Below are 114,150 nucleotides of genomic sequence, written 5' to 3'. Positions count from 1 at the left end.
CGTGTCCAGTTCACCGACAGATAGACTGTTCTTCTTGATCAGTTTTTGGTATCGCTGGTAAGTGGCTTCACGCAGAGCGAGGTCAGCTTTAGCAAGGGCAAGGTTTGCTTTGGCTTTGTTGACGATAAATTGAAAATCATCCGCCTTGATGTGAGCCAGTTGCTGATTTTGAGCCACAATGTCACCGACTTCTAGGTCAGACATTTCAACTACGCCGGGTACTTCTGCAACCACGCTTTGCTTGTTTAAACCCTGAACATGGCCGATAAGTTCTGTTGCTTGGGTTGTTGATGCACTCAACAGTGCTAATAGAGTCAATAATTCAGTTTTCATGCTTCTACTCCACATTTTGATAACATCATTGTGAGGAGCGAACTGTCGAATTTAAGTCGAAGTCATAATCAAAAAAGAGGGAAAGTTTGGTTGATATCTCGAGGCTGATTATCGAATGTTTTGTTATTTAATTCGGGCAATTAGACATAAATTCGACTTATTTTGGATTAAGCTTTAGCTTTGAATAGGAGTTAACCGATGCTAGAGCGAAGCCGTATTCTTGTTGTAGAAGACAATATTGAACTGCAAGGCATTATTGCTGATTTTCTTGAAGTAAAAGAAGCGGTTGCTGATTTTGCTTCCGATGGCGAGCAGGGCTTTGAATTGGCTCTGCATCACGACTTCGATGCCATTATTCTGGATGTGATGCTGCCTAAACTCGACGGTATGCAGGTTGCTTCTAAGCTTCGTCAAAGCGGTGTTAGTACGCCTATCCTGATGTTGACGGCCCTCAATGGACAACAAGACCTATTGAGCAGCTTTGACTCTGGTGCTGATGACTTCGTGACTAAGCCTTTTCAGTTCCCCGAGTTAGAGGCAAGGCTCAGTGCTTTGATTAAACGTAATAGAGGGTTAGTCGCGCAAAAGACCTTAAGCTTTGGTGATGTGACGATTGATGAGAAAGCACATACCGCTTCACGACAAGGACAACTACTTTCATTAACGCCAATCATGTTTCAGATTCTGAGAGAATTAGTGAAAGCTCAAGGCGATGTGGTGACACGAGAAGCGTTAATTCATCTGCTTTGGGGAGACGATATTCCTGATAAAGATGTGCTGCGTAGCCACATTTACCTTCTGCGTAATGCGTTAGATAAGCCGTTTGAAACTCGAATACTCAAGACAATCCCAAAGCATGGCTTTCAACTTGTTCTAACCAAATTTTAAGATATTGAGCGAACGGTGTAATGAAGATTAGAACCAAACTTGGAAACTCAATTGAAGATGTAAGAATCCGCGCGATGCGGACCTTTGCGCTGATCGCTTTTGTCTCTTCTTTTGCTGTGTTTTTAGTGTTCTCGCTCCGATTAGTGTGGCAAGAAGAGGCGCAAATTGAGCGTCATTTGAGGTCATTTAAAGGTGTGGCAGAGCAGTTTTATGCAGCATCACCCACCTCTACTTTAAAGCTGTCGGAGTATGTGACTGTCTATTACGGCGAAGAGGGGCTTACAGACCAGTTGAAGCAACTCACTCCCATGAAGTTAGATACTGTCGATAGACACCGTTTTGAGATCCACCTTTCCGAAGATCGAGTGATAGTGCCGGGTGTGATTGTCTACCACTTCGCTTTTGAACATCAGGGGAGCACTATCCCGACCTATATTACGATCAGTTCATTCGAGATGGATCTTTGGGATGATAGCTGGGGCGTTCTGATGGTGATAGCGACACTACTGATGCTGTTTCTGATTATCGTGTTGCGAATCACTCTAAAGCGCGTGTTTGATCAGCTAGCGATGCCGATCACTAATCTTAGTCAACAGCTATTGAGCCATGACCAAGGGTTCTCCGTATCAAAGAATTCGGTCGATGAATTACAGCAGCTCACCGATCACCTTAATAGCTACTCTGAAATGAAAGACCGCTTAGCTAAGCAGGAGCTGATGTTTGCCAAGTATGCCAGTCATGAGCTTAAAACGCCCATCGCGATCGTACTAGGTGCAGCAGAACTGCAGGCGATGAAGCCGAATGACATCGAATTTCAAGTCAAACAGCGTGAACGCATATTAAGTGCTGCCAATGGTATGAGTGCAACTGTTGAGGTGCTGTTGAATATTGTGAAGCAGGAAAATGCCTCAATGGATTCAACACTGACTCCAGTCACTCAAGCGAATATCGACTTGTCAAAGTATCAAACAATGTTGCCAGAAACAGTAACATTGAACTTTGATGTTGCACCGAATACTCAGCTCAACATGCCGCTGCCAATTATCAATATGGTGCTCAAGAACTACATTGAAAATGCGATTCGATTTACTCAGCAGGGCAGTATTGATGTGACGATCAGTTCGAATGAAATTTCTGTGTCGGATACAGGCATAGGTTTGCAGGACAACGCCAAAGTAGAGCACGGATTGGGGTTGGTGATCGTCAATCGAATTGGTGAAAGTTACGGTTGGACGTCAAGCCTTGTTAACCACTGCGATTCATCTGAATCGGCTCAATCAACTGGTTGCAAAGCCACTTTTACAAAGAAAATCAAACAGCCTGAATAAAAAATGCCAGTCGGGATATGACTGGCATTTAGATAGTTTACAGCGCTGGTTTGGAAGCTTGCGTGCAAGAGTTCTTAGAACAAGAAGCTGATGTTTAAGCCGAAACCGCCACTGTCTACAGTGTAGTCAACGCCTTTCACTTCGTAATCAATGTGCGTGTAACGGGCGCCCAATGCCAGACGGTTGTCTTTACCCACGTGAAATTGATATTCATATTGAGCGATAAAGCCAAGGCTGTCTTCAAATTCAATAGTGTAATTACACGAATTGGTAATATCACATTTGTATTCCACACCTGTGTGGTAAGTAAGACCTAGACCTAGGTTGTGATTATCGATGTTGTACAGTCCAAGAAGCTCGAACGGGACACGCTCAAATGTCACTTCACCGTTTGAGCCATCGACAGATGTACCTTTGTAGCCAACCGTTGCGCGAGCACGCCAAGCATCAGTCACAGGTACGTCGATGCCACCGTAAAATAGTAGGCCTTCGTTAGACTCAACTTTGTCTGAATCGCCATTTGTGTACTGTACGGTACTCATTGTCTCGCCGCCAAAGTCGTAGCCTGCGCCAAGTACGAAGTCGAAAGGTGCTGCGTGAGCCTGAGATGCCAAAGCCATTAAGATTAAGCCAGAAGAAATTTGACGTGTGTGTTTATATAGATTCGTCATTTCGTTACCACTTGATTTATAAGTATATAATTATGATTTCAATTGTTATGAAACTATTCTTAATTCGAATAGGTGGCGGAAGATATCACTTCGCTTTGAATTTATAAAACTTGCATTTATAGATAGATTTAATAATGCAACATGGCGCACAAAACAAACATTATTCAGCCAATGATTTGTTTCAAAATCATTCGTATTGATAAATAACCTATTAATAAATAAGGAGTTTGCGATTGGGAGTCACAAATGAAAGCAGATGGTTCTAGCAGAAAGAAAATGGTACAAAAAAGCCCACACCTCGTGTTTATAAGGTGTGGGCTTATTTGATTCTTGATTACTGTTTTAGGTAAGCAGCGTGAAACTCGATGTGCTCATCAATGAAGCTCGAGATAAAGTAATAGCTGTGGTCGTAACCTGGCTGCATGCGCAGAACTAAATCCGAGTTTGTTGCTTTCGCTGCTTCAATGAGCTGCTCTGGTTTTAGCTGCTCAACCAAGAAGTTATCGGCTTCGCCTTGATCAACCAACATAGGTAAAACTGTGCCCTTGGTTTTGAGAAGCTCAGATGCATCGTATTGTCGCCACTCTTCAATATCTAACCCTAAGTACTGGCTAAATGCCTTTTGTCCCCAAGGGCATTGCATTGGGTTGCTAATCGGGCTAAATGCAGAGATAGAGCGGTAGTTCTCTTGGTTTTTAATGCCAATGGTTAAGGCTCCATGACCACCCATGCTGTGACCCGAGATAGACTTAGCGGTCGTCACAGGGAAGAAAGACTCGATAAGCGCTGGAAGCTCAGTCACCACATAATCGTACATGTGGTAGTGTGCGTCCCACGGTGCATTAGTTGCATTCAGGTAAAAACCCGCACCTTGACCCATGTCGTACGCTTCGTCATCAGCAACGCCTTCGCCACGAGGGCTAGTATCAGGAGCTACTATCGCAATTCCTTGTTCTGCTGCAGCTTTAAATGCGCCCGCTTTCTGCATGAAATTTTCGTCAGTACAAGTTAGGCCTGATAGCCAGTATAGAACAGGCACTGGGTTCTCTTTGCTTGCGTTTGGCGGTAGGAAAATAGCGAAACGCATATTGCAGTTTAGCGTCGCCGAGAAATGTGTGTATTGCTTGTGCCAACCACCAGCAACCTTGGCTTGGCTAATATTTTCGATAGTCATTAAATTGTGCTCCGTTCGGTTGTTGGTCTGGAGAATCATTAAGATAAAGTAAAATTTTGCTCTTTGTTAAAGGACGTCTTGATTCGCGAATTAAGCTCATAAATCGACTCTTAACAAAGGTAATTCACCACTTCCCGGGCGAAAAGTGGTGAAGGCAATGTGTTGGCTCTCAAGCGAGAGCCAAGCTAGGTATTATCTATCCATGTGTAGAACAGTACGGATAGACTCACCTTTGTGCATTAGGTCGAATGCGTCGTTTACTTCGTCAAGGCTCATTGTGTGAGTGATGAACTCTTGAAGACCAAACTCACCCGCCATGTAACGGTTTACGATTTCTGGAAGCTCAGAGCGGCCTTTAACGCCACCGAAAGCAGAACCACGCCATACACGACCTGTTACTAGTTGGAATGGACGAGTAGAGATCTCTTGGCCTGCACCAGCAACACCGATGATTACAGATTCGCCCCAACCTTTGTGACAACACTCAAGTGCTTGACGCATTACGTTTACGTTACCGATACACTCGAATGAGTACTCAACACCACCGTCTGTCATCTCAACGATAACGTCTTGAATTGGCTTGTCAAAGTTCATTGGGTTGATGCAGTCAGTCGCGCCAAGCTGTTTTGCTAGCTCGAATTTGCTCTCGTTGATATCAACACCGATGATGCGGTCAGCACCAGCCATGCGAGCACCAATGATTGCAGAAAGACCGATACCGCCTAGGCCGAATACAGCAACGTTGTCGCCTTTTTCAACTTTCGCAGTGTTCAGTACCGCACCCATACCTGTTGTTACACCACAACCTAGAAGACAAACTTCTTCAAGTGGCGCTTCTTTGTTTACTTTCGCTAGTGAGATTTCAGGAAGAACCGTGTACTCAGAGAAAGTAGAACAACCCATGTAGTGGTAGATAGTCTCACCGTTGATAGAGAAACGGCTTGTACCATCTGGCATTAGACCTTTACCTTGAGTTTCACGAACAGCTTGGCAAAGGTTGGTTTTACCAGACTTACAGAACTTACACTCGCCACATTCTGCTGTGTAAAGTGGGATAACGTGGTCACCAACTTCAACGCTTGTTACGCCTTCGCCAACCATTTCAACGATACCGCCACCTTCGTGACCAAGGATAGAAGGGAAGATACCTTCTGGATCGTCACCTGATAGTGTGAATGCGTCAGTGTGACAAACACCAGTAGCAACGATACGAACAAGAACTTCGCCTGCCTTTGGCAGTTCAACATCAACAGTTTCGCGCTTTAGAGGCTCACCTGCTTTCCAAGCGACCATAGCTTTAGATTGAATATGAGTTTGACCAGGTTTGATTTCGATAGTCATTGGATGCTTCCTATTTATGTCATTACAACGGACTTTTTGATTCTCAATATGCTCAACGTATTAAGCGTAGTTGAGCATGTTTGTTTCCGCTCTCTCGTTTTGTTGAGCCTAGTATAGGTGTGGCCCCTTGTTTTGATAATCCCTCTAAATTGAAAATGATTATTACAAATAAGTAATAATAAAGAGTGGGTGACTCTACTGATTCGCATGTTTGTATTTATTGTAACTGCAAAAATTTACTTATGTTACAGCACCTTACCAACATTGGCTTCGAAGGTTGGTACTCTACTTCTTGAAATTAATACCTATGCTGGTGGCTTTGTTTCCGCAGCAGTTTTTAGAATATTTGAGGTAACTATGAAGAAGAGTCTATTGGGTTTGATGTTGTTGGCTGCATCGGGAGCAGCAGTGGCTAATGATGGCTTCTATATTGGCGCGGCATACTCTCAGTTGAGCTACGGCACAGTGGTTTTTTCTGAGCAAACAGATAGCGATAATGGTTTCGCAGCGAACTTAGGCTATGACTTCGCCTTTGGTCGAGTTTTTACCTTGGGTGCGGAAGTTGAATACAAAGATTTAGGCGGTGTGGTTGAAAAAGGCAGTATGGGCAACTCAACGGTTGAGGCAGACCTATCGGCTTCATCAATTGGCGTCAACGTATTACCTAAATTCTACATCGGTGATCGTTTTTATCTTCTTGGTAAGTTGGGTATGCACAGTGTGGATTACTCAATGAAAGTAACAACAATGGGCAAAACCACGCCAGTCGACAAATCTGCAACCGAAGTGAGCTTTGGTGGTGGCCTTGGTTATCACTTTGGTAACTTCACCGCACAAACAACTTACGAAGCGATGACTGTGGATACGACAAGCCTAGGTGCAATCAACATCGGCATGCAGTATCACTTCTAAGTGGTTATTAGAATAACGCGAGACATTTTGTGTCTCGCGATTTTCAGCGCAACTCAACTCGCATCAAGACTGGGATAATATCGCTATCTAGGGCGCGTTACTAAGAGAGTAAGCTTGTTTGGTTCTTGAAAATACTCGAAGGCCCACGACTGCGTGCCATCATAAGATTTCCTTCGGCTTCGTACCAAACGTGTTCGATGGTGTTGAATTTGCTGAGCTCCGCGATACCAGCACTCAGTGTCAATTTTACTTTTTGGTCGTTAACGGAAAACAAGGTGGAAGAAATAGTCTGCTGAATATCGTTAACCAGTTGATACTCATTGACCGAACTTTCACGAAAGCTATCGCCTTTGACGAGCACAACAAAACGCCCTTCGCCTAAATAGTAAAGGTAGTCCTGGTTGATAATGGTGTAGGCTCGTTGCACTACCTCCTTGATGAGCCTATCTGAATAGGCGTACCCATACTTGCTGCTCACCTTCTTTAGATTATCGATATCAAACATGATGAACGCGTTGTAGTTAGCGAAATCATTGTTCAATGTTTGCAATAGTGAGTTGCGACTGAGTGCTCCAGTAAGCAGATCGTGGCTACCCAAGTAGCGAGCATATAAATTAGAGCCCTCACGTTCTTTCTCGTACTTACGACTTACCGCTGTCACAACCAAGTAAACACACAGGAAGTTCACAACAGATAAAATGTATTCGTGCTTATTGTAAAGCGCGATTTCATGCAAAAGTATCGACAGTTGAACGAATAGCAGCGCGATGGAATAGGTCAGTGAGTTTCTGCTGCCCAAAAGCAAATAAAAAAGAAGTGGCACACTACACGACCAGATATAGATTCCCTCTTCGATAGGCTTATCGTATTCAGCAAAGCAGATAGCAGCAGCGATGAAAAACACATGGATATGCGCATGTAGGGGGAGCTTTTTGTGGTCTTTTATTTGATAGAGTGTGTAAGCGCCTAAGAAGATGTAACACACCTCAATGATCGAGAGCGTATAAGACTTGTTGGGAAACACAAAACTATTACCTATCGACATCGGAACAGCCATGAGCATTAGGGTTACGCATAGTGCGCTCAACACCTGTTTACGCATGGTTTCGTTGGAATCAATCATTAGATCTCTCTGGAGAAGATGGCAAGATTTGAGATGATTGAATTGTATCTTAGTCAGTATTTTTGGTCGTAGCATGTTTTGTAATGGTGTGTATGCAAGGCTGATTATCACAGCCTTTGCTTAACTATTTACATTGTAAACTGAATGCCGAAGTTAAACGTGGTTTCAGAATGCGTTCGTTTCGCTGTCTCGACTCCGGCGACTAGACCGAACACGCTACCGAATTGGAAGACATTGTTCATTTTGAATGCGTCTTTACTTACATCTAGGAAATCATGCTGGTAAGAAAGATCAATTAACCAGTGTTTAGCCGCTTGAAAGCGAGCCCCTGAACGACAGTAAGCCGCTTGTTCACTGAAAGAGTCACTGTAATTACTGTCTGCGCGGTAGTTCACGACACCACATGAAGTTGGAATCGAAAGTCGCTCATTCAGCACGGCATTGTAACCCGCGCCTAGCTTCCATGAGTCGACTTCTGAGCTAACCCGGGTAACAAAGTCTGCTTCACCTTCAAGATAAATTGACTCCGTTAATGACAGTCCTGCATTTAGGTAGAGGCCGCCAAGTGACTTGTCTTCGTCGTTAGAGTATTTGTCATCTAAATAGTCAGCAAGGGCGCCGCTCTCGAACGTAGAGTGTTTATAGCCGAATCCAATGTACGTTAATTCTTGGACAATATTGCTACTGGCGAAGCTAGGTGTTATTAACCCAGCGGAGAGAAAACAAATAATTAGATTACGCATTATATTAGCCTTGAAATATAGAATATCAGCTAAATACTAAATGGATTTTATATTCCAATCGACAAATGTGATGTAAGTTTTGTAATGGTTTTCCTTCCTGATTTGTCTTAATTAATTAATTCATTCAATTACTCGACTTACCTTTGCTTACGTTATTGACAGCTCGTTACTGTAGGATTACTCAATAGTAAACAAAATCAATCAGTTGGTGTTTTGTCACGAACTGCCTTTTATCGTAGTTATTCTTTCGGAGTCTATCAGTGAATAAACACAAGATGATCGCTCCAATAGCGATGCTGTTAGAACTGGGCTTTACGATGTTAGCTGTCTTTTTATTCTTCGACGGATCTATGGCGTTGCCTGTTTTGTCATGTATCAGCGCATGTGGGTGTTTGTGGTATCTAAAAGCGTACAAAAAGCAGCATGGTTATCGCTATAAAACAGATATCGATATTGGTGATGATGCGGAAGTATAGAGGGATAAGTCGTGATAACTAACCATCCAACGGAGAGCTTTATATCCGTTCATCAGAGAGTGCTGCAACTGATTAAGAGAGACTGCAATGGTATCTACTATGCGGAACTAGGAGAGCTGAGGTTTGATAGTGTATTTCAGCCTATTGTCGACTCTGAACGTGAAATATACGCTTTCGAAGCGCTTGTCAGGATAAAAAATACCGCAGAAGAGGTGATGATCAACCCTGGTGAATACTTTAACTTACTGATAAATAATACAGAGGAGCTGCTTTTTACTACAACACTCTGTTCTATGATTCACATCAGGAACTTTTCGCAGTCCGGTTTTCGTACTAAGAAAATTTTCTTGAACACGCCTCCTATTGTTTTTGAGAGTTTGTCTAATTGCAGAGATGCGATCGATCTCCTTTTACGCGCTCTACAGTCTATTGGTATTCAAACTGAACAAGTTGTCTATGAAATTATGGAGTTCGAAGGCGTCGATTTGACGGCGACACTGTCTGGAAAAGAGAACTTGAGGCGAAATGGAATATTGATAGCCATTGATGACTACGGGTGCGAATTTGCTACGGCTGAACGGGTGATATCTGTTGAACCTGATTATTTGAAAGTCGACAGAAGCATTGTTCAACAAGTCGAGTCAGATGATGTTGAGGCTCTGCTAACCGCATTAAAGCTTGGGAAAGGCGCAAATGCTAAGGTGATTGCTGAAGGAGTCGAAACGGAAAAAACATTTGAATGTTGTAAGTCTCTTGGGATTGAATTATTCCAAGGCTACTATTTTGAACCTCCCCGAATGCTTAAGCCCAATAATATATAAGGCATATTACTTATTGTGTAAATTTATTTTAACTTGTTAATAGCCTTTAAATTAATAGGTTATAACAGTTTTGTAAGTTATGTATTTACACCGTACTTTCTATGTCACTTTCCATTACAATCGCTGCGTATATTTTTATCAGTAAGCTTTATTTGTTTAGGTGAGATTTTGAGTAAAGGTAAGATTCTGATCGTTGAGGATGATTTGGAGATTTGTCGCTTGGTCCAGATGTATCTCGAAGCTGACGATTACCAAGTAAGTACAATCAACGACGGCGCCGAAGCGTTACAAGCTATTCAAGACATTGATCCCGACCTGATTTTATTAGACTTGATGCTTCCAGGGTTAAGTGGAGCTGATATTTGCGTCAAAGCTAAACAGTTCTTCAAAGGAATGATCATGGTGCTTACCGCTTCTGAAGAAGAGATGAGCGAAGTGAGCTTACTGAGGTTTGGCGCCGATGATTACATGACCAAGCCAGTAAGAGGTCATGTATTGCTAGCTAGAATTGAAGCATTACTAAGAAGAAAAGAGGGGCGAGTTCTAAGAGCTTTAAAACCAGAGTATGTCTCTCATAACACCCCTTCAAATACCTTTCATATTGATGAGATTAACAAAACTGTAAATTGCCAAGGGCATAACCTTCAATTGACTGCTGCCCAGTTTGAAATTTTTCAAATCCTGATGGAAAACAAAGGAAAAATCGTCAGTCGAGAACAGTGTTGTCAGCTATTTAGAGGCGTCGAGTATGGATTTAATGACCGCTCAATCGATATGCGCATATCCGGTCTACGTAAGAAGTTAGCGCATGCACAGTGTGCAGGCACCATGATTCGAACCATTCGCAACAAAGGGTATATGCTTGTTGATTCGTGAACGATTTTCTAGCATGTTTTTCCGACTGTATATAGGTATTGCGATATCCATCGTCTTGATTGTTGGTTTTACATTCAGTGTCGGAGAAAACTATCTCTACAAAACTAACGCCGAAGCTTTCCTGCGTGATGCGCACTTGTATCTTGAGAAGTACAGCTTTACCTCTCAGAGTGCCACTGGCCTTTATAATGATCTTCAACAACAGAGAAAAATCCACTCTTATACCGTTGAGTTAGAGCTATTGTCTCAATGGGATGGTTCGCCGCCTTGTAAAGATTGTACAGAGGTTTCGAGGATTGATGGCTCCCCGATATACGAGAGCGAACAGTATTATACATCTGTGATGACTATTCCCGGCAGTGGTGAGCACTTGGTCTTCTCAAAAGACAAAAGCTATTTCGCCTATACCACGCCGTGGTTTCAAACTACCTCCGTCCTATTTTTGTTGTCGTTGGTGTGCGGGATCATTCCTATCTTTATCTTTGCAATCTACCTCCCAACCCGTCAGCTTCAGCATCAATCTCAAGAGTTTTTGGCGACTCAAACCCTGTTCGGTGATGGAAACTTTTCAAAGCGCGCTGATTCTGATGTACCCAATCCTGTAGGGAGTGTGGCCAAGAACTTTAATAGAATGGCAGATGAAATTGAGAGCCGATTGGTACAAAGCCAAGTGTTTGCTCAAGCCATTCCCCATGAGGTGAGAACCCCTTTAAGCCGGATCCAGTTGGTGAGCGACCTCATCCGGATGAAGAATCCTTCGATTGATCCCAAGCTGCTCGATGATATTGATATGTATATTGAAGATATTAATACTCTGACTGAAGACATCATCAAATTGTCGCGACTTACTTCTAAAGAGTCCTCTTTCTATGAAGCGCGAAAAACAGAGCTCGAACTGGTGAGTTTCGTCGGTACGAGGTTAAACGCATTGCCTCACGGGATTGTCGCCGTCGAATGTGATTTTGTCGATGAAGCTGTCATCATATGTGATCACACCATGGCTCGTTTGGTGGTTGATAATCTCATCAAAAATGCCCTGAAGTACGCCCATAGTAAGGTACTGGTAAGCATTCAAAAGCAAGGCTGTGAGATTCGAATGTCGGTAGAAGATGATGGCCCAGGGATACCGCCAGAGAGGCGGGATGAGATTTTCGTTCCTTTTTCTCGATTAGATAAAAGCCGCACGTCTCAAACAGGAGGTTTTGGGCTAGGTCTCGCAATTACAGATGCTGCTGCTAAGCGTTCTGGCTGGCATATTGAGGTAGGTGAGAGCCGCTTTTCGGGCGCCCAGTTTACGTTCTTGATTCCGTGTCGTAACGAGCGAAGTGACGTTCCACAAGTACCGGCGCCTACCGGTTGTTAGCCTAAGTTACGACTAGTGACAAAATCTAACTAGATTGGTTAATTTAGCTAAGTAAAGACAACATCAAAACGACATATAATGTGGGTAGCCTTGCCCGCATTTACTTTCCATTGTTGTATGTATGGAGCCTTATATGTTGTTGCCACTTCCCCCTGCGATTATGTTGTCGCTTGCGATTATCCTTGAAGTCATCGCTACCTCGCTTCTTCCGAAAACCAATCAATTCACCTCAATACCTACGTCAATCGCTGTGCTAGTTGGTTACGGCTGCGCTTTCTATCTTCTATCACTCACGGTACAAACCATGTCACTTGGCGTCGCATACGCAATTTGGTGTGGCGCAGGCATCGTGCTCGTCGCAGCCCTGTCTTGGCTGGTTTACGGACAAAAGCTCGATATCTACGCAGTCATCGGTATCGCCTTAATCCTGGCTGGCGTAGTGATCATCAACCTGTTTTCTAGCTCGGTGAGTCATTAGTCCATTTTGATGCTGTGATTGACGATTGCATATCTTTGGTACCGCAGTATTAAATCTATCTAGTCAAAAACCGACACAAATGAGTTCACACTCTGCTGAATGTTTTCTGCGAACAATTTAGCTAACTCAGACATCGGTTTGTGTGCTGGCGTGAGAATAGCATGATCGAATGTCACGACAGGGGAGAAAGGGCGAAAGACAACTTTCCCTTGATCACCTTTATAGAGCTTATAACTAGCGGCACTTATTGGATCACAGATACAAGCACATAACTGTTGTTCAACAAACTCAAAGCCAGAAATGTAGTTTTGCAGCTCGAACCTAGGGCGATAGGCGGCATTATGCTCTTCAAACAATGCGCGTAAGTGCTCACTTGCAGCGTGACGGGTAAAAAGAGTCGCAAGTGGGAAGTCGTCTAGGTCGTTCGGGGTAATTGTCTCTTTCTTGGCAAGAGGGTGGTCAACATGTAAAGCACACACTCCTTGTAAGTGAATCGGTTCTACATGGAATGAGTCTCTGTCTTTGGGAAGCTCTGAGTAGCCGATATCGTATTGTTGGGAAGCAATCCAATCTTGAACCATGGTTGAACTACGCATCATCATGGATACCTCCACCTCAGGCCTGTCTTTCACAAACTCCGCAATAACGTGAGGCATAAAGAATAATGCGGCGGCTGGCATGCAGGCGATCCTCAATTTACCTCGCGTTAGGTTTTTCACTTCTGCCATTAACTGAGTCGCACGTGAAAGTCGCTCTAGAATCGCATCGCTCTCTTCAAGTAAAAAATACGCCTCTGGATTCGGCACTAGTCGACCTTTATGTCGTTCGAATAATGCAAAGCCAAGCTCTTTCTCTAATCCGACCAGCATTGCGCTGATCGCCGGCTGTGTTCGGCACAACGTTTTAGCCGCTAAGGTCACGGATCCAGAGCGCATCACGGTGCGAAAGGTTTCTAGCTGTTTTATAGAAAGGTTATTCATACGAGCCTATAAGAAAAAGTTATCAGATTAGAGAAATTTTAAATTTGTTTTTATTGCTTGTCATCATTAAATTAACGAGGTGTTTACAAATAAAACAATAAGGAAATAACAACGTGGAGCAAAAGTTTAGATATCTACTCACTTTCCTGATTGCATCTGTGGCATTGATGCAGTTTGTTCAGGTAGTGACACGATATGTCTTTGAAGTCCCAATTATGGGGCTTGAAGAGTCGATGGTTATTCCGACCTTATGGCTCTACATGCTTGGTGCGGTGAATGCGTCTAGGGAAGATACGCAAATCCGTGCAAATGTACTGGAAATATTTATCAAGACAGAGCGAGGTCATCAAATATTAGCCCTTATCAGTGAAACGATCAGCTTGGTGATTTCGAGTTGGTTGACCTACTGGGCTTGGGACTACGTCAAGTATGCGTGGCGGGTTTGGAAAGAGAGCCCAACGCTTTATATCCCAACTTTTTATCACGAGTGCTCGGTCTTTATCGGCTTACTCCTGATTACCCTCTTTATTGCAATGCATGTGGTCAAGTTGATTCGTCAACTGATGTCTCCTTCCTATCAAGTAAATAAGGTCTAATTATGGTTGAAGTAGCTCTGTTGGCAGTAGCCGTTTTGGTCATACTGCTGACCTTTGGTGTGCCGTTACCGTTCTGTTTTGGTGGTGCGTTAATGGTGATGGTTTTTATCGGCGATATGTCGATGAAAGGCAATATGATGTGGGGAGCGGGCCAGCTGATGAACCCTGTTCTGCTAGCTATTCCGCTATTTGTTCTAGCAGGAACCATCATGAGCAGGAGCGGCATTGCCGCCAGTTTACTCGGATTTGTGAACGTGTTCGTAGGTCATATTCGTGGCGGTCTAGGGATTGTTGCATCCTTCAGTTGTGCAATCATTGGTGCCATTTCTGGTAGTGGGTTAACCGGTGTCGCGGCTATTGGTCCTTTGTTAATCCCTGAGATGGAAAAGCGCGGGTATCCAAGAGCGTATGCGACCGCACTGATTGCAAACTCGTCCATTTTGGGACTGTTGATTCCGCCAAGCGTAACCATGATTGTCTACGGTTGGGTAACGGATACCTCTATTCTCGCCTGTTTCCTAGCAACGCTTGGCCCTGGCTTATTAGTGACCTTTAACTTCGCATTGATCAATATGTATAAAGCGCGCAAGTTTCCATTGATTTTGGATGATAAGCCGTCGATGTCAGAGTTGATTAAGCAAACCTCCAGCAAGACGTTTAATGCCGTACCTGCTTTATTAATGCCGGTAATCATCTTGGGTGGAATCTATGGTGGTGTGATGACGCCAACTGAGGCCGCAGCTGTAGCCGTTATCTATGCTGTTCCAGTGGGTTTTCTTATCTACAAAGGCTTGAGCTGGAAAACACTGCTTATCTCGGGGAAAGAATCAGCGACAGCGGTCGGGTCAATCATGTTCATGATTCTGTTCAGCTTGATCCTTAGCCAGATGTTCGTGGTTGAGGATATTCCTCAGCAACTGGTCGAAGCGATTTTCGGTATCACTGAAAACAAAGTCCTGTTGCTTATTTTTATCAACATTTTGTTGTTCTTAGTGGGAATGGTGGTCAATGACCTGACTGCAATCATTCTTATCGCTCCGCTATTACTACCTCTGATGACCGCTATTGGCATCAGCCCGATTCAGTTTGCAGCAATCATGGGTGTGAATACAGCAATGGGTGGTGTTACTCCACCATACGCGTCGATTCTATACCTAGGTGCACGTATCGGTAACGTTAAATTCTCCGAAGTAGTTGGCCCCGCAATGTCGCTGATACTACTTGGTTATCTACCTGTAGTGATTCTTACCTCTTTCTGGTCAGAACTATCACTCTTCCTCCCTACTGTGTTTGGTTACTAAAAGGAAATTACCAATGACAAAAACAAGTAAGTTTGCTCCTACTAAAGCACTGAAAAAATACACGTTGCTTGCTTCTCTTATCGCAGCTGCAGCGACGGTTATCCCTGCACAAGCGACGACGCTGAAAATCAGCCATGTTCGCCCACAAGGTACTGTCGTTGATAACGATATCAAACAACTCAGCGATGAACTGAAAGCGGCAACGGATGGCGATCTTAAGCTTCGAGTTTATGCAGCAAACGCTTTAGGTGACTACACCTTAGTTCAGGAACGTATCTCTGTTGGTGCGATTGACATGGCACTACAGCCTGCATCGACTTCAACGGATCGTAAAATGCAGATTGGCTTGCTACCTTTCCTTGCCAATAACTGGGAAGAAGCACAAAACATCTACGGTAGCGGAGCACCAGTCAGAACCGCAATGGAAGAGTTATTTGCTAAACAAGACATCACACTACTTGCTGCTTACCCAGTTTATTTTGGTGGTATTTCACTGAATCGTAATGCGGTTGAAGCGGGTAACCCTGATGTGAGTAAAGGCATTAAGCTTCGCGTTCCACCAATCAAGAGCTTCCAGCTACTTGCTGACAATGTAGGTTATATCGGCTCGCCACTACCGTTTTCCGAAGCCTTTACTGCAGTACAAACTGGAGTGGTAGATGGAGTAATTGGTTCTGGAGCTGAAGGTTATTATGCCTCGTTCCGTGACGTAACTAAAACGTACATTCCACTCAATACTCACTTTGAGATCTGGTATCTGATGATTAACTCAGAGCGTTTGGATGACCTTGATGAAAACGAGAAAAACGTCTTGGTATCGGCGGCGGCTGAGTTTGAATCTCGACGCTGGGGAGCGGCGCAAATAGACCAGAAAGCTAACGAGCAAAAGCTAGTTGAAGCCGGCGCGACAATCGTCGAAATGACTCCGGTACAACTTAAACTGACGGCGGATAAGGTTCGTACCACCGTATGGCCTCAAATCATTAATGATATTGGTTCTGACTGGAGCCAACCAATTCTAGACAAAGCGCTTAATTAAACTAAGCGCACCTCCAAGTAGGGGCGTTGTTGCGCCCCTTATTACAAAAGTCTGAAGAGAACGATATGAAACCGGATTACATAATTGTCGGTGGAGGCGTCGTGGGCTGCGCAGTGGCTTACGGACTGCTCAAAGCTGGACACAAGGTAACAGTACTCGATGGTGGAGATGAGGCGCATCGTGCATCACGAGGGAATTTTGGCTTGGTGTGGCTATCGAGTAAAGGTTTAGGTGCCCCTCATTATGCCGCGTGGACACGTCGCTCAGTGAGGCTATGGCGCAAGCTGGCTGATGAGCTTGAAGAGACGACGGGTGAAGAACTCAATCTTGTTCAAAACGGGGGGTACGACTTTCATTTTTGCCAGCAAGAGATGGCTGAGAAAGCCAAGCAGTATGAGGTGCTTCGACAACAACTGGGTACGGATCATCCCTACGAAGTCTGGGATAGAGATCGTCTTATTGCTGAAGAACCAGACATTGGTGAAGAAGTTGTTGGTGCTATTTATGGCCCGGAAGATGGGCATGTGAATCCGTTAAATCTGCTTCGTGCTTACACTAAAGCAATCAATGAGTTAGGGGCAAATGTTGTCACTGGCGTTACTGTGTCAGAGATAAGTAAAAACGACTCACAGCGATTCGACGTCGTACTGCAAGATGGAACGCGTTACAACAGCGCTAAAGTGGTTTTGTCGGCAGGTTTAGGATCGGCGGAACTGGGTCCTAAGCTTGGCTTTGTTGCACCAATTAGCGCACAAAAAGGTCAAGTTCTTATTACCGAAAAGCTGCCACCAAGACTGAAGCGTGCTTCAGGGATCATCAGACAGGTTAATGAAGGCGGTATTCAGATTGGAGACTCTAAGGAGAACGCTGGTTTTGATAATAGCGATACCTTAGACGTGACGGCGGCGATAGCTGAGCGCGCGATTGCGGTTTATCCGTTTTTAGCCCAGACAAAGTTGGTTCGTAGCTGGGGAGCAATTCGCATTATATCTCCCGATGGCTTACCGATATATCAACAGTCGAAAACCAATTCAGGCGCTTATCTCATTAGTTGTCATAGTGGTATTACATTAGCCGCAGCGCACAGTTTTTTGCTCCCAGCTTGGCTAGAAGAAGCAGCGGATGCACCAACTTTGGAGTTATTCAGTGAAGACAGGTTCTAAGTTTCAACGAATGGTTGCGACAGAAAGGTCGCAACAGACGGTGGAGTTTTTTTGGGAAGGCAAGCCATACACAGCCCATGTTGGTGACACCATTGCGGCTGCATTGTTGGCTGCAGGTGTTGACCATACTCGAGAGTCTCCACAGTCGGGAGCCCCCCGCGCCCCGTTTTGCATGATGGGTAGTTGCTTTGAGTGTCGTGTTCAAGTCAATGGTGAGCACAATGTTCAAGCATGTATGAATGTAATAGAAGATGGCATGACTATTTGCCGTCAGACAAGTTAGTGGTGAGTTCATGCAAGACGAAATAAAAAAACAAGTCGATGTATGTGTCATTGGTGCTGGCCCAGCTGGAATGAGCGCGGCAGTGAGGTGCGCAGAAGCAGGTGCCAGTGTGGTTGTGATTGATGAACAGCCGATCCCGGGAGGTCAGATATATCGATCGCAGAAAGAACAAGGGCATCCTAACGGCTCTATCTTTGGGCCCGACTATCAACATGGTGCAAGCATAATCAAGGCGTTTAATCGAGCGCCGCTGACCCATATTACCAGAGCGACACTGTGGCGAGTTGACAGTGAAAACTGCGTCTACTGGAGCCAAAATGGTGTAGCCAATAAAACCGTAGCGAAACAAATCATCATTGCGACTGGGGCAACGGAAAGGCCATTTCCATTTGTCGGTTGGACTTTACCGGGAGCGATGACCGCGGGTGCGTGTCAGATTATGATGAAAACCTCGGGCTTAGTTCCAACCAATGCTGTGCTTGTCGGTACTGGGCCACTCATCTACTTGCTCGCGGCGCAGATGATCGATGCTGGCTCGCCTCCTAAAGCGATTGTTGATACCCAACAATCTAGTAGTTACGTCGAAGCGACTCGCTATGCGGGCGGAGCTTTAAAAGGTCGCAAGGTACTTTTCAAAGGTCTTAAGCTGTTGGCTAAAATTCGCCGTGCTGGAGTTAAACGCTATACCGGTGCCACCGACATAGCCGCTTATGGAGAGCAAGCTGTCGAGCGACTCACTTTCACCGCTCAAGGACAGCCGCACGCCTTAAATACCGATACTTTGCTCTCTCATATTGGCGTTGTTCCTAATGTTCAGCTCACGAGAGCAATGGGGTTAGAGCACGAATGGGATCCGCTACAGATCTGTTGGCGACCAAGTGTTGATCAATACCACCAAAGCTCTCGCCAAGGTGTTTTTGTTGCTGGCGACGGTAGCGGTATTGGTGGAGCAATGGCTGCGCAATACCAAGGTCAGCTTGCTGCAGTTAGTGCTTTAATGTCGCTTGAAAGTGATGGAGAAATGTCACTGACTGAAGAACGAGACAAACTTAGAGCATTGATTCATAAAGAGATTGGAGTGCGACCGTTTTTGGACGCACTGTACACGCCACCTAAGCAGGCACTGACACCAAGCGATCAGACTATCGTTTGTCGTTGTGAGGAAGTCACAGCAGGACAAATTCGTCGTCAGGTAGAGAGAGGCGCGCACGGGATCAATCAAATCAAAACCTATACGCGTTGCGGTATGGGGCCTTGTCAGGGGCGCTATTGCGGTACCACGGTGGCTCATATTATCCAAGAGGAAGCAGGGATTCCTATGGAGAAGGTGGGCTATTACCGCCTGAGAAACCCGATTAAACCACTCAAACTGGGTGAGTTGGCTAGCTTGACCCCAATCGGCGAATCATTCATGTACAAATATAGAAATAAAGGAACACAAAATGACTCACATCCAGCGTAATCACACCAATCAAAGAATGAGCAAAATCGTTGTCCATAATGATACTGTCTATCTTTGTGGTCAGGTCGGTGTGAAAGGCACCAGCGTTGCTGAACAAACCGCAGAGGCGTTATCCCGAGTTGAAAGCCTGCTAATTGAAGCGGGCAGTGATAAAGATCATGTGTTACAAACCACGGTTTGGTTGGCAGACATGCAGGACTTTGCGGAAATGAACCATGTCTGGGACGAGTGGTTTAAACCTGGTTTTGCTCCTGCGAGAGCGTGTGGTGAAGCCAAGTTGGCAAGCCCTGAACTAAAAGTAGAGCTATTAGTTACAGCTGCTGTAAAACAGACTAACTAAAGATACCTATGTGATAGTACATCGCTCTAAAGGATTGTCTCTTAGGGCGATGTTTTGTCCTTTAACATTCACATAGATTCCATCTCTAACACCGTCACAAACGCATCCAAATACTCTTCAATCGCGAAGTCTGCTGAAACGGGCGGCAGTTCCACCGTTATGCACGGCAGGTTTTTCTCTTCAAACCATGTCACTTGGTGTCGCATACGCAATCTGGTGTGGCGCAGGCATCGTGCTCGTCGCAGCCCTGTCTTGGCTGGTTTACGGACAAAAGCTCGATATCTACACAGCTTACCAAGTTTGAATGTAGTTTGCGCATGGAAAGTGGCGTGTTTTTATGTGAGGGTAGAGTACGTATTTTGATATATTTTCTATAATTTTTAGCGTCTTATGATAAGTTAATCAAAAGTCAGTCAGTCAGACAGAAAAACAAGCCTGCCTGTGATTAAGAATTCTAAATGGCAGAATTTATGTCAAATATATCGATAGTTATGGCTCTGTATGTAGAGAAATTAATAAGCGAAGAAAAAGTGATAGCTTGGGCTGACAAACAAATTCTTGCGAATGCCGAACCATTTGAGCCATTGTGTCAGCTATCAGTTGAAGGCCCTAAATCATGCTTACGCTTACCTGAAAGTGAATTTCCGCGATACAACGAATTTACATTTATGGAAAAATTTGCACTTCGTACCCACGATTTAGATATTGAAAATGGTGACGAACTAACAGATTTTTTAATATGGCTAGCTTCTGCAAGTTTAGGTTACGACATTCAAGATCCTGAAGTTCACCTTGGCTACCTGATTGATCATTACTGGTTTGAATGTGGTGACAAAGAATATGCATTGAGTTTTGCTCGCCAAGAACTACCTCCATTGATTGTAAAACACAAGAGTGTTGCGAAGGGGATCTGGAAGCAAGCGGTTTAACATAGTTTCAAGATGACGCGTTACACTTGGCGGTTTTGGCATGGAATTCGATGTGCTTGGTTGGTTCGCCGTGGTGCACCTTGTGCAAAGGCGTTAGCTGTTTAGGTATTTAAGGATATTATGAGTTTTAAAAAGCGATTTTTAGAAGCTTTACCAGAGGTTCCTGCTGGGATAGATATAGGCTTAAGTGAGTTTGTTACTTATGATAAATTGACCCTTGCAGTATTAGAGCGAGAGAGTTCAGACTTTCTTCATGAAGTTGGCATGCCCGTTTGTGCTTCCCCATTCTTAAATTTCAACTCTTACTCGTCCTACGAAATATCTGAACTATATGAATCAGGGGTATTAACCGAATCATATTACCCAATTGGTTCAAATGGTTCTGGTGATATTCTAGCTATAGATATAAAAAGTAACGAAGTAGTCTATTTTAATCATGATTGTAATAATGAGAGAGTATTCATTAATTCTTCGCTAGATAAGTTAGCAGAAAGCTTATGTATATTTCAGCTGTGCCTTACAAACTCAAGTATGAACCAATGTAGCGAGCTCATTCGGAAAGTGGATCCTAGTGCGATTCAAGTTAATACAATGTGGTTTGATGAAATTCAGTCTGAAATGGAAAGCAGCTAACAAATTGTTTATTAGTGATTCGGCATGCGCTGCACTTTTACTATGCGTCAGGAGGAAGGGTTGGGTAATCAGTTTATGGATTTAGCGAATGAGTATCCGGAAGCAGGTAGCAAACTAGGAATTGCACTTTCGACCTTAGGTCAGATACCTATTAATGGTATGAGAGTCGCTCCTGAAAATGGTACTAATGGTTGGTATATATGGTGCGATGAAAAGCTGTCGTTAAACGCAAACTTCTTTGACCCGATACATGTTGAGCATATAGTTAAATACTTACCGCAACTGCAAGCTTATCTTGGTTTACCTCCTGGCTACCGTTTCCGAATAGATAACAATGGTTACGAAGATATCTGGTATGACAGCAGCTTGTTGGAAGAAAACGTATAACAACTATTTAAGATTTCGATATACTAATTCTAACTATACCGAGGGCGTTAGACCTTAAATTCTAACGCGCTTCTGTTTAATTATGAGCGCACTAACTTCCCTCAAACCTCAACACCGCCACAAACGCATCCAAATACTCTTCTATAGCGAAGTCCGCCGAAATGGGTGGCAGTTCCACAGTTATGCACGGCAGGTTTCTTTCTTCGCACCATGTGCCGAATGAGCCGGGGGTTTCGTAATCGACATCTTCGACGACTGGAAGGTTGAACTGTTTGCCTAACCAAGAGGCGAGTTCTGAATGGGCAGGGTCGTCAATGAGGGCGAGTGGTTCGTGGAAAGAGATCACGAACTTGGGGTTACGCTCTTCGATGAGTTTTATCAGCGATTGTACTTCTGGTTCAAGTTGATCTGCCTGTCCAGTACTCACTTTTACATCTCTAACTGGAGTGTTTGAGCTCCAGCGATATACAGTACCATCTTCTTTCCAGTTTTTAGTTGGGAAGGCGCGGTTTAAGTCTACTTGATTGGCGTTAGCGCGAGTGCCCAATTGATTGCCGTCTGGGTTCATCGACAAGATCACGTCGTGCCTTAGGTTAGCGGCTGGCAAGCTTCTTAATGCGCAAGATAGCCCTGCGATAGACGCGGTTTCATCGCCGTGGGTGCCCGCTAAAATTAGCCCGCGAGCGTCGCTTTTGATTTGGGCAGGGAAATAGAGCAAAGGAGCCCCTAATACAGAACTTCCATACGTCAGCGGCTTTATTGAAAACGCAGCTCTTTCCGTTCTTGGAATTAAACTCACCTTAATCTCCCGATTGATCAAGTACTATCAAGTATTAACTATTAGATAAATACAACTGTCAAAACTCGTCAACTGTCGCATGGTTAATTTTATTACTCTGCTTCAAAGATAGGCTAGGAGAGCAAAAACATATGGATTTTAAAAAACATTCAACGGCTTTACTCATCTCATCTTTATTGACCCCTTTTATCTCAGTAACAGCCGCCGCAGATACTCTGCCTGCAGGAACCACTCTGGCTAAGGAACAACATTTAGTCCGTGCTAATGATGCCGAAGCAGCGACGCTCGACCCTGCCAAAGCAGAAGGCTTACCGGAAATGCACATCTTACGAGACTTGTTTGAAGGTTTAGTGATTCAAGACCGCGATGGCAATATTACTCCGGGCGTTGCTGAGTCTTGGGAAACCGAGGACAACAAAACCTTTGTGTTCCATCTGCGTAAAGATGCCAAGTGGTCGAATGGCGACCCGGTAACAGCCGATGACTTCGTGTATGCGTTAAGACGTGCTGTCGACCCTAAAACCGCATCACCGAATGTGTGGTACCTAAAGCTCACCAAAATCAACAATATTGCTGATGTAGCCGAAGGTAAAAAGCCGTTAGATACATTGGGTGTGACCGCTATTGATAAGCACACGCTTCGCTTCGAACTTGATAGTAAAGTCCCTTATTTTGTGGCGATGACAGGCCACACTTCGATGATGCCTGTTCACAAGGCCAATCTAGAAAGCAGTGATAAACCTTGGAGCGATCCGAAGCAGTTTGTGGGTAATGGTGCTTTCCTTTTGGATGAATGGGTGGTAAATGAGCGTGTGGAGTTGAAAAAGAACCCAAATTATTGGGATAGTGATGATACGTACCTAAATCAGGTGACATACATTCCGTTTGAAAACCAGAATGCATCAATTAATCGCTATGCGGTAGGTGAGGTCGACATTACCTCTGATGTGCCAACACATATGGCGCAAAAATTACAGAAAGAGTATCAGCAAGCTTATACCGCAGTTCCTCTGCTGTGTACTTATTACTATGCGTTTAACACCACGCGTGCACCGTTTGATGACGTGCGAGTGCGTCAGGCTGTCTCCTATTCGATCATGCGTGATGTTGTCACAAATGGTGTCACACAAGTGGGCAACTTGCCAGCCTATACCTTTGCTCATGAGTACACCGCAGGCTTCGATGCCACTCAGCCGGAGTACAGCCAGTGGACGCAAAAACAACGTGATGAGAAAGCGCAAAAACTGCTGAGAGAGGCGGGATACGATGCGTCTAACCCATTGGATTTCAAGCTACTTTACAACACCAGTGAGTCTAACAAGTCGATTGCGGTGGCGATTGCATCAATGTTGAAAAACAACTTGGGCGCCAAAGTTGAGTTAGAAAATCAAGAGTGGAAGTCTTACTTGGTGTCTCGCAGGCAGGGGGACTTTGATGTGATGCGCGCCTCTTGGTGTGGTGACTATAACGAAGCCTCTACGTTTCTTAGCCTGCTGCGTTCTGGTTCATCGGGTAACTTTGCGCGTTACAGCAGTGAAGCTTATGACCAAGCGATGGAGAGTGCGCTGTCGGCAACCACCGAGCAAGAGCGTCAAACCTTCTATGACCAGGCAGAACAGGCGCTAGCGGTCGATATGCCTATCGCGCCAATTTACTACTACATGCAAGCGCGATTGGTTCGACCAACCGTGGGTGGCTTTGCCAAGAATAATGTAGAAGGGCGCATTTACTCGAAAGATCTCTACATTAAGCAGTAAGTTCATGCTCGTTTAAACACTGACACGAACGCATAGCTTTTAGAAAAGGGACGGTGATCATAAATCTTTGATCAACGTCCCTTCGTCATTATTCTGTAACGCTAACCGCAAAAAACTGAAACCTGATTGAAGTAATTTTCACTTTTATTTCAATTAGGTGAAGCCATGTTACCTCCTCTGCGCGCCCTTGTGGCATTCGAAGCGGTTGCCCGCCTTGGCTCAATAGGTGCGGCGGCGCGCGAGCTGTGTGTTACCCAAGCGGCGGTAAGCCAACAGCTCAAAAGCCTAGAGACCTTTTTCGATACGACACTGTTTGAACGCAGCTCAAAGGGCGTGCGTTTAACCTCTGCTGCGCAGCAGTATCAACCGATTGTCTCGGGCTCACTCGCTCACCTAAAGCTACAAACACAAATCCTATTTGGTGAGAAAGAGACCGACGTGTTGAGCTTGCGCGTCAATCACACCTTTTGTCACAACTGGCTACTGCCACGGCTCGCTTCTTTTTATCAAAAATATCCTTTTATTCGCTTGGACATTCAACTGGTGGATTGGCCGTCGACCACGCCTTGTCAGAACGTTGATATCGAACTGACCAACGGCAAAGTCGAGAGCGAAGACACCCATTTCGAACGCCTTTTTCAAGAGCATTGGCAACTGGTTTGCAGCCCAGAGTTTAAAGAGCGCTACCAAGAACAGCTCGATGCTCGTGACTTTGCTTCATTACCAACGGTGCAAGTGAAAGGCTACCGCGAGAACTGGTTGCAATGGCTCAGCCACAACCAGTTTGAGATGTCGCTGCCGCAAGTTCAGCTCGAAATTAGTAACTCACTGCATGCGTTAGAGGCGGTTAAGCAAGGCGTTGGTGTATTGCTAGTAAGGTCACTGGCGGTTACTGAACTGCTTAAGAAAGGGGAGGTGGTGCTCGCCAGTGACGCCTTTATGCCTGCTGAATCTGCCCACTACTTGATTACCAAACATAGTCGAAGTGCCAAGGTGAATTTCTTCTGTGATTGGCTCTATCACCAAATTGAAAGTGCAGAGCCTGAGTAAAGGTTTTCTTATGAGTGGCCATAAAAAAAATGAGGGGCGCTCTTACTAACCTGTCACATAAAACGCTTAGTTTAAGCACATACAAACAAGGATGAGGTCACCATGAGTGCTTTCTCACAACACATGACAAATCGACTAAAAGTGCTGCTGTTTACTGCGCCACTGTTAGTTCCACTGTTTACTTTTTGGTTAGTGCCGTTTGGCTACTCCATTTATATCAGCTTCACCGATTGGGATTACATTTCGCCAGATTACGACTTTGTCGGGCTCGAAAATTACCAATACATGGTGGAAGACTTTGAGTTTCTGCAAGCGGCGATGAACACCTTCTGGTTCTCACTTGGTGTCGTGGTTCCGACCATTCTGCTTGGCCTTCTGTTCGCGATGTTGTTGCACAAAAACTTCAAAGGCAGCCAGTTTTACCGCGCGGTGATCTTCTCCCCTTGGATCACGCCAACGGTCGCGGTGTCGATTGTTTGGTCTTGGGTATTTGAGACCAAATCAGGCCTAGCGAACCACCTGTTACAGTCGATGGGCTTTAACGCGATCCCTTGGTTAGAGAGCGGGAATACTGCGCTAGTTGCGGTGATTATTGTAACGGTGTGGCAGGCGATTGGCTGGACGATGCTGTTTTACATTAGCGCGCTCAACAAGATCCCTGAATCGCTTTATGAGGCGTCTTTGATTGATGGTTGTAGCAGCCTGACGCGCTTTTTAAAAATTACCTTACCGCTTATCTCGCCAACCACGTTCTTCTTAGTGGTGGTCAATATTATCACGGCGATGCAGGCGTTCGACCAGTTCCAAATCCTAACCCAAGGCGGTCCGGGCGGCGAGACACGCACCTTGCTTTACCTCTTCTATCAGCAAGCGTTTGAGCGCTATGAGATGGGACCAGCTGCGGCGACTTCCTTGGTGATCTTCCTCATCACGGGCCTGCTCGCACTGCTTAATACCTATATGGGCAAACGCTGGGTGTATTACTAAACCGGATTTGAAAAGGACAACATCATGACCACGCAAACATTAGATGCGAATCCGGTGATTCGCACAACCAGACCACTAAAAGGCAGCAGTGTTAGAGTGCAGTGTTCTTCAGTGGCGGTGAAAACAGAAAAACAACAATCGAGCACAGCGTCTGCAACTCGAGTTAACGCGCAATTTTTGGCTGCATTGAGTAAGCATCTGTTCTTGATGGTGTGCGGCACCATCATGGTATTCCCGTTCTTGTGGATGCTATCAGGCTCGCTGAAAAGCAATGATGAGATCTTCGCGAACCCATTAGATCTTATCCCTTCGCAGTTCCGTTGGGAGACATTCATTGAGACGTTCCAGAGCGCGCCCTTTGGTTTGTACATCTTCAATAGCTTCAGTGTGGCTCTGTTCACCACGTTATTGGTGATTATCAATTCGGCGATGTTTGCTTACGCACTGACTCAGTTGAAGTTTCGCTCTAAAACCTTGCTCTATTTTGTGGTGATGGGGTGTTACATGTTACCGGGAGCTGTGACCTACATTCCTTCTTACATCACGTTGGCCAAGCTAGGGCTTTTGGATTCTCACATGGGTTTGATTGCGTCTAACGCAGCCTCGGTATTTGGTGTGTTCTACCTGCGCCAAGTGTTTATCAAGGTACATCCATCCTTGGTTGAAGCGGCGCGTATTGATGGCGCAGGCGAGCTAAAAATTCTTTGGGCGATAGTGCTACCGCAGTGCCGAGCGGCAGTGGCAACACTATTTCTTATCACCTTTATCACTAACTACAACAGTTACATGTGGCCGAGTCTGGTTATCACCACTCAGGAATTGAACCTGATTGCGACTGGTATTCGTCACTACTTTATCGCTGAAGGCAACTACGGTTTGAACTGGTCGCAGATCATGGCGGCGAGCACCATTGCTGTAATGCCTTTGTTGATTCTATTCGTCATCTGTCAAAAGACGATTCTTTCAGGTATCGCCGATAACGGCGTAAAAGAGTAAACGGAAATGAAACTAAAAACTCTCGCACTAGTGTGTGCTGGCGCAGCAAGCGCTTCTATGTTCTCTAGCAGTGTTCTTGCAGCAACAGAGGTTAACTTCTGGTATTCCGGTGGTACTAAGCCTCAACAAATGATGACTAAGCTTATTGAAGAGTTCAATGCGAGCCAAGATGAGTACGTTGTTAAGCCAGCTCTACAGGGTAACTACACGGAAACCTACCAAAAGCTGCAAGCAGGTTTGGCGTCTAGAACGGCTCCTGAACTGGTTCTTCTTGATTCTGGTCGTGCAGAAGCGATGCACGGTCGTGGATTGAGTCGTGACTTAACGCCATTCATGGATGAAGAGTTTAACTTCTCTGACTTCATCGGTGCGTTCAAAGATCAAGTGACAGCAGACGATGGCACTGTGATTGGTTTGCCAGCTTACGGTACCACTCAGGTGTTCTACTACAACAAGCAAGTTCTGGCTGAGCATGGCTTTACTGAGCAAGATCTAGCAACTTGGCAAGGTGTAGCAAAAGTGGCTGAAAAAGTGACGCAGCGTGACGACAAAGGCAACACCACCTTCTATGGTTGGGAGCCGATGTGGGGCCAAGACAACATGATCGATGCGGCATTCTCTAATGGTGCCAAGATCATTAGTGATGACGGTAAGAAAGTGCTGATCGATTCGCCAGAGTGGGTTGAGGTATGGGACAGCTTCCGTCAATGGATTCACGATGATCAGATCATGCGTATTCACTACGGCGGTCAGGGCTGGGAATACTGGTACAAGACTATCGATGACGTGATGAAAGACAACGCGCTTGGCTACACTGGCTCTTCTGGTGACCAAGGTGATTTGGACTTCACTAAGCTTGCAGCGACCACTCAGCCGGGTTGGGGCAACCACCCATCAGCGCCACAAGCGGGTGCGCTGGTTTACGTGATGCCAAAGGGCACAGACGATAAAGCAGCGAAGGGTGCGTTTGAGTTTGTTGAGTTCTACACCAATGCCAAGAACACAGCAGCTTGGTCAATGTTCACCGGTTACATCCCGGTACGTAACAGCGTATCTGAAGTGCCAGAGTACCAAGCCTTCACTCAAGATAATCCACAAGCTTTGATTCCTTTGAAGCAGGCGAACACGGCGACTAAAGACTTCCTTGACCCAACCAACGGCAAGATCATGGATGCTCTGAAAGTAGCGGCGGATCAAATCCAAATTCAGAACGTGCCAGCAGAAAAAGCGCTAAAACAAGCGGCGAAAAAGGCGCAACGTGCTTTGGATAGAGCGAATCGTTCATAACGTCGGGTTTAAGATATCCCGTATCTAAAACATTAGCCCATCAATGTGGTGGGCTATCATCTCATCGCTCTTTGTGATGTTTAATGTAGAGCAACTTGGTGAAAGCAATGAACCAATTTCAGGGTGAACTCTCTTTTGGCAGAGTGCGAATTCCCTTTCATGTCCCTGTGGACGTTGATGCCGTCAAGATTACCGGAACGACGGTAACCAAAGGCTTCTTGTACGCTGCCGCTTACGATGCCAATCAAAACTTTCGTGGCAAGGTACTGTTTGAAAAAGACCATAAGTCTCTGGTGATTCAACGACAGGCATCAGGTTTAGGTGCGATTGACGGCCCACTAGAGTCCGGTGAGTGGTTTGTCGAGCTGTACAATCTTGAAGGTGAGTTTCGTCGTGAGCGAGCGATGCAATATCAGGTCGATATCGCCTTTCCTGAATCATCGAACGGCGAAGAACTGGATCTTCAATCGGTGGTGACTGCATCGCACCAGATCGAATTTGATTACAGCCAGATGCTGAGTGCAGAGTCGCGTTGGTATCGTGGTGATCTTCATGCCCACACTCAGCTTTCCGATGGACACAACACGCTAAGTGCCGCGAAAGAGATTGTTGAGTCGCAAGGCTTGGACTTTTTCTTTATTACCGAACACAACATATGTCAGCCGAAACTGCCACTTTCAAAGCAGTGCCTGTTTCTCCCTGCATTAGAAGTTACAACCGATCTTGGGCATTTCAATGTTCATGGTCCAAGTCATTCTTTGGATCTAACAGAGGTTGAACATACGAGTCGAGCCACTATAGAGGCCGGGTTAAAGCTTGCTAAAAGTGGACACAGTTCCCTTGGCATTAATCACCCGATGATGAAGCCGTGGCATTGGCACTACGATGAAGTACTGTTGAGCCAAGTCTCAACCTTTGAAGTGTGTTGTGACCCAACTTGGTCAACGTCACCGAAAGCGACTGAAGATGCCTTAATGGTGCTCAATGAAATGTGGAACTGCGGCCAGCGTATTACCGCGATCGGTGGCAGCGATTCACACTTAGAACCTCACGAGCGCAACCCAAAAGCGACTGAGCCTTCCATTTACGGCGACCCTTCAACCTTCGTTTACAGCCACGGTTTAAGTGGTGAAGGTATTCTAGCAGGTCTGCGTAATGGACAAGTGTACCTAGAGCGTCGTTGCGGCCTGAAATTCGATATCAACCTTGGCGATCTGATGCCTGGTGAAGACAGCAAAGGCCAAGCGTTGACCTACCGATTATCTGTTCGCGACACTGAACATGACTATTACGCAGAGTGCGTGGTCGATGGAAAAGTGATCGAAAGAATCGATCTCACGGATGAAAAGCAAAGCCTTTCCGTTGAAGCAGGCTATCACTGGTGTCGTATCGATATTCGACGCGGTTTATCCTCTCAATACGGCTCAGCATCTCAGTATGGCTCAGCATCGCAACAAAACGGTGAGTTTGAAGGCTGCATTAATGCTGTCTTTGATGGTACCCAACCACAATTTAACCAACCTCTTGTCGACACTTGGGGTGAACTTATGGAGCGAGTAAATAGTGATGAAGTTTAAAGCACTATTGTTTGATAAAGACGGCACCCTATTGGAATTCCACAAGATGTGGCTCAACGTTTCTCGTGGTGCAAGTGAGCAAGTAAAAGCCTTCAGTGATAACCATCAAGGTAATCAAACTGTCACGGTTACTGAGTTACTCTTGGCTATCGGAGTTGAGGGCGATGTGGTTGATAACTATGGACTATTGGCTTCTAACCCAGTTGAAGATACCGCGATTGCATGGTTCAAAATGCTAGAACCTTCGGTATCTCTGACTGAGTTTACTCAAATCACCAAGGCGGCTTTCAATAACCAAGTGGAAGAGAATCCAGAGTGGGTTGAAGCACTACCGGGGGTAACGGAAAAGCTGACCTCGCTTAAGCAGCAAGGCATGTATTTGGGCGTGGCAACGGCTGACACTAAAGACTCGACGGTTTATACGTTAGAGCAATCGGGCTTGAGCGAACTGTTTGATTATGTTGGTTATTCTGATGGTGATATTGAGCCTAAGCCAGCGCCTGCATTGTTGAATGCGTTCTGCGAGCAGTGTGGTATCGAGCCGCATGAAGTGATCATGTTTGGTGACACGGTATCGGACATGGAATTTGGTCGAAATGCTGGTGCTAAGAACGTTGGTGTACTCACTGGCACGGCAAATCACGCCGAACTAGAGCCAATGGCTGACTTAGTGATTCATTCGGTTGCCAACTTCGATCCTCAAGAATTTAACGAATTGATTTAAGGACTGGTTATGGCTGAAGTAACCTTGAGAGGCGTTGAGAAGACTTACCCAAACGGCTTTAAAGCGGTACATGGTGTCGACCTCAATATTCAAGAAGGCGAGTTTATGGTGTTTGTTGGGCCGTCTGGCTGCGCCAAGTCCACCACATTGCGCATGATCGCTGGGCTAGAAGATATCTCAGAGGGTGATGTTTACATTGGGGATAAGCGCGTGAATGATCTTCCCCCTAAAGATCGTGGTATCTCGATGGTATTCCAGAACTACGCGCTGTATCCGCACATGTCTGTCTACGACAACATGGCCTTTGGATTAAAGCAGCAAAAGTTGCCAAAGCACGAGATCGACGAGCGTATTTCAGAGGCGGCGAAAACGCTGGATATCGAGCACCTATTGAATAACAAACCGGGTGAGATGTCCGGCGGTCAGCGTCAACGTGTAGCGCTAGGTCGTGCTATGGTGCGCAAACCAGACGTGTTCTTGTTCGACGAGCCTCTCTCTAACTTGGATGCCAAGCTGCGAGTTTCAACTCGTGTGAGTATTGCTCAGCTGCATGACAATCTAAAGCAGGAAGGGCAAAACGCAACCATGATCTACGTGACGCACGATCAGGTTGAAGCGATGACCTTGGGCGACCGCATCTGCGTTCTGAATCAAGGTGAGATCATGCAGGTCGATACGCCAATGAATCTTTATCATCACCCTGCAAACAAATTTGTAGCGGGTTTCATTGGCTCGCCAGCGATGAACATCATCAAAGCTCGTATTGATGAGATTGATGGCGTGATGAATGTATTGTCGGAGAGCGGGGTTCGTTGGGAGCTGCCTCAAGATAAACAAGCCATTGCTCGTGCTAAGCAAGGTGAATGGGTTTGGTTTGGCGTTCGTCCTGAACACATCAGCCTTGCGAATCACGACGCGCCGCTATCTGAGGTGAATACTCAAAACCATCGCTTGGGTGTGGTGGAGTCTATGGGTAATGAGTTGTATCTCTACTTCCAACTCGGTCATGACAAAATGGTGGCAAGGGTGCCTTTTGATGCTGACCGCACAGCGGAAAGCGGACAAGAGACATTGCTTCATTTCAATACCTCACAGTGTCACCTGTTTGACCTGGAGACAGAAGAAGCACTGACTGAATAACTTGAAGTGCCGAAGAGTCAAAATAAAGAAATCCCCGCTCAGATGAGTGGGGATTTTTTAGGGGGAGTATCAACAGGAGTTTGGGTTTGTGCTCGAGGCTTTTTTGTTGGAGATAGCTAAACACTCTTGAGGGTTAGACCCCTTTAATGGCTCGGAATCGCAATCCTTTTTTCTAGCCAACGAACCGCTTGCGATACGACCAAAATAAGAACAAGGTACTCCAAAACCAGAAACGTATAGATCTCTAAAGGTAAATATTCGTTCACCACCAGCTCATTTGCTCGCCTTGTTAAATCACTCAAACCAATCACACTCACTAGCGAACTCATCTTGAGGATATAAACAAACTGATTGCCCAAGGGCGGCAGTATCTGACGGAATGCCTGCGGTAGGATAACCAATCGCATTTTTTGCCAATAGGTTAATCCTAAGGATTCGGCCGCTTCATGTTGGCCACGATTAATCGCTTGAATCCCCCCACGGAACACTTCCGCCATAAAGGCGCTCTCGGCAACGGTCAATGCGATTACCCCTGCCCAGAAGTGGTTCAAAGAGACATCGAGTAATGTCGGCATTCCGTAATATACCCACAATAGCAATACCAATACAGGGATAGAACGCATCACCTCTACGTAAAGTCGATTAATCCCCCTGAGTATTGGAGAACTGGAAAGCGCTGGAAAGGCGACCAATAGACCCAAAGCCATCGCAAAAAACATACTCAACAACGAAACCTGAATAGTCTCGCTAAAACCAGCTACCAAAAACTGAATGTTAGTTCGCCCCTGCTCCGTTGACGGGTCGAGTACATACCATCCCCATTGGTAGTCTGAACATCCTGTCAGAAACAGCAGAGAAACTAGCGATAAGTGACGATAGTTCACATTTACTCCCAAAAACTCCATTTGTTATTGCCATGTTAACAACCAAATCTGTTTAATGGTTAATAATTAAGAAGAATATCTCATCACTTAGAAATCAGCATTCTTTGAAGGAATAAAAAATGAAGAAAAGCTTAATTGCATTAGGAGTGTGCTTACTTGCTTTTACACAAATTGCACATGCACAAAGTCGTTTGCAGGAGATACTGGATGCCGGAGTTCTTCGCGTTGGTACAACGGGGGATTGGAACCCAATGACAATGAAGGATCCAGCGACCAATAGCTACCGCGGCTTTGATATCGATGTCACGACCGAGTTGGCTAAAGACCTAGGCGTTAAAGTGGAATACGTCGCGACAGACTGGAAAACCCTGGTGAATGGCATCACAGCCAACAAATACGACGTGACCGGCAGCGCATCGCTTAACATGTCTCGTGCAAAAGTCGCTGGGTACAGCCAACCCTATTTCTATTTGGCTTTTGTCCCTGTTGTGCAAAAGAAAGATCTAGGCAAGTTCTCCGATTGGAGTGACTTTGACAAAGCAGAAATTAAAGTTGCCGCCACGCTCGGCACAGTACAAGAAAAAATGGTGAAGGACTTCTTCCCATCGGCACAACACATCGTGATTGAAGCGCCGGCACGTGATTTCCAAGAGCTTTTGGCTCGCCGCGCAGATGTCTCCGTGACTTCAAACGTAGAGGCTGCAACCTTAGTAGAGAAGTTTAAACAACTCGCGATTGTTCCGGTGAAAGAGCCGCGTAAACCAACACCAATTGCAATGCTTTTACCACAAGATGATCAAGTTTGGATTAACTACATTAATCACTGGGTTGAACTGAAAAAGACGCAAGGTTTCTTTAAGCAAACCGCTGAGAAGTGGGGACTGAAGAGCATGTAACGAGCTCATAGAGAAGAGAAAAATAGAGCCCTTAGGGGGGAGGGCTCTAGAGTTAGGAGCTAACTTGACGTTGGGTTATGCGACGACCAGTGTTGCGGCTTTCTTCATCGCTTCCTTAGTAGAACACTCAATCACGTTCGCGTTTGCAAAGCGGTGAGCGTCTTTCACTTGAATATCGTGAGCCAAGATAACCAGTTTTGCGTTGGCGACATCTAGGTCGGTGATGCGATTCTGAATACCGTTTTGACCTTGTGTTTCTACCTTGATTTTTAGACCTGCTGCCGCACCTGCTTTTTCTAGTGCTTTCGCAGCCATGAAGGTGTGTGCAACACCTGAAGGGCAACAAGTTACAGCTACGATGTCGTATTCGCCTTCGCCTGCTACTGGAGCGGCTTGAGCTTGTACTGGTGCTGCTTCAACTGTCTCTTCTTCGGTTTCAACTGCGACTGGTTTCCAGAAGCCAACGATAACCGCTGTGGTTAGTGAGCCAAGTGCAATGCCAACTACGTACATTGGGATGTTGCTTGAAACTGGCGCTGTGATTAGGCCGCCCCAAGGTGCGTGAAGTAGGATGTCTGTCATGAAGCCGAACACACAGCCAACGATACCACCTGCAACGATTGAAGGAAGAACGCGCATTGGGTCGTTTGCAGCGAATGGGATTGCACCTTCAGAGATACCGATAGAGCCCATGATTGCCGCCGCTTTACCTGCTTCTTGTTCTTGTTTAGAGAACTTGTTTTTGAATAGGAAAGTTGCCAGTGCCATACCTAGAGGTGGTGTACAAATCGCGATGCCTACGCCGCCCATCAACCATGGTTGTGTATCTACTTGAGTTTGAGCAAATAGGGTTGCCACTTTGTTGATAGGGCCGCCCATGTCGAACGCTGTCATACCACCAAGGATTGTGCCCAAAACCATCTTAGATGCACCCGCCATTGACGCTAGGAACTCGTTCATTGAAGCCATGAACAGTTTGATTGGCTCACCGATGCCCCACATTACAATACCTGCAGAGATTAGCGTACCAACAAGCGGGTAGATGAAGTATGCACCTAATGCTGTCATGTTGGTAGAAAGTGGGATCTTCTTAAGTTGAAGCACTACGCCACCGGCAATAAAGCCAGCCACGATACAACCAAGGAAGCCGCCGCCCATGTCCGCCATGATGCCAGAAGAGATCATCGCTGGTGCCAGTGCTGGTTTGTCTGCAATTGAGTAACCAATAAAGCCGCCAAGAATGATTGGGAAAAGAACAAGGCCTTTGATACCGATGTTAGAGATGTCTGCCAGCAAACCGTCTGCTGGAACCGCACCTTTACCTGATGCCATGACGGCTAAAGCCAACAAAACACCACCGGCTACAATGAAAGGTAGCATGTGAGATGTACCAAAAAGCAGGTGGCCTTTCATGGTACTAAGGAGTTTTTTATAGTCGCTATTTTTATTATTAGAATTACTACTGGTATTCGTAGTGTGGTTTGCTAGGGTACTCATAATTTTCTACGCCTTATGAATTAATTAAAATATTAAGGATTTGATGTTCATCTTTTGCGTTATGGATATCTTGAATAAATTCATCGCTGAATTTTCCAAATAGTTCTTGTAGTACATAAATATGATGGTCAGCACCGTTGTCTGGTGAAGCAATCATAAAAAATACGGTTGGGTTAATACCGTCTTCATCGCCATACTCAATGCCTTCGCGCTTAACACCGACCGCAATTGCTGGCTCAGTTACTGCCTTGCTTTTTGAGTGTGGGTAAGCGATGCCGTCCATTGAGGTGATGCTTTGAGATTCACGAATTTCAATGTCTGCCAAAAAGGCTTCTTTACTGCTGATTCGGTTATTCTCAAATAACATGCCTGCTAATTCTTCAAACAGTTCTCTTTTATTATTCGCTTGAAGGTTGTTATTAATTAAGTTGACGTTAGTTAGTTGTGTGATCATTTATTAACTCATTCACTATTGAAGTTCTTGAATTAAAATTAATGGATTAACCCGATTCGCGAAATAGCAAATAAAAGCCCTTCACTGCACATTTGTACCAAGCAAAATTAAGTGTGATTTTCATCATTCATCCAGTGTGAGATGGGTCATGTTTGATGGCGTTTTGGATTAGGTTTTTGACATGCTAATAGCCTTCGTCAAAAACAAAAATGCCCCGCAAAAGCAGGGCATGAAGACAGTGTTGTGAGTTGTTGGAAAGCTAGCTGTAAGCGCGCGCTACTCGGCCAATACAGTCCAGTTTGTAGCTCTCTGCGTAAGCAGGAATGAACACCGACTGGCCTTTCTCTATAACGCAGGTTTCGCCGCATTGGTGAGTGAGCACCATGGACTCGTCGAGTGGTAATAGGATCTCGGCACCTTCGGTCGTGATCTGTCGTTGCTGTGAGTTTTGCACGATAGAGAACTTAAAATCTTCGACTGGAATTTCGTATTCCATCACATCACCTTGCTCAATCGGGTTGAGCAGCAATCTATCTGCTGGCTTTTCATTGAATCGAGTACAAGAAACCAGTTCGTTCACGTCCATGTACTTAGGCGTTAATCCGGCACGCAGCACATTATCGGAGTTCGCCATGATCTCTAGACCTGTGCCTTTGATGTAAGCGTGAGGCGTTTCGGCATCAAGATACATGGCTTGCCCCGGCTTTAGGGTAATCACATTCAATAACAGCGGAGCGAATAAGCCGACATCACAAGGGTATTGAGCTTCAAGCTCTGAAATCAATTGGAATACACGTTTATCAGAAAGCTTAGCCTTCATCAGTAGCATGGTTAAAGCCATGCCTTTTTGTTCACCTTCCAGAGACAACAAGCTTGCAAAGAAACAGGCTAATCCATTGGGAGTTTGGTCGCCCGCGAGATCGTTGACCATAGAATGCAGTTCTGGAATATCAAGGTAATGAAAATTCTCTAGGATCTCGCTGATCGATCTAAAGCCATTCATCGCGGTGTAGTCGGTTAGGGCATATACCAATTCTGGCTTGTGGTTAGGATCTTTGTAGTTACGATTGCCTGCGGTCATCGGAATGCCTTGTTGTTCTTCTAGTGCATAGCCAGATTCCGCCTGTTGCTTGTTTGGGTGAACTTGAACAGAGAGTGCTTTCTCTGCTGCCAACACCTTGAAAAGATATGGGAGCTCACCAAATCGACTCGCCACTTTCTCGCTCAAAAACAGGTTTAGGTTCTTAGAGATCAAGCTCGACAGTGTGGTCTGTTGCCCGTTGTCGTTAACCATTGAGCAACCATTCGGGTGAGCTCCCATCCAGATCTCCGCTTGTGGCTCGCCAGACTGGTTATCAATTCCAAACAGTTGGTTGAACGAAGAAGGGCTACCCCATGCGTAGTTTTGAATCACGTTGGTCATAGGGTAGAAAAAGCGTTGTGCGAACGAATCGTTCGCTAAAGAAAAATCAGACATCGAAATCACCATGAAGGGAAACATGGCTTGAGCTTTACTCGACCTTATGAAATATGAGAGCAGAGGGGCTCAAGCCATTGGGTTTGAAATGGCTTAAGCCGCTGCTGTTGTTAGCTTGGCTTTGCGTAGATTTTTAAGGGCGATACAGGTAACCGCAGTTACGCCCGCACCTGATGCCATGCACAGAAGTGCTAGCAGTGGGTAGTTCATTGCGCCAAGTAGAGCAACCACAGGACCACCGTGAGCAACGCTGTTGGTGATACCAAACGAGAACGCCATAACCGCTGCAGTCATCGAGCCAAGCACGTTGGCAGGGATAACCGACATTGGGTCTTGAGCGGCGAAAGGAATCGCACCTTCAGAGATACCCACCAAGCCCATCGCACCTGCAGCTTTGCCTGCTTCGATTTCAGAAGACTCGAACAGGTCGAATTTACGGCCAAGTCTGGTTGCGATAGCCATACCCAGCGGAGCAACTGGGATTGCACACGCCATTGCACCCATGAATTGAGTTTGACCGCTGGCAATCATGCCAACCGAGAACAGGAACGCTACTTTGTTGAACGGGCCACCCATATCGAAGCCAGCCATGCCACCGAGTACGATGCCAAGTAGAACTACGTTACCTGTGCTCATGCTAGTTAACAGTGCTGTAAGCGCATCCATTAGTCCCGCGATAGGTGCACCAATGACGAAGATGAATAGACCTGCGATGAATAGAGAGCCAGTGATCGGAGCGATCATGATAGGCACAAGCGGTTGAACGAACTTGTGGTAGTTAAACGAAGTAATCCATTTAACGAAGTAACCGACTAATAGACCTGCGATGATTGCGCCAATGAAGCCTGTGCCTGCGTCAGCGCCATAGAAAGAACCGTTGTTGGCAATCCAGCCACCAATCAAACCAGGGGTTAAAGCAGGGCGGTCAGCAATCGCGTAAGCAATGTAGCCAGCCAGGATCGGGATCATTAGGGTGAAGGCAACCACACCGACTTCTAAGATTTGGTTCCACATGCTGCCAGCAGGAATCGCCATACCAGATTCGCTTGGCTCGCCACCAATCGCTAAGGCTAGGGCAATCAAAAGGCCGCCCGTCACTACGAATGGGATCATGTGTGATACGCCATTCATCAAGTAACGGTAAAGGTCTGAGCGCGCTTGTGATGCTTTTTCGGCAACGGATTGGTTGGTTGGCGCTTGTTCTGCTTGGTAGCTTGGCGCATTGAGTGCTTGTTTAATCAAGCCTTGCGCGTCTTTGATTGGCGCTTTTACGTTGGTGCAGATAACGCGTTTGCCGGCAAAACGAGCCATGTCGACCTGCTTGTCACAAGCCACGACAATCGCGTCTGCACGTTCAATCTCTTCTTGAGTTGGGCTGTTTTTAACGCCGATAGAGCCGTTAGTTTCGACCTTAACATCGTAGCCAAGTGCTGCTGCGCCTTTCTCTAACGCCTCTGCTGCCAAATAGGTGTGCGCCACGCCAGCCGGGCAACCTGTGACACCAATGATGAAGCCTTGGGTTTCTGTCGTTTCTTCGGTTTGAACTGGCTCTGGTTTCGTCAGTAGTAGTTCCAATGCCGTTTGCTCGGAGTCGGCATTCATGAAGTTCTCAATGAAACCTTCTTCAATCAATTTTGAAGAAAGCTCTGCCAGTACTTCAATGTGGTGATTGTCGCCACCATCGGGAGAGGCAATCATAAAGAACAGTTTCGAAGGTTGACCATCATCGGCGCCGTAGTCGATACCTTGTTTGTGCACGCCGATAACAACCGCGGGTTTGATTACCGCGCTACTTTTCGCGTGTGGTAGGGCGATGCCTTCTTCAAAGCCGGTATTACCTTGTTCTTCTCGCGCTTTAATGTCGGTAAGAAACTGAGCTTTGTCTGAAATTCGGCCTTGTGCGTATAGCACGTCTATCAGCTCTTTAAATACGTCTTCTTTGGAATTGGCGCTAAGCGAAAGCTTAATCAAATCTTGATTGATCAGTGTTGTGATCATAATGAACCCCTACTCTGTTTTTATTTTGTTAGGGATATTCTGAAATTGATTACTTGCCTTCTGTAGTGAATAAAAAACGCATTTACTGGATGATTGTTGCCTTCTAAATGGAGTGTGATTTTGATCGTTTAGGAGCACTATTTTGGGGGCGTATTGACAGCCTTTATGAGTCGTTAAGGCTTTTATTGATAAGGGGTTAGGGTGACTTTTTTATCGTGATAACGGTGCTCAAAATCTGGATGCAGACTGGATATTTATTTCCAATACTGGATTTTTGTAACCTAGATCTCAGATTGTGATTTTGCTCAATAGCGCTATGTTTCACTAAGGAGTATATCTATTGTTGCAGCCGTATTGCTGCCTATAAGAGTTCGAAACAATGATATTTCATGACCTAATCTCATCGGTATTAAACGAACGAGAACCAATTCATAACATCTGGTTTGCTGGAGATTTCCACACGCCTTCAGCATTCAGTTATCAGGTGAACTTTCCGCGTTTAGAGCTGGTGCTCGACGGTGAGTATATTAATGAAATGGAGAGTCATGACCGTAAGATCACTAACGTTGTTGCGAAAGCAGGAGATGCGATTTTCATCCCACCTAACTGTTGGAATAAACCTAACTGGGATACGGACTGTTCGGTGCTAAGCATGCTGTTTGGGCGTCGTCAGCTTGGTTTAAGCTTGGTGAGTAAGCGCAAAGGCGAAGAGAACTTTTATGATATTCAAAAGCACAGTATTCAGACTCGTTCTGGCTTTGCCATTGACAATATTCTTGAGGCACTCAGTTCATTAGCACGCGAGAGTAACAAGCAACCAATGGATGAGTTGTTGCTGCAAGCCCTGCTGCAATACAGCAAGACGATGTTAGATGCGCCTGTCGAGAAGTCTCACAGTCGAGTACAGGATGTGTATCAGGGCATTTGTATTTACATTCAAGAGAACTTCCATCGTCAGATCACCCGTGACAGCATCGCCTCGCGCTTTAGTATTTCCTCCAACCATTTGTCGCGAATGTTCCGCCAACAAGGCCATATGACGCTGGCCGAGTACATCACACGCGTGCGAGTCGACCGCGCCAAGTTCATGCTCAAGAAGTATAATTTTAAGCTCAATGAAGTCTCTGTACGTTGTGGTTTTAAAGATGTGAACTATTTCTGCCGAGTTTTTAAAAATCGTACAGGAAGAACGCCGAGCGAATATCGTAGCTCTATCTAATCTGGGGATTGAGTACTTACAGTAAACGAGAAGTGAGGTACATCAGCAAGGCTTGCAGGTCGATGCTACTTTTGGTTTTTTGCAAACGTTCGGTGATCTGATCATTGAGTAGGTTGCGTGTCAGATTGGTCGCTGCAATGATCTGCTCTCTCTGTGGTTTGGTCGGCATGACCAGTGCTATCGCGACATACACTTGTCCAATCTTGGACGCCCAATCAATCTGATCTTCGCTAACAATCACAGCTATCGACATTCTCTCGCAATGCTCAAACATTACATGAGGGAGTGCAATTCCCGGTGCTACACAGGTCGAAGAACGTTCTTCCCGTCGAATGAATGACAGAATCAGTTCATCCGGATTCTCCGGGTAGATAAGGTGCGCTAAGCCTTTCAAACACTCGAATTTGGTGAGCTGAGTTTGCGCTTTGGCGTGATGCCAATCAACCTCACACGGTGGGCTTATCTGAGGGAAACGCTGCATCAAATCGGTCGAGAACTCGTGATTAACCTGAGATCCAACCAAGACATAATGCTCGGCAATCACATCTTTGAGAACAAAGCACGCCAATTCCGCATCAAGTCCGACTGCGGTAATCTGAACCAGATCGCCTTTAAGCAGCCCAACTTGCAGAAGAGCCACGGATTTAGAGAGGTCCGCAGCACGACCTTGAGTGATGTTGATGATACGAATAGAGCTTTTGAACTTGCGAGCAAGACGGCAAAGCGGTTGGGCCGCGTGCGCACTAGCGGAGGCGTTGTCGACAAAAAACGTCAGTTGATATTCTGGGATCATGAACAGCTGCGACAGTATTTGATGAAGACCTTCTCTACGCTGAGCAACACGTCTTCCATCGCAATGCGCACGGTCTTATTAGCATCGAAGCGATTCGGTTGTTCTATTTCGATATCAGAGACAATCAGCACACGGTCGGCTTGGGCAATATCATGCGCGCTGAGTTGGTTTTCAACGCCCATTGCTCCTTGTGTCTCGACCTTGATCGAAACATTAAATTTAGGCGCTGTTTTAGTTAGTGCATCTGCAGCCATGTAAGTATGGGCAATGCCTGTAGGGCACGCAGTTACCGCTACAATTCTCATGATGGTTCTCTGTTTAGATGAAGAAAGCCCTTAAATATTAGAGGGAGTTGTTTGGAATTCAAAAGTCTCACTTCACACTCTGATTTCTTGGTTACAAAAATCCAGTTAATGCATGTTTAGTGCTATATGATTGGGTGGTTTTGACCGCTAACCTAACCTTATATATTCAGTAATATCGAGCCGCTATGGACATCACACATTTCATTGAATCTGATACGATCTGCTTGGATCTCAAGGCAACGACCAAACAGCAAGTGTTTGAAGAGCTAGTGGAGATGCTCGATGGTGCCGGTAAGCTTTCGAATAAACAACTCTTCCTTGAAGAACTGTGGGCGCGAGAATCAATAGGCAATACAGGGTTTGATGATGGTATCGCGATTCCTCATGCCAAGAGCAGCTCGGTATCTAAACCTGCGATTGCGATTGGTATCAGCCGTCAAGGGATCGATTACGGCGCTGAAACAGGGGAGTGTTCGGACGTCTTCTTTATGCTCGCCTCTCCAGACAATAACGATGAACATCACATCGAAGTTCTCGCGCAAGTCTCGACCAAATTTATCGAAGATGGCTTTGTTACAAAATTGAAGGCGGCAGAGTCAGCTGATGATGTCATCATGCTGTTTTCAGATATCGATACGAACTCCTCTTTTTCAAATACTGGGTATCAATCCATCGACGAACAGCTAATCGTCAGCAGCCCTTATACTCAAGCTCTCAATCGCGTTAAAGAACACCTGCTCTATGGCACTTCGCATATGATTCCGTTTGTGGTGGCGGGCGGGGTGTTGCTGTCGCTGTCAGTCATGCTGACTGGGCAAGCTGCGTTACCTCAATCTGGCTTCTTGGCCGACGTCGCGCAAATGGGTGTTGCAGGTTTGACTCTGTTTACCGTGGTGCTCGGCGGATACATCGCTTATTCGATGGCTGATAAACCGGGTTTGGCTCCAGGCATGATCGGATCTTGGGTGGCGGTAGAGCAATATCAAACCGGCTTTCTAGGCGCGATTATCGTGGGTTTTGTCGCGGGGTATACCGTTCAATTGTTGAAACGGATAAAGCTGCCTGAAAGCATGACTGCATTGAGTGCAATCTTTATCTATCCGCTCGTCGGAACCTTTGTGACCTGCGGTGTGGTGATGTGGGGTATAGGTTCGCATATTGCCTCGTTTATGACGGAGATGAACCTGATGCTGACCGAAATGGCAGGGTCTGGCAAAGTTGTATTAGGCGCAGTACTCGGTGGAATGACAGCCTTCGATATGGGAGGGCCGATCAATAAGGTCGCCACTTTGTTTGCCCAAACACAAGTCAATACTCAGCCTTGGCTAATGGGCGGTGTTGGTATCGCAATCTGCACGCCACCACTGGGTATGGCATTGGCCACATTCCTCTCTCCCAAAAAATTCAAACGAGATGAGCGTGAAGCAGGAAAAGCGGCAGGCATAATGGGCATGATTGGCATTAGCGAGGGGGCGATTCCTTTTGCTGCGGCTGATCCTGCTCGCGTGTTGCCTGCGGTAGTCGCGGGAGGGATTGTCGGCAATATTATTGGTTTCATGTTCCATGTAATTAACCATGCACCTTGGGGCGGGTGGATCGTTCTACCTGTTGTAGATGGTAAAATTGCTTATATTGCGGGCACTTTAGCGGGTTCTCTTACAACGGCTCTGGTGGTGATCTTATTGAAGAAGACCGTTGATGAAGACGAGCAAGGTTATAGCCATCAAGAACTCGGTGGCTCTGTTACGGAAGAGGGAGTAGCCGATGTGTTGGCTGTCACGTCTTGCCCATCTGGTGTCGCTCATACCTTCCTTGCTGCTAAGTCTTTAGAGAAAGCCGCTCAGCAATTAGGTGTGCGAATCAAAGTGGAGACACAAGGTGCGAACGGGATTGGCAACCGAATTACGCAAAAGGACATCGACCACGCGCGATTAGTGATTTTCGCTCATGATGTGGCGATTAAAGAGGTGGAACGATTCCGAGGTAAGAAGATTGTCGATGTTGGCACCAAGGATGCGATGCTCAACGGACAAGGGCTGATTCTTCGTAAAGTGTGATTGGCTAGTAGATTGGCTCTCTAATACTAGAGCCAATCCCACCGACGTTATCAAATCACTTTATTTGAAAGGGTGGTACTTAAAGATATCTTCAACCATGGTATTGAGCAGATCTAAGTCATCACAAGTTTTTGCGTAAGTACGCAAGCCTGCGATTTGTACCTGTACATGGCGAGCAAGCTGCTTGGCATCACGGCTCTGTTCTACTTCACCAAGTTGCTGCGCTTCAACAACCAATTTGGCAAACTCACCTTCCATAACCACTAGGCACTTCTTCGCTTCATCCAGTAGCTCTTGGTGCTCGTTGGTGAGCTCTGCAACCGTTTTGGAAAGCATACACATCCCATTGGGCGCGCTCTGTTTTGACTCAACGACCGCACGTCGAACAAAGCTTTCAAGTGCCTTAAGTGGCGAGCTGTTTTCTTCACGAGCACGCTTTAGGTTCGTTTTACCCAGTTCGGTATAGCGAGCCAGTGTCTCTTTAAACAGACCCTCTTTACTACCGAAGGTGGCGTAGATGCTACCTGGTCGCATGTCGATCACGTCTTGCAGGTTACGCATTGACGTGGCGTGAAAGCCTTTTTCCCAATAGAGATTGGTGGCTTTGTCGATCACTTCTTGTCTATCGAATTTCGCTGTATTTGCCATTGGGTAACCTTAAAGACTTTGAACACGTGTTCAACATTTTAAGCATGGTCGGCGTGAGAGTAAAGGATCTCACGATCTGTAGCAGTGGCTATTAGCTATCAACCACTTCAACGGTTTTGTGTTCTGCACCGTAGTAGGTGCCTTCATCGATGGTGTACATCAAGGTTTCGCTGCACTCTGGGCATTCGAACTCTTCGTTGGGCTCAATAGCTTCATCTTCAATCCAGTCCCAACCAACATGCTCTTCACAAGAAGGACACTTCATACGTTTGCCTCGTTTATAGTTCGTCAATTTTGTCAGTGGCGCATTATACCCATTCGGATCTCCACCGCAATACGCACCAATATAATGCAACTTGTTGTTTATTTGGGCATATACTTATTGTGTTGTATGTCACTTATAGACTTATTAGGTAGTGCCGAGCCTCTAGAAACCAGATAAAGCCCTATGTTTTATGAGCTTAGCTGTTATTTTGACCGGGTGATATCTCAGGATGGCACATTTATTGATTAATTTGATAATTAAATGATCTCGGTAAAGGTGTACCAAGTAAGAAGTGTGCCACAGTCGGGATATAAAGATTCGTCAGCTGCTAGGAAAGGTTTATGAAACTAACGGACATGTCGTTCAAGCAAAAAATATTTGCCCTACTTATTCTACCCATACTTGGGTTTCTGTGGCTCAGTGCTTCAGCTATATCGCAAAGCGTCAATACATCGCAAGAGATGCAGACCCTTAATCAATTAACTCGCCTTTCTGTGGTGTACAGTGAACTGGTACACGAGCTTCAGAAAGAACGCGGTATGACGGCCGGTTTCTTGGGGGCTAAAGGCACCAAGTTTGGTAAAGAGCTTGGCGATCAACGCAATCTAACCAACCGAAAGCGTTCTGCTCGTAACGACTTTTGGCAATCACAAAATGTGGAATTGCCAGAGATTACACAACTTAATCAAACAATTTCTCAAGGCCTCAACCAAATAACAGACATTCGTCGTCAGGTTGATGCACAAACTATCCCTTTAGGGAAGGCGCTTGCTTATTACACCCAGCTTAACGCTAAGTTATTGAGTGTGTCTTCTTTGATTGCTGATTTAAGCAGTGATTCGGTGATCACTCGTGAGACCATCGCTTACTACAACTTCCTGCAAGGTAAAGAGAGAGCGGGTATCGAGCGTGCCGTTTTAAGCAATACCTTCTCTAAAGATGAGTTTGGTGATGGCATGTTGGTGAAGTTCATCTCACTGGTTACGCAGCAAGATACTTATTTCTCTAACTTTAGAGAGCTGAGCACACCACAAAATGTGGCGTTTTTTGAGCAGCAACTTAATGATAAAGCGGTTGATGAAGTAAAACGCTTAAGAGAAGTCGCTAAATCGACCATGAGTGGATTTGATACAGACCCAGTGTACTGGTTTGCTCAATCAACAGGACGCATCGTTAAACTGAAACAGACAGAAAATCATCTTGCAGGTTCATTGATTAACCTCACCGAACATAAAGCTCAGCAGGCGCAAACACAGATGTTGTTCAGTATTGCGCTGTTCGCGGTTGTGTCCTTGGTTGCTCTGTTCGTCGGTATCAAAGTAGTGAGAGACCTAACAACGCGAGTCAGTAATCTAACGTCGGTGATGGCAAGTGTTCGCGATAGCAATGATCTAACAGTGCGCGCTAAATACGAAGGGAGCAGCGAGCTTGGTCAAATTGCAGCGTCTTTGAACTCGACTTTAGAGAAGTTTAAAGACGTGATGGATCAGCTGTCTCACTCAAGTATGTCGTTGGCTTCTGCGGCAGAAGAGACGTCACAGACTTGTGATTACAACTCTCATGCATTGGTCGAGCAACAAGATCAAATTGGTTTAATCGCAACGGCAACTGAGGAGTTGTCAGCGACGGTTAACGAGGTGGCAGATAAGACTCAGCAAACGGCGGCTTCAGCGCAAACTGCTGATCTGCAATCTAAGGTTGGATTAGAAACGGTTCAAAATTCTTACCACTCAATCGAGCATCTGGCTAATGAGATTAATGGTTTAGCAGATAAGATCGCACACCTTAATGAGAGTAGCAGCAACATCAACAGTGTTATTGATGTGATTAAATCGGTAGCTGAGCAAACTAACCTATTAGCACTGAATGCAGCGATTGAGGCGGCTCGTGCTGGCGAGCAAGGTCGTGGTTTTGCGGTTGTTGCGGATGAAGTAAGAACATTGGCGCAGCGCACTCAAGAGTCGACGGCTGAGATCGAAGGCTTTGTAACAGCCCTGCAAACCGATGTTCAAAGTGCATTTGACGTCATTGATAACAGCCAAAAAATGTCGCAAAAAGCGGTAGAAGATTCGCGTGATGTAGAGCAAAGCCTGCAAAGTATTTCCGATTCGGTCGGTGAGATATTCAGTATGGCAGAGCAGATTGCAACGGCTACTGAAGAGCAAGCGGTTGTTACTCAGGATATCGCCAAGAATGTTATTTCAGTAGAACAGAAATCGACAGAATCAACCACAGGTGCCACTCAGATTGCCGTTACGGCTCGTGATCAAGCTGAGCTTGCGTCTTCACTGAAAACGCTGTCTAACGTGTTTAAGCGATAGAGATTACTTGAAACATAGAGCATCAAGATAAAGAAAAGGCCCGTGATTCGTTAAGTCTCACGGGCCTTTTTCTATTTTGGATTAGGTTAGTCTTCGCTGACAAATACGTACATGTCACCACGACAATGGTTGATGCTGTACTCGATCGGCACGCCCTGTTTGTCGTAAGCGGTCTGCTCGATGAGGAGTACCGGTACGTTATTGTCGATTGCTAACTTTTCCAGCGACTCTTGAGTTGGCATTTGCGCCGATACGCGACTCTGAGTTTTCGTTGGAGAGATGTCTTGGCTACGGAAATAATCGTACAGCGAAAGCTGAATCTCATCTGGGTTCTTAATCAAGTGAGCAGGGACGTAAGACTCTTCAATCGAGACGGCTTGCTCGTCAATGTAACGAACGCGCTTAAGTAAAAAGACCTGTTCATTCTCTTTAATGGAAAGCTTGTTCGCAATCTCTGACGAACACTCAATGACATCTTTCTTGATCCACAAAGTGTCTGGTTTTTTGCCTTTTAAAACAGCCTGCTGCGAGAAGCCCGTCGCTTCTTTACCTGAGTATTCAACGGTTTCACTGATCATGGTGCCTAAGCCGCGCGAACGAACTATCACGCCCTCTTTGTCCAATACATCGAGTGCTTTTCTTACCGTAATACGAGATACGCCCAATCTGTCGCTGAACTCACGCTCGGTTGGAATAAAGTCTCCGCCTTTCAGAAGTTTTTGCTCAGTCGCCAGTTTGACTGATTCCGCAATCTTTAGGTAAAGCGGTGATTTATCTTTTTGCTCGATTCGGTTTTGAATGAGAGTTAGCAAAGGCTGGTAGGTGCTCATAAAGGTCTGTTTTCGCTTTTATATTTGATAGAAGTATACCTGATTTGCGAAGCGCAGAAAAAGAAATGAACAATCTAAGGTGAAACCTGGATTCACCCTAGATTATGAGTGCGAGCGAGATGTTCTCGTTGCCGATTACACTGTTGCATTTAGAGCTTTGGGTGGAAGGCTGTTAGCGGATATCGGCTTAACCTGAAAAGTGAGAACTACAGCGACAGAGACGAGTACCGCGCAAATGCCAAACGCTAAAGTGTAGCTGCCATACCAGTCAACAGAGATAGCCGCGAGCATTGGTCCGATAAAGCCGCCAATCCCCCATGCTGTGTAAAGCACGCCATAGTTTGCACCGAAGTTCTTTAAGCCATAGAGATCCGCCATGATCGATGGAAATACCGCTAACAAAGTGCCGTAACCGATGCCCGCTAAAGCAGCGCCGAACATCAGTGTCTGGCTGGAAACGAATTGGCTGAAAGCGAGCATATTGATGCTTTGCAGAGCCAAGGCAATCGCGAGCGTTTTGAGACCACCAATTCTGTCACTGAGTACACCAGAGACAAACCTGCCTGCAGAATTGAAGATAGAAAGAGTCACCACCAAATACGCTCCTTGCATGATGTTTGCTTGCTGCGCCGCAATAGAGGTGATGTGAGCGATGATCATTAAACCCGCTGCTGCTCCAAACGCATAGGTTAGCCATAGTAAGTAAAACTGCTTGGTAGCGAGCATTTCACGCCAAGCGTAATCGTTTTGACTAGTCGCTTGGTTCTTTTGAACCGTTTTTCCTTGCGCTTGATAGTCGGCTGGTGGGTTTGTAATCGAGCAAGCCAACGGGAAGGCAATTGTAATCAAACCCATACCGAGATATCTAAGGCTGAGTTCCAAGCCATAAATGTCTATTAAATAACTGGTGAGTGGTGCCAAATAGATGGCTGCCAATCCGAAAGCGGTGGCGAGCAGGCCATTAACCATCCCTTTCTGAGACGAGTGGAACCATTTCATCGCCGTTGGGTTTAGGCAGGCGTACGCAAAGCCGATACCGCCGCCTGTGATCACACCAAAGCTCAAGTTAAGATTAATGGGTGTTAATGAAAGACTGGCCAATACCATGCCAAGGCCAGCAAATAAGGTACCCGTCATTAACACTCGCTTGGGGCCTATTTTGTCCTGAATACGTCCGGCGATGAGTAAGGCAATCGACAACGTAATGATGGTGATAGTGTAGGGCATTGAGGCTTGGGTGTTGTTCCAGCCTTGTTCAACCAACGCATTCTTGAACACGCTCCATGTATAGAGCACACCAATACAGAGATTGATCCCGCAGCTAGCGAGTAAGATCTTTTTTGCTTTATTGTTCATGTTAATGACCAGAAGGGTATAAAAAAGGCTCAGCGAAACTGAGCCTTGTGAGTTGGAGTTAGGCCTAATACTGCTCGAGGTATTGGGTGATTTGATTGACATCAGGAGCACAGTCGCCACCAACATGACTCACCACATATGAAGCAACCGCGTTGCCGAGAAGAATGGCATCGGCCAGTTCCCAACCAGAGGCTAGCCCTGCAAGTACACCGCCTGCGTGAGTGTCACCTGCACCGATTGTGTCGACGACTGTCGCTCTAAATGGCGCTACGTTGCCATAGCCTTCGGCTGTCGCGAACAGCGCACCATCACTATCGATACGTAAAATCAGTGGGCAGGCATAGTTGCTGTACCACTCCTCTACAAAGGCATTAACCTCTTGCATACCGAGTATTTCGGCTTCTTGGCGATTTAATGACACAATCGGTTTGAGTGCGATGAGTCGTTTAAACAGTGTTGGAGGTACGTCGCCAAGACGCGGACCGAAATCGATGAATAGGTCGATAGTGCTTGGTAGCGTTTCAAGCCATGAGATGAGCTGTTCGCCACATGCTGAAGAGAGCTGATACCCAGAGAGATAGATAATGGCATCATCTTCAAGGGATAGCTGATTGAGTGTTTCAGCGCTCCAGTTATTCTCTACGCCACTTACCGACAAGAAGGTTCTTTCACCATCCGGTTCGACAAGAGCCAGACACCAACCATTGTCTCCTGAGCTGTCTTTTAGGCTACTGTGAATGCCCTTTTCAGCCATGGATGCTGTGATGATGTCTGCCCATTGACCCTGACCGATCGGCAGCGCATTGGTTGATTCAACATCGAGTTGTTTCAGCGCAATTGCGATGTTCAATGCACAGCCGCCAACATGGATGCCTTTTTCTGTGAGTTCTACGTCGGTTCCGCGCTCTGGTAGGGCGGGGGTTTCGGTTACGATGTCGACCACTGCCGCGCCAATCAAACACAGTTGACGCTTGTTTTTAAGTGTTGGAATAAGCGAAATAAGTGCGTTATGAGGCATACTCTTTCTCCTTAATTTCTCTTAGTCGCAAGAAGGTTGCAGCGTAGCCAGCAAAGTCGAGCTGGTTTTCGTCATCGAGTTGTTGCTTGAGTTCGGTATCAATCGCTTGAATACCATTCAACGCACCACAGATCGCTGTTGCCATTGCTCCGATAGTATCGGTATCACCACCTAGGTTGGCACATAAAATGGCACAGCGGTTTGGATCAGTTTGCGCAAGTTCAACCATGGCAATAGCTGCAGGAACGGACTCAATCGTGCTCACGCCAGCGCCGACTAAGTTGTAAATCTTCTCCATGCGCTCTTCGATACCACTATTTTCAGAAGCCACCATAAGTGCGAGTTCAATTCGAGCACCCATTGAAGCACTGAATGTGGTGACGTTCTTAGTTTGAGCAGCATTGGCAATGGCAGGTAACTGGTCTTTAATCGCATTCCAGCTATGGCCTTCAATTGCTTTCGATACCGCCCAAGCGATAGCAACTGCACCAGCAATCGCGACATCCGATTTGTGTGTTGGGCTTGAAGCTAATGCTACTTGATCAATGAAAGTGTCCAAGCTGGTGGTTGGGACTAAACAACCCATTGGTGATACACGCATGGCAGCACCATTGGTCACGCCATTGTTTTCTAGCTCTTCAATGGATGTGCCCTCTTTGATCGCGCGCATCGCAGCTTTTGAACTTGGACCAAAGATGTTCTTATTGAAAGCATCAAACCCTTCTGCCCAGCTTAGAACGTTACGGGCAATAATGTCTGGGTTGATCTCGCCATCACACTCAATGATCGCATCTGCTAGAGCAAGCGCCATAGAGGTGTCATCGGTAAACTGGCAAGCATCAAAATAACAAGCGGCGTTGTTTTCTGCTGGGCCCGGTAAGAAGCGGTCAATCCAACCGAAGTGTGCTTTCACTCGACTGCGTGGCCATAGCTCAGAAGGCATTCCCATCGAGTCGCCCAGTGCCTGACCATAAAAAGTACCCAGAATTCTGTCTTGTTTTGAAATGTTCATCTTACTTTACCAAAAATAGGTTATCTAAAAGCTACTCAGCCTCTAGCGATAATGAAGGCTAGGATAGAGGCTGAGCAGGTATAAAATTATGCTTGAGCTTTTTCCGCTTGGGTCTGCTCGGATGGGTTATTACCCGCTTGATTGTCTATCTCGATCTCTTTGATCTCGCCGTTTGGTTCACGGAAGAAGTACATGAAGATGACCAAGATGATGGCGATCATGATGGCGCCGAAGCCCCACATACCTGCCCAGTCAAACGTGAGTCCATTTTGTGGTTCGTCGTAGGCAAACATTTTCTCCATCAGCACACCACCTAAGCGATAACCCAATAGACTACCGATGCCTTGGCAACCCAAAGTGATAAGGCCTTGTGCCGCGGTACGCATGTGAGCGGGTGCTTTTTTGTCTACGTAAATGTAAGCGGTCACGAAGTAGAAGTCGTAGCTCACACCGTGTAGCAAAATGCCGGCGAATAGCAGTGAGTATAGGTACCACGTTTCTGCACTACCGTAGACGAAGAAGCCGTAACGGACTGCTGCCGTGAAGAGACCAAGAAGTAATACCTTCTTAATACCATAACGTTTAGTAAAGAAGGGTAGAGCCAGCATGAAGAAGATTTCAGAGAACTGGCCTAGGGTCATCCAACCCGTTGCGTTGCTCATACCGACTTCAGTTAGGTAGCCGTTTGCAAAGATGTAGTAGAACGCCAATGGCATGCTGAACATGAAAGAACAAACAAAGAAAGCTAAGAAATTTTTGTCTTTCAACAACACGATAGCATCAAGGCCAAGCATCACTTTAAGGCTAAGCTTGCCAGTGCTCTTTGGTGGTGTATCAGGCAGCGTGAGTGCGAAGATACCAAGAGCAGCAGAAGCTAGCGCCGTCAGAATCAGTGGGATGTTGCTCGATGAGATATCGCCGTAGCCCAACCATCCAGGAAGGAAACCGATCGCAATACCAGAAGCAATCCAACCAATGGTGCCCATTACACGGATGCGCGGGAAGTCACGCTCTACATCTTCTACATTCGAGAAAGCGATACTGTTGGTTAGCGCTATCGTTGGCATGTAAGTCAGCGAGTACAGCAACAGAAGTGGGAAGAAGGTAGCGAACTCAGTTTGTTGTGCGGCCAAGTACATGAGCGCTGCACCCGCAATCAACATAACAGAAAGTACTTTCTGCGCAGCGAAGAAGCGGTCAGTGATAGATCCAACAAGGATCGGTGACAGGATCGCAGCAATTGCCGTACAAGCATAAGACCATGCGATTTCTGTTGGGGTAAATCCATTGGTATTGAGTATTTGCCATAGGGGGACAAACCATGCGCCCCAGATAAACCATTCAATGAACATCATTGAAGAGAGTTTGATGTTTGTGATTTTCATTATTTTGTCCTTTGGTACTGTAGGGTACGCATTGATGGTATTTCAAATGATAATACCAATACAATACCAACTGGGTTGTTTTGTGATCTATTTATCGCAATCGTTGACGATCTTTGGTCTCTTTGATCTTAGGTTAAGTCGTGCTGGGTGGTCATTTATTCGCTAACTGTCGGTTTTTAAACGGACTTTTTTAAGCATGTTTGACCCGGAAGCTACATTAAGGGGAACAAACGTAATCCTTAGCTATTTGTCTCTTCTCTGGAGACGCTCCTGTAACCACGCTTCGGTAACCTTAAAGTGTATTGCGTGACTACTTTTCTTATGCGTAAAGGTACGCTGTATTTAATACATGGAGTGCTATACGACTGTATTGATAGAGAGATTGATGATTGGAAAAGGAACTTACATTGTAATTATGCAATGAAGTACACATAAAAAATGTATAAAGTGGGATTGATAAATGGATTAAAGATACAATTTGGTTCGCTTTTATAACATATGTGTTTGTTTTTAATGCAATAAAAGCGGCTTTCTTAAGTGCGTGTTTAATAAGACACGAGTCATGCTTTGGTTTGAACGTCAAAAGGCAACAAATAATGAATTGGAATACTAATGAGTTACAAGTGCTCTTAAGTGAGCATCAGGGTTGGAGTGTTGAGTCAACTGAGCAGTCTATCTTGATACAAAACGAAGATGGAATTAATGCTTTTTTAGCCGTTTCAGGGGAACAGATATTGGTTGAAGTCTTGTTGTTCTCTCAATCTGACGTCAAGGATAAGCATGCGCTTAATGAAACAATCCTGCGTACGCACAAGATGTTCCCTCTATCAACTATTGGGATTAATGACGTGAATGGTGAGAGCTATTACACAGCGTTTGGTTCATTGTCGTCTCAATCTAAAAAAGAGAGTGTGGTCATTGAGGTTGCTACTCTATTTAGAAACGTTGAGGCATTCATCGACCTTTACCAAGAATACTTATAAGGAGAGAGCAGATGAGTGTTTGGAAAAAACTAGTAACGGCCATCAAAGGTGGCGCAAATGAAGCGGCAGAAGCGGTAGCGGACAACCAAGCTCTAAGGATTCTTGATCAAGAAATCCGAGAAGCAAAAGAGGAGTTGCGCCGTTCAGATGAAGCATTAGTTAAAATCATTGCAAAAAGAAAGCTGTCAGAACAGAAAGTCGCGAGCTTCGATAGTGGAATAGCTGAATACGAAGGGCATGCACGTTCAGCGATGGAAAAAGGCCAACAGGATCTAGCGTTGGAGTGTGCAACAAAGGTTGCGACGCTGCGTAGCGAACAACAAGCGGAACAGGCTTATTTTCAGCAGTTTACTCAGTCTGAGCAATCTATGCGTACGAATATCGCACAAGCGAAAGACAAATTACGCCAATTAGAACAGCAAGTTGACGTTGTTAAAGCCAATGAAGCAGTTCAAAAAGCGCAGGCCGCTGTATCTGCAACAAATGTTGGTGCTAATGCAAAAATGCATACTGCGGTTGAGTCTTTAGATCGTATTAAGCGTCGTCAAGATGAAAGGCAAGCACAATTTGAAGCTGCACAAGAACTCCATGAACAGCAATCTGGTAGTAGTTTAGATAAGAAGTTGGCGGATGCTGGCATTGTGTCTGGGGGAAGTACGTCAGCTGAAGACGAACTAGCTCGAATTCTCGGGAAGTAGCTTCTAAGTTGCGTGTATATGGAGCGTAGCGCTTGGCCGTTACGCTCTTTCGTTTGTTAAACAAGGAGTGCTTTATGTTTGGCTGGTTTAAAAAACAAAAAGACGAGAAACCTCAGGCACCCCAAGCGCCGGAAGTGATTGGATTGAGGCTAGGCGGTGCGTTTGAACTTGATGATCTCAAACTGAAGATTATTGAACCTAGTCTAGTTATTGAAGGTGCAGCTCGAACTCAAATCATTAAAGCAGTTGGCGAGGTCAAACTTGATAATCAGACTCGCCTTTTGCGGTATTACACTGACGACGAGGGGTATTTACAGATCCTTCAACATGGGAATCAAGAAGCTGATATTGAAGAAGTGAAGCTTTGGTATTTCTATGAGTCTAAGCCGATTGATACCGACGCTCAGTGGCAATCATTGTTAGACAACGATGTGGTTCAGTCGTACAAGGAGCTTGAAGGGCACCGCTTTTCCAAGGTTTGGGACAATATTCTTCCGGTTCCTATGACAGAGACTACTTGGGATCAGTCGGGAAATATCACAACCACCGATCAATTTGTCATGGTTTATGAACGTGAGGCTGAAACGGATTTATTCGAGTCACTATTGGTGAGCGCCGAAGAGTCGATCGTCAATAATCAGCACGTTCGCAGTGTAGTAACAAGCACTGGTATTAACCTTACTCCAACTGACTTCACGTTAATTAGTTAACAATTCTCTATCTCCGTTAAGGAAACATTATGTCTCAATTTGTAAATTCTCTGGCAGGGCTTGGTGCGTTTGCGCTTTACTTCGCATTGTCAATTTTCTTCTTACTGCTTTTTAAGTTTGTTTATATTCGTTGCACTCCTTACGACGAGTGGAAGTTGGTTAAGGATGAACAAAATATTGCAGCTGGTATTACTTTATCTGGTGCTTTCCTAGGTTATAGCTTGGCAATCGCTGGTGCAGCAAAGAACTCAGTAAATCTGGTCGATTTCGCTATCTGGGGCGCGATTGCTTTGGTCGCACAACTACTCGCTTTTGCGATAGTTCGTTATGGTTTTATGCCAAAATTGGTCGAGCGTATTAAGGCTAACGAAATTCCTGCAGGTATCGTAATGGCATCTATGTCTATCGCTATTGGCCTGCTTAATGCCGCTTGTATGACCTACTAGGAGGCGGAATGAAACGTAGTCAAAATGTAGTTTTGCCTGAAATGCGTAAGAACTGGCGTCAGTTCAGTTTGGCCCCGATTTCTGTAGCGGTGACAACAGCAATGATTTCTGGCTGCAGTGATGATTCTGTTCGAACCAATATTTATGGCACGATCGATGAGTGTATTTATGATCATCCATCTTATGCGGCGGAGTGCAAAAGTGCTTATCAGGATGCTCTAGAAGAAGCGAGTCGCACGGCACCTAAGTATAAGAGCATCGATGATTGTGCGCATGAGTTTGGCTTTAGCGGATGTGTTGCTGCTCCTCAAAATAATTGGTTTATGCCTGCGATGGCTGGGTTTATGTTCGCACGCATGGTAGATGATCGCCGTTACTATTCTCAGCCTATGTTTACATCGACGTACTATCGTAGCATTTTCTATGATGATTGGATCACTGCGGATGGTCGAACTTATGGGAAGTCGTATCAACGTGGTACGGTATCTGTGAGTCGTGACGAGTTTAAGCCCAAGCCGACGGTGAAACGAACTATCTCTCGTGGTGGTTTTGGCTCCACGGTGTCAGCGAAATCAAGTTGGAGTAGTTCTAAGAGTTCAAGTAAAGGTTGGGGCGGCTAATGCTTCGTCTGAATTCGGAACCTCGAAAACACTGGAAGCAGTTGGCGGCAGAGTATGGTTTTGGTTTCCATACCATGTACGATGAACCGTATTGGGATGAAACGGCTTACTACCAGTTCACTCTGAAGCAAATCGAAGAAGATCTTGAAGAGCCAACTCGAGAAATTCATGAAATGTGTCTCGAAATCGTGGATGTGGTCGTGCACGATGAATACTGGCTTAAGCGTTTTCAAATTCCTCAACCCATGTGGCAAGGTGTTTTGGATTCGTGGAAGCGTAGGGAGCCTTCTCTCTATTCTCGAATCGATCTTGCTTATGATGGACGTGGTCCGGTCAAGTTTTATGAAAACAACGCGGATACACCTACATCGCTGTTTGAAACAGGATTCTGGCAATGGTTTTGGCTTGAAGATTTGGTGAACTCAGGAAAGCTAAGGCGGGATTCTGATCAATTCAACTTGCTTCAAGAGTTAATGATGGCGAGATTCCAAGAGTTAGCTCGCTTACAACCCGGTCAGACATTGCACTTTTCATGCTGTAAAGATACTGAAGAAGATCGTGGAACGGTTCAGTATATGCAGGACTGTGCGATTGAAGCAGGGTTGAAAACGAAGTTTGTTCATATTGAAGACATCGGCGTAACGCGAGATGGAGAGTTTACCGACACTCAAGATAACCTGATTCGATGGATGTTCAAGCTTTACCCTTGGGAATTCATGTTCCAAGAGGATTATGCCAAGCACTTGGATACGGCCAAAGTGAATTGGCTAGAGCCTATGTGGAAGTCAGTGCTATCTAACAAGGCAATACTTCCTTTGTTATGGGAAAAATTTCCTAACCATCCGAACTTACTAGCTGCGTATTTTTCAGATGATCCTAAACTAAAACAACTGAAAAATTCCGAGCTCAAAGATCATGTAATTAAGCCTCTATTTTCACGGGAAGGTGCCAATATTCAACTTGTAAGAGATCAAGAGCTTGTTCTCGATACCGACGGCCCTTACGGTGAAGAAGGACATATCATTCAAGCTTTTCATCCATTACCAAAGTTTGGTGATAACTATACCTTGGTTGGTAGTTGGTTGATTAATGATGAGCCTGCGGGAATCTCAATCCGAGAAGACAGCTCCCTAGTGACTCAAGATATGTCTCGTTACCTTCCTCACATTATTCTCGACTAGATGGTCATTTAGGTTGATAGACACTGTGTTTGCTTGTTTATCAACCTACCTTTTCAATTATTGATGCTGTGTACCCAAAGTTGTCATAGCTCTGACAATTAGCTTGCTTGAGGCTTTAGAGTTTCTCGCGCTTTAAGTTGTTGCATAAGCTATTGGCTCTGTTGGTCTCTTTTTACTTTTCATTTTATTTTCCTTCAGAAGCCGCTATTGCAACCTTCAATTGAACAATGTTTTATATTTTGGAGAGAGAATGAAGTACTTTGTGGTCCCCGCTGTTGTGTTGTCAGGATTCGCGGTGAGTGCAGCGTTTGCAGTGAGTGATGACGTTGAACACTTTGTGAGTTTAGGTGTACTCGATGGTTATACCGCGTTGAGCGAGTCGGAGTTTACGCCTGCGGTCGGCTATCATGCCTTGATCGACGATAGGCATCGTTGGGGGTTAGGAGTGGCGCACAGTATGAAGTCAGACTACACGACTACGACTGGCTCTTATGATTATGTCTATAACTTCGACTCAAAGTGGGCAATTTTCGGAGGCGTATCGACAGGTTATAGCTTCGCCAAAAGGGATGATGGCTTGTTGGCTGGAGGTCAGTTTGGCTCAACTTTCGAACCGGTAGAGAACATGAAAATGGAACTCGGCTACCGAATTCACGACACATTGGATAACTGGAAAGACAGAGATATGTCGCGAATTGAAGGGATCTACTTCGGATTTAGCATGAAAGTGTAATTACTGGCGACAAACTGGATCGCCAGAAGTAGGGGCCTTTAAGGAACGTCGATACAGGAAAAGTTTACCGTAGTGGTTTGCATCTGCTCTTCAATGCGGTTGCTGATTCGCATTACCTGTGTTTCTTTACCCTGTGTCTGGCACAAGCTAGTCGCTGTGAGCATTGCATCACTCTGAGAGAGGGACGACTTTTCAACATTATAGGTTTTACTGACGGCGATCTCATATCGAGTAGGGCTGTTGCCGTTACTGAATGCTGTTGAAGAGGCGAAAAACCACCATGAAAGAAATGCGAGCCGGAACATAATAATCCTCTGTACGACGTTATTGACCGGCAAATTTTAATGGTGACTTCACTCACTAAGGAGTAAGGCAGTTTAATGCTTATACATGGATAACGCTTAAACTGGCTTACGCATAGATCAACTTATGTTCGTTCTATTAATCCAATTGTTTGGCAATCAATCTCGCCATTATCTCAACTCCTTCTCGCCACTCTTTGGTCTCTTCTAGGTTGGCAACACTGAATCGAACACAATGTTTGTATTGATCATTTGTACCGAAAACCGTTCCCGGCAGAATACCCAATTTGTGCTCTAAACAGTCTAAATAGAGCTCATAACTGTCGAACGAATCGGGCAAGGTTAACCAAATCAGAAACGCGCCTTCCGTGCGGGATAGGTGATAGCGCCCTTTGACTTGCGGGTATTGGTTTAGTGACTCCGTGAGCGCTGTATGAAACTGTTTATAGTTGGTTTGATAGAGGCGTTTCATCTTAGCGATATGACTACGATATCGACCTGAAGTTAAGAATTGCCCAACGGCAGACTGCATTAGATTCGAGCTGCCCATGTTGTCGCACAGAAGAAACTTTTCAATCTGTGGTTGATATTGTCCTGAGAGTAGCCAACCTATGCGCAACCTAGAATCGAGTGTTTTTGATAGTGAACTCACATAGATCACGCGACCATCTTTATCGAGCTCTTTTAGGCTTGGCAGCGGTGCATCGTAGGCTAGGCTGCCAAATACATCATCTTCAATAATGGGCAGCTGTTTTGTGATTTCTAACAGCGCCTTTCTGTTGTTCAAAGGCATGCGAGAACCGGTTGGATTAGCAAAGTTGGGCGTCACCAGTACAGTTTTGACCGGCCATTTCTCAATTGCGTCTTGTAGGGCGCTAATATCAATTCCGGAATGAACGCTAGTCGGGATCTCCAGTGCTTTAAGTCCCAATGACTCCAGCAGCAGTAAGTTACCAAAGTAACATGGTGACTCGACTGCCACGACATCGCCCGGTTCGGTTAGTGCTCTCAGTGCGAGGCTAATCGCTTGTTGAGCGCCATGCGTGATGGCAATCTCATTGGCGCTGGCAGGGACGCCAATGTCTTGGGTGATCTTAAGGATCTGTTTCACCAACTGGTCATCGCCTGGCGGCAACTGGTAGTAACCGGGTAACTGAGTTTGAAGGCGGCTATGTCGGCCTATTTCGGCATAAAGGCTGCGTATCGCTGGGTTATTGACATTAGGGTGTGCAGAGCCAGTGAGGAGTTTGAGCTTGCCATCTGGGCGTGACAGCACGGAGCGAGTGACTGATAACAGATCCACCTTCTGTGGGCGGCTGTTTTTTTTGAGAGTAACGAGTTCGAGTTCCTGCACTCGATAACCAGATTTAGGTACAGAATAGATGAGTCCTGTCGCTTCCAGCTCTTGGTAGGCTCTAATGACCGTGTTTTTGCTCATGTTAAGCTGTGTGCTCAGCTGGCGAATGGAAGGGAGACGATCATGCACGTGTAAAATCCCATCCTCTATCTGATTCTTAATGTGTTGCTCTACTGCCAAGTACTTATTGATACTCACCTAATTCTCCCTAACCGCAAAAATCTGTAACCATCTAAAACATTCAAACTGTATCTTTAATCTGCATCTGTACCCAACTAAGGTAACAGTATTGTTGAATCGTTGACCAGAGTTTTGTCGTGTTGATTAAATTTATCCCCTTTGTTTTCGTTATTTTATGGTCGTCCGGCTTTGTCGGTGCGCGGTTTGGTTTGCAGTATGCGGAGCCTGCGACCTTACTGTCTCTTCGTATGATCGCCAATGTCCTGTTGTTCGTGCTTTTGCTTGCACTGCTCAAACGCAAAATGCCTCGTGGCAGCGCGTTCTTTCATAGTTGTGTGGTTGGCATACTGATTCATGGCTTCTATCTTGGTGGGACTTATCTAGCGATTGATATGGGCATGCCTGCTGGCTTAAGCGCGCTTTTGGTTGGCCTGCAGCCAATACTAACTGCCATCATGATTGTGACGTTTACTGTTGAACGCTTTAATTGGGCTCAATGGTTGGGTTTGGCGCTCGGCTTTTCTGGCATTAGCTTGGTGCTGATGGGCAACATCGAGTGGCAGTCAGATGCTCATAAAACAGAAGCGGTGTTGTTGTGTGTTCTCGCCTTGGGGGGCATTACGTTCGGTACGCTTTATCAGAAACGTTTCTGCCAAGGTGTGGATATGGTAGGCAGTGCGATGGTGCAGTATTTTGCATCAGCCATTTTGTTTGTGCCTTATGCGATGAGTTTTGAGACTATGCAGGTCAACTGGACCGTGGAATTTTCATTAACCATGGTTTGGCTAGTCGTCGTGTTGTCTTGTGTGGCGATTCTGCTGCTGCTCTACATGGTGGAACACGGTGCTGCGTCGAGTGTTGCTTCTGTGTTTTACCTCGTACCTCCGACAACCGCTGTTCAAGCTTGGTTGATGTTCGGCGAGTCTTTTGATTTTTACGGTGCTTTAGGTTTTGCGTTGGCTGCGATTGCGGTTTATCTGGTGGTTAAAAAGCCAAACTTATCATTGGAGTTGAAAAGAAAGGTTCAAGCAAGACTGTAGACAAAGCGACCAAAGAAGAGTGGATAGTATGCACCAACAAAAAGAGCCCGTCGTGGGCTCTTTTAGTTTCTGAGGTCGACCTCAGGGGTAAACCTTTAAGAGGTTAGCGTTACGCTTTTCTCATTAAGCAAGCGTAAGCTGTTGTGAATGGCGCTTCTTGGTACTGCTTTAGGCCAGTCTCTTTGAACTTCATCATCAGTGGGTTGTGCTTTAGGCTCTCTTTGATTGTCGCTGGTGCTACAACTTCCACATCTAGGCCATCGATCAGTTGGATAGCCGCTTCTAGTTTGAAGCCGTGACCACCACCTGCAAATTTGCCTTTAGTTTGACGTTGGCGAATTACAACCTTCTCAACTTGGTAATCTTCCATCAGTTTTGCGAAAGAGAACTGGAAGTCTTTCATTTTTTGCGTGTCATTTGCATCGCTGATTGCGACTTTAGAAACGCGGCAATCAGGGATGTTGAACACACCATCTGAAAGAGAAAGTAGACAAATGATCGCATCATTACCTTTGATTTCAACGCCACAAATTTTCATGTTTTTACCTATTGATTTAACAGCCGTACATTATGGGTTGAATTGTCCTATATCGCCAGTGAATTGCGGGAATTAGGTGTTGTTATTTGGTTTGCGTGTTTACATCTGGATGAGTTGTAAGCGAACGAATTTGCGACAACGTTTGCTATGAGATGAACTTCACAAATTCGTGGCGCGAATTAATCCGTATACGATATATTATATGAATACCATTAAATATCGTACGGTTTAAGAGGACCAATGAGCATCAATAACCTTTCCATCCGCAGTAAGATCGCAATTCCGCTGCTGGTGATCGTCGCCGTTTTTTCTGCAGTCACCATTCTAAATGTGATTAAGTCGAACCAACAGGCCGCGATCAATCACGAACTTAACAATGTCGTGCAACCTGTATTAGAGAATCTAGAAGACGGCTATCGCGATATCTACCAAGTTATCTCTGCGGCACAAGGGCTTTTGTTAGCGAAAGATCAGGCGTCGATCGATTACCAGACGTTTGAGTTCAAAGACAATGCTTATAAAGCCGTTCCACGCTTTGAGAGTGTACAGAAGCTGTATGATGCAGGCGTCCTCGAACGCTCGTCTCGAAATGAGTTGACCAAGTTGGTCTCTTCAATGAGCCGTTGGGTTGATCTTCATGAGCCTATGTTTGCTGATCCAGCAAATGCCCACGCTTATAATCGCGAATTTACGCCTGTGCTTGATGCCGAGTTTGAAACCATCCGTAACCAGCTTTGGACTGTTCGTTCGTTAATCGAGAAGAAACAGGCTGAGCTTCGCCAGCAAGCGAATGATTCGATTGAATCCAGCAAGATTGTTATCGAAGTCGGTATGGGTGTCGCGATTCTGGCCGCATGTTTTGCCCTGTGGTTATCAAATCGTTTTATCGTTAAACCTATTCAAGATGTTGAGAAAGCGATGATCGAAATCGCGTCTGGTGATGGTGACTTGTCTCAGCGTATGAAGGTTGAAGGCAGTGATGAAATTGCGCGCCTGAGTGCTGCATTCAATGAATTTGTTGGCAAAATCCATGTAACGGTTGAGCAAGTTATCTTTGCTTCAAACGCTGTTCGTTCAGAGATGGAAAACATTAAATCTTTGACTCAGAGCGTAGCGGAGTTCTCGGCTAACCAGCAGCAAGAGAGTGAAGTGGTTGCAGCGGCGGTACATGAAATGCAAGCAACCAGTGCCGCAGTAAGTGGTAACGCTCTGGACGCTGCAACCGCAAGTAATACTGCGACGCGCGAAGTTGAGTCAACGAACAGCACTCTAGCGTTAACTGTCGGTTCGATTGAACGCTTGGCAAGTGACATTGAGAATGCAAGTGGCGTGGTACATAACCTTGATACAGATGTGAAAAGCATCGCTTCGATTCTGGGTGTTATCAAAGGTATTGCCGAGCAAACCAACCTATTGGCTCTGAACGCGGCGATTGAAGCGGCGCGTGCAGGCGAGCAAGGGCGTGGTTTTGCTGTGGTTGCAGACGAAGTTCGTGCACTGGCAAGCAAAACGCAAGACAGTACAGGCGAGATTGAATCCATGATTGAACGCCTTGAACAAGGTGCGAAGCAAGCTGTTAGCGTGATGACTGAGAGCAAAGAGAGTGGTGAGAAAACCATTACTCAAGCAGAAACTGCAGCAACGTCACTGGCTGAAATTAGCAGTTCAATTGGAATGATGAACGAGATGAACACGCAGATTGCAACGGCAGCGTCTCAGCAATCTCATGTCTCTGAAGAGGTCAATCAAAACGTTCAACGCATTGCTGAAAGTACCGCTCAGATGGTAGAAATGGCAAGCAGTGCTGAGAATGCATGTATGGCTCTGGCAGAGCAGTGTGAATCACTCGACCGACTAGTATCTCAGTTTGAAGTGTAGTTGTTGAAGAGACTTAACTGATAACAGATTAAGCGACCTGTTATGAAGGTCTAAACTAAAAAAGCCCGCACTTACTTTTCAGTAAATGCGGGCTTTCCTATTTAGTCTCAACAAACTTAGCTGCTGCGACCATCTTTATAGGTGTAGCGATAATCGACAGTGATAGCCGCTTGATAATGCACATCACCACTCATATTGGTGATTTTCTTCACTTCCATATTGGCATCATCAATCTTAAACGAATCATATTTGGTCGTGTTTCTAAACTGAGGCAGTTCTCTTGAAAGTTCAAAAGAACTCTTTGTGCTTAACTCTTCCATAAGGTTAGCTCCTGCATCGTATGCTTCCGCTTCGGTAACAAATGTATCTGACTTGAGCGTTGTTTCTAGAATTGCTGTTTTAGTTGCTGCAAACGCTGTTGTGCTTAGAACAAGTGTTGATGCAAGTACGATTAATTTCTTCATAGGAATACCTTACTTTTTGTGAACACCAATGTTTCGGTGCAAAACCAAGATACCAACGAAGTGGTAGGACAAGTGTCAGGGGAGATGCTGTATTTGTAAGACAAATGTAAGAATTGTCGATGAATGTCAGAGAAGCGTCCGAGCAATAAATAGGCGATTGAAAAGCGGGTTATCGATAGTGTCGATGCGTGAATCAAGATGACTTAAATGGGTTAATTCAATAGACTTAGCAGTAGATAACATCAATAACAGGTAATCGTATGGCGAATTGGGAAGGGGTGAGTGAGTTTGTCGCGGTGGCGGAGCGTGAGAGCTTTACTGGAGCTGCACGTAAACTATCGACCTCTGTTGCACAAATAAGCCGTCGTGTCGCCAGCTTGGAAGAGCGACTAGCCGTTAAATTGCTCAATCGAACCACACGTAAAGTGTCTCTCACTGAAGCGGGTCAGCTCTACTATCAACAATGTAAGCAATTGGTGGAAGGGCTGGAGTTAGCAGAGCTTGCAGTAACGCAGATGCAATCGACCCCCAAAGGTCTTTTGAAAGTCACAGCGCCTGTCACTTATGGTGAACGTCAGCTTGCGCCTTTGCTGCATCAGTTTTTGACTCAGTACCCTCAAGTCGAGCTTGAGTTGATGCTAACTAATCAAAAGTTAGATCTCATTGATTCAGGGGTCGACGTTGCTATTCGTTTAGGACGACTGGAAGATTCTAGCCTGGTTGCCAAACGCCTATCTCAGAGGCAGCTCTATGTCTGTGCAAGCCCTGAGTACATTGAGCATTATGGCGAACCACATACTTTATCAGAGCTTGCTAATCATCAGTGTTTGGTTGGTGGCTTTGAGCATTGGCGATTTAAAGAAAATGGCCAGCCACGATCGGTACGTGTTAATGGCCGAATTAAATGTAACAGCGGCTTAGCACTTCTCGATGCCGCAAAGCAGAGCATTGGTTTAGTGCAGCTACCTGAATACTATGTCAGCGATGACCTAGAATCGGGAGAGCTGGTTGAAGTGCTGTCGGATTTCCGAGATGACAAAGAGGGGATCTGGGCACTCTATCCTCAAAACCGTAACCTCTCTTCTAAAGTTCGCCTGTTGGTGGACTTTCTCGCTGAGAATCTAGATTGATGAAAACTCGCCAAGTCACGGAACAAGACTCGAGATTAATTCGAGACGTGTTTCGTGGTCTTGAAGAGCACTATGGTTGGTTTGACTGGTGGCCGACCAGCGATCCGTATCAGATCATGATGGGGGCGATTCTGGTTCAAAATACGAATTGGAAGAATGCCGAAAAGGCGCTCGATAACTTAGGTAAAACGATCACGCCACAACAGGTTGCCGCAATGGAACTTGATACGCTGGCACAAGCCATTCGTTCCAGTGGTTACTACAACCAAAAGGCTCTAAAACTTAAGGCAATGACGCAGTGGTTTGCTCAATACGACTACGATATACAAACTCTACGGGCTCAAGAAACGGACGTTTTGAGACAGCAACTGCTTGCGGTGAAAGGCATTGGTGGGGAAACCGCAGACGCAATCTTGGTTTATGCCATTAAAAAGGCATCATTCGTGATTGATGCGTACGCGAGAAGAATCTTTGAGCGAAACGGTTTGGATGTTCCTAAGTCTTATGAGAGGTTTCATGATTTGATGGAAGCTGTGATTCCACCTGATACTAAGACCTACGGCTATTACCATGGCTTATTGGTCGAGCATGGTCAGCAGTTTTGCCACCCCACGCCCAAATGTGAAAAATGCCCCTTAGCTATTCGTTGCAAAGGAGCACTTTTATCTCATTAGTACAGAAGTAGCGATAATGAAAAGTGTCGAATTATCGCTTTGTTACGCTGTTTCTTTCGATGTCCAATTAAGGTTCAATCTCGCCAATCGAGTATAAAACCAGCTCATCAGGATTGGTGCCTTCCCCAAGAGTATGGATATCCTCGCCATCTTCTTTTAGCTGTTGAATGCACTTCATCGCTTTGGTCTGTTCAACACCGATAATGGTCATCATCTCTGAAGCAGAAACACCATATTTTGTTGCGATGAGTAGCTCTTTAACCTTCTTCTTATCTGAATTGAACATTGATAGTCCCCTTATTTCATCAAGCCCTTACTCAACTGAGCAAGGGCATTGATTTAAATAGTAGACTAAACAGTGAATCGATCGACTAAGTGGTACAACTCATTCGCACGATCATTCAGGTTCTGACTGCCAGCACGGTTTTCATTGGCTAGTGTTGCCGATTGAGAGCTTGAGTCCGAGATAACCACCACGCGTTGTGAAATCTCTTGGCCAACAATGTTCTGCTCTTCGGTCGCAGTGGCGATGAGAGAGTTCATGTCCATGATGGTATCAATCGACTCCTGAATTCGCGCCAGCGCCTCAGCAGCTGCGTTCGCTTCTTCTACCGTTTGAGCACTGCGGTTTTGGCTAGAATCCATCGCTTTAACTGCGGCATCCGAAGCTGCTTTTAATTGCTCGATCATGGTGTGGATTTCACCGGTACTCTCCTGAGTTCGACTTGCGAGTTTACGAACTTCGTCGGCAACTACTGCAAAGCCGCGACCTTGTTCACCTGCACGTGCCGCTTCGATAGCCGCGTTCAATGCCAGTAGGTTCGTTTGCTCGGCAATGTCTTGGATAACCGCGAGAGAAGACGAGATGTTTTGCACATCACCTTCAAGCTGAGATACGACAGTGTTCGCTTCGGATACCTCAGAGGCCAAGCCTGCCACAGATTCCGCCGCCGCGTTTACAATCTCTTGCGCTTCACGTGCGTTGTTCTCTGCCTGCTTCGCGGAATTTGCCGCTTGGCTTGCGTTGCTTGAGATCTCTTGAGCCGTGGTTGTCATTTCTGTCATTGCGGTAGCCACTTGCTCTGTCTCTTCGCGTTGACCGTTTGCCAGTTCATCTACTTGAGCGGCACGAGCTGACATACTATTCGTTTCGTTTACCACTTGCTGGCCAACATCACTCACGCTGCGAATAATGGTTTGAAGGCTTGCAACAAACGCGTTGAAGTTGTCACTTAGGCGAGCAAATTCAGGGGCACGGAATGGCTCCATACGAGCAGTCAAATCGGCCTCGCCACTTGCAAACGAGCTGATAGAGCGATCCAGCTGTTCGATGGGCTTCATAATGGTTCGGTTAATACCTACAGCGAAGACAGCAACGATCGCGGCGATCAGGCCACAGAACAAGCTGATCGCTGTGATTGTGCTCTGAAGTGCTTGGTTAGAACTCGCTTCCATTTCAGCGATGACGGCATCAATGTCATCGGTGTAAAAACCCGTACCAAGCATTAAGTCCCACTGAGGAATGAAGACGGAGTAGCTCAGCTTTGGTAGCGCTTCGGTCTCGCCTAATTTAGGGAAGTAGTAAGTGGTAAATTGTCCGCTCTTCGAGTTTCGGATCAGGTCTTGAATCAGGTAGTTGCCTTTTTTATCCTGCAGATTGAAGTAGTTTTTCCCAATACCATCGGTGCTTTGACCAACCACAACACGCACACCTTTAGAGTCGTAACCAAAGATGTAACCTGACTCGCCATACTCGAGCTGACGTAGAGTCGGTAGGGCCTCTTCTAGGGTCGCACCTCGTTGCAAGAAGGGGGCGATCGATGATTCAGCCATTTGCAGATAAGACTTCAACTCTTTCTGCTTCATTTCCATCATATTGGTGCGAGTAGAGTTGACCTGCTCAGCGGTGAGTTCGGTTGTCTTTAGATAGCTTACATAAATCATCCCCAGTGTCATAAAGAGTAAAGGGATAAAAGACAAAATATAGAGGCGGTTTTTGATGGTTAGACTCATAAAGACTTCCTACTGCAGAGATATTGTTTTTTATTAGGTCACAAGACCGATTGAACAGATGAGCTTTGCGACACACTGCTCAAAAAATGGTACATATCGTTTTACAGTATTTGTCTGTTTAAAAAATGTAAATGCGCCATTGGTCTAAACGTTACGTTTGCATAGTTTTGTTCTATAAATTTGACAGCGGTTAACTTTTTGCTGAATGTGTGAGCAACATGTCACAAGAAATTGCGGGAAGTAAGGGAAAAAATGAAGAACTATTGGTAGAGCTTTTGTGAATAGATAAGCATATTTACGTGCGTATGCTCATAGCATAAGAGTTGATATAGATGCAGTGTGAACGGTTTATTTGAGTGAATTAAATGACCTTTTTCACTGTAGTTAAAATGATAGATAAAAATAATAAGAGCCAATAACTGTTATTGACTCTTAATTAAGCCAGCTGACGTTGTCGTCTAATTATAGTAAGCCAGTTTTAGTTTCAGTGCTTTGTTCGCTATATGTGTAATCTGAAACTTTGCCTTTCTTATCCAGAGTGATGTAAAGCACCTGAGTTTCTGAATCAACACCAGAGAACAGGAACCCAACAAATGGGATGAAAGATGCTGGATTGCTAGATGCACTAGAATAGTTATAAGTCAGCTGTTTAGAGCCATCTGAAGAGAAACCGGTCGATGTTGGTTCGCCTAGCATGTCGATTAGTTGCTGTTCAGTCGTTTGGCCTTTCTCAACCTTGCTGATGGTCTCGTTGTCCATCTTAGTACCTTGTGAAGCACACGCTGTTAACATAACAGCTAGTAAAAGTGCAGAAGCTTTTTTAAACATAAATACCTCTCTGTGAATGTTTCGGGTACTTTCTTAAAAAATATAAAGTGCTTCAAGATACGAGAAATACAGAATAATCCATAAAATAAATTGAATATATTACTTGTAGTGTTGTATTGCCTTTTCATTTTATTTGTGAGCTTTTGTATTTATAACTTGAATGATCAACAGTTGAGCACTTCTCGTTTAATAAGTGTTCTTTATTAATCCGTTTGTTATTTATTGTATGGGTATAGAAAATGATTATTGCAATTGAATAGTTAAGGTAAATAATTGGATTCGTGTAATTAAATTTAATCAGTAAACTGTTTGTTGTTTATTTGACCATTTACCATCAATGCGACAAGGCTAAGAATGGCTTTTGATAGAGGTTGCGCTTTGCTAGAATGCGGCGCTCTGTGACAATCCAGTCACGCCGTTATTGATTTGAGTGAGTACATTCATGAAGAAAAGCCAGGTGACGATTGGTTTAACGAATCCTAAAAGCCCAACCAATGTTGGTGCTGTAATGCGAGCTGCAGGCTGTTATCAAGTGGATGAAGTTAAATACACTGGTCAACGTTATGAAAAAGCAGCCAAATTTCATACTGATACCAAGAGTGCAACTCGCAATATTCCACTGGTCGGGGTTGATTCATTTCTCGATGACCTTGACCCAGAGACAAAGATTGTGTGTGTTGAACTAGCAGAAGGCGCGACGCCGCTACCAAGGTTCCAACACCCAGAGAACGCTATCTACATTTTTGGTCCAGAAGACGGTTCGATTTCTCAAGACGTTGCAGATCGCGCTGATCATGTTGTGTATGTACCGACGGTTGGTTGTATGAACTTAGCGGCAACGGTGAATGTACTTCTTTACGATAGATTGGCTAAGTCTGATGATATGGACGAAAGCAACGAACTTATTAAAAAGAGCCGAGATAACCGCAATCACCTTCTAGTGAAAGAAAAATAGCAACAACTCGAGCTGTTGTTGATTCATGTGTTATCTAAGTGATTTCTTAGCGGGTATGATGTGAGCACACTCTCCTCCGATGAAAGGCTAGATAACACATGGAAGATGAACAACTTCTTACGGCTTTAAAACACCAACCTGTCCTTGACCTCTATTCGCTCTATCAATCCCTCGAGCACAGAGGGACCTTATACTCATTGCTTGAAAAACTCGCTTCACTCAAAGACCAACACGCACTCGATACTCAGTTAAGCCCTTTGAAACCGCATATTGAAAAGGTTTTGGCGCAGTTTGATGACCAGACACCGGATGCCGTGATCTTGGAAGCAGTGACCAGACAATCTGAAATTCAACAGCGAGGACACAGCATGAGTCGCTATGTACTGACGTCGGACAACCACCGTCATTTTACGCCCCAAGCGGATTTGGTGGTATTTGGAGACTCGATTACGGAGTGGGCACCTTGGGCTGATATTTTCCGAGACGTATCTATGGTGAATCGAGGTTTAGCCGGAGATACAACCGCAGGCATGCTAAGACGAATAGACACGACTTTGAACGTTAACCCCAAGCTGATCTGCTTTATGGCGGGTATTAACGACTTTGCCCAAGGCTACTCTGTCGATCAAGCTTTCACAAACTATGTCGAGATCGTAGACACATGGCTCAAGCAAGGAATTAAGGTCGTTGTTCAATCAACGCTTTTTGTTGGAGAAAGCCTTCAAGGTTTGAATACTCAAGTTGAAGAACTGAACAGTCTACTGAAACGCTATTGCCATGAGAATGGGGTTCAGTTCTTAGATGTGAATGAAGTTTTGGCGCCCAATGGCGTGCTATTGGATGATTTCAGCTGCGATGACCTGCACCTGAATGCCAAAGCTTATCAACAATGGTCAAGCCTACTTGTACCGGTTGTGCATCAATCATTATCCAGCGATTAAGCAGAAAACCTTAAATAGTTAGCACATAAAAAAAATCGGCTAACTCATTATGGCGGGGAACCATATTTGAGTTAGCCGATTCGTTTAATCAGCATTGCTAGCTGGTGATTAGCCAGCTAAATAGGCGCTAATACGTGTCGTTGATGCTGTTGTTGAGACTAGGGACACTTTGAAGCCATAACTTGCAGTGGCTTACCTGCATCGTCAAACTTCAAGCTCCAAACATACTTACCGCCGTCACGGATGGTAACAGCTGTATCTTTACCATAACCGCCTTTGGTTAGTGCCGTCTCTTGGCCTAGTTTGATATTCAGGCCATCAGCCGTGTACTGCGGAGACCAAGATTTAGACGCATATTGCATGCGGTAGCTGCCCGGTTTCTCGTTAGTCACAACTTGATAGGTATTGTCACCACGATAGGTAAAGGCTCGACCTTCTTTGTGTTTCCAGCCAGAGTCCGCGAAGTTACCTACGACGTATAGCTTGCTGCTTACTGGGCCCGCTTCAGATACGACAGGGTTATCACACTGAGCCATAAAGCCTTGGCCAGAGGTTGGAGCGCTCACCATCGCCGCAGCGACAGGTCCCGCAGCACTTGGTTTATCTACGCTCAAGAATCGACCTTCAAATGGTGCTAGCTCAATTTGGTAGCTGTCACCGGATGCTGCGATTTTGTCTTGAGTGAGCAGGTCGCTCAGTCCAGCGTCAGAGCCAGATTGTTTCTTCGTGAGCTCTAGCGTGTATGCCTTGTCAGTGACGTTAATGGCATAGATAATCGCTTCGTTGCCGGCACCTTTGTGGTCGACGTAAACGGATTCGTTAGCAAGTAGGTGAGTTCGTTTACCTTGAGACAGCGCCGGGTGGTTCTGGCGAAGTGTCATCAGAGTTGTCACATACTGCTTGAGATCTTGCTCGCGAGCATTGAGGTCAGCTGTTACCCCTTCGACTTTACCGCTAGTACGCGCCACGTGGTCATCACACAGTCCTGGAATAGCACAATCTTCCCATACTTTGTCAGCAAACCCATCTAGCTGATCACCAATCTCGTCACCGTAGTAAGTGGTGATTGGACCTGTGTAAGCGGCTTGGAATGAGAAAGCTGCTTTGTATCGTTGCCAGTATTCATCGTCTTCTGGTGAAGCGATATCGCCACGTTGCAGTAAATCACCAAAGCGCACTAAGTCGTGGTTACCAATCATAAGGTTTGGTTTTGCGTGGTCTGGGTAAAGTGAGTGCAATGACATGCCTTCTGCTAGCCATTCACCGCCTTTGCCACCAACACCGGCTTCGTTTACAGCAAGCGTCTCTGTTAAGCGGTAACGCACAGGGAAGTCAAACGCAGAGCAAAGTGCTGGAGAACTATTAGTACCATAGCCTGTTTCGATAATGCGGTTTTCTCCCGCCCAAATCTCAGCAACCATGTAGCCAAGCGGATTAACGGTTTCACCCTCTGAGTTTACGTATTCAACTTCTGCAGAAGCGACATCGACACTCTCACGAATTTCTGCCCATGCGTCTTTTGGTACTTGATACGCTTGGTCAAGACGCCAACCATCAATCTTAAGTTCCTTGATCCAGTAAGTCGCGACCTCTTTGTAGAACTCTAAACTCTCTGGGTAAGCAACAGGGTTGTTCTCGCCTTGCGGAAGTTTACCAGTCGGAGAAGGCGCAACATTTCCTTTATGGTGCCCAAATACGCCATCAAAGAATACGTATAAGCCGCGAGCGTGCGCCTCTTCTACTAGCTGTTTAGCTTGCTCTAACGTACCGAATCGTGGGTCGATACTGAAATAGTCGGTGGCGAAGTAGCCCGTTGCATCGAGTCTATCTGCCCAATGATCTTGTCCTGCAACAGGCTCAGAATTGAAGATAGGTGTTAGCCAAATACCATTCATTCCCAGCGATTGAATGTAATCGAGTGAGTCGATGATGCCCTGAATATCGCCTTTATGGTGGCTAGTGCCGTAACCGGTACCGTGACCGATAGAGTCATCGCCATTCACAAAGCTTTCGACCATTACTTGGTAGATACGCAGGTCGTTGATTTCTGCGCTGTGTGTGGTTTGACATTGGTAGGCATTGAGGTCGACCTGCTCAGAGGTCTCGGTTGTAGACTGGCATCCAGCTAAGAGTGCGAAAGAAACCGCTAAAGCCGTCGTAGTTAGGGTGCGTTTCACGTTCAAGTCCTTATTATTGTGTTTTGCTTCATTATTGACCAAGTGAAACAGAGGCAAATCATCCATAAATCAAAGGGCTGAGGATGAGAAAAAGGGCTGAGAGATCTCAGTCACAATAAATTTACATTTCACTGCCCGGAATATGATTTGGTGCAAAATTATTCACCGATAAAAGGTATGCAGTTGAGTAAAAATAGTTTGTTTGAACGCTTTTCAAATAACCCTCGACCTAACACAATTTTGGTTCTGTCTACGAGGTCACTCTCTGTTATCGCAAAATGCACAGTCTGTACTTTATAAAAGAATTGTTATGGTGTTTTATGTGAAATGTTAATGGTTGTGGGCGATTTCATTGTTTCTCTAAAACAATACGCTTGGTTGGCGTGGCTTATTTAACATCCTAACTCTTTGAATCATTGACGCTTACTGTGAATTGTTCGATAAGAAAGAGTAAAGAATGTGAGTAGTGATTCTTCCCAATTTGTAGACGATGAATATCGCTTTGAGCCCACGTTGCGGGCGAAGTTTTCACGTCGAAGGTGGTTCAATTGGAAAGGCATTGAACTGCGTTTGGTGTTGGCTTTAGCGATGCTGTCGATGACGACGATCTTTCTTTCGGTCTTTTCTAGTTTCACTTTTGATATTCTCAATCAGCGCCTTGTTGAGCTGAAAGAGCAAGAGATCCCTGCGCTCGACAATGCGGCTCGCCTGAACGACAGAGTCAGAGAAGTCATCACAACCTCTTCCCAACTCAGTGGTGCTGAATCCAACCTAGAGCGCCAACAAGCGATGCTGCGAATTGAACAGGCCATTTCGGAGATGAAAGGCATCATGGTTCAATTTCCCGACTACCACTCTTACTTCAAGGATCTTATCTCACAAGTTCACAATAGCTTGAGCTTGCTCTATCAAAGTGAAATAGAGTCGCAGCAGCTCAACAAAGAGTTACGTAACCTGCTAGAAGGTTTCTATCCATTGCTCCAACAAGCCAGTGACGCACTCGATGATCTCCCTCAATCGAGTAAGCAGCAGATTGATTTCGCCCAACTAAAGGCACTGCTCTACTATCAACTGGGTTTGGTCGAGAAGCTCTACAACGATTCTAGCTTCAATGAACTCGATTACACTGGATACCGTCTAGAGCAGGTCGGTGAAGAGTGGTGGGGTATTTGGGCGAGTGGCGATCTAAGGAGTGAATTTCCTGAGCTGGATGAGCAACTGATGGTGATCTACAGCTTGGCCTCTAATACAAGCACTCTGTACGAGTTAAAAAATAAGGCGCTCGATCACCGTTATCAAGAGATGTACTTTTTACAAAATAGCCGAGAACATCTTAACCAGCTCACGGTTCAGATTGAAAGCCACACCAGCAAGGTGAATGGCAATATCGATCAATCCATTCAACAAGCTCAGCAGTCTCTGCTTTCAAATCAGCGACTGTCTCTGTTTCTCTCCCTGTTTAGCGTATTAGCCGCAGCGGCGATATCTTGGTTCTATGTGCGAAAGAGTATTTTAGAGCGCCTCTTGCAACTAAAAGACAACATGTTCGCTATCTCTACTGGGCATCTGGATACCGAAGTCGCGATTCGCGGTCGCGATGAAGTGACGCAAATGGCTAAGTATTTAAGAGTGTTCCAAACCACCGCTAAGGTTGTGAAACAGACCAATCGTAAGCTCGAAGCTGAGGTTATCGAGCGCACTATTGCTGAAGAGAAATTGCGCGTGACCCAAGACGAGCTGATTCAAGCAGGTAAGCTTGCGGCTTTGGGGCAGTTGAGTGTCGGCATTACACATGAAATCAATCAACCTCTGACTGCAGTAAATAGTCATGTTCGCAGTGCACAGTTGTGGTTGGAAAAAGAACGTCCGGATAAGGCGGTGAACAACCTGCAGAAGATCGAGACATTACTAGAGAAAGTCGCAGCGATTACCCGTCACCTGAAAGCATTTTCGCGTAAGAGCGATGGCAAGCTAACCAGTGTTGTACTGAACGATGTGATTAGCGATGCGATTGACTTGTTTGAGACTCGCCAAAGTGGAGTCAACATTGAGTATTCACCACATCGGTCATTGTTGGTTCGAGCCAATAGTATCCGTTTAGAACAAGTCTTGGTGAATCTAATTAGCAATGCGTTAGATGCTATCGAGCACAAAGAACAACCTAAGTTAATCATTTCTACCTCTGAGCACTCAGAGACCATCGAAGTATCAGTCAAAGACAACGGTTTAGGTATTCCTCAAGAGGATCTCCCGCACTTGTTTGACCCATTTTATTCACGCAAAAGTTCTGGAAAAGGGCTCGGACTTGGTTTGTCCATTGCTTACAACATCATAAAAGACTTTGGTGGCTCGATTCACGTTGAATCTCAAGAACACCAAGGTACAACTTTCATCGTCACTCTACCAAAAGGCACACACTCATGACCCAAGACAACCACATTATTTTGATTGATGACGAACTGGACGTTGTCGAAGCGGTGAGTGAAATGCTTGAGCTCGAGGGCTTCAACGTCACCAGTTACACCGACCCTAACCTGGCACTCAAGTCGTTGAAGGGAAGCAGCCAGTCTGTGGTTTTGAGTGATGTTCGAATGCCGAAAATCGATGGGTTGAGTTTGGTTAGCGCGATTCAACACCGAGCACCGAACGTACAAGTGTTATTGATGAGTGGTCACGGTGACATACCTATGGCGATTGAAGCGATGAAGCTGGGTGCGTTTGATTTCTTAGAAAAACCATTAGATACCAGTGAGTTGGTAGGGAAGCTCAATCTCGCACTAGCGCAATGTCAGAGCAGCAACCCCCAAAACTCTGGTGAGAGTGAAGAGAGTGACCTACCAATCGAGTCTGTCGTTATCGGTCAATCAAAGGGCATGGAGAGTATTCGCAAACAGGTTCTCGCTTTAGCACATACAGGTGTGGATACCATAATTAATGGTGAAACGGGTACTGGTAAAGAGGTGATAGCAAGGGCGCTTCATCAATTTAGCCGACGAAAAGCCAAACCGTTTGTAGCGATTAACTGCGGCGGTATGACAGAAAGCATCATTGAGAGTGAACTGTTTGGCCACGAGGCAGGCTCGTTCACCAGTGCCAATAAAAAACGCATTGGCAAAATAGAGCAGGCGAGTGGTGGAACCCTATTCCTTGATGAAATCGAAAGTATGCCTATCGCGGTGCAAATCAAATTGCTGCGAGTGATTCAGGAGCGAACCATTGAGCGTGTTGGCGGGAATGAACTGATCCCTGTTGATATTGTTGTGGTTGCGGCAAGCAAAGCCGATCTCGCTAGCCTGAGTGAGTCGGGTGAGTTTAGAGCCGATCTTTTCTATCGCTTGAATATCGCTAGTCTGAATCTGCCGGCTCTACGCCATCGTAAAGAGGATATTCAACTGCTGTTTCGACACTTTGTTGTTCAAGCTAGCCACAAATACAAGACTCGTCCATCGACAATTTACCCTGAGCAGATCCAGCAGTTGTGTCGACATGAGTGGCCGGGCAACGTGCGTGAGCTCCGTAATGTCGCAGACCGTTTTGTGTTGGGTATTGTGGGTGATGGTTTCGATCTGCAATCGCCAAGCTGTGAATCGACCAGTGGTGAATTTGCATTTGAGAAACAGATGGAGCAGTACGAGCGTAATGTGTTAACAGAAGCTTTGATAGAGAGCGCTGGCAACATCAACGATGTGTCTAACAAGCTTAACTTACCGCGTAAAACCTTGTATCGAAAGATGAAAAAGCATCAGCTTGATAAAGAGAGTTTCAAAATATAGTCGTTCAAAACATAGTTCGTTCCAAACATAGTCAGGGTGAAAAGGATAAAACTGATAAGACAGTAATGACCCATTTAATTAATCAATAAATTAATATCCACTTCAAGTGTTTGTAATATAAGGTTTTTAACATTTGGCACAATGCCTGCACTAAACCATTGCGGCATAAAGCCATTGCTGCGTATAAGCATTATGGTTTAAGCCGCAGGCAGGCTATCAGTCTCCTTATTGCATCCGTATCTTTTATTGATGAGCGGAAGCGTTAAGGTGGAGACTGAATGGCCAAATTAAGGAAAGTAAAAAATAATTGCTTGTTGCAAGGAGATACAAACATGAAGCAAATTCTGAAAGGTTCAATTGCTTTAATACTCGGCGTGAGTTCGATGACAGCATGGGCAGCGCAAGAGTCTGCCAACCTTGGACCTCGTCCCCTCTTTTTAATTAACAATATGGACGAAGGACCGCTGAAAACTAAGCTATTGAGTTGTAGTGAAGGGCCTTTCCAGCGCAGTGACTTCTCGATTGGTCACCGTGGTGCACCAATGCAGTTTCCGGAACATACCAAAGAGTCTTATCTCGCTGCGATTCAGATGGGTGCTGGCATCTTGGAATGTGATGTGACCTTTACCAAAGACAAAGAGCTTGTCTGCCGTCACTCACAAAACGATCTGCACACCACGACGGACGTATTGGCTCATCCAGAGCTTGCGAAGAAATGTACGGTTCCATTTAAACCAGCTAACCCTGCAACGGGAGAAAACGCTCAGGTGGAGTGTCGCACTACAGACTTTACCTTGGCGGAGTTTAAGACTCTTAAAGGGAAAATGGACGGTGCGAACCCTAAAGCAACCACGGTTGAAGAGTACATGAATGGCACGCCTGGCTGGAGAACTGATCTTTATAGCCAAAGCGGTACCTTGATGACCCATGCTGAGAGTGCAGCGCTGTTCAAGCAACATGGCGTGAAGGTGACACCGGAGCTGAAATCAGCAGCTGTCGAGATGCCATTCAATGGCTTTAGCCAAGAGATGTATGCTCAAAAGCTGGTGGATGAAGTCAAGGCTGCTGGCTTTGATGCGTCTGAAGCCTACCTACAGTCATTCAATCTGGATGACGTTAAATACTGGATCAAAGAGAACCCTAAGTTTGGTGAACAAGCGGTGTATCTAGACGATCGAGTGTATGAACAAGCAGACTTCGTTGCTTCGATTGAGAACATGAAAGAGCTACAAAAAGCGGGTGTAAACATCATCGCACCGCCGTTGTTTGCTCTAGTTGAGCTTGATAAAGACAACCAAATTGTAGCGTCTGACTACGCTAAACTGGCGAAGCAAGCTGACTTAGACATTATTGCTTGGACACTTGAGCGTTCAGGTCCACTAGCCCAAGGTGGTGGTTGGTATTACCAAAGCGTCAAGCAAGGCATCAACAACGATGGCGATATGATGAAGATGCTCGACGTACTAGCGCAAGACGTCGAAGTGTTGGGTGTATTCAGTGACTGGCCTGCGACAACGACCTACTACGCTAACTGCATGGCACCAAAAGCCTAAGTGAGTCGGTGAGATGGGCGGTATGAAGTGAGCTGCCTGTCTCTGTGATTGGACAATCTCAATTTGTTTTTTAAGAGCCTTCGGGCTCTTTTTTTGGCTTGATAAGCGTGGGACAAAAGTGACCCAAATTCATATTAATTGCTTGGACACAAATGACTCAAATCCAATCGATCAAAATTGGGCTTGGTTTAAGTTGTTGAAAATAAATAAAATAATAGTTGGCACAAAGGGTGCAATAAGAGGTTCGACCCTCAACAAAAAGTAAAAGTAAGGTTTGAATATGAAAATCAGTGTTAAAGGACTGTTAATCGCTAGCTCCCTACTACTTCCTTCAATGGCTATGGCAAACGACTGCTCTAGCCGTGGTGTGTTAGACGATCGATACTGTGATGAAAACCAAGATTTAGTGGCAGACTCGCCTAAAAATCCAGATGAGTGGAATGACCCGAGTACGCTCGTGTTTACCTACACTCCTGTAGAAGACCCAGCCTTGTATAAAGATGCATTTGCTGATTTCCAAGCGCACCTAAGTAAGATCACAGGTAAGCGCGTGATTTACTACACTGTGCACTCAAACTCTGCACAAGTGGAAGCGATGCGCTCTGGTCGTCTGCACGTTGCAGGTTTTTCGACAGGTCCAACGGGCTACGCGGTTAACCTAGCGGGTTATGTACCAATCGCGGTGAAAGGTGATGAGTCAGGTTTCCAAGGTTACAACCTAATCACTATCGTGCGTAAAGACAGCGGCATCAAGACGATGGCTGATCTGAAAGGCAAAAAGGTTGCGCATACTTCTGCGTCATCAAACTCTGGCAACCTTGCACCACGTGCACTTTTCCCTGCAAAAGGCTTAGTACCAGACCAAGACTACAAGGTGCTTTACTCGGGTAAGCATGACCAATCTATTTTGGGTGTATACAACGGAGACTACGATGCAGCACCTGTCGCCTCTGATGTTTACGACCGCATGGTTGCAGCAGGACGCGTAGATGCATCTGAGCTTAAAATCATCTACCGCAGCCCACGTTTCCCAACATCAGCATTTGGCTACGCTTACAACCTTAAACCAGAGCTTGTTGATAAGATCAACGAAGCGTTCTTTAGCTACCGCTTTACACCAGAAATGAGTGCAGCATTCAAAGGCGCTGACCGTTTCTCTCCTATCTCTTACAAAGAAGAGTGGGGCGTGATTCGTGATATCGCTCATGCAACCGGTACCGCTTACACCAAAGCGGGTCTGAAAAAGCTTGCGGAAAAAGATGCGGCGAAACGCGCGAAGAAAAAAGCAGCTGAGCTCGCGAAACAAGCAAACAGTCAGTAACTCCTCTCTAATACCCTTTTCACTTATTCACTGAATAAGTTGTTTTAAGTCGATGCCCTCACGGGTAGGGCATCGCTCATTTTAAATTTGCACAAGGAAACGCAGTATGGCCGTAGCTAGCTATGACGGAATTAAGATCAACGACCTGTATCACGAATACGTAGCAGGAAAGCCGATCCTTAAAGGAATCAACATCGACATCGATGAACCAGGGATCATCGCCATCATTGGCCCATCAGGTACGGGTAAAAGTACACTGCTTCGTTGTATCAACCGTCTAAATGATCCAAGTAAGGGTGAGATTATCTTTGATGGTTCTGACCTGACAAAACTGCAGGGACAAGCGCTGCGTAAACAGCGTCGTCACATCGGTATGGTTTTTCAAGAGTACAACCTAGTAGAGCGATTGACTGTTATTGAGAACGTGCTGAGTGGCCGCTTAGGCTACATGACGGCTTGGAATGCGTGGCGTCGTAACTACTCTTCACAAGACCTTGCAAAAGCCTTCGAACTACTAGAATTTGTTGGCCTTCAAGACTTCGCTAATCAGCGTGCAGACAGCTTATCTGGCGGTCAAAGACAGCGTGTGGGTATTGCTCGTGCTGTTATGCAAGACCCATACATCTTATTGGCTGATGAACCAACGTCATCTCTTGACCCTAAAACAGCGGTAGAAATCATGGAGTTGATGGAAACCTTCGCACAGCAGAAAAATATCCCGGTACTAGTTAACATTCACGATGTGAGCCTAGCGAAGCGTTATGCGAAACGCATCATAGGTATGTGTAACGGTAAGGTGCATTACGATGGCAGCCCTGAAGGTATCTCAGAAGATGACCTTAAGATCATCTACGGAGGTGAGTCATGGCTGGATTAACCACAAACTCATCGACATCGCAGACTCAATATCAGAATCCGTTTAAGGCATCGTGGACAAACCGTGCGATTGTGGTGGCGATCGTCGCTTACCTTTTCTATAGCTTTTCGACCTTGGGTTTGACCTTTGACCGACTAATTATCGGTTTTGGCGAAAGTGAGCGTTTACTATCACGCATGTTTCCGCCCGATTTTTCACGCACAAACTTACTGTTAAGTGGTTTGGCGGAGAGCTTGCAGATAGCGATTATTTCGAGCTTCTTCGGCATCGTTATCTCTCTGTTCTTGGGCTTATTAGCAGCAAGAAACATGATGCCATCGATTGTATCAACGCCAATTCGAGGCTTTATCGCGCTATGTCGCTCTTTTCACCCAGTAATCATTGCGATTCTATTCGTAAAAGCCGTGGGCTTCGGCGCATTGGCGGGGATCCTGACTCTCGTGTTCGCTTCAATTGGCTTCATTGCCAAGTTGTTTGCAGAAGCGATTGAAGAGATCTCTTTCAAACCAGTCGAAGCTATTAAAGCGACTGGGGCAAGCTTTGTGAGTGTGATTCTATACGCGGTAATGCCGCAAGTGTTCACTCGCTTTATCGGCTTTGCTAGCTATCAGCTCGACTCGAATTTACGTAACTCGACCATGGTTGGTATCGTTGGTGCGGGTGGTCTGGGTGGCACACTGTTCTCGGCATTCCAGCGCTTCGATTACGATTTTGTAGCGGCTATTTTGATCACCATTATCGCTTTGATTCTTGTAGGTGAGTTTCTTTCCAACATCGTTAGGAGAATTTTCTGATGACAACAGCATCTATTGATAGAGAGTGGCAGCGATTTACTCCTAATGAACGCATCGCTCGATTCGCCATTTATCTGAGTTTGGTGAGCGCGATTGTGTGGTCTTGGCAAACAGTGGAAGTGATTCCTGAGTTTCTGTATGACGCGCCTGCGCAGTTTGCGGATATGTTTCAACGCATGCTACCGATGGATTATGGGTTTTATCCAACGACCATTCATGATGCGATGATCGAGACGCTGCACATCGCAACGCTCGGCACACTGTTTACTCTTATTTTTGCGATACCTTTAGCGCTGTTGAATGCGCCAAATATTACGCCAAACAAAAGCTTGAATTGGATTGCTCAGTTCTTTCTAGTGTCTTCACGCTCAGTGAACTCATTAGTTTGGGCTCTGCTATTCATCGCCCTGTTTGGCCCCGGTGTTCTTGCAGGCATTATGGCAATTGCCGTCCGCAGTGTAGGCTTTGTAGGGAAGCTGTTAGCGGAAGCCATTGCCGAAGTGAACATGGGGCCAATTGAAGCCTTACGTGCAACTGGTGCGTCTTGGATGAGTGTTCTATTAAAAGGCTATTGGCCACAAGTCATGCCCGCTTTCTACTCGATTGTTCTGTTCCGTTGGGATATTAACGTTCGTGAATCTGCCGTGCTTGGCTTGGTAGGTGCGGGTGGTATCGGTGTGGTATTGAATGATGCTCAAAACTTGTTTGAGTGGCAGAAGGTATCAATGGTACTGGTGAGTATTTTTGCGGTCGTGATCATCGCGGAAGCCGTTGTGATTCATATTCGTAACAAACTGATCTAATGACGTATTCCCTAACGTAAAACTGTGTGATTGAGAGCTTTTGTCTAGCAATATTAAGCTCAAACGACCCTAGGAGTCTCGGTCTTCCTAGGGTCGTTTTTTTAGATTCATTTTCAGCGTTTTGTCCGTTCAGCTAGCTTTGTTCGAGTGCGATAAGCTTTGGTCTAGTAAGATAAGTTTTAATGCAATCAGCTATCCTGATGACAGGGATTAGAATACGCAGTGCTTAGCAAAGTCTCCGGCTTCGTTTGCAGTCCAGTCGCCTTTTGGTTTCTCTTTCATATCGGTACACCAAGCTTCACTGCCGACCTCTGTACAGGCCATCAGTTGGCTTGCTAAGAAAAGTACCAGCGCGATCTTTTTCATAATAAACATCCTTATATTGCATTGTTCCATAACGATAGTGGATTCCATACTACTTGCAATTTGTGATATCACCAACACTTTGTATGGTTTAAATCTTTGAGGCTATTTTCTTTCTCGATCAAAAAAGCCAGCACATTGGCTGGCTCTTAATATTCTGTTTTCCTTATCTATTCACCTTATAAGATGAAAGAGTGCCAAGTTAAACTAGCTTCATCTCTTGAATGATGTCAGACGCGATTTCTGGCTTAGTGCTGGTCGGTTTAGCGTGAAGATCGGCTTTCAATTGCCCTTTTCTGTTACTCAGACCTGCTTCAAGTTTCTTGATTGCTGCGGTTACGGCAGGATACATAATATCGTCTGTCGCTTTGGCTGTTACACGCACACCTTCGTAATTTGTGAATACCTCAACTTGATGTTGGTTGTGCTCTTTAGTGATGATGATGTCGCAGCTGATCAGTGATGGAAAGTGGTTAGCAATCTTATCGAACTTGCCTTCGATGTCTTTGCGTGAGTCGTCGTTAATTGATACGTGATGTGTTTGAACGTTTACTTTCATAAATCATACCTTTCCAATGACTGTGTCATTTAAACGTAGCAAACATCCGTTAGATTAACCAACAGCGGAAATACACATGTGTGATTGAGTTCAGTGTTATCAAATAATCTGTTGTTTGGCTCTTGAAACTCACCAAAACCGTGCGCATATTATGTCTCGTGATTTTGATACATGTTTAATTTTGCATCATGCCTGACGAATTACTCTAATTTGGTTCTCTGCCGCAGTAATTTATCCCTTCAAGCTAATTACTCTCAATATTAGTCACTTTTTATACAACTGCTTACTTTGCTCTTATTTCGAGCTCGAAAACCTTCAATCAATATCACAGCTCTTGATATTTCCCTCAGCAATCTGTTGACTCGTACTTTATGCGGTTTATCGTAGGCGCACTGTTCATTGAGGATCTTCTGACTATGTCTATGCCGTTAAAACTTGCTGCACTCGCAGCTTCTATGTCCGTGTCATTTAATCTGTTTGCTGCCCCAGTAGAATTTCAAGCAATCCCTGAAATCATGCAAAAGTTTGAGACCGCTGAGTTGTACGTGAAAAAATCTGTCACCCTTGGTCGTTTACCTGCTGAGTCTGAAATCGGCGCGGATTTCCCGACTTATGTGTCAGATGGCAAAGGTGGTTATAGCTTGGAAACCAATAATGTCATGACAGATGGTGTTGTGATTGCAAGTATGCCTAAGCCGATTGTGGGCGATGTTTATAATCAATGGTTGGTGCCAAAAGAGAGTTGGGTAAGCAGCTATGGTGAACTGCCAACTTCAACCACCGAATTTAAGCCATTCAAGCGTATTAAAACCATCAAAGCGATTAAAATAGATGCCGATATGCTGAAGCTAATGGGCAGTGAAGATGGCACAACAGCGATCATCAAAGTGAGCTGGGATGATAAAGGCATGAAGGTGTATAAGGATGGTTTCCTAGCCGACTACGAATATGGAATCGCACCTCATGAAATGGCAGAGAATTATGAATTGGTAAAGAGCGACGAATTGGTAGAGAGCGGTGAACTAGCGCCGAAATAAAAGAGATTTCCTCTACTTTGAAGCCTCGCTCTAGCGGGGCTTTTTTGTATCGAGATAAAAGTTAGATGCACATCACGTTTTTAGCCCGCTTTACCGATCTTTATGCTATTATGCGCCGCTTGTCTTTGTAATTGATAAAATACGCATTACCTACGCGGTCAATTCCGCCTTTACGGGTAATGTCCTCACCAGTTTAGCGATTAGGCTGAACACCAGCATTCTGCTCGGACGCAAGAAAGTAGCTCAGACTACTTCATTCATGTGCATTGAGAGCCCCATCTATCAAAGACCTTTATTAAACACCCCGCATTAGCGCTAACTTTGTTGGCGTGAAGGGTTTTGTTTTTCCAAAAAATAATCCTTGCTGCTAGGCGTTGCTAGTAGCTGACAAGTAAGGAGCTTATATGACATCTACGGTATCTTCATCCGTACCTGTATCTGCTGATGAAAAAGAGGTGAACCACCCGTTTCTCTCTCTGGTCATCATGGTTATCGTTGCAGCGATTGCAACCTACTTTATCCCAGCAGGTGAATTTGAACGTGTAGTAATGAACGGTCGAACGGTCATAGACCCAGATAGCTATACACTACTTAGCAATAACCCAACGACATTAGCCTCATTTTTCGAATCATTTTTTAAAGGCTTCAAGTCTGCTTCTGGCGTAATGGGCGTTGTAGTATTTGTGGGTGGTGCCTTCGGTATCATCAAGCATATGGGTTTACTCGATGCATCCGTTGTTGCGTTAACCAGTAAGTTGAAAAAGCAAGGTTTGTACGTGATCGCGCCAGTGATCATGACCGCGATCTTTTTCAACGTGACCTTCACAGGTATGCGTGAGCTTGACGTTATCTTCATCTCATTGATGATCCCTATTTGTATCAAGCTTGGCTATGATGCGATTACAGCACTAGGTGTGGTTCTTTTGGCCAGTTGTGCAGGCTTTGCTGCAGCATTAGCGAACCCATTCTTTACCGGCATTGCACACACGATTGCAGAGCTGCCAATGTATTCAGGCATGTGGTACCGCTTTATTGTCGGTATGTTCATGCTCCTTACAGGTGCTTGGTATGTTTTGAACTACGCACGTAAAGTTAAGCAAGACCCAGCCAAAGGACTACTGCATGGTACGGGTTACCACTACGAGTCTAACGTTGAAGCGAAAACCCTAACCACGCGCGAAAAGCTGGCGGGTGTGGCATTCCTAGGTGTATTTGCCTATATGATTTTCGGTACGCTGACGATGGGCTTTGGCTTTACTGAAATCGCGGGTGCGTTTGTCGCAATGGCAATCATTCCAGGTCTTGTGGCAGGTCTGTCTCCGAATAAGATCTGTGAATATTGGACACGCGGCGTGAGCGATGTTCTTGTGGCAGTGTTGATCATCTTCTTTGCTCGTTCGGTGTTGACGATCATGGAAGACGCGAAGATTGTCGATTCTATTATCTACTACCTAGCGCAAATCATCTCGGGTAGCTCGAAGCTGGTGGCGGCCGCAGGTATCTACTTTTCACAAGCCGTGATCAACCTGTTCATCCCATCGGGCAGTGGTCAGGCTGTGATTACCATGCCAATCATTATCCCTCTAGCGGATATTGGTGAGGTAACGCGCCAAGTGGCGGCGCTTGCCTCTCAATTGGGTGACGGTATCTCGAATTACATCTACCCAACCAACGGCGGCTTGCTGGCGGTACTAGCGATTGCAAAAGTATCTTACTCGAAGTGGGTTCGCTTCTTCCTACCACTGTTCCTATTCTGGTCGGTGGGTGCTTTGATTTCTGTGGTTATCGCTCAGATGATTGAATTGGGGCCGTTCTAATCGGGTTTGATTTGATAGACAAAAGGCAGCTTAATCGCTGCCTTTTTCGTGTTTGAAGTACTCAGTTTACATTTTAAGATCTGCTCAAAACGTTAAGAGCTAGTCAAAACGATACGAAGAAGGCACTACAATCACACCCTCTTTTGAAATATGAAATCGCTCAGCATCGGCTTTGCTATCGACGCCAATTACGGTTCCAGCGGGCACTTTCACATGCTTGTCGATAATACAATTTTGAATGTGGCAGTTCTTACCAATCTCTACATTCTCAAACAAGATGCTATCGATAACAATGGCCGCATTCTCGACCTTCACCTTTGGAAAGAAGATAGAGTTCTGAGCAGACCCGCCCTCAATCACCACACCATTGGCAATCATAGAGTTGATAAAGATGCCTTGATTGCCCTCGACAGAAGCTATGGTTCGAGCTGGGGGAAGCTGCGGTTCATAGGTTCGAATCGCCCAATCTGGTTGATAAAGGTCGATAGGGGATACTGGCTTAAGTAAATCCATATTGGACTGGTAGTAGGAGTCAATTGTACCGACATCTCTCCAGTATGCGTCTTGGGTGACTCGACCCTCTTCGCTACCAAATTTATAGGCATAAACACTCTGATTGTTCACGAGTTTTGGGATGATATCTTTACCAAAGTCGTGGCTCGAATTTGGATCTTCCGCATCGTCTAATAGAGCGCGAGTCAGTACTTCCTTATCAAAGATGTAGATCCCCATCGAAGCCATACTTCTCGTCGGCCTACCCGGAACACAGGCTGGGTATCTTGGTTTTTCGGTGAAGTTTTGGATCTGATGAGACTCGTCAATCTCCATTACCCCAAATTCTTTCGCCTCATCAATCGACACTTCCATACACGCTACCGTTAGGTCCGCTTCGGTCTGCTTGTGCTGTTTTAACATCGGCGCATAGTCCATGCGGTAGATGTGATCACCAGATAGCACCACGACGTGTTTCGCTTCACTGCGAGAGAGTAGATACAAGTTTTGATAGATAGCATCAGCCGTGCCGCTGTACCAGCTGTCTCCAGTGCGCATTTGAGGAGGAACATTGGTGATGAACTCGCCAAGCTCTGGGTTGAGTACCGACCAGCCATCACGCAGGTGTTTCTGTAAAGAGTGGGACTTGTATTGAGTCAACACGAGTATTTGTCGCAAACCAGAATGTAAACAGTTTGCTAACGTGAAGTCGATGATTCGATATTTGCCACCAAACGGGACAGCGGGCTTGGCGCGGTTGTCTGTAAGTGGGGAAAGCCGAGAACCTACGCCGCCTGCGAGGACGATAGTTAGAGTGTCTTGCATGTCAGAACCTCAATGTATTTATGATTATGCCAAGACTATTGCAAGCATTGCGCCATATGTAAGTTGTTGAATTTTAGAGGTGAAAGCAGGTTGATAGGGTTTTGTGCACCAATACGGAACAGGTGATGGTAGCAAGGTCTGTTTTTGCACCAATATAGTGCGCAGATCTAGCGAGCATAATTAATTAACAAAATGACGCACGGAAAAGTCGCATTACAAAAGTGTCAATAAATTGGGTGAATAGAGTGATCGGGGTTAAATAAATTTATATAAATACTCATAACTTTTCACAAATTGATTTCCATCAATAATGTGGGGTTATTGTGTGATACCTTGCACGCAAAATAAGAAATGATTACTGACTCATCAATAAGTAAGCCCTACAAAAGGAAATAATAATGAAAAAAACAGTATGTGGTATTGCGGTTCTTTCAGCCCTTATGTCTGCTAACGTTCTTGCTCACAGCGAAGGCGATTTCATCGTTCGTGCAGGCGCTGCAATCGTATCTCCAAACGACAGCAGCGGTGACGTTCTAGGTAGCTCTGCTCTAGAGTTTTCAGTAGATTCAAACACGCAACTAGGTCTAACGCTTGGTTACATGTTTACTGATAATATCAGCTTCGAAGTACTAGCAGCGACTCCATTTTCTCACGGTATCTCTGTAAACGGTGTTGGTGAAGTAGCTGATACTAAGCACCTTCCACCAACGTTCATGGTTCAATACTACTTCGGTGATTCTGAGAGCGATTTCCGTCCATACGTTGGTGCGGGTATCAACTACACAGTATTCTTCGATGAATCTTTGAATGGCACGGGTAAAGGCGCTGGTCTAAGCGATTTGTCTTTGGATGATTCTTGGGGTCTTGCTGCCAACATTGGTATGGACTACATGATCAATGATGATTGGTTCTTGAATGCTTCGATTTGGTATGCAGATATCAGTACTACTGCTGAGTACAAACAGACAGTAGGTGCTACAACTACACAATACTCTACTGACGTAGATATCGACCCATGGGTATTCATGATCGGTGGTGGTTACAACTTCTAATTTGACGCGCTTTTAAGTCGTTCTAATTAGTCCATCGCTTTAACTTTAAGCGCTCAAGCACCAGCCAGCTTGGGCGTTTTTTTGTTTGGTCGCGACTGAATAAATACATAACTGATCTATCAATGTAACCTTCTGGTAACCTCGCTGTCTGCGTTCTGTCATACAAGCCCTCTAGCATTGCGATTCTCGCTCATGGAGGATATATGAAAAAGCACGTGTCAAAACTCACTGGAATTAATCTCAATACCACTCAACTCTTCACTTCGATCTCTGTTTCGCTTGCGCTGATGGGTTGTTCGCAATCAACACCAAACCTAGATGCTGCTTTCTCGGCCCCCGTTGCTTTTGGTTATCAGTGTCAGACTTCGACGCCACCAACTTCGACCTCGGGTGAAGTGACAGGGCTTCGCCTTATCGGAACGTCAGTTGCCAATGCTCCTTTTGACACGTCTGCGACTGAGATTGTGAGCTACGATGCGTGTATCGATAAGCTGTACGTTGTAAATGCACAAGCGAAAAAGGTTGATGTACTCGCTTTGGATGAAAGTGGTAAACCGACCAGCGAGGGTTCGATTGATCTACAGTCAGCCGCTCAGGCTTCCGGTATTAATATCGGCGCAGCAAACAGTGTCTCTACACACAACGGTTTAGTTGCGGTTGCTATCGAAAACGCAGACAAGCAGGAAAATGGCTTAGTCGCACTTTATCGCTCAGATACATTGGAACTTATCACTACGTACGGTACGGGCGCTTTGCCGGATATGGTGAGCTTTTCAAAAGATGGTCGTTACATCGCAACAGCTAACGAAGGCGAGCCAAACGCGGATTACACCGTCGACCCTGAGGGCAGCGTGACGCTTATCGATCTGCTTAACGGCCCACAAGATGCAGTGGTTACGCAGATTGATTTCAAAGCGTTTAACCAAGGACAAGCGCGCCATGGCGAACTGAGTGACAAGGTCCGTATCTCTGCACCGAACGCAACCGTAGCTCAAGACCTTGAGCCGGAATACCTAACTTTTTCTGACAACGGCAAGCTTTATGTTGCTCTACAAGAGAACAATGCACTCGCAGCGATCGATGTTGAATCGGCAAGCGTTGATGCCATCTTCGGACTGGGCGGTAAGTCATGGGCTGAATTTGAGCTTGATGCGTCTAATAAAGACAAGAAACTCGGTCACTTCAAAAGCTATGAGATGCTAGAAGGTTTGTACATGCCTGACAGCATTGCGAGTTACAGCGTTAATGGTGAAACTTACATCCTGACTGCCAATGAAGGGGATGGTCGAGAATACGGCATCGATACGACACAAAAAATGTGTGATGAGCTTGGCTATAAATGGGATGGGGATGATTACCAAGGTACTGCCGAGTATGCGACTGAAGAAGACTTCTGTATCGCTTACGTCGATGAAGTTCGTGGTAAAAAGCTGGATGTTGCTGATGACCACCCGTTGGCTGAAGCTCTTAAAGACAACAAACGACTGGCTCGTCTAAAAGTAATTAAGCCACAACAAACGTTGCAAGCTGATCAAAAAGTTCAAGCGTTTGGTTCTCGTTCATTCTCTATCTGGAATGAAGCTGGCGAGTTGGTGTTTGATAGCGGTGACGACTTTGCGAAAATTGTTTATCAACAGCAACCAGAACATTTTAATAGTACCAATGACAACAACATGAGTGGCGATGATCGCAGTGATGATAAAGGTGTCGAACCTGAAGCCATTGAAGTGGCTAACATCAATGGTAAGCACTATGCCTTTATCGGCCTAGAGCGTCATGGCGGCATTATGGTTTACGACGTTACCGACCCGAAAGAGAGTCGCTTCATTAGTTACCTTAACAATCGCGATTTCTCACAACCTGTATGTACCGAGGTTGATGAAGATGGTGATTGTGACAACGACACTTACAGCTCAAAGGCAGGGGATTTAGGTCCTGAGTCCATCAAGTATTTCAGTCGTTCTGGTCAACACTTCATTGCAGTTGGAAACGAAGTGAGTGGTACAACATCGGTATTTCAAATCGAGTTTTAATCTCAACTTATAATATTTGTTGAAAATAGAAGGGTGAGCTTAGGCTTGCCCTTTTTTATTGATAAGTGATCGATTTAACACTTGCTTCACATTTGCACTGTAATTTATTGCACAATATTCGGTCGCAGAGTAATGTTTTAAACGGTTCAAAAAACGATCAGTAAATAAAATCTGTAGCTAGGTTTAGATCTAATTACGGTTTAATAATCAAGGAGATGATTGTGCTTAAACGTAATTTATTAGTGGCTTTATTCGCGATTTTGCCTGCAATGGCAAGTGCCGAAAACTACTCAATCGGTACTGGTGGTCAAAGTGGTATCTACTATCCATTCGGTGGCGCGCTGGCTAAGGTTTGGTCTGAAAACGTGCCAGATGTGAATGCCAAAGCAGAAGTCACCGCGGCTTCGGTTGAGAACACGATTAAGGTAGTACGTGGCGATATGATCGCAGGTATCGCTATGGGTAACGTTGTTCTGGATGCATATAACGGTGAGGGTAAATTCCCGAAAAAAATGCCAGTGAAAACACTGTTTGCTCTATACCCAAACCTAGTGCATACCATCACTCTTAAAGATTCGGGTATTGACTCTCTATCACAACTAAAAGGTAAGCGTGTTTCTCTAGGTGCGCCTGCAAGTGGCACGGCGGTAACGTCGGCAGCACTCCTTGAGTCAATGGGTATTGACGTTAAAAAAGACATCGATGCGGTTTACCTAAACTACTCAGAAACTACTAGCGCACTGGCAAATGGTCAAATTGATGTTGGCTTTATCGTTGGTGGCCAAGGCGTAGGTGCGGTGACTCAGATTGCTCTGACTCATGATATTAAAGTGCTGTCTATCTCGGACGAAGAGAGCGCAAACTTCATGAAGCTGTACCCAGCTTACAGCGCTTATGACATCCCAGCAGGTGTTTACAATAAGGTTGACCCTGTATCAACGCTTAGCGTGTGGAATGTGTTGGTGGTTAACGCGAACATGAGCGATGACATGGCGTACAACCTAACTAAGGCTGCATTTGAGAACATTGGCGACATTCGTAAAGTGGTGAAAATGGCAGAAATGACGACACCAGAGAACGCATCTCGACTACAAGGCGTACCACTACATGCTGGTGCTCAAAAGTACCTAGATTCGGTTAGCAAGTAACTGATCTACCTCAGGGTAAGTGATCTCTCACTTACCCTTTTTTATCAATTCGTTCTTATCCAGCAGGCATTAATATGGATATTACCCCTGATAATCAACACTCTTCTTCACAACCGCTTCCGTATGAAAAACTGGTGAATGTTATGGGCTACCTGACACTGGTTGTTGCGGTGGCATTGTCTGTTTTTCAAATTTGGCAGGGTGTTAGCTCAACCATTTCCGCGACCTATTTCAGACCTATCCACTTATGTTGGGTGTTGGTATTGATCTTTCTTCACTATCCATTGATCGCCAATCGTGAGAACAAATTCTTTGTGGTCGGTAAGCTGATCGATGTGATCTTGTGTGGCGTGGTGGTCTTTGCAGGATACCGCTTGTGGATCTTTGATTACAACGATATTAACCATCTATTCTACGGCCTTCAGTTTGCCGACATGTTTGCAGGTTGTACTTTGCTAGCGTTGTTGTTGGAAGGTTGTCGACGCACCGTAGGTTGGGTGATGGTGTTCATTGCTGCTCTGTTTCTAGCATACAGTGCATTGGGCGACATGCTGCCAAGTGGTTTTGCGATTAAGGCATACAGCTTACAAGAGCTGATCCAGTTCCAGATTTATTCTGCGAATGGCGTATTTGGCTCGGCACTCGGTATTGCTGCAACAACGGTATTCATCTTCGTGTTGTTTGGTGCGTTTCTTGAAGTCACAGGCGCGGGCAAGTTCTTTATCGATCTCGCATTCTCGATTGCGGGTAAATACCGTGGCGGCCCAGCGAAAGCGGCAGTATTGGCTTCTGCAGGTTTAGGTTCAATCTCAGGTTCGGCAATTGCAAATACGGTGACGACTGGCTCTATCACCATTCCGATGATGAAGAAGCTTGGCTATAAACCAGAGCAAGCTGCGGGTATTGAAGCTGCAGCCTCAACGGGTGGGCAGATCATGCCACCTATTATGGGCGCAGGTGCGTTCGTGATGGCGCAGTTTACTGGTGTGCCTTATAGCGAAATCATGATTGCCTCTATTGCACCGGCGATTCTCTACTTCTTCTGCACTCTGCTCTATGTTCACCTGATGGCGTGCAAACTGAATCTGCAAGCTGTGAGCAAAACTGAAGCGGTAATTGCAGTGATGAAAGATGGTGCGCACCACCTGATTCCCCTCATTCTTATTACAGTGCTGCTAATGATGGCGTATTCACCACTGCTGGTGGGTGTTGCGGGTTGTAGTGCGATTCTAATGACGGCAGCACTTCGTAAGCACAGTCGCATTGGACTAAAGAAGTTCATCGAAGGTATGAAGAATGGTGCGTTAATGGCGTTACCAATTTCTGCTGCTTGTGGTGCCGCTGGCATCATTGTTGGTGTAGTAGGGCAGACAGGTATAGGTCTTCAGTTCACTCAGTTTGTGATGGACTTTTCTGGCGGTTACATGCTTATCGCACTGGGCTTAATCAGTTTGGTGGCCTTGGTGCTCGGAATGGGTCTCCCAGTTACGGCGGCATACATCGTACTTGCAGTTATGGCGGTACCAATGCTGACAGACTTTGGTTTGCCTCTGTTAACGGCTCACCTCATCGTATTCTGGTTGTCACAGACTTCTAACGTAACACCACCGATCGCACTTGCTGCCTTTGCTGGTGCAGGTGTTGCAAACGCGAATCCAATGAAGTCATCGGTAGAGGCATTTAAGCTTGCTGGTGGCCTGTTCATCATCCCAATCATGATGGCATACACCAGCATCGTTAATCCGAACGATGGTATGCCAGCGTTGCTATTCTCTATCGTTCAAACGCTGACGATCATTGTCGCCATCGCTATCGCGATTGAGGGTTACCTGATTCGCTCATTGAACATGGTAGAGCGTTTGGTGGCATTACTCGCTATCCCATTGTTGCTCCTTAATCCATTCGGCTTAGGTCCTCTGGGTATCGTCATTATCATTGGCCTAACAGTGATTCAATGGCGCAGTCGCGAGGTCGCTCAACAAGCGTAACCTGTCTTAACAATATATAAATATGAGAAAGGGATCTGAATGTTCAGATCCCTTTTTGTTTTCTGCGAAATCGCGTAAAACCATTGCCTTGTTTTAACCTAGTTAACTTTTAGATTTAGAGAAAACTGCTTCTCTATTAAACGTGACTATTTTCAGGCAACAAATGTACCCCGAAGCAAAGCTAGAAATTGATGTCACACGACCGTTAGTTATAAATCTATCAACCCATTCTTAAGTTGTTGCTAGATAATGTCTCATCCAATAGAGCGAATGTTAAATATTTGTTGATTAAATGTTGTTCAAAATTAATGTGGTCAGACCATGAGTGGTTAAGTGTTCATCGGTTTCTGGTGCGAGTTCTCATCATTTCTCTGAGCCAATTAATCGCTATAACCACTTCGTTAGCGCAATCTTAAATGACTAGGGATAGTAATTAATGACAGCTTATCGTACGCCTTTAGAGCAATTTAATATCAACGTAGATCAACATCCTGACAAGGTATGGCTTCATCAACCAGTAGACCGAGAGTGGCATACTTATACGTGGCTTGAGGCCGATATTACAGCTCGGAAAGTCGCAAAAGGTTTGCTTGATAGTGGACTAGTCGAGGGGGACAAAGTCTCGATCATCGCTAAAAATTCGGCAGAGTGGTACATATGTGACCTAGCAATAATGATGGCTGGTTTGGTTAGTGTTCCGATTTATCCAACTGCAAGTGCAGACAACATTAAGTACGTGTTGGAGCATAGTGGCGCCAAAGCTGTGTTTATTGGCAAACTTGATGATACCAAAGAGCTCAGTAAAGCTTTACCTGAGTCATTAGTCACCATAGCTATGCCTAGTGCTAAAGTTGATTGCAGACTTGACTGGCATGCTTGGCTGTCGATGTTGACGCCACTTAAAAAGATTAACACCCCTAGTCTTAACGATACTTTTTCGATCATCTACACCTCTGGAAGCACTGGTTTGGCAAAGGGAGTTGAACTTAGTTATTTAAACGTTGCGTCGTCAGCAACATCTGGCAGTGAGATATTTTTTCAACCAGGGGAAACTCGCGTTATGTCTTATCTGCCATTAGCTCATATCACTGAGCGTTGTGTGGTTGAACTTCCATCGATTTATAATCCAGCTGAAGTGTTTTTTACTGAGTCAATTGATACCTTCATTGAAGATGTGAAATATGCTCGCCCAACCGCTTTCCTCTCAGTACCGAGACTATGGACCAAGTTCCAATCAAAGATCTTAGCGAAGATGCCTAATAACCGTTTACAGCTACTACTTAAAATCCCGTTTATTGGCCAAATTGTTGCGCGTAAAATACGGGAAAACCTAGGTCTTCAAGACACGGTTTTATTTGGTTCTGGTAGTGCACCTATTTCCCCGGAAGTACTTCTTTGGTTCCATAAGATCGGTATCAGTATCGGCGAAGGTTGGGGGATGACAGAAACGTCAGGCCTATCTTGCAGCAATGTCCCTTTTGACTTCGAGCACCTTGGAACAATTGGAACGCCTCAACCGTGTGTCGAAATGAAATTGTCTGAAGAAGGTGAAGTTCTGATCAAAGGGGATGCTGTCTTCTCAGGTTATTACGCAAACGAAGAAGCCACCAAAGCCGCTTTTGAAGAGGGGTGGTTTAAGACGGGTGATAAAGCAGAGCTTAATGCTGATGGCTCGTGGCGAATTATTGGACGAGTAAAGGAACAGTTTAAGACGAGTAAAGGAAAGTACGTTTCACCTGTACCCATTGAAAGCAGCTTAGGTAGGAATCCAGATATTGAGCAAGTATGTGTTATGGGGATTGGCCGAAAACAGCCGATTGCATTAATTGTTTTAGGTGAAGGCACACCTACTACCGCAGCCCATGTTCGAAAAGAACTGAAAGCTACCTTAAGGAAAGTAAACAGAGAATTAGAAGCTCATGAAAGGCTCGATCACCTGATTGTTGTGGAACAGCCATGGAGTATTGAGAATGGATTGCTAACACCTACGCTGAAGCTCAAAAGGGACCAAATTGAACAACGTTATGAACACTTACTTAACTTGAATTTGCCTTATGACGTGATCATTGAAAGTAAATTGACAGATAAAGATAAGCCTTCAAATACTGCATACTCCAAGCGAGTGTCCGTAAACGCATAATTCGCTCAACAAGCGTAACCTGTCTTAACACCATATAAATATGAGAAAGGGATCTGAATGTTCAGATCCCTTTTTGTTTTAACTCGCCATTTCTCTACTCTTTGATTTTGGGCTATTATTTTCTTGATAATACGAAGGATACGTATGACGGGGAAAATGGACATCTCTCTACCCAATGACTTCTTTGAATCGGTCTTGGACTCACTTCTTGAGCAAATCGCGATTATTGATGGCTCAGGACGCATTGTGTTTGTTAATCAGAGTTGGAAAGACTTTGGTGCCGAGAACGATGGCGATAAAGAGATTGTTTGGGAAGGCACCAATTATCTCGCTTGCTGTGGCTCATCAAGCGAGGATGGTGAACCGTCAGTCAAAACGGGGATCGAGAACGTGATCTCTGGAAAGACTCCCAACTTCTTGCACGAATACCCTTGTCATAGCCCAGATACGCAGCGATGGTTCTTAATGAGAGTCACACCTTTAACCGAAAGCCACCTTCCTTACTTCGTCATTACCCATCAAAACATTACCGATAGAAAACAAGCTGAAATCATGGTGACGTTAGCGTCAGAGAAAGATCCGTTAACCGGTATTGCGAATCGCAGAAAGTTCGACTTGTTTGCTAACGAGCATTGGACAATCAACCTAAGAGACTCCACCCCAATATCGATAATTATGATTGATATCGATTTGTTTAAAAAGATCAACGACACCTGTGGTCATACATTTGGTGATCAATGCTTAGTGAAAGTCGCAAGTGTACTAGAACAGGCGTGCCGACGACCAACCGATTTGTGTGCGAGGTATGGCGGTGAGGAGTTCATTGTGTTCTTAGGGAATACCTCGCAGCAAGGTGCAAGAAAAGTCGCTGAGTGGATCATCTTTAATCTTCGTAACATGAAGTTGTTCGAAGACGTCGACATAGATATGCCATATCTAAGCGTTAGTATTGGTGTAACCACAAGCACCCCAGATGGCGATACTCGGTTACGTGATGTGATTCATGAAGCAGACGACTGTCTGTACCAAGCGAAACGCAACGGTAGAGACAGAATAGAGAGCAGTTCTGATGGAGATACAAAAATGTGTTTTCAACAAACAAACCGCAAATAAAAAGGGACCTGTAATCTATTCCTAGTTACAAGCCCCTTCTTTATTCAACGTCAATTACGACGTGATGTTTATTATCACGTGAATCTTATGGCTCTTGCTTAGTTGGTGCTAGAGCGATTTCACGGATACATACGTTTTGTGGTTGCTGGTAAGCGAATGATACTGCGCGAGCAATGTCGTCAGCTGCTAGTACGCCACCCATTTGCTCTTTCCACTCACCGTAACCATCTTTGATCTCTTGAGATGTTGTGTGAGAAAGAAGCTCAGTTTCCACCGCACCTGGTGCAATTGTTGTTACACGAACGTTTGCTGCAGCCACTTCTTCACGTACGTTTTCAGAGATAGCATGTACAGCGAACTTAGTACCACAGTACGCTGCGTGGTTAGGGAATGTTTTCTTACCCGCAATTGAGCTGATGTTGATGATTGTACCACTGTTACGCTCTTTCATTGGCGCAAGAACAGCTTGCATGCCGTTTAGAAGGCCAAGCACGTTCACATCGAACATACGTTTCCATTCAGATGCGTCTTGCGTATCGATTTGGCCTAGAAGCATTGCGCCAGCGTTGTTGATTAGTGCGTCAACAGGGCCGAACTTCTCTTCACCTTGTGCAATCGCAGCTTCGAATGACGCTTGGTCAGTTACGTCTACTTTTACTGCTAGAGAGTTTGGTAGGTTTAGCGCTTCAAGACGGTCAATACGACGAGCCAAAAGCAGCAGAGGGTGACCTTCATCGCTTAGACGACGAGCGATTGCTTCACCAATACCTGAACTAGCACCTGTGATTACGATTAGTTTTTTCATGTTTATTTCCTCTGTACCTTTATGTCGTCGTGTGACGACGTATTGTCTAAGTGCATTTGAAACAAGGCGTTATTGGCGTGTTTCGTTGCGATGGGGGTATATTAAGGAAAACAGCATTGTTGATATATAGCGCTTTACTTGAAACACTGTTGTCATACTGCAACAATAAAAGCATCTTTGTTCTGACTGAATCGCGACTATGCTCAATCAAATTAACCTGTCTGATATTCGTTCATTTGTTCTCATTGCGCGCTTGGGCAATTTCACTAAAGCGGCAGAAGAGTTAGATGTCTCTCGTTCCCATGTCTCTCGTCAAGTAAGCAGCCTAGAAAAGCAGATGGGCGTGACCTTATTCATCCGTACTACTCGAACGCTGCGCCTAACCCATGCTGGTGAAGAGCTTTACCAACGCTGCGAGCAAGCCTTAGATAATATAGACCAAGCCTTGATTGCTGCTGTTGATGATGTTGAAGAAGTGCGTGGTGATATTAAAGTGAACTGCGTTGGTGGGTATCTTGGTGAGGTGATCATTGCTGACCTTGTGAATGAATTCATGCAGCTTTATCCAGATATCAGTATCAGTCTAGATTTTAGTAGCCACCGTGTGGATCTGATTGAAGACGCTTTTGACATAGCCTTTCGCATGGGGAGTTTGGAAGATGCAGGCTTTATCGCCCGTAAGTTACTCGACATTGAAATGGGTACTCTTGCCAGTCCTACTTACTTTGAACGCAAAGGTAAACCGATTCACCCAAAAGAACTCACGCAGCATGACTGTTTAACAGGCTCGGTTCGTAGATGGAGCTTCCAAGCTTTAGAAGACAGTAGGAAAACTGTCGATGTTCATGTGAATGGGCGTTTGCAGTGCAAGAATGGCCGAGTATTAGTTCAAGGGGCGATGGCGGGCAACGGTATTATTCGTGTGCCTACCATCTACTGTTTGGAAGAGCTGAACAACCAGCAGCTAGTTCAAGTGTTTGATGAGTGGGTTGTACCGAGCGTGGACTTTTCTGCAATCTATCATCGTGACCGCTACCAGCCGAGCCGAATCCGCACCTTTATAGACTTTGTTAAGAATCGTTTTGAAGAGATGTCGGTGAGCTAGGGATCATACTGTCTTTTTTGTGACTGCTGGTGGATGGTTAGAATGCACCAGCAGTATTGAGATCAGAGCTACATTTCATCTATTTCATTTTGCAGCTGTTCTAATTGCTCCAGAATAACCAAGAACTTCTCACCAAAAGGGGTGACTTGATATTCTACGCGCGGAGGTATCTCATTGAACATCTGCTTTTCTAGAATTCCAAACTCCACATTTCGCTTCAAACACTCGTTGAGTACTTTAGCCGATAAGCCTTCGACAGAACGCACCATTTCACCCGGTCGATTGATGCCATTCGCTAGCAATTGATAAACCGTGAGTGACCATTTGCAGCCATAAATGGTTTCTACCATACGCGCCGAGCGTTCTGGAGCCGATTTTCTAGAAAAAAAGTTTTCCTGATTTTTCATAAAGATGTACCAAAAAGTACCTACCTAACCGATTTGTACTTACTATTCATAGTGTTAGTTCAAAGCCTAAGATTACCACGTTCACATGACTTAGGAGATAACAAAATGAACTTCACTAAAAAAGGTATTGCTGTCGTTATTGGTGGAACAAGTGGGATGGGCTTTGAAACAGCAAAGCAGCTTGCGGCTCAAAATATCCACGTGTTGGTGGTCGGAAACAACGCGACCAAGTTAGATAACGCGGTATCAGAGCTTCAAGCTATCGGGCATGCTTCAGGCTGGCAAGCTAACCTCTATGACGATGAAAGCACGGCTCGCCTTATCGAGCATTTAGCTTCGATAGAAGAAGGTATTGGTTATTTAGTCAATGCTGCGGGTTACTTTAACCCTAAGGCATTTGTTGACCATCAAGCGTCAGATTACGACCAATACATGCAACTCAACAAGGCTACTTTCTTTATTACCCAAGCGGTCACGAAGAAGATGATTCAGTCGGGTGGCGGCAATATTGTGAACGTTGGATCTATGTGGGCGAAACAAGCGATCAAAGCCACGCCATCTTCGGCTTACTCAATGGCGAAAGCGGGTTTACATTCGTTAACACAGCACATGGCGATGGAGCTTGCTGAGCATAATATTCGAGTTAATGCGGTATCACCTGCTGTGGTTAAAACGCCTATCTACGAATCATTTATTAACCCAGAAGAGGTGGATGAGGCGCTTGAAGGCTTCAATGAGTTCCACCCAATCGGTCGAGTAGGTTTACCACAGGACATCGCTAACAGCATTTCATTCTTGTTGTCTGACAGTGCTGATTGGGTAACTGGTGCAATTTGGGATGTCGATGGCGGCGTGATTGCAGGGCGTAACTGATAGGCCGAATTTTTAGAGGTGGCGGTATACCGAACCAAATCGGAAATGGTCACCTCTTTAATTATTCGCGTACAATGAAAGCAGTTAAACAAATCGCGACAAAACAATAATAACGATAGCAAGAGTAAGGTCACCATCATGTTAAACATGGATTTTTCGAAAAGGTTAGTGATTGAAACTGACCCTATGGAATGGGTAGCAAGCCCTGCCAAAGGCGTGTGGCGAAAGCCATTAGAGCGCGAGGCTAAAGAGTCGGGTCACACGACCAGCGTGGTTAAGTACGATCCTGAATCCTCTTTTTCTGAACACCCTCATCCTAATGGTGAAGAGATCTTTGTGTTAGAGGGCGTATTCTCTGATGAAACTGGAGACTTCCCCGCAGGCACCTATATTCGTAACCCTCCTAGTAGTACTCACTCTCCATCAAGCAAGAATGGCTGTACGATTTTGGTCAAATTGAATCAGTTCGATGATAGAGATTTGGCTCAGGTGAGAGTCGATACCAACCAAACTGAGTGGCTACCGGGTATCGGTGGCTTGCAAGTAATGCCGCTGCACGAGTTTGAGCATGAGCATGTCGCTTTGGTTAAGTGGCCTGTTGGTGAACGCTTTCAGCCGCACCGTCATTTTGGCGGTGAAGAGATCTTCGTGCTATCTGGGACTTTTCAAGATGAGCATGGCGTGTATCCAAAACACACTTGGATGCGCAGCCCACACATGAGTGAGCACTTTCCATTTGTAGAAGAAGAGACAGTGATTTTGGTTAAAACTGGCCATCTTCCTCTGTAAATTTTGTTCTATAAAAACTCTTTGCTAAAGCAGATACAAAGAACCCCGCTTGATACTGCTAAATGAGTAACAAGCGGGAGCTAGGCAAGGGTTAGGCTTGGAGTATTTACAACCAATAGGCTTTAGTAAGCGACACCAATTCTTTTATTGATGTGTTCACCGCCTTCAAGAACATCAAGCATCGCAATAGCGTAATCTGATACTGAAATCTTGTTGTTGCCTTCTGCATCCGTTAGCAGTTGATCACCACCAATGCGATATTGAGATGTTGTTTCACCTGGGAAAATCTCCGCAGCTGGGCTCACAAAAGTCCACTGTACATCGCTGTTTGATTCTTTGAATACTTCCAGCGCTTCACCTTGAGCGAGAGCTTCCGCTTTGTACTCTTCAGGGAAGTCCGGCACCGTAACTAAAGTAACGTTTGGTGCAACTTCCAACGAGCCTGCGCCGCCGACCCACATTAAACGACGACCGCTCGGCAACTCTGATAATAGTTTTTCTGCACTCTGTTTTACCAACTCATGGTTGCCAAGTGCACGCCCGCCAATTGAGGCAATCACCACATCGACATCAGACGTCACATCGTTGATCTTCGCTTGTGGATCTTGCAGATCGAAAGTACGCGCTTCGATGCCTTGCTGTTCCACTTTGCTTGTATCTCTCGCAATCGCGACAACTTCATGACCACGTGATGCGGCTTCTTGAGCTATGTGGCTACCAATCCAACCTGTTGCGCCTAATACTGCAATTTTCATAATGATTCTCCGTTAATTAATTCTGTGTTTCGACAACCATTGCAGTCTAATAGCTTGCTTGGATGTGATAAATATCGCCAGTTGATGTAGATTGTATCTATATAAGTTACTAATCAGCTCAAGCTTAGTGAAATGAGGCACGAGGGAGTACACATTGGATAGATTAAATGCGATGCGCAGTTTTGTAGAAGTTGCAAATTGTTCGAGTTTTACTCAAGCCGCTGACCACTTGGGTATGAGTCGACTTCAGGTTTCGAGGCATGTTCAAGAGATTGAAAACTGGTTGAAACAAAGACTATTACACCGAACGACTCGCAAAGTCAGTTTAACCACAGCGGGTGAGGCAGCGTTGATTCGATGTGAGCGTATCTTGCATGAAGCTGCTGAGTTGGAAGTCAGTGCGCTTAATATGACAGATCAATTGTCGGGCGTTATTCGGATATCGGCTCCGATTGCACTGACTCAGCATCTACTGCTTGATGTGGTTGAAGCCTTCACCGAACTTCATCCACAGGTGACGATTGAGCTGTTCGCTTCAGATCGCTTTACACAGCTGGTGGATGAGCGGATTGATATCGCACTTCGTTATACTGACTCCCCAGACGAGAACCTCATCGCGCGTAAGTTGATGAAGATTGATTCGGTGATATGTGCCGCGCCTAGCTATCTAGAGCAGTACGCACCGATTGAAACCATATCAGATTTAAAAGATCACAACTGCTTTCGTCACTTAGACGTGTCAAAGTGGCAGTTTGTAAAAGACAATCAGCAGCATTCGGTTGATGTATCAGGAACGATCACAGCTAACGATGTTGGGGTCTTGGTTCAAGCCACTTGTCGCGGTAAAGGGATCGCGAGGTTACCATGTGACATCGCCAACCCAATAATTGAACGGGGTCAACTGGTTCCGATCCTGACTGAGTATGTGGTACCAACAAGTACCTTGTGGGCGGTGTATCTTTCGCGAAGCTACCAACTGCCAGTTGTGCGTCAGTTCATTGATTTTGTAGCCGACACCTGGTCGCAGGACATTGTTCGACCTAGTTAGTTTGCCATCATGGTCGTTAAGCTGCTCTGCACATTTTCCTCTCTACAAAAACAAAAATCCGATACCAAAAGTGATATCGGATACGAACTCAATGTGGGGAGTTCTATAGGACGACGACTTTGAATGTGCTGCCTTTACACGGAACCGTGTACACCTTGATGGTCGTCTGCCAGCCTCAATGAAATCTCTGGAAGAGGTAGATAAAGCGTCTCAGTCATTCGAGACAGTATCTGGTCATACACTTGCGCGATAATGGTGGATATGTCGCTGGTTAACTCATACATAGCTGTGGCTGTAATTACACGTTGCTCACTGTCATGGATATCGGTAAGTGTTTGTAAAGCACGTGCCCCCGTTGGAGAGCCTAAGCTCAAAGGACAGATCAGCGCCAAGCGGTTTAAGTGTCTATGAATTTGATCGGCGTAGAACTTAGCACGTAGAAACTCATCTTGTTTATCCATATCAGGAATACACATTCTTAGCTTAGTGAGTGTCTCCATGGCATCCAAAACCTGTAGCCACTCCATGTGGTAATCATCAACCAGTTCAGTCTGCTCCGATTCCGTCAACCAAGTGATCATTAATTCATCCATCAACAACATATTGTGACGAATGGTTTTTCCATGAATGAACTGGTTTCGTACCAAGCTTCGAGTTTGCCAATCGTTATGCATCGCCTTAATTTTGAGCTGATAAATACGGTACATCGGGCGCCCATCAAATGGACTTTTTTGGATGAGCCTGTTTGATGCGGTGATCATGGATTGATACAGAGTGTTGACTCGTTGTACCGATTCAGTCGAAAGCTTACAGGTCAGCGCATAGTGAGTCGCCGCGCGGTGCTTTCTTGAAAGCTGCAACAGTTCTCGAAGCAAAACTAAGGTTTCAAATTTTTGATCGTTTGATTTTTGGCGTTTCTGTGAATAGTGAAACAAAGCATAAACTGAAGCCAAAACCACGATAGTTGAAATAAGCATAAACATAACGCACTCCTTGTATGTGAATACCTCCTTAGTGGTATGCGCTAAGCGTGCCAGAATGAAAAGTTATTAATATTCAGTTGTTTAGGTTTTTGTGTGTATACGAGACTGTCTAACTTGGTGCAATTTAGCCCTAAAATAGGGAGAGTTTGATGAGATATATTTGGATATCAATGGAATAGGTGGTCGTTATAAACGAAAAAGCCCCACTCATAGAGCAGGGCTTGAATTGATCTTTAAACGTGTTGTTTTGTTTATGCCAGTTTTAGGTCGAATTGATTACGGTAAGCAACCATGTCTTCGATAGTCAATACAGGCATGTTGTGCAGTTTGCCAAAAGCAACGATCTCTGGCGTTTTCGCCATTGTGCCGTCTGGGTTAGTCACTTCACATAGTACGCCTGCAGAAGGCAGACCAGCCATTTGCATCAGGTCAACGGTACCTTCAGTGTGACCACGACGAGCCAAAACGCCACCTTTACGAGCGCGCAGTGGGAATACGTGACCTGGGCGCGCTAAGTCACTTGGTTTTGCACTTGGGTTAGCGGCAGTTTTGATCGTGGTTACGCGGTCAGCTGCAGAAACGCCAGTAGTTACACCTACTTTCGCTTCGATAGTCACTGTGAAAGCGGTCTGGTTAGCGCTGTTGTTATCAACAACCATTGGCGGTAGGTCAAGTTGGTTTGCTTGTTCATCAGTTAGGCACAAGCAAACAATGCCGCTACATTCGCGGATCATCAGCGCCATCTGCTCATTGGTTAGGTGTTCTACTGAGTAGATGATGTCGCCTTCGTTTTCACGATCTTCATCGTCTAATAGAAGAACGCCACGACCTTCGCGTAGTGCTTGTAGTGCGTTTTCAACACGCTCGATTGGTTCGCCAAATTCGGCCAAAATTGAAGACTGATTCATGGTTTAACTCCTAAAATATCACCAGAATCAGGGCTTGTATGAGGGATGACAACCAAACGACATCGCGATCTATCACCAATACCAATCGTAGTAAATAATTGCTCACCCTAGCTTGTTAAAATGCTCGATAACTGCGTTAGAATTTTTGATTGTAGAATAACTACTTATCGAAAAACTCTGCCTTGTTCTCAAGCCTTTTTCCTGCGCTATTTTTGATCACTTACTTACTGTGATTGGTATAAGACAGATCGTCGTTCGCATGGCTTTATCCAAAACGAAATGCACCAACTCAATGGTATGAGTGGTGTGTTTCCATTCTCTCTCATCCGGACTATAACCGTCGGCTCTGGCATCTCACCAGATCTGCTGACCTCGACGAATCGAGCGCTCGCGGGCTTATCTATAGTTTTGCTAAGTACATAGTGTTACTAAAGACATACCGCCGGTGGGGAATTTCGCCCCGCCCTGAGAATAAAAAATAAATTTGATTGGCTTTTGAGCTTGGTTTCAAAAGCACAGGAATGGTAATCCTTTCATGGGCATATGAAAAGGATAGCCCGCAAACTTTACGCAATTAGCGAACAGTTTGCTGATTAATTACCCGTTTTCGCGACATAAGTGTGTTCTAATGCAAAATTGATCACAGAGTAAATCACAGGATAAATAGGTAACAATGGCTATGTTTGCGGGGAAAAGAGACAATGGTTAAAAGAGTGTAGTTAATTGCATTCGGTGTGAATGTGGATGAGTGGAACAATATGCGCAAGGCATTGAATTTAGGCCATTTATAGAAATATCATTGCTAACTAAGCTTTCTGACAAAAATTTGATATTGAGGGTGATAAGGTGAGCTAGCATTCGATTTTTTCAACGTTAGCCTACTTCTATGAAACTCATCTTCTCCAATAAATCCAAGGGCTTATTACTTCTCGCTCTGAGCCTATATTGTCTATTGCCATTCTTTTTATTTGGTTCTGATTTTAACTTCTCGAATAAGGTAGATGAGTTTGTCGGCGCGCTGATCACTTATGTCACTTACTCGGCGGGTAGTCAGGGGTTCCTTATCACGTTGTCAGTGCTCGGTATTATGCTTTTGAGACTGCGTTTACCTGCTTCTAAGTTGGTCAGTGTTGGAGTTCAATTGGTGGTCCTGCTTGGCTTGAGCTTTGCCGCCAAGACTTACCTTAAACACGTGACCGAAAGTCCAAGGCCCTATGCTGTGTATTTAGCTGAGCAACAGGTGGTTGATTTACCTGAAGCATTTTATGAGTTGCCACTGCTTGCTAAGAATGACGCGATCGTGCAGATGTCGAGCGTGGTCAGTGATTGGCGAACGATTCACTGGCTCGGCGAAACAGACTATTCATTTCCTTCTGGGCATATGATCTTTGTTGGTATTTGCGTGGCGTTTTTTGGTGGTTTATTTTGGCAGGCGCGCAAGTTTATGTGGGTAGGTGCGTTGTTAATTTGGGCAGGAGGCGTGGCATATAGTCGCGTTTGGTTGGGTATGCATAGGCCAATTGATTTAGCAGCCTCGATTGCTTTTTCAGGTTTACTATATGGCTTAGTACCCGTGATATCAGCGAACAAGATAGAGCCCTATCTTCCAAGTTGGTTTAAGTCATTTAGCTAGCTGAAAGCGGTGAAAGTTCAGTGATGAAGTCAGCTGTGATTCATCACTGATTCAATCCCAGTTCAGCCTGCTTTTTCTTCGTTAACCCAAGAGAGACAATCTTATGTGACTGAACGAGATAATATTTGAGCTCTTCGATATCGAGCTGAGTGTCAGTACACTGGATCCATTTCATTCCGCGAGAAGCAAAGTAGGGTGCAGGTCGATAACCGGGAGCGTCTTTTAAGAAGTCATAATTTTGATTAGAGGCTTTAAAAATACAAGCAGGCTGATCATCTGGACCCCATCCACCAATCGCAAACACCTTTCCGCCGACCTTCCACACGTGAGAGTTATTCCACTGCATCACATACGTGGTAGCGGGTAACGCCTTACAGAATTCATTAAATTGTTCGTAATCCATTGAGTCATCCTTTCCTAAGATCTGCCTTTATTATTGTCATCGACGCTTTGCCGTTCGACAAGTTAACCCGCTAATCCTTGCCATATTGCTGTTACTCCACTAATTGAGCAGAGCAAAAGTGCCCCGATTCGAATTTGTTCTTTAGGTAGAGTTTGTGTAGTCATCAACGCCAGTTTATAGCCTAACCAAGCTGCTGGGAGCAGTGGCAAGGTAATAACCAAATGATGCAACGTAAAAAAGCCAATTGGGATCTGAACAACCAGCGAGATAATTGAGCTGAATACGAAGAAGGCAGACAGATTACCACGTAATTGATTGGCATCTTGGTGTTGCAGCAATAGCGCCATTGGGGGACCACCAATGCCTGAACTGGTACCAAAGAAGCCAGAGAAGAATCCTGCAATGCCCATTTTCGCTGGTGTCGGCTCTAATCTGAATGGAAGTAGACTCACGATGACAGCAAACACAACCAGCAGGCCTAGCCATAAAGATAAGACACTGGTTGATACCATCACCAACAGTGCACCGCCTGCGAGTGAACCCGGAATTCGACCTAGCAGCGCCACCTTGAGACCACCAATCGAAATATTGCTACGGTGCTTCATGGCATTGAAGATAGAGATAAACAAACCGACTAAACAGATTGGGGCAGGGACATAATCTGGTGAAACAAGAAATAGTAACGGAGCCGCGACAATAGCTAAGCCAAAACCGATAGCGGTTTGAACGAAAGAGCCAACAAAAATGAGTGCCATTGCGATAATGACTGTCTGATCGAACAGTTCCATGTGCTATCAATCTGCGAATTGGATAAGAAGATAAATACTATAAATTAAAATAGCGTTGCCTGTCCCATATGTCGGCAAAATTTCTGTTAAAAGAGTAGCTTGTCGAGACGGATAGAAAAACGGCCACTCACTAGAGCAGCCGTTTACTTTCATTAAGCCATTGCCATCTTAAGACGTTCAATTGGCTTATCATTAATTGGTAAATGGATAAGCGCAGCAGCAAAAGCCAGCACGACCGTCGACCACCAAATTGGTTCGTATGAGCCGTAATAATCGTAAATTCGACCGCCAACCCAAGCGCCCAAGAAGCTGCCGACTTGGTGAGTGAAAAATACCAAACCATACAGAGTCGATAGGTAACGCGCACCGAAGATCTGACGAACCAAGCCAGATGTCAGTGGCACTGTACCCAACCAACAGAAACCAATCGCAGCACCAAAAATCGCTGCTGTAGATTCTGTTACTGGCAGAGTCACAAATGCGCCAATAACTACTGTTCGCACTAGATAAAGAGCCGACATCACATGACGTTTGCTGAATTTATCGCCCATCACGCCCCAGAAGTAAGAGCCGAAGATGTTAAAAATACCGACATACGCAAGAGCCATAGCTGCGCTACTAGCGGGTAGATCTTTGTCCGCCAAGTAACTTGGTAAGTGAGTTGCAATAAACATCACGTGGAAACCACAAACAAAGAAGCCCGCGTGGATAAGCCAGTATCCTTTGTGCGCAAAGGCTTCAGACAATGCTTGTTTCAGTGTCTGTGAGTTTTCTGCATTAGCAGTTTGTGTTTTTGCTGCGTTTTTCGACTTAGGAGCTCGCATGAACAGAGCAAACGAAATCATCAAGCAGCATAGTAATGCGAATACTTGCATTGCCGATTGCCAATCAAACTCGTTAAGCATGTACTGCGCACCGGGAATCACTGCGAACATACCAAATGAACCTGCAGCGGTTGTTAAACCAAAGGCTTTTGCAGCGTGTTCCGCAGGGACGACTTTTGCGACAGCACCAAGAACAATCACATAACTTGTAGCACTCAAACCTAGACCGATCAGCGCACCTAGAGAGATGTATAGCATGCTCGATTCGGTAGAGATGGAAGTAAGAAGCAGACCTACGCCATAAGCACATGCGCCCGCGATGATAATTCGTCGAGCGCCCCATTTGTCGGCAGCCATACCAACAAACGGCTGAAAAACACCAAACAACAGGTTTTGCAGTGCGATCGCAAAGCTAAAGAACTCACGACCCGTGTTGAAGTGCTCGGAAATAGGCATCATGAAAATGCCGAACGATTGTCTGATCCCTAGACTGATGATTAATGTGCCGATCCCAAGCCATACCAGTAAGGGAAAGCGGAAAATACTCATTCTAATACTCTTGAATTAATGATGATGTGAGTGATGTGCAGACATGTCATGTTCACCCATGTCGTGGTGATGTTCGTGCCCAGAATGCTCGTGCGCAGACTGCTGGTGGCACCCACTACTTACAGCGTGCTGAGCCAAAAGATCGATCAATGGTTGGCTATGATGAACCGCCACTAAACTGATGACCAAAAATAGAGTCATTCTGGCGAGCTGGGCAAAAAGAGATTGTGAAAACATAAGGGTTTTACATGCGCTCAATGTTGTAAGAAGGCGCGCATCTTAAAGAGAGTCTGCACATGAGACAAATGACCATTTGTGATTAAATCTATGCGTTTTATGCATAGATGAGAGAACGATAAATTTGCTTAGTGAAGTCGAACCCTTAAGCCTGCCAGCTTGTTATATAGAGTGATATATAACACATTGTAATCAATGGCTATTTATTGGGTTGTAAACAAAACAGTACGATTTGAGTTACATTGATCACACTCCTTAAACTCGACATATTCCTTAAAAATCGTGACCCTAGTGCCGAAATCGCTTCAGGATGAGCGAGAAAAGTTTCGGAATTTAAGGGAGAGTCATCCAAATGGACAAAGATCATAACCTCAGAGAGAACCTACTTGCATTAACCCTAGGCAGTGCATTGGTGTCACTCGGTGTTATCTTTTTCAATCAAGTAGGGTTGCTGACTGGTGGTACTGCAGGGTTAGCTATCTTCATTAGCAAAATCACAGAGCTTAGCTTTGGTCAGGTTTTCTTCGCGCTTAACTTACCTTTTTATATTTTATCTGTTACCCGTATGGGCTGGCGCTTTACGATCAATACCTTTATTGCTGTTTCTATCGTTTCGTTCGCGGTTGATCATCTGTATCACGTTATTCAGATTGCAGAGATCAACAAGGTGTACGCAGCCATGCTCGGTGGCGGACTCATCGGTACAGGTATGCTGGTGATCTTTAGACATAAGATGAGCCTAGGTGGCTTCAACATCTTGGCTCTATACCTTCAAGAGCGTTTTGGTATTCGCGCAGGTAAGGTACAAATGGGCTTGGACTGTACTATTGTTATCCTGTCATTGTTTATCGTCGACATTTCACTGATTCTTCTGTCGGTATTAGGCGCGGTGGTGACCAATCTGATTTTGGCTATGAATCATAAGCCAGGTCGCTACCAACCAGTGGCGCCACAGCCTGCAAGCAGCAATTAAACTGAATGCCGTAAACAAGAAAAAGCCAGCGAGATTGCTGGCTTTTTCGTTTTCTACGTCTTGTTCCTAGGGGTATCTATACGTTGAATTAGAATTGTGGTTAACACTTGCCACAATTGCTGTCTGGTTTTAGGTCACAATCAATAACACTGCCGTGCTTGTCTAAAGATAGGTGACAGCACTCTTCAAATAACTTCTTGAGTTCTTCTCGGCTTCTCTGCACCTGCGACTTAATGGTCGAATAGCTTTTGTTTTGGCTCAGAGCGAGCTCTTTCTGACTTTGTCCCTCAATATCGACCGCAAGCAGAAGTGATGCGTTTTTCTCCGGAAGTGCTTGAATAAAGGGTTCAATGCACTGCGCTAGTTGCTGCTTAAATTCAGAGTTCTGATCAAGCTCTGCGAACCATAATTCCTCCGCATCTATGTTGCTGTCACGTTGATCGCGAGCACGCTTGCGATAGAAATCAATGATGGTGTGATTTGCTAACTGAAACAGCCAAGCCTTGATACTGTCGGACTCTTTTACTGTCTCCAGGTTCTGGTATGTTTTCAGCAAGATCTCCTGCAGTAGATCATCCACATCATCTGGCTGGCTGACTTTTGAATGCAAGAAAGCCTTCAGCGCCTGTTGATACTCAGCCCAAACTTGTTCGAGACTCAGGCTCGCGACACTAGCACTGGTCATTGGCGCAACACTCATCTTTTAAGAAGTCGATAACACCATCAAGGCATTCATACTCTGCGACACAGAAAAGTGTGCGTCCCTCACGCCTTTGACTGATGAGTCCAGCGGATGCAAGGCTAGAGATATGGTGAGAAAGAGTGGACCCCGGGATGCCGAGCTCCTCTTGCAAGCCACCAACAGCGATACCGTGATAACCCGCTTTTACAACAGTCTTGTAGATAGATAAGCGAATAGGGTGGCCTAGCTCTTTTAATGCTTTAGCTACAGTTTCTAAGTTCATGATGGCTCCTCAAAATTTAATTCGATAATAGTCGAAATGAAGATCCATTTCAAACTACATCAGCTAGTTCTCACTAAGTCATTGATCTTCAATCGTTGGAAAATTTATTTCGATATTTGTCGAAATAACACTTGATCATTAATTTTATATTTCTATAATTCGAGAATATTCGAAATAAGTCGGAATGAAGAAATCCAGATCTTCATTCTGTTAGTGCTCAACTTGGAGTTAATTATGAACAACGAAATAATCACCATGGCGAAAGAAGCCATAGACATGTTTGCTTTCTTAGCAACCGAACTGATCATCCTTTTCTTAGCGATTAGCTACATTGTTGGTGTACTGCAGGAATTTCTGACACCAGAAAAGATTCAGTCGATCCTAAGCTCACGCAAAGGAAAAGGTTATGTTGTCGCGGCACTGCTTGGTGCAATCACACCATTCTGTTCTTGCTCAACCATTCCTTTCCTTAAAGGTTTGCTTAGAGCGCGAGCGGGTTTTGGCCCAATGATGGTGTTCTTGTTTGGTAGCCCACTGCTTAACCCAGTGATCATTGGTCTATTTGTGGTGACCTTTGGTTGGAAAGTGGCGTTGTTCTACTTTGCGATTGCAATGGCAGTATCTGTTGTGGCGGGTTACGTTCTTGAGAAGCTTGGCTTTGAACGTTACGTGAAACCAGAAGCGTACGAATCAGCTGGCGCGTCAAGCTGTGGAACTACTTGCGGAGATTCAACACCGAAAGTTGAGAAAAAAGAGTCGTCTTGCGGAACATCTTCATGCGGTGAACCAGCACCAGTAATGGCAAAAGAGACATCATGCTGTGGCACCAAAGAAGAACCAAAAGTAGAAGTATCATGCTGCTCTGCAGATGGTACGGCAACTGCGAAAGTTGTAGAGAAGAAAGAACCAAGCCGTTGGATGCGAATCTGGCTATCGACTTGGAAAGACTTTAAGCAGGTATTCCCTTACCTAATGATGGGTATTGCGATTGGTTCATTCATCTATGGCTTTATCCCAACAGACTTGATTGCTGAGTATGCAGGTGAAGGCAAGTGGTACGCGATTCCTATCGCAGCGGTAATTGGTATTCCACTATACATCCGTGCAGAGGCCGTAATTCCTTTGAGTGCAGCTCTCGTACAGAAAGGTATGGCACTTGGTTCAGTAATGGCATTGATTATTGGTAGTGCGGGTGCAAGTTTGACTGAAGTGATTCTACTGAAATCTATCTTCAAGAATCAGATGATTGCAGCGTTCCTATTCGTGATTCTTAGCATGGCGATTGGTGCAGGTTACCTATACACATTTATGTTTGGTTAACAAGTTAGCCTAAATAGAAAGATAACCGTAGATAGATAAAAATCTATGTCGAAAGAGCTCACCAAGGTGGGCTCTTTTTTTATGGTCAAGAGAGGCTATTTTTAGTCAAAATATGCTTGCTCTATGTGTTCAACCAATTGAGATGGATTACTTTCGTCAAGCTGTATTGAACGGAAAATGACTTTACTCACTTCAATGTTGTCTCGAATCAAATCGGTGTTCTGTTTAGCGCTTCGAACTCCCTTCTAAAGCTACACTTTTTATAGCAGTACATTTTGTGCTGAGTCAGTTAGCGGTTTAGAGATAGGAGGGAATATGTTCGCAATACACAGGGAGTATGAGTTAAAGAACCAGCAAGATTGTCATGCACACATTCAGGTAAACCCTACAGGCAATCTAGAATTTGAAATTTTAGAATCTCATGAGCACCACAATACCGACTTCAGTCACCTATCATTTGAGCTTGAAGAAGGTAACATCAAAGTGCTAGGGCAAGATCAAGATGGTAAACATTGTGATTGGCAGCTGCTATTAGCGGAGAAAGATGCAAAAGAGTTGAATCATCTCGTTGTACTCGCGACAGAGCAGTATGAGACGCTAATGCGAGATTTGTTTTGAATGCTTGTATTGATAATGAACTGTATTGGAGAGTTATCAATATGCTTAAAGTCAAAGCCCGGTGAAATACCGGGCTTTGTTATATGAAGGTCTTGTAACGACGTTAGAAACCGCGGATATCCAATTCGTTATTAATCAACACAACACATTGGGAAGCAAACAACATGTTAGGGCCTAGACTGATTTTCTCTGTCCCTAAGCGTTTTAAGCTGTTGTAACTCTTCTTTGGCATTGGGATGTGGTCTGTCAGTAAGAAGCAAGGATTGTCTGCAATCTCGGCATCGCGGATGAATTCGCCTTTCTTATCCATCATGTACAGCTGGTGGTCTTCGGCCAGTTCTTTTACTAGCTTTTCGAAACTGATAGTTCGAACGGTAATCCCCGGCTCAACTTGACGAGTCTCCTCTTTACCCATGCCTTGAGATGCATCAACAGCTCGAACAACGGCGGCTAAGAGTGCGCTCTCGTGGAAACCACCGATATTCGTGATGGCGTTTGAATCTACGGTAATAGTACGAGAAAAGTCTTTGGTACTTTCCAACACAAGATGAACGGTAACATCTTCACGATGAGATTGAGCTACGAAGATGGTGTTCATCAACGTGTGAGCCAATATTTCAGTATGAGCTTCTTGACCAACGCCTTCTAAAATCAACTTGCTTTCAGTTGGTGCTGCACGAGCACGCAATACGAATGAACGCATGAAATGTACCTTTCTAGTTATACGGAACGAATCGAGTTCTCTAAGTCCGTATCAATGATTAACTAACTTGTCGCGGTATGTAACTCCTTTCTCTAAGCTAAGTCAATTAACCAGAGCAGTTTTAAGTACCTTTATTGTTTTTATACGTAGTAAATAGATGGTTAACACATTTAAACATCTAACCAGTTGAGAACGTGTTAGGAGAAATAGAGAATGGCCATCATCTGATATCAAGGAGTTATCAATGGAACTGCAGAAAATCAATAAAGAAGAATATAGAAAGAAGATGAACGTACTGCTAATTGGATTAGTAGCGTCTCTTGCGATTAGTGCGATTGGGTTCGGTGCACTTTTGATTGAGCTGTTTGGTGTTAAGGAGAGTATTGTGGGCGAATCGACAGGTAACTTTCACTTAAACCTGTTTGGGGTCGTTCTGGCGATTGCGTTAAATGCCTTTATTGCATCGAAGATCAAAACCCACCCGTACCTTAATGAGGCCGTGTACGTTTGGAACTTAAAACAGATACACAACCAGATATATAGAAAGCTGAAGAAGATTAAAGCCGCGGCGGATGAGGGTAATCGAAACGCACTTACCGTTCTTTACTTCTACTATACGACGCAAAAGCAAGTCTATGAGCTCGATAACAACACACTTACAATGAATTCGGTTGATTCTTCGTTAGATCATATAAAGGAAGAAGCAGAAAAATGGAGCTTTGAACTGAGTCTGTCTGATTTTAGAAAAGAATTAGTGGCCGAATTTTAGTTGTAGAGAGCGTTTTCGGTGGATGTATAGCCAAAATTAATGGGTTTTGAATTAAAAATAATCATGTAAGTACTTTTTTCGATTTTTTATTAAAAAAGGGGTTGCCAAGTTTTAGATGATCTCTATAATGCCGCCTCACTGACACGGCAGACGCCACAAGGCTTCAGCAGTAATCAGTAAGACGAAAATTCGAAAGAAATTAATTTTCAAAAAAGTGTTTGACACTGAAGATTAAATCGCTAGAATGCACGTCCGCTTTGAGAGGTTTCTTTGTAAAAAGAAAGTTTCAATAAGCAAAAGCTCTTTAACAATTTAAACCTATCAATCTGTGTGGGCACTCGTTGATGAATATCACTAAGTTTGTTTTCGCTTTTAAAAGCAAAGGCAAACAGATTCTTCGGAATCAAAATGATTTCAATGAACTGAGTGACCAATTCGAATTGGTACAGCCTTGAGCTGTTTGATTTCACTTTTTAAAGTGAAAACCAATAAGAGCACAGTCAATTCACTATCGTTAGATAGAATCAGTATTCATTGAGTCACAAAATCTTAAATTGAAGAGTTTGATCATGGCTCAGATTGAACGCTGGCGGCAGGCCTAACACATGCAAGTCGAGCGGAAACGAGTTATCTGAACCTTCGGGGGACGATAACGGCGTCGAGCGGCGGACGGGTGAGTAATGCCTAGGAAATTGCCTTGATGTGGGGGATAACCATTGGAAACGATGGCTAATACCGCATAATGCCTACGGGCCAAAGAGGGGGACCTTCGGGCCTCTCGCGTCAA

Annotated in this window: 111 protein-coding genes, 1 rRNA gene, 3 pseudogenes and 1 riboswitch (1 of these 116 only partly in view); of the genes and pseudogenes, 70 read left to right on the top strand and 45 right to left on the bottom strand. The window is 45.1% G+C overall.

The features are described from left to right. A protein-coding gene (locus KI743_RS04305) for an efflux RND transporter periplasmic adaptor subunit (protein WP_285465264.1) crosses the window boundary here: on the bottom strand, nucleotides 1-333 show its beginning. Its footprint begins 471 nt before the window's first position; only the first 333 of its 804 coding nucleotides appear in the window; the start codon lies at nucleotides 331-333; the stop codon falls past the left edge of the window. Nucleotides 334-531: 198 nt separating this feature from the next. Here KI743_RS04305 and KI743_RS04300 point away from each other — a divergent pair, with 198 nt between their 5' ends. Next, nucleotides 532-1,221 (top strand): response regulator transcription factor, encoded by a 690-nt coding sequence (locus KI743_RS04300; protein ID WP_285465262.1) that lies wholly within the window; start codon nucleotides 532-534, stop codon nucleotides 1,219-1,221. Between the two features lie 74 nt (nucleotides 1,222-1,295). Further along, nucleotides 1,296-2,549, top strand: coding sequence for a HAMP domain-containing sensor histidine kinase (locus KI743_RS04295; RefSeq protein WP_285465414.1), 1,254 nt, complete (start codon nucleotides 1,296-1,298; stop codon nucleotides 2,547-2,549). 74 nt (nucleotides 2,550-2,623) lie between these two features. Here KI743_RS04295 and KI743_RS04290 read toward each other — a convergent pair whose 3' ends face one another. From KI743_RS04290 to KI743_RS04280, 3 genes are all read right to left on the bottom strand, one after another. Beyond that, on the bottom strand, nucleotides 2,624-3,220 hold the full coding sequence (locus KI743_RS04290; protein ID WP_285465260.1) for an outer membrane beta-barrel protein: 597 nt from the start codon (nucleotides 3,218-3,220) through the stop codon (nucleotides 2,624-2,626). Nucleotides 3,221-3,554: 334 nt separating this feature from the next. After that, the gene (gene fghA / locus KI743_RS04285; RefSeq protein WP_285465259.1) at nucleotides 3,555-4,394 is read right to left on the bottom strand and encodes an S-formylglutathione hydrolase; all 840 of its coding nucleotides are present in this window, start codon (nucleotides 4,392-4,394) and stop codon (nucleotides 3,555-3,557) included. A gap of 192 nt (nucleotides 4,395-4,586) precedes the next feature. Next, a complete protein-coding gene (locus KI743_RS04280; protein WP_255232397.1) occupies nucleotides 4,587-5,735 on the bottom strand; it encodes an S-(hydroxymethyl)glutathione dehydrogenase/class III alcohol dehydrogenase in 1,149 nt (382 codons plus the stop codon). Between the two features lie 357 nt (nucleotides 5,736-6,092). Here KI743_RS04280 and KI743_RS04275 point away from each other — a divergent pair, with 357 nt between their 5' ends. Then, complete coding sequence (locus tag KI743_RS04275; RefSeq protein ID WP_285465253.1) at nucleotides 6,093-6,647, top strand: outer membrane beta-barrel protein; 555 nt, start codon at nucleotides 6,093-6,095, stop codon at nucleotides 6,645-6,647. 100 nt (nucleotides 6,648-6,747) lie between these two features. On the opposite strand, the gene KI743_RS04270 is transcribed toward KI743_RS04275, so the two are convergent. Next, entirely contained in the window at nucleotides 6,748-7,770 is a 1,023-nt protein-coding gene (locus KI743_RS04270; RefSeq protein WP_285465251.1) for a GGDEF domain-containing protein, read from the bottom strand. A 128-nt stretch (nucleotides 7,771-7,898) separates the two neighbouring features. Further along, nucleotides 7,899-8,513, bottom strand: coding sequence for a hypothetical protein (locus KI743_RS04265; protein ID WP_150897071.1), 615 nt, complete (start codon nucleotides 8,511-8,513; stop codon nucleotides 7,899-7,901). Nucleotides 8,514-8,773: 260 nt separating this feature from the next. Here KI743_RS04265 and KI743_RS04260 point away from each other — a divergent pair, with 260 nt between their 5' ends. From KI743_RS04260 to KI743_RS04240, 5 genes are all read left to right on the top strand, one after another. Further along, nucleotides 8,774-8,989, top strand: coding sequence for a hypothetical protein (locus KI743_RS04260; RefSeq protein WP_285465247.1), 216 nt, complete (start codon nucleotides 8,774-8,776; stop codon nucleotides 8,987-8,989). Nucleotides 8,990-9,000: 11 nt separating this feature from the next. Then, nucleotides 9,001-9,810, top strand: a complete 810-nt coding sequence (locus KI743_RS04255) for an EAL domain-containing protein (protein ID WP_285465246.1) — start codon at nucleotides 9,001-9,003, stop codon at nucleotides 9,808-9,810. A 168-nt stretch (nucleotides 9,811-9,978) separates the two neighbouring features. Next, nucleotides 9,979-10,686, top strand: coding sequence for a response regulator transcription factor (locus tag KI743_RS04250; RefSeq protein WP_152470159.1), 708 nt, complete (start codon nucleotides 9,979-9,981; stop codon nucleotides 10,684-10,686). Between the two features lie 13 nt (nucleotides 10,687-10,699). After that, a complete protein-coding gene (locus tag KI743_RS04245) occupies nucleotides 10,700-12,049 on the top strand; it encodes an ATP-binding protein (RefSeq protein ID WP_285465244.1) in 1,350 nt (449 codons plus the stop codon). A gap of 133 nt (nucleotides 12,050-12,182) precedes the next feature. Then, on the top strand, nucleotides 12,183-12,527 hold the full coding sequence (locus tag KI743_RS04240) for a multidrug efflux SMR transporter (RefSeq protein WP_285465243.1): 345 nt from the start codon (nucleotides 12,183-12,185) through the stop codon (nucleotides 12,525-12,527). Between the two features lie 59 nt (nucleotides 12,528-12,586). Here KI743_RS04240 and KI743_RS04235 read toward each other — a convergent pair whose 3' ends face one another. Further along, entirely contained in the window at nucleotides 12,587-13,507 is a 921-nt protein-coding gene (locus KI743_RS04235) for a LysR substrate-binding domain-containing protein (protein WP_285465242.1), read from the bottom strand. 113 nt (nucleotides 13,508-13,620) lie between these two features. Between KI743_RS04235 and KI743_RS04230 the strand changes: the two genes are divergently transcribed. The 11 genes and pseudogenes from KI743_RS04230 (at nucleotide 13,621) to KI743_RS04175 (ending at nucleotide 21,640) form a co-directional block, all read left to right on the top strand. After that, nucleotides 13,621-14,103 carry a TRAP transporter small permease gene (locus KI743_RS04230; RefSeq protein WP_008079941.1) on the top strand — a complete coding sequence of 161 codons (483 nt, stop codon included), beginning with the start codon at nucleotides 13,621-13,623 and terminating at the stop codon, nucleotides 14,101-14,103. Between the two features lie 2 nt (nucleotides 14,104-14,105). After that, entirely contained in the window at nucleotides 14,106-15,404 is a 1,299-nt protein-coding gene (locus KI743_RS04225) for a TRAP transporter large permease (protein ID WP_032553484.1), read from the top strand. Between the two features lie 13 nt (nucleotides 15,405-15,417). Further along, complete coding sequence (gene dctP, locus KI743_RS04220; RefSeq protein ID WP_285465240.1) at nucleotides 15,418-16,443, top strand: TRAP transporter substrate-binding protein DctP; 1,026 nt, start codon at nucleotides 15,418-15,420, stop codon at nucleotides 16,441-16,443. A gap of 65 nt (nucleotides 16,444-16,508) precedes the next feature. Next, complete coding sequence (locus KI743_RS04215; RefSeq protein WP_285465238.1) at nucleotides 16,509-17,606, top strand: FAD-binding oxidoreductase; 1,098 nt, start codon at nucleotides 16,509-16,511, stop codon at nucleotides 17,604-17,606. Further along, nucleotides 17,590-17,889, top strand: a complete 300-nt coding sequence (locus KI743_RS04210; RefSeq protein WP_140273398.1) for a (2Fe-2S)-binding protein — start codon at nucleotides 17,590-17,592, stop codon at nucleotides 17,887-17,889. The genes KI743_RS04215 and KI743_RS04210 overlap by 17 nt, the downstream gene beginning before the upstream one ends. A 10-nt stretch (nucleotides 17,890-17,899) precedes the next feature. Next, nucleotides 17,900-19,351, top strand: coding sequence for an NAD(P)/FAD-dependent oxidoreductase (locus KI743_RS04205; protein ID WP_285465234.1), 1,452 nt, complete (start codon nucleotides 17,900-17,902; stop codon nucleotides 19,349-19,351). Continuing rightward, complete coding sequence (locus tag KI743_RS04200; RefSeq protein ID WP_285465233.1) at nucleotides 19,332-19,691, top strand: RidA family protein; 360 nt, start codon at nucleotides 19,332-19,334, stop codon at nucleotides 19,689-19,691. The genes KI743_RS04205 and KI743_RS04200 overlap by 20 nt, the downstream gene beginning before the upstream one ends. 106 nt (nucleotides 19,692-19,797) lie before the next feature. Continuing rightward, nucleotides 19,798-19,977, top strand: a pseudogene (locus KI743_RS24620) (multidrug efflux SMR transporter); the annotation flags it as partial. A 172-nt stretch (nucleotides 19,978-20,149) separates the two neighbouring features. Further along, nucleotides 20,150-20,620, top strand: coding sequence for a hypothetical protein (locus KI743_RS04185; protein WP_285465232.1), 471 nt, complete (start codon nucleotides 20,150-20,152; stop codon nucleotides 20,618-20,620). Nucleotides 20,621-20,740: 120 nt separating this feature from the next. Continuing rightward, a complete protein-coding gene (locus tag KI743_RS04180; protein WP_285465231.1) occupies nucleotides 20,741-21,253 on the top strand; it encodes an SUKH-4 family immunity protein in 513 nt (170 codons plus the stop codon). A gap of 24 nt (nucleotides 21,254-21,277) precedes the next feature. After that, nucleotides 21,278-21,640 (top strand): hypothetical protein, encoded by a 363-nt coding sequence (locus KI743_RS04175; protein WP_285465230.1) that lies wholly within the window; start codon nucleotides 21,278-21,280, stop codon nucleotides 21,638-21,640. 91 nt (nucleotides 21,641-21,731) lie between these two features. Here the strand turns inward: KI743_RS04175 and mpaA are convergent, their stop codons facing one another. After that, nucleotides 21,732-22,439: a murein tripeptide amidase MpaA gene (gene mpaA, locus KI743_RS04170; protein WP_285465228.1), complete on the bottom strand. Its 708-nt coding sequence runs from the start codon at nucleotides 22,437-22,439 to the stop codon at nucleotides 21,732-21,734. A 131-nt stretch (nucleotides 22,440-22,570) separates the two neighbouring features. Here mpaA and KI743_RS04165 point away from each other — a divergent pair, with 131 nt between their 5' ends. From KI743_RS04165 to KI743_RS04130, 8 genes are all read left to right on the top strand, one after another. After that, the gene (locus KI743_RS04165) at nucleotides 22,571-24,196 is read left to right on the top strand and encodes an ABC transporter substrate-binding protein (protein WP_285465227.1); all 1,626 of its coding nucleotides are present in this window, start codon (nucleotides 22,571-22,573) and stop codon (nucleotides 24,194-24,196) included. A gap of 165 nt (nucleotides 24,197-24,361) precedes the next feature. Continuing rightward, complete coding sequence (locus tag KI743_RS04160) at nucleotides 24,362-25,246, top strand: LysR substrate-binding domain-containing protein (RefSeq protein ID WP_150868508.1); 885 nt, start codon at nucleotides 24,362-24,364, stop codon at nucleotides 25,244-25,246. A gap of 102 nt (nucleotides 25,247-25,348) precedes the next feature. Next, nucleotides 25,349-26,233 (top strand): carbohydrate ABC transporter permease, encoded by an 885-nt coding sequence (locus KI743_RS04155; RefSeq protein ID WP_285407127.1) that lies wholly within the window; start codon nucleotides 25,349-25,351, stop codon nucleotides 26,231-26,233. 24 nt (nucleotides 26,234-26,257) lie between these two features. Beyond that, entirely contained in the window at nucleotides 26,258-27,229 is a 972-nt protein-coding gene (locus KI743_RS04150) for a carbohydrate ABC transporter permease (RefSeq protein ID WP_285465226.1), read from the top strand. 6 nt (nucleotides 27,230-27,235) lie between these two features. Continuing rightward, on the top strand, nucleotides 27,236-28,516 hold the full coding sequence (locus KI743_RS04145; RefSeq protein WP_032553472.1) for an extracellular solute-binding protein: 1,281 nt from the start codon (nucleotides 27,236-27,238) through the stop codon (nucleotides 28,514-28,516). A gap of 107 nt (nucleotides 28,517-28,623) precedes the next feature. After that, on the top strand, nucleotides 28,624-30,093 hold the full coding sequence (locus KI743_RS04140) for a CehA/McbA family metallohydrolase (protein ID WP_285465222.1): 1,470 nt from the start codon (nucleotides 28,624-28,626) through the stop codon (nucleotides 30,091-30,093). Next, entirely contained in the window at nucleotides 30,083-30,817 is a 735-nt protein-coding gene (locus tag KI743_RS04135) for an HAD family hydrolase (RefSeq protein WP_285465413.1), read from the top strand. The genes KI743_RS04140 and KI743_RS04135 overlap by 11 nt, the downstream gene beginning before the upstream one ends. Before the next feature lie 9 nt (nucleotides 30,818-30,826). Beyond that, a complete protein-coding gene (locus KI743_RS04130) occupies nucleotides 30,827-31,957 on the top strand; it encodes an ABC transporter ATP-binding protein (protein ID WP_285465220.1) in 1,131 nt (376 codons plus the stop codon). A gap of 143 nt (nucleotides 31,958-32,100) precedes the next feature. Here KI743_RS04130 and KI743_RS04125 read toward each other — a convergent pair whose 3' ends face one another. After that, nucleotides 32,101-32,841, bottom strand: a complete 741-nt coding sequence (locus KI743_RS04125; RefSeq protein ID WP_285465219.1) for an amino acid ABC transporter permease — start codon at nucleotides 32,839-32,841, stop codon at nucleotides 32,101-32,103. Between the two features lie 119 nt (nucleotides 32,842-32,960). Between KI743_RS04125 and KI743_RS04120 the strand changes: the two genes are divergently transcribed. Beyond that, nucleotides 32,961-33,737 carry a transporter substrate-binding domain-containing protein gene (locus KI743_RS04120; protein ID WP_285465216.1) on the top strand — a complete coding sequence of 259 codons (777 nt, stop codon included), beginning with the start codon at nucleotides 32,961-32,963 and terminating at the stop codon, nucleotides 33,735-33,737. Nucleotides 33,738-33,812: 75 nt separating this feature from the next. Here the strand turns inward: KI743_RS04120 and KI743_RS04115 are convergent, their stop codons facing one another. From KI743_RS04115 to KI743_RS04100, 4 genes are all read right to left on the bottom strand, one after another. Beyond that, on the bottom strand, nucleotides 33,813-35,234 hold the full coding sequence (locus tag KI743_RS04115) for a fructose-specific PTS transporter subunit EIIC (protein WP_285465215.1): 1,422 nt from the start codon (nucleotides 35,232-35,234) through the stop codon (nucleotides 33,813-33,815). Nucleotides 35,235-35,247: 13 nt separating this feature from the next. Next, nucleotides 35,248-35,688 (bottom strand): PTS sugar transporter subunit IIA, encoded by a 441-nt coding sequence (locus KI743_RS04110; RefSeq protein WP_285465213.1) that lies wholly within the window; start codon nucleotides 35,686-35,688, stop codon nucleotides 35,248-35,250. A gap of 259 nt (nucleotides 35,689-35,947) precedes the next feature. Further along, complete coding sequence (gene manA / locus KI743_RS04105) at nucleotides 35,948-37,165, bottom strand: mannose-6-phosphate isomerase, class I (RefSeq protein ID WP_285465211.1); 1,218 nt, start codon at nucleotides 37,163-37,165, stop codon at nucleotides 35,948-35,950. 93 nt (nucleotides 37,166-37,258) lie between these two features. Then, nucleotides 37,259-39,163 carry a fructose-specific PTS transporter subunit EIIC gene (locus KI743_RS04100; protein WP_285465209.1) on the bottom strand — a complete coding sequence of 635 codons (1,905 nt, stop codon included), beginning with the start codon at nucleotides 39,161-39,163 and terminating at the stop codon, nucleotides 37,259-37,261. Between the two features lie 379 nt (nucleotides 39,164-39,542). Here KI743_RS04100 and KI743_RS04095 point away from each other — a divergent pair, with 379 nt between their 5' ends. Beyond that, nucleotides 39,543-40,382 (top strand): helix-turn-helix transcriptional regulator, encoded by an 840-nt coding sequence (locus KI743_RS04095; RefSeq protein WP_285465207.1) that lies wholly within the window; start codon nucleotides 39,543-39,545, stop codon nucleotides 40,380-40,382. 16 nt (nucleotides 40,383-40,398) lie between these two features. On the opposite strand, the gene KI743_RS04090 is transcribed toward KI743_RS04095, so the two are convergent. Then, on the bottom strand, nucleotides 40,399-41,172 hold the full coding sequence (locus tag KI743_RS04090; protein WP_239840416.1) for a PTS sugar transporter subunit IIA: 774 nt from the start codon (nucleotides 41,170-41,172) through the stop codon (nucleotides 40,399-40,401). Further along, on the bottom strand, nucleotides 41,172-41,480 hold the full coding sequence (locus KI743_RS04085; protein ID WP_285407144.1) for a PTS fructose transporter subunit IIB: 309 nt from the start codon (nucleotides 41,478-41,480) through the stop codon (nucleotides 41,172-41,174). The genes KI743_RS04090 and KI743_RS04085 overlap by 1 nt, the downstream gene beginning before the upstream one ends. A 185-nt stretch (nucleotides 41,481-41,665) precedes the next feature. Here KI743_RS04085 and KI743_RS24615 point away from each other — a divergent pair. Beyond that, a pseudogene (locus tag KI743_RS24615) lies at nucleotides 41,666-42,080 on the top strand (PTS sugar transporter subunit IIA); the annotation flags it as partial. Between the two features lie 95 nt (nucleotides 42,081-42,175). Next, nucleotides 42,176-43,537: pseudogene (locus tag KI743_RS04080) on the top strand (fructose-specific PTS transporter subunit EIIC); the annotation flags it as partial. Nucleotides 43,538-43,597: 60 nt separating this feature from the next. Here the strand turns inward: KI743_RS04080 and KI743_RS04075 are convergent. Both KI743_RS04075 and KI743_RS04070 read right to left on the bottom strand, forming a co-directional pair. Continuing rightward, nucleotides 43,598-44,185 (bottom strand): TetR/AcrR family transcriptional regulator, encoded by a 588-nt coding sequence (locus KI743_RS04075; protein WP_032553461.1) that lies wholly within the window; start codon nucleotides 44,183-44,185, stop codon nucleotides 43,598-43,600. 91 nt (nucleotides 44,186-44,276) lie between these two features. Next, nucleotides 44,277-44,450, bottom strand: a complete 174-nt coding sequence (locus KI743_RS04070; protein WP_172974289.1) for a hypothetical protein — start codon at nucleotides 44,448-44,450, stop codon at nucleotides 44,277-44,279. 341 nt (nucleotides 44,451-44,791) lie between these two features. Between KI743_RS04070 and KI743_RS04065 the strand changes: the two genes are divergently transcribed. After that, nucleotides 44,792-46,771 (top strand): methyl-accepting chemotaxis protein, encoded by a 1,980-nt coding sequence (locus KI743_RS04065; protein ID WP_285465202.1) that lies wholly within the window; start codon nucleotides 44,792-44,794, stop codon nucleotides 46,769-46,771. Between the two features lie 86 nt (nucleotides 46,772-46,857). Here the strand turns inward: KI743_RS04065 and KI743_RS04060 are convergent, their stop codons facing one another. The 5 genes from KI743_RS04060 to KI743_RS04040 form a co-directional block, all read right to left on the bottom strand. Beyond that, entirely contained in the window at nucleotides 46,858-47,601 is a 744-nt protein-coding gene (locus KI743_RS04060; protein WP_285465201.1) for a GntR family transcriptional regulator, read from the bottom strand. Nucleotides 47,602-47,736: 135 nt separating this feature from the next. Continuing rightward, nucleotides 47,737-48,957 carry an OFA family MFS transporter gene (locus KI743_RS04055; protein ID WP_285465200.1) on the bottom strand — a complete coding sequence of 407 codons (1,221 nt, stop codon included), beginning with the start codon at nucleotides 48,955-48,957 and terminating at the stop codon, nucleotides 47,737-47,739. 64 nt (nucleotides 48,958-49,021) lie between these two features. Beyond that, the gene (locus tag KI743_RS04050) at nucleotides 49,022-49,975 is read right to left on the bottom strand and encodes a PfkB family carbohydrate kinase (RefSeq protein ID WP_285465198.1); all 954 of its coding nucleotides are present in this window, start codon (nucleotides 49,973-49,975) and stop codon (nucleotides 49,022-49,024) included. Continuing rightward, nucleotides 49,965-50,987, bottom strand: a complete 1,023-nt coding sequence (locus KI743_RS04045) for an ADP-ribosylglycohydrolase family protein (protein ID WP_285465196.1) — start codon at nucleotides 50,985-50,987, stop codon at nucleotides 49,965-49,967. Before KI743_RS04045 ends, KI743_RS04050 begins: the two co-directional genes overlap by 11 nt. An 86-nt stretch (nucleotides 50,988-51,073) precedes the next feature. Further along, nucleotides 51,074-52,372, bottom strand: a complete 1,299-nt coding sequence (locus tag KI743_RS04040; RefSeq protein WP_150897101.1) for a nucleoside permease — start codon at nucleotides 52,370-52,372, stop codon at nucleotides 51,074-51,076. Between the two features lie 596 nt (nucleotides 52,373-52,968). Between KI743_RS04040 and KI743_RS04035 the strand changes: the two genes are divergently transcribed. From KI743_RS04035 to KI743_RS04005, 7 genes are all read left to right on the top strand, one after another. After that, nucleotides 52,969-53,355, top strand: coding sequence for a DUF2170 family protein (locus KI743_RS04035; protein WP_150868529.1), 387 nt, complete (start codon nucleotides 52,969-52,971; stop codon nucleotides 53,353-53,355). Nucleotides 53,356-53,366: 11 nt separating this feature from the next. Next, a complete protein-coding gene (locus KI743_RS04030) occupies nucleotides 53,367-54,053 on the top strand; it encodes a PspA/IM30 family protein (RefSeq protein ID WP_032553455.1) in 687 nt (228 codons plus the stop codon). Nucleotides 54,054-54,127: 74 nt separating this feature from the next. Next, nucleotides 54,128-54,763 (top strand): YjfK family protein, encoded by a 636-nt coding sequence (locus tag KI743_RS04025; RefSeq protein ID WP_285465192.1) that lies wholly within the window; start codon nucleotides 54,128-54,130, stop codon nucleotides 54,761-54,763. Nucleotides 54,764-54,792: 29 nt separating this feature from the next. Next, nucleotides 54,793-55,209, top strand: a complete 417-nt coding sequence (locus tag KI743_RS04020; RefSeq protein WP_285465191.1) for a DUF350 domain-containing protein — start codon at nucleotides 54,793-54,795, stop codon at nucleotides 55,207-55,209. Nucleotides 55,210-55,217: 8 nt separating this feature from the next. Continuing rightward, the gene (locus KI743_RS04015; RefSeq protein ID WP_150868530.1) at nucleotides 55,218-55,829 is read left to right on the top strand and encodes a DUF1190 domain-containing protein; all 612 of its coding nucleotides are present in this window, start codon (nucleotides 55,218-55,220) and stop codon (nucleotides 55,827-55,829) included. Then, entirely contained in the window at nucleotides 55,829-57,010 is a 1,182-nt protein-coding gene (locus tag KI743_RS04010) for a glutathionylspermidine synthase family protein (RefSeq protein ID WP_285465189.1), read from the top strand. Before KI743_RS04015 ends, KI743_RS04010 begins: the two co-directional genes overlap by 1 nt. A 250-nt stretch (nucleotides 57,011-57,260) precedes the next feature. Then, nucleotides 57,261-57,743, top strand: a complete 483-nt coding sequence (locus tag KI743_RS04005) for a hypothetical protein (protein ID WP_285465188.1) — start codon at nucleotides 57,261-57,263, stop codon at nucleotides 57,741-57,743. Between the two features lie 38 nt (nucleotides 57,744-57,781). Here the strand turns inward: KI743_RS04005 and KI743_RS04000 are convergent, their stop codons facing one another. Continuing rightward, nucleotides 57,782-58,048 (bottom strand): hypothetical protein, encoded by a 267-nt coding sequence (locus KI743_RS04000; protein WP_285465185.1) that lies wholly within the window; start codon nucleotides 58,046-58,048, stop codon nucleotides 57,782-57,784. A gap of 136 nt (nucleotides 58,049-58,184) precedes the next feature. After that, nucleotides 58,185-59,600 (bottom strand): PLP-dependent aminotransferase family protein, encoded by a 1,416-nt coding sequence (locus KI743_RS03995; protein ID WP_285465183.1) that lies wholly within the window; start codon nucleotides 59,598-59,600, stop codon nucleotides 58,185-58,187. Between the two features lie 119 nt (nucleotides 59,601-59,719). Here KI743_RS03995 and KI743_RS03990 point away from each other — a divergent pair, with 119 nt between their 5' ends. Continuing rightward, nucleotides 59,720-60,622 (top strand): DMT family transporter, encoded by a 903-nt coding sequence (locus KI743_RS03990; protein WP_285465181.1) that lies wholly within the window; start codon nucleotides 59,720-59,722, stop codon nucleotides 60,620-60,622. Nucleotides 60,623-60,731: 109 nt separating this feature from the next. Here KI743_RS03990 and KI743_RS03985 read toward each other — a convergent pair whose 3' ends face one another. Then, nucleotides 60,732-61,160, bottom strand: a complete 429-nt coding sequence (locus tag KI743_RS03985) for a DUF3010 family protein (RefSeq protein WP_285465179.1) — start codon at nucleotides 61,158-61,160, stop codon at nucleotides 60,732-60,734. A gap of 240 nt (nucleotides 61,161-61,400) precedes the next feature. Here KI743_RS03985 and KI743_RS03980 point away from each other — a divergent pair, with 240 nt between their 5' ends. Next, nucleotides 61,401-63,038 (top strand): methyl-accepting chemotaxis protein, encoded by a 1,638-nt coding sequence (locus KI743_RS03980; protein ID WP_285465177.1) that lies wholly within the window; start codon nucleotides 61,401-61,403, stop codon nucleotides 63,036-63,038. 116 nt (nucleotides 63,039-63,154) lie between these two features. On the opposite strand, the gene KI743_RS03975 is transcribed toward KI743_RS03980, so the two are convergent. After that, nucleotides 63,155-63,502 carry a DUF3316 domain-containing protein gene (locus KI743_RS03975; protein WP_032553445.1) on the bottom strand — a complete coding sequence of 116 codons (348 nt, stop codon included), beginning with the start codon at nucleotides 63,500-63,502 and terminating at the stop codon, nucleotides 63,155-63,157. A 260-nt stretch (nucleotides 63,503-63,762) separates the two neighbouring features. Between KI743_RS03975 and KI743_RS03970 the strand changes: the two genes are divergently transcribed. Further along, nucleotides 63,763-64,632: a LysR family transcriptional regulator gene (locus tag KI743_RS03970; protein WP_285465174.1), complete on the top strand. Its 870-nt coding sequence runs from the start codon at nucleotides 63,763-63,765 to the stop codon at nucleotides 64,630-64,632. Then, nucleotides 64,632-65,306, top strand: coding sequence for an endonuclease III domain-containing protein (locus KI743_RS03965; RefSeq protein ID WP_285465172.1), 675 nt, complete (start codon nucleotides 64,632-64,634; stop codon nucleotides 65,304-65,306). Before KI743_RS03970 ends, KI743_RS03965 begins: the two co-directional genes overlap by 1 nt. A gap of 67 nt (nucleotides 65,307-65,373) precedes the next feature. Here KI743_RS03965 and KI743_RS03960 read toward each other — a convergent pair whose 3' ends face one another. The 3 genes from KI743_RS03960 to bamE form a co-directional block, all read right to left on the bottom strand. Then, on the bottom strand, nucleotides 65,374-65,592 hold the full coding sequence (locus KI743_RS03960; RefSeq protein ID WP_285465170.1) for a hypothetical protein: 219 nt from the start codon (nucleotides 65,590-65,592) through the stop codon (nucleotides 65,374-65,376). Nucleotides 65,593-65,657: 65 nt separating this feature from the next. Beyond that, nucleotides 65,658-67,319, bottom strand: a complete 1,662-nt coding sequence (locus tag KI743_RS03955; RefSeq protein WP_032553442.1) for a methyl-accepting chemotaxis protein — start codon at nucleotides 67,317-67,319, stop codon at nucleotides 65,658-65,660. A gap of 462 nt (nucleotides 67,320-67,781) precedes the next feature. Then, nucleotides 67,782-68,147 (bottom strand): outer membrane protein assembly factor BamE, encoded by a 366-nt coding sequence (gene bamE / locus KI743_RS03950; protein ID WP_285465167.1) that lies wholly within the window; start codon nucleotides 68,145-68,147, stop codon nucleotides 67,782-67,784. Nucleotides 68,148-68,589: 442 nt separating this feature from the next. Here bamE and KI743_RS03945 point away from each other — a divergent pair, with 442 nt between their 5' ends. Then, nucleotides 68,590-69,102: an RNA methyltransferase gene (locus KI743_RS03945; RefSeq protein ID WP_032553440.1), complete on the top strand. Its 513-nt coding sequence runs from the start codon at nucleotides 68,590-68,592 to the stop codon at nucleotides 69,100-69,102. A gap of 98 nt (nucleotides 69,103-69,200) precedes the next feature. Beyond that, the gene (locus KI743_RS03940; protein WP_285465164.1) at nucleotides 69,201-70,043 is read left to right on the top strand and encodes an SGNH/GDSL hydrolase family protein; all 843 of its coding nucleotides are present in this window, start codon (nucleotides 69,201-69,203) and stop codon (nucleotides 70,041-70,043) included. Between the two features lie 158 nt (nucleotides 70,044-70,201). On the opposite strand, the gene KI743_RS03935 is transcribed toward KI743_RS03940, so the two are convergent. Continuing rightward, nucleotides 70,202-72,262, bottom strand: a complete 2,061-nt coding sequence (locus tag KI743_RS03935; protein ID WP_285465412.1) for an alpha-amylase family glycosyl hydrolase — start codon at nucleotides 72,260-72,262, stop codon at nucleotides 70,202-70,204. Between the two features lie 471 nt (nucleotides 72,263-72,733). Here KI743_RS03935 and KI743_RS03930 point away from each other — a divergent pair, with 471 nt between their 5' ends. From KI743_RS03930 to phnE (KI743_RS03900), 7 genes are all read left to right on the top strand, one after another. Continuing rightward, nucleotides 72,734-74,644, top strand: coding sequence for an ATP-binding protein (locus KI743_RS03930; protein WP_306416761.1), 1,911 nt, complete (start codon nucleotides 72,734-72,736; stop codon nucleotides 74,642-74,644). Continuing rightward, on the top strand, nucleotides 74,641-75,993 hold the full coding sequence (locus KI743_RS03925; RefSeq protein ID WP_285465160.1) for a sigma-54 dependent transcriptional regulator: 1,353 nt from the start codon (nucleotides 74,641-74,643) through the stop codon (nucleotides 75,991-75,993). Before KI743_RS03930 ends, KI743_RS03925 begins: the two co-directional genes overlap by 4 nt. A 332-nt stretch (nucleotides 75,994-76,325) precedes the next feature. After that, entirely contained in the window at nucleotides 76,326-77,546 is a 1,221-nt protein-coding gene (locus tag KI743_RS03920) for a glycerophosphodiester phosphodiesterase family protein (RefSeq protein WP_285465158.1), read from the top strand. A gap of 280 nt (nucleotides 77,547-77,826) precedes the next feature. Then, nucleotides 77,827-78,867, top strand: coding sequence for a phosphate/phosphite/phosphonate ABC transporter substrate-binding protein (gene phnD / locus KI743_RS03915; RefSeq protein WP_032553435.1), 1,041 nt, complete (start codon nucleotides 77,827-77,829; stop codon nucleotides 78,865-78,867). Nucleotides 78,868-78,973: 106 nt separating this feature from the next. Further along, nucleotides 78,974-79,744 carry a phosphonate ABC transporter ATP-binding protein gene (phnC, locus tag KI743_RS03910; protein ID WP_152470206.1) on the top strand — a complete coding sequence of 257 codons (771 nt, stop codon included), beginning with the start codon at nucleotides 78,974-78,976 and terminating at the stop codon, nucleotides 79,742-79,744. Continuing rightward, nucleotides 79,732-80,538, top strand: coding sequence for a phosphonate ABC transporter, permease protein PhnE (phnE, locus tag KI743_RS03905; protein WP_152470207.1), 807 nt, complete (start codon nucleotides 79,732-79,734; stop codon nucleotides 80,536-80,538). Before phnC ends, phnE (KI743_RS03905) begins: the two co-directional genes overlap by 13 nt. Next, entirely contained in the window at nucleotides 80,538-81,341 is an 804-nt protein-coding gene (phnE, locus tag KI743_RS03900) for a phosphonate ABC transporter, permease protein PhnE (RefSeq protein WP_032553432.1), read from the top strand. The genes phnE (KI743_RS03905) and phnE (KI743_RS03900) overlap by 1 nt, the downstream gene beginning before the upstream one ends. Before the next feature lie 210 nt (nucleotides 81,342-81,551). On the opposite strand, the gene KI743_RS03895 is transcribed toward phnE (KI743_RS03900), so the two are convergent. Further along, nucleotides 81,552-81,707 (bottom strand): DUF3012 domain-containing protein, encoded by a 156-nt coding sequence (locus KI743_RS03895; protein WP_150868545.1) that lies wholly within the window; start codon nucleotides 81,705-81,707, stop codon nucleotides 81,552-81,554. A 199-nt stretch (nucleotides 81,708-81,906) separates the two neighbouring features. Further along, complete coding sequence (hpf, locus tag KI743_RS03890) at nucleotides 81,907-82,263, bottom strand: ribosome hibernation-promoting factor, HPF/YfiA family (RefSeq protein WP_152470208.1); 357 nt, start codon at nucleotides 82,261-82,263, stop codon at nucleotides 81,907-81,909. Nucleotides 82,264-82,679: 416 nt separating this feature from the next. Here hpf and KI743_RS03885 point away from each other — a divergent pair, with 416 nt between their 5' ends. Together KI743_RS03885 and KI743_RS03880 are read left to right on the top strand one after the other, a co-directional pair. Then, nucleotides 82,680-83,300 carry a hypothetical protein gene (locus KI743_RS03885; RefSeq protein ID WP_285465411.1) on the top strand — a complete coding sequence of 207 codons (621 nt, stop codon included), beginning with the start codon at nucleotides 82,680-82,682 and terminating at the stop codon, nucleotides 83,298-83,300. 404 nt (nucleotides 83,301-83,704) lie between these two features. Continuing rightward, the gene (locus KI743_RS03880; RefSeq protein WP_285465157.1) at nucleotides 83,705-85,117 is read left to right on the top strand and encodes a YfcC family protein; all 1,413 of its coding nucleotides are present in this window, start codon (nucleotides 83,705-83,707) and stop codon (nucleotides 85,115-85,117) included. Between the two features lie 99 nt (nucleotides 85,118-85,216). Here the strand turns inward: KI743_RS03880 and glgC are convergent, their stop codons facing one another. Beyond that, complete coding sequence (gene glgC, locus KI743_RS03875; protein WP_032553429.1) at nucleotides 85,217-86,434, bottom strand: glucose-1-phosphate adenylyltransferase; 1,218 nt, start codon at nucleotides 86,432-86,434, stop codon at nucleotides 85,217-85,219. 398 nt (nucleotides 86,435-86,832) lie between these two features. Between glgC and ompW the strand changes: the two genes are divergently transcribed. The 6 genes from ompW to KI743_RS03845 all read left to right on the top strand — a co-directional run bounded on the left by ompW (nucleotide 86,833) and on the right by KI743_RS03845 (nucleotide 95,908). Beyond that, nucleotides 86,833-87,486, top strand: coding sequence for an outer membrane protein OmpW (gene ompW / locus KI743_RS03870; RefSeq protein ID WP_285465155.1), 654 nt, complete (start codon nucleotides 86,833-86,835; stop codon nucleotides 87,484-87,486). 287 nt (nucleotides 87,487-87,773) lie between these two features. Next, nucleotides 87,774-89,519, top strand: a complete 1,746-nt coding sequence (locus KI743_RS03865) for a choice-of-anchor I family protein (protein ID WP_285465410.1) — start codon at nucleotides 87,774-87,776, stop codon at nucleotides 89,517-89,519. A gap of 215 nt (nucleotides 89,520-89,734) precedes the next feature. Continuing rightward, complete coding sequence (locus tag KI743_RS03860; RefSeq protein ID WP_285465153.1) at nucleotides 89,735-90,667, top strand: TAXI family TRAP transporter solute-binding subunit; 933 nt, start codon at nucleotides 89,735-89,737, stop codon at nucleotides 90,665-90,667. Nucleotides 90,668-90,741: 74 nt separating this feature from the next. Continuing rightward, nucleotides 90,742-92,655: a TRAP transporter fused permease subunit gene (locus KI743_RS03855; RefSeq protein ID WP_285465151.1), complete on the top strand. Its 1,914-nt coding sequence runs from the start codon at nucleotides 90,742-90,744 to the stop codon at nucleotides 92,653-92,655. 436 nt (nucleotides 92,656-93,091) lie between these two features. Continuing rightward, nucleotides 93,092-94,795 (top strand): AMP-binding protein, encoded by a 1,704-nt coding sequence (locus tag KI743_RS03850; protein WP_285465149.1) that lies wholly within the window; start codon nucleotides 93,092-93,094, stop codon nucleotides 94,793-94,795. Between the two features lie 144 nt (nucleotides 94,796-94,939). Next, entirely contained in the window at nucleotides 94,940-95,908 is a 969-nt protein-coding gene (locus KI743_RS03845) for a sensor domain-containing diguanylate cyclase (RefSeq protein WP_285465147.1), read from the top strand. Nucleotides 95,909-95,993: 85 nt separating this feature from the next. Here KI743_RS03845 and KI743_RS03840 read toward each other — a convergent pair whose 3' ends face one another. Next, on the bottom strand, nucleotides 95,994-96,713 hold the full coding sequence (locus tag KI743_RS03840) for an SDR family oxidoreductase (protein ID WP_032553424.1): 720 nt from the start codon (nucleotides 96,711-96,713) through the stop codon (nucleotides 95,994-95,996). 199 nt (nucleotides 96,714-96,912) lie between these two features. Here KI743_RS03840 and KI743_RS03835 point away from each other — a divergent pair, with 199 nt between their 5' ends. After that, nucleotides 96,913-97,818: a LysR family transcriptional regulator gene (locus KI743_RS03835; protein WP_285465146.1), complete on the top strand. Its 906-nt coding sequence runs from the start codon at nucleotides 96,913-96,915 to the stop codon at nucleotides 97,816-97,818. Nucleotides 97,819-97,886: 68 nt separating this feature from the next. Here the strand turns inward: KI743_RS03835 and KI743_RS03830 are convergent, their stop codons facing one another. After that, the gene (locus tag KI743_RS03830; RefSeq protein WP_285465143.1) at nucleotides 97,887-98,225 is read right to left on the bottom strand and encodes a helix-turn-helix domain-containing protein; all 339 of its coding nucleotides are present in this window, start codon (nucleotides 98,223-98,225) and stop codon (nucleotides 97,887-97,889) included. A 105-nt stretch (nucleotides 98,226-98,330) separates the two neighbouring features. On the opposite strand from KI743_RS03830, the gene KI743_RS03825 reads away from it, so the two are divergent. After that, complete coding sequence (locus tag KI743_RS03825; protein ID WP_285465141.1) at nucleotides 98,331-99,098, top strand: SDR family NAD(P)-dependent oxidoreductase; 768 nt, start codon at nucleotides 98,331-98,333, stop codon at nucleotides 99,096-99,098. A 138-nt stretch (nucleotides 99,099-99,236) separates the two neighbouring features. After that, nucleotides 99,237-99,887: a cupin domain-containing protein gene (locus tag KI743_RS03820; protein WP_285465140.1), complete on the top strand. Its 651-nt coding sequence runs from the start codon at nucleotides 99,237-99,239 to the stop codon at nucleotides 99,885-99,887. 122 nt (nucleotides 99,888-100,009) lie between these two features. On the opposite strand, the gene KI743_RS03815 is transcribed toward KI743_RS03820, so the two are convergent. Beyond that, entirely contained in the window at nucleotides 100,010-100,642 is a 633-nt protein-coding gene (locus KI743_RS03815) for an NAD(P)-dependent oxidoreductase (RefSeq protein ID WP_285465139.1), read from the bottom strand. 154 nt (nucleotides 100,643-100,796) lie between these two features. Between KI743_RS03815 and KI743_RS03810 the strand changes: the two genes are divergently transcribed. Further along, nucleotides 100,797-101,690, top strand: a complete 894-nt coding sequence (locus KI743_RS03810) for a LysR family transcriptional regulator (RefSeq protein ID WP_285465137.1) — start codon at nucleotides 100,797-100,799, stop codon at nucleotides 101,688-101,690. Between the two features lie 134 nt (nucleotides 101,691-101,824). Here KI743_RS03810 and KI743_RS03805 read toward each other — a convergent pair whose 3' ends face one another. Together KI743_RS03805 and ribB are read right to left on the bottom strand one after the other, a co-directional pair. Further along, the gene (locus tag KI743_RS03805) at nucleotides 101,825-102,673 is read right to left on the bottom strand and encodes a hypothetical protein (protein ID WP_285465135.1); all 849 of its coding nucleotides are present in this window, start codon (nucleotides 102,671-102,673) and stop codon (nucleotides 101,825-101,827) included. A gap of 251 nt (nucleotides 102,674-102,924) precedes the next feature. After that, complete coding sequence (gene ribB, locus KI743_RS03800) at nucleotides 102,925-103,581, bottom strand: 3,4-dihydroxy-2-butanone-4-phosphate synthase (protein ID WP_150868561.1); 657 nt, start codon at nucleotides 103,579-103,581, stop codon at nucleotides 102,925-102,927. 310 nt (nucleotides 103,582-103,891) lie between these two features. Further along, nucleotides 103,892-104,058, bottom strand: a riboswitch (FMN riboswitch). 409 nt (nucleotides 104,059-104,467) lie between these two features. On the opposite strand from ribB, the gene KI743_RS03795 reads away from it, so the two are divergent. Then, nucleotides 104,468-105,214, top strand: a complete 747-nt coding sequence (locus KI743_RS03795) for a phosphatase PAP2 family protein (protein ID WP_285465134.1) — start codon at nucleotides 104,468-104,470, stop codon at nucleotides 105,212-105,214. 43 nt (nucleotides 105,215-105,257) lie between these two features. Here KI743_RS03795 and KI743_RS03790 read toward each other — a convergent pair whose 3' ends face one another. From KI743_RS03790 to KI743_RS03775, 4 genes are all read right to left on the bottom strand, one after another. Beyond that, nucleotides 105,258-105,617 (bottom strand): MmcQ/YjbR family DNA-binding protein, encoded by a 360-nt coding sequence (locus KI743_RS03790; protein ID WP_150868563.1) that lies wholly within the window; start codon nucleotides 105,615-105,617, stop codon nucleotides 105,258-105,260. 62 nt (nucleotides 105,618-105,679) lie between these two features. Next, nucleotides 105,680-106,405 carry a sulfite exporter TauE/SafE family protein gene (locus tag KI743_RS03785; protein WP_152470224.1) on the bottom strand — a complete coding sequence of 242 codons (726 nt, stop codon included), beginning with the start codon at nucleotides 106,403-106,405 and terminating at the stop codon, nucleotides 105,680-105,682. A 152-nt stretch (nucleotides 106,406-106,557) separates the two neighbouring features. Beyond that, on the bottom strand, nucleotides 106,558-107,778 hold the full coding sequence (locus KI743_RS03780) for an MFS transporter (protein ID WP_285465129.1): 1,221 nt from the start codon (nucleotides 107,776-107,778) through the stop codon (nucleotides 106,558-106,560). 15 nt (nucleotides 107,779-107,793) lie between these two features. Next, a complete protein-coding gene (locus KI743_RS03775) occupies nucleotides 107,794-108,015 on the bottom strand; it encodes a hypothetical protein (protein WP_285465127.1) in 222 nt (73 codons plus the stop codon). A 352-nt stretch (nucleotides 108,016-108,367) separates the two neighbouring features. On the opposite strand from KI743_RS03775, the gene KI743_RS03770 reads away from it, so the two are divergent. Beyond that, nucleotides 108,368-108,988, top strand: coding sequence for a YitT family protein (locus KI743_RS03770; RefSeq protein WP_285465124.1), 621 nt, complete (start codon nucleotides 108,368-108,370; stop codon nucleotides 108,986-108,988). A gap of 100 nt (nucleotides 108,989-109,088) precedes the next feature. Here the strand turns inward: KI743_RS03770 and sigZ are convergent, their stop codons facing one another. Then, nucleotides 109,089-109,673, bottom strand: a complete 585-nt coding sequence (gene sigZ / locus KI743_RS03765; RefSeq protein WP_285465122.1) for an RNA polymerase sigma factor SigZ — start codon at nucleotides 109,671-109,673, stop codon at nucleotides 109,089-109,091. Further along, nucleotides 109,660-109,953, bottom strand: coding sequence for a helix-turn-helix transcriptional regulator (locus KI743_RS03760; protein WP_032553409.1), 294 nt, complete (start codon nucleotides 109,951-109,953; stop codon nucleotides 109,660-109,662). Before KI743_RS03760 ends, sigZ begins: the two co-directional genes overlap by 14 nt. A 234-nt stretch (nucleotides 109,954-110,187) precedes the next feature. Between KI743_RS03760 and KI743_RS03755 the strand changes: the two genes are divergently transcribed. Further along, the gene (locus tag KI743_RS03755; protein ID WP_285465120.1) at nucleotides 110,188-111,273 is read left to right on the top strand and encodes a permease; all 1,086 of its coding nucleotides are present in this window, start codon (nucleotides 110,188-110,190) and stop codon (nucleotides 111,271-111,273) included. Nucleotides 111,274-111,588: 315 nt separating this feature from the next. Beyond that, nucleotides 111,589-111,891, top strand: a complete 303-nt coding sequence (locus KI743_RS03750) for a hypothetical protein (protein ID WP_285465119.1) — start codon at nucleotides 111,589-111,591, stop codon at nucleotides 111,889-111,891. A gap of 103 nt (nucleotides 111,892-111,994) precedes the next feature. Here KI743_RS03750 and trmY read toward each other — a convergent pair whose 3' ends face one another. Beyond that, complete coding sequence (gene trmY, locus KI743_RS03745; RefSeq protein WP_032553406.1) at nucleotides 111,995-112,594, bottom strand: tRNA (pseudouridine(54)-N(1))-methyltransferase TrmY; 600 nt, start codon at nucleotides 112,592-112,594, stop codon at nucleotides 111,995-111,997. 244 nt (nucleotides 112,595-112,838) lie between these two features. On the opposite strand from trmY, the gene KI743_RS03740 reads away from it, so the two are divergent. Together KI743_RS03740 and KI743_RS03735 are read left to right on the top strand one after the other, a co-directional pair. Beyond that, nucleotides 112,839-113,363, top strand: coding sequence for a DUF3087 domain-containing protein (locus tag KI743_RS03740; protein WP_285465117.1), 525 nt, complete (start codon nucleotides 112,839-112,841; stop codon nucleotides 113,361-113,363). A gap of 551 nt (nucleotides 113,364-113,914) precedes the next feature. Continuing rightward, a 16S ribosomal RNA gene (locus KI743_RS03735) occupies nucleotides 113,915-114,150 on the top strand; the annotation flags it as partial.

The organism is Vibrio sp. D420a (assembly GCF_030248625.1).
Classification (GTDB): Bacteria; Pseudomonadota; Gammaproteobacteria; order Enterobacterales; family Vibrionaceae; genus Vibrio; species Vibrio fortis_A.
The sequence above is the reverse complement of the archived record's forward strand: the minus strand, read 5'-3'. Positions and strand labels throughout refer to the sequence as shown.

What these genes read in the sequence shown, in the direction of transcription:
- KI743_RS04300 (WP_285465262.1), top strand. Translation starts at nt 532, where the DNA reads ATGCTAGAGCGAAGCCGTATTCTTGTTGTAGAAGACAATATTGAACTG.
- KI743_RS04295 (WP_285465414.1), top strand. Translation starts at nt 1,296, where the DNA reads ATGCGGACCTTTGCGCTGATCGCTTTTGTCTCTTCTTTTGCTGTGTTT.
- KI743_RS04290 (WP_285465260.1), bottom strand. Translation starts at nt 3,220, where the DNA reads ATGACGAATCTATATAAACACACACGTCAAATTTCTTCTGGCTTAATC.
- fghA (WP_285465259.1), bottom strand. Translation starts at nt 4,394, where the DNA reads ATGACTATCGAAAATATTAGCCAAGCCAAGGTTGCTGGTGGTTGGCAC.
- KI743_RS04280 (WP_255232397.1), bottom strand. Translation starts at nt 5,735, where the DNA reads ATGACTATCGAAATCAAACCTGGTCAAACTCATATTCAATCTAAAGCT.
- KI743_RS04275 (WP_285465253.1), top strand. Translation starts at nt 6,093, where the DNA reads ATGAAGAAGAGTCTATTGGGTTTGATGTTGTTGGCTGCATCGGGAGCA.
- KI743_RS04270 (WP_285465251.1), bottom strand. Translation starts at nt 7,770, where the DNA reads ATGATTGATTCCAACGAAACCATGCGTAAACAGGTGTTGAGCGCACTA.
- KI743_RS04265 (WP_150897071.1), bottom strand. Translation starts at nt 8,513, where the DNA reads ATGCGTAATCTAATTATTTGTTTTCTCTCCGCTGGGTTAATAACACCT.
- KI743_RS04245 (WP_285465244.1), top strand. Translation starts at nt 10,700, where the DNA reads ATGTTTTTCCGACTGTATATAGGTATTGCGATATCCATCGTCTTGATT.
- KI743_RS04240 (WP_285465243.1), top strand. Translation starts at nt 12,183, where the DNA reads ATGTTGTTGCCACTTCCCCCTGCGATTATGTTGTCGCTTGCGATTATC.
- KI743_RS04235 (WP_285465242.1), bottom strand. Translation starts at nt 13,507, where the DNA reads ATGAATAACCTTTCTATAAAACAGCTAGAAACCTTTCGCACCGTGATG.
- KI743_RS04225 (WP_032553484.1), top strand. Translation starts at nt 14,106, where the DNA reads ATGGTTGAAGTAGCTCTGTTGGCAGTAGCCGTTTTGGTCATACTGCTG.
- dctP (WP_285465240.1), top strand. Translation starts at nt 15,418, where the DNA reads ATGACAAAAACAAGTAAGTTTGCTCCTACTAAAGCACTGAAAAAATAC.
- KI743_RS04215 (WP_285465238.1), top strand. Translation starts at nt 16,509, where the DNA reads ATGAAACCGGATTACATAATTGTCGGTGGAGGCGTCGTGGGCTGCGCA.
- KI743_RS04205 (WP_285465234.1), top strand. Translation starts at nt 17,900, where the DNA reads ATGCAAGACGAAATAAAAAAACAAGTCGATGTATGTGTCATTGGTGCT.
- KI743_RS04200 (WP_285465233.1), top strand. Translation starts at nt 19,332, where the DNA reads ATGACTCACATCCAGCGTAATCACACCAATCAAAGAATGAGCAAAATC.
- KI743_RS04185 (WP_285465232.1), top strand. Translation starts at nt 20,150, where the DNA reads ATGGCAGAATTTATGTCAAATATATCGATAGTTATGGCTCTGTATGTA.
- KI743_RS04180 (WP_285465231.1), top strand. Translation starts at nt 20,741, where the DNA reads ATGAGTTTTAAAAAGCGATTTTTAGAAGCTTTACCAGAGGTTCCTGCT.
- KI743_RS04175 (WP_285465230.1), top strand. Translation starts at nt 21,278, where the DNA reads ATGCGCTGCACTTTTACTATGCGTCAGGAGGAAGGGTTGGGTAATCAG.
- KI743_RS04165 (WP_285465227.1), top strand. Translation starts at nt 22,571, where the DNA reads ATGGATTTTAAAAAACATTCAACGGCTTTACTCATCTCATCTTTATTG.
- KI743_RS04160 (WP_150868508.1), top strand. Translation starts at nt 24,362, where the DNA reads ATGTTACCTCCTCTGCGCGCCCTTGTGGCATTCGAAGCGGTTGCCCGC.
- KI743_RS04155 (WP_285407127.1), top strand. Translation starts at nt 25,349, where the DNA reads ATGAGTGCTTTCTCACAACACATGACAAATCGACTAAAAGTGCTGCTG.
- KI743_RS04150 (WP_285465226.1), top strand. Translation starts at nt 26,258, where the DNA reads ATGACCACGCAAACATTAGATGCGAATCCGGTGATTCGCACAACCAGA.
- KI743_RS04145 (WP_032553472.1), top strand. Translation starts at nt 27,236, where the DNA reads ATGAAACTAAAAACTCTCGCACTAGTGTGTGCTGGCGCAGCAAGCGCT.
- KI743_RS04140 (WP_285465222.1), top strand. Translation starts at nt 28,624, where the DNA reads ATGAACCAATTTCAGGGTGAACTCTCTTTTGGCAGAGTGCGAATTCCC.
- KI743_RS04135 (WP_285465413.1), top strand. Translation starts at nt 30,083, where the DNA reads ATGAAGTTTAAAGCACTATTGTTTGATAAAGACGGCACCCTATTGGAA.
- KI743_RS04130 (WP_285465220.1), top strand. Translation starts at nt 30,827, where the DNA reads ATGGCTGAAGTAACCTTGAGAGGCGTTGAGAAGACTTACCCAAACGGC.
- KI743_RS04120 (WP_285465216.1), top strand. Translation starts at nt 32,961, where the DNA reads ATGAAGAAAAGCTTAATTGCATTAGGAGTGTGCTTACTTGCTTTTACA.
- KI743_RS04115 (WP_285465215.1), bottom strand. Translation starts at nt 35,234, where the DNA reads ATGAGTACCCTAGCAAACCACACTACGAATACCAGTAGTAATTCTAAT.
- KI743_RS04110 (WP_285465213.1), bottom strand. Translation starts at nt 35,688, where the DNA reads ATGATCACACAACTAACTAACGTCAACTTAATTAATAACAACCTTCAA.
- manA (WP_285465211.1), bottom strand. Translation starts at nt 37,165, where the DNA reads ATGTCTGATTTTTCTTTAGCGAACGATTCGTTCGCACAACGCTTTTTC.
- KI743_RS04100 (WP_285465209.1), bottom strand. Translation starts at nt 39,163, where the DNA reads ATGATCACAACACTGATCAATCAAGATTTGATTAAGCTTTCGCTTAGC.
- KI743_RS04095 (WP_285465207.1), top strand. Translation starts at nt 39,543, where the DNA reads ATGATATTTCATGACCTAATCTCATCGGTATTAAACGAACGAGAACCA.
- KI743_RS04085 (WP_285407144.1), bottom strand. Translation starts at nt 41,480, where the DNA reads ATGAGAATTGTAGCGGTAACTGCGTGCCCTACAGGCATTGCCCATACT.
- KI743_RS04075 (WP_032553461.1), bottom strand. Translation starts at nt 44,185, where the DNA reads ATGGCAAATACAGCGAAATTCGATAGACAAGAAGTGATCGACAAAGCC.
- KI743_RS04070 (WP_172974289.1), bottom strand. Translation starts at nt 44,450, where the DNA reads ATGAAGTGTCCTTCTTGTGAAGAGCATGTTGGTTGGGACTGGATTGAA.
- KI743_RS04065 (WP_285465202.1), top strand. Translation starts at nt 44,792, where the DNA reads ATGAAACTAACGGACATGTCGTTCAAGCAAAAAATATTTGCCCTACTT.
- KI743_RS04060 (WP_285465201.1), bottom strand. Translation starts at nt 47,601, where the DNA reads ATGAGCACCTACCAGCCTTTGCTAACTCTCATTCAAAACCGAATCGAG.
- KI743_RS04055 (WP_285465200.1), bottom strand. Translation starts at nt 48,957, where the DNA reads ATGAACAATAAAGCAAAAAAGATCTTACTCGCTAGCTGCGGGATCAAT.
- KI743_RS04050 (WP_285465198.1), bottom strand. Translation starts at nt 49,975, where the DNA reads ATGCCTCATAACGCACTTATTTCGCTTATTCCAACACTTAAAAACAAG.
- KI743_RS04045 (WP_285465196.1), bottom strand. Translation starts at nt 50,987, where the DNA reads ATGAACATTTCAAAACAAGACAGAATTCTGGGTACTTTTTATGGTCAG.
- KI743_RS04040 (WP_150897101.1), bottom strand. Translation starts at nt 52,372, where the DNA reads ATGAAAATCACAAACATCAAACTCTCTTCAATGATGTTCATTGAATGG.
- KI743_RS04035 (WP_150868529.1), top strand. Translation starts at nt 52,969, where the DNA reads ATGAATTGGAATACTAATGAGTTACAAGTGCTCTTAAGTGAGCATCAG.
- KI743_RS04030 (WP_032553455.1), top strand. Translation starts at nt 53,367, where the DNA reads ATGAGTGTTTGGAAAAAACTAGTAACGGCCATCAAAGGTGGCGCAAAT.
- KI743_RS04025 (WP_285465192.1), top strand. Translation starts at nt 54,128, where the DNA reads ATGTTTGGCTGGTTTAAAAAACAAAAAGACGAGAAACCTCAGGCACCC.
- KI743_RS04020 (WP_285465191.1), top strand. Translation starts at nt 54,793, where the DNA reads ATGTCTCAATTTGTAAATTCTCTGGCAGGGCTTGGTGCGTTTGCGCTT.
- KI743_RS04015 (WP_150868530.1), top strand. Translation starts at nt 55,218, where the DNA reads ATGAAACGTAGTCAAAATGTAGTTTTGCCTGAAATGCGTAAGAACTGG.
- KI743_RS04010 (WP_285465189.1), top strand. Translation starts at nt 55,829, where the DNA reads ATGCTTCGTCTGAATTCGGAACCTCGAAAACACTGGAAGCAGTTGGCG.
- KI743_RS04005 (WP_285465188.1), top strand. Translation starts at nt 57,261, where the DNA reads ATGAAGTACTTTGTGGTCCCCGCTGTTGTGTTGTCAGGATTCGCGGTG.
- KI743_RS04000 (WP_285465185.1), bottom strand. Translation starts at nt 58,048, where the DNA reads ATGTTCCGGCTCGCATTTCTTTCATGGTGGTTTTTCGCCTCTTCAACA.
- KI743_RS03985 (WP_285465179.1), bottom strand. Translation starts at nt 61,160, where the DNA reads ATGAAAATTTGTGGCGTTGAAATCAAAGGTAATGATGCGATCATTTGT.
- KI743_RS03980 (WP_285465177.1), top strand. Translation starts at nt 61,401, where the DNA reads ATGAGCATCAATAACCTTTCCATCCGCAGTAAGATCGCAATTCCGCTG.
- KI743_RS03975 (WP_032553445.1), bottom strand. Translation starts at nt 63,502, where the DNA reads ATGAAGAAATTAATCGTACTTGCATCAACACTTGTTCTAAGCACAACA.
- KI743_RS03970 (WP_285465174.1), top strand. Translation starts at nt 63,763, where the DNA reads ATGGCGAATTGGGAAGGGGTGAGTGAGTTTGTCGCGGTGGCGGAGCGT.
- KI743_RS03965 (WP_285465172.1), top strand. Translation starts at nt 64,632, where the DNA reads ATGAAAACTCGCCAAGTCACGGAACAAGACTCGAGATTAATTCGAGAC.
- KI743_RS03960 (WP_285465170.1), bottom strand. Translation starts at nt 65,592, where the DNA reads ATGTTCAATTCAGATAAGAAGAAGGTTAAAGAGCTACTCATCGCAACA.
- KI743_RS03955 (WP_032553442.1), bottom strand. Translation starts at nt 67,319, where the DNA reads ATGAGTCTAACCATCAAAAACCGCCTCTATATTTTGTCTTTTATCCCT.
- bamE (WP_285465167.1), bottom strand. Translation starts at nt 68,147, where the DNA reads ATGTTTAAAAAAGCTTCTGCACTTTTACTAGCTGTTATGTTAACAGCG.
- KI743_RS03945 (WP_032553440.1), top strand. Translation starts at nt 68,590, where the DNA reads ATGAAGAAAAGCCAGGTGACGATTGGTTTAACGAATCCTAAAAGCCCA.
- KI743_RS03940 (WP_285465164.1), top strand. Translation starts at nt 69,201, where the DNA reads ATGGAAGATGAACAACTTCTTACGGCTTTAAAACACCAACCTGTCCTT.
- KI743_RS03925 (WP_285465160.1), top strand. Translation starts at nt 74,641, where the DNA reads ATGACCCAAGACAACCACATTATTTTGATTGATGACGAACTGGACGTT.
- KI743_RS03920 (WP_285465158.1), top strand. Translation starts at nt 76,326, where the DNA reads ATGAAGCAAATTCTGAAAGGTTCAATTGCTTTAATACTCGGCGTGAGT.
- phnD (WP_032553435.1), top strand. Translation starts at nt 77,827, where the DNA reads ATGAAAATCAGTGTTAAAGGACTGTTAATCGCTAGCTCCCTACTACTT.
- phnC (WP_152470206.1), top strand. Translation starts at nt 78,974, where the DNA reads ATGGCCGTAGCTAGCTATGACGGAATTAAGATCAACGACCTGTATCAC.
- phnE (WP_152470207.1), top strand. Translation starts at nt 79,732, where the DNA reads ATGGCTGGATTAACCACAAACTCATCGACATCGCAGACTCAATATCAG.
- phnE (WP_032553432.1), top strand. Translation starts at nt 80,538, where the DNA reads ATGACAACAGCATCTATTGATAGAGAGTGGCAGCGATTTACTCCTAAT.
- KI743_RS03895 (WP_150868545.1), bottom strand. Translation starts at nt 81,707, where the DNA reads ATGAAAAAGATCGCGCTGGTACTTTTCTTAGCAAGCCAACTGATGGCC.
- hpf (WP_152470208.1), bottom strand. Translation starts at nt 82,263, where the DNA reads ATGAAAGTAAACGTTCAAACACATCACGTATCAATTAACGACGACTCA.
- KI743_RS03885 (WP_285465411.1), top strand. Translation starts at nt 82,680, where the DNA reads ATGTCTATGCCGTTAAAACTTGCTGCACTCGCAGCTTCTATGTCCGTG.
- KI743_RS03880 (WP_285465157.1), top strand. Translation starts at nt 83,705, where the DNA reads ATGACATCTACGGTATCTTCATCCGTACCTGTATCTGCTGATGAAAAA.
- glgC (WP_032553429.1), bottom strand. Translation starts at nt 86,434, where the DNA reads ATGCAAGACACTCTAACTATCGTCCTCGCAGGCGGCGTAGGTTCTCGG.
- ompW (WP_285465155.1), top strand. Translation starts at nt 86,833, where the DNA reads ATGAAAAAAACAGTATGTGGTATTGCGGTTCTTTCAGCCCTTATGTCT.
- KI743_RS03865 (WP_285465410.1), top strand. Translation starts at nt 87,774, where the DNA reads ATGGGTTGTTCGCAATCAACACCAAACCTAGATGCTGCTTTCTCGGCC.
- KI743_RS03860 (WP_285465153.1), top strand. Translation starts at nt 89,735, where the DNA reads ATGATTGTGCTTAAACGTAATTTATTAGTGGCTTTATTCGCGATTTTG.
- KI743_RS03855 (WP_285465151.1), top strand. Translation starts at nt 90,742, where the DNA reads ATGGATATTACCCCTGATAATCAACACTCTTCTTCACAACCGCTTCCG.
- KI743_RS03850 (WP_285465149.1), top strand. Translation starts at nt 93,092, where the DNA reads ATGACAGCTTATCGTACGCCTTTAGAGCAATTTAATATCAACGTAGAT.
- KI743_RS03845 (WP_285465147.1), top strand. Translation starts at nt 94,940, where the DNA reads ATGACGGGGAAAATGGACATCTCTCTACCCAATGACTTCTTTGAATCG.
- KI743_RS03840 (WP_032553424.1), bottom strand. Translation starts at nt 96,713, where the DNA reads ATGAAAAAACTAATCGTAATCACAGGTGCTAGTTCAGGTATTGGTGAA.
- KI743_RS03835 (WP_285465146.1), top strand. Translation starts at nt 96,913, where the DNA reads ATGCTCAATCAAATTAACCTGTCTGATATTCGTTCATTTGTTCTCATT.
- KI743_RS03830 (WP_285465143.1), bottom strand. Translation starts at nt 98,225, where the DNA reads ATGAAAAATCAGGAAAACTTTTTTTCTAGAAAATCGGCTCCAGAACGC.
- KI743_RS03825 (WP_285465141.1), top strand. Translation starts at nt 98,331, where the DNA reads ATGAACTTCACTAAAAAAGGTATTGCTGTCGTTATTGGTGGAACAAGT.
- KI743_RS03820 (WP_285465140.1), top strand. Translation starts at nt 99,237, where the DNA reads ATGTTAAACATGGATTTTTCGAAAAGGTTAGTGATTGAAACTGACCCT.
- KI743_RS03815 (WP_285465139.1), bottom strand. Translation starts at nt 100,642, where the DNA reads ATGAAAATTGCAGTATTAGGCGCAACAGGTTGGATTGGTAGCCACATA.
- KI743_RS03805 (WP_285465135.1), bottom strand. Translation starts at nt 102,673, where the DNA reads ATGTTTATGCTTATTTCAACTATCGTGGTTTTGGCTTCAGTTTATGCT.
- ribB (WP_150868561.1), bottom strand. Translation starts at nt 103,581, where the DNA reads ATGAATCAGTCTTCAATTTTGGCCGAATTTGGCGAACCAATCGAGCGT.
- KI743_RS03795 (WP_285465134.1), top strand. Translation starts at nt 104,468, where the DNA reads ATGAAACTCATCTTCTCCAATAAATCCAAGGGCTTATTACTTCTCGCT.
- KI743_RS03790 (WP_150868563.1), bottom strand. Translation starts at nt 105,617, where the DNA reads ATGGATTACGAACAATTTAATGAATTCTGTAAGGCGTTACCCGCTACC.
- KI743_RS03785 (WP_152470224.1), bottom strand. Translation starts at nt 106,405, where the DNA reads ATGGAACTGTTCGATCAGACAGTCATTATCGCAATGGCACTCATTTTT.
- KI743_RS03780 (WP_285465129.1), bottom strand. Translation starts at nt 107,778, where the DNA reads ATGAGTATTTTCCGCTTTCCCTTACTGGTATGGCTTGGGATCGGCACA.
- KI743_RS03775 (WP_285465127.1), bottom strand. Translation starts at nt 108,015, where the DNA reads ATGTTTTCACAATCTCTTTTTGCCCAGCTCGCCAGAATGACTCTATTT.
- KI743_RS03770 (WP_285465124.1), top strand. Translation starts at nt 108,368, where the DNA reads ATGGACAAAGATCATAACCTCAGAGAGAACCTACTTGCATTAACCCTA.
- sigZ (WP_285465122.1), bottom strand. Translation starts at nt 109,673, where the DNA reads ATGACCAGTGCTAGTGTCGCGAGCCTGAGTCTCGAACAAGTTTGGGCT.
- KI743_RS03760 (WP_032553409.1), bottom strand. Translation starts at nt 109,953, where the DNA reads ATGAACTTAGAAACTGTAGCTAAAGCATTAAAAGAGCTAGGCCACCCT.
- KI743_RS03755 (WP_285465120.1), top strand. Translation starts at nt 110,188, where the DNA reads ATGAACAACGAAATAATCACCATGGCGAAAGAAGCCATAGACATGTTT.
- KI743_RS03750 (WP_285465119.1), top strand. Translation starts at nt 111,589, where the DNA reads ATGTTCGCAATACACAGGGAGTATGAGTTAAAGAACCAGCAAGATTGT.
- trmY (WP_032553406.1), bottom strand. Translation starts at nt 112,594, where the DNA reads ATGCGTTCATTCGTATTGCGTGCTCGTGCAGCACCAACTGAAAGCAAG.
- KI743_RS03740 (WP_285465117.1), top strand. Translation starts at nt 112,839, where the DNA reads ATGGAACTGCAGAAAATCAATAAAGAAGAATATAGAAAGAAGATGAAC.